The organism is Micromonospora marina, from assembly GCF_900091565.1.
GTDB classification, from domain to species: Bacteria; Actinomycetota; Actinomycetes; order Mycobacteriales; family Micromonosporaceae; genus Micromonospora; species Micromonospora marina.
The window spans coordinates 335,399-428,697 of record NZ_FMCV01000002.1 but is presented as its reverse complement, the minus strand read 5'-3'; the positions used below and the strand labels follow the sequence as shown (position 1 = coordinate 428,697).

Sequence of the window (93,299 nt, the reverse complement as noted above, 5' to 3'; positions counted from 1 at the left end):
CACTCGGACCGAGGAGTCCAATATCGAGCGATCCGCTACAGCCAGCGCCTCGCCGAAGCCGGCGCCGTCGCCTCCGTCGGCTCCAAGGGCGACTCGTACGACAACGCCATGGCCGAGGCGTTCAACTCGTTGTACAAGGCCGAACTCGTCCGCAACCAAGGCCCGTGGCGCGGACTCGACGACCTGGAGATGGCCACCGTCGAGTACATCGACTGGTACAACAACCGACGCCTCCACGGCGAACTCGGACACGTCCCGCCAGCGGAGCACGAAGCACTCCACGCGATGACCCAACCGGTCACCACACCCCTGAAAACCAGCTAACCAACTCTCCATCAAACCCGGGGCTTGACAAGGTGTCCACGACCCTCAGCACCGGCACACCCAGTGAGCGAACCATCGAATCGAGTCCGTGCTGCACCTGCTCACCCGAGTGCTGGGAGCTGACCACCCGCTCCACCTCAACGAACGCGCCGAGCCCGTCGACGACGTCCACGCATACCGTCGCGCCGTCCCAATCGCCGGTTCGACGCTGCTTGACGATCCGCACGGTTGGCACCCAACCCATCGCGACTAGAGCAGCGTGCATTGCGTGACGGTCGAGAATCACGCATTCGTGCTCCAGGCATGCCATCTCGTTATCGATCGGCTTCTTCACGGTGAACACATGGCGACCCTTCTGCGTGCGCAGACGCGCGAACGGCACACCGACCTTCGACATCCCGTACGACCAGTCGGCTGGTGCGTACGCCTGGTCGTCCTGCAACGACGGCTCCGTAAACACCACCTGTCGTCGGGCGAGCTCCGTGATCAACTTTTGCAGGTCGTTGACGCGGTACTTGGCTTCAACTTCATGATCATTGTTGGCCGGCTCGTGGGTCACGAGCAGGGAGCATACGAGAATTGCAGGTCACGTGAGTTCCGAACGCCCGCGGGCAATGTCGGAGCTTTGTCGGAAGAATGTTGGAAGAAGCCGCTGAGTAGCCGACGCATCACAGACCTGCACTACAGTGCTCCCACGCCACCGTGTCTCGCCCCGCGCGAGCGTTCGTATCCATCGGGAGCTGCTGATGTCGAGCGTGCCACCACAAGACGTGGCCAAGGCATGGATCGCCCTTGGTCAGATGCTGGCCCGCAGCCGTAAAGCCGCTGGTTACACGCAAGAGACGTATGCGCCTCGGGTGAGCTATGGACGGAGCACGATCGCGAACGTCGAGACCGGCCGGCAGCGCGTGGGGCGCGACTTCTGGACCCGAAGCGACGAACTGTTGGGGACCGGCGGCAGACTGTCCCAGGAATACGACCGCATCCGGCTCGCCAGCACCCGGCACATGCCCAGCGGCATGGCAACCACTCAGACGTTTCAGGCCCCAGCGGATCCATCGTCCTCCACCGCTGTGGAGACGGTCGCTCGCACGCCCGGAACCGACTACCTGATGGGCGAGTGGAACAGCTTCTCCACGCTCACCAGCATGCTGGCTCAGCAGCGCCAGGCCGTGTCACCCGACGCACTACTGGGTCTGATCGAGGCCCACCGTGATTGCCTGTCGACGCTGTACCGCAAAGCCGGCCGTGCGCCCATCCGCGCTGATATTGGAGCGATGCTCGCCGAAGCCTCGATCGTCGCTAGCCGGCTGTGGAGCGCACAGGGCAACCGTGGCCTCGCGCTCGCTCACTGTGCCTACGCTCGCCAGCTCGGCGACAGGCTCGGCAGCCGCAGGATCAGCGCGACAGCACGCATCTTCGAGAGCAACCTCCACTCGGAGGCCGCCACACTGATCGACGCAGACGGCGACGTCATGATCGGCCTGCGGCTCCTCGATGAGGCCGCCCGCGCGTCCACCGAACTCAGTCCCGCCGCACGAGCCCGGGTAGCTGCCGAGCAGGCCCAGGCCTACGCTGCCCTGCGACTTTCCCGGGAGGCCACGGCGGCCCTGAAGCGGGCAGAAGAAGCGGTCAACGACTTGTCACCCGCTGACTGTGTCGGCCTCTACAGCGACTGGAGCAGCGCCCGCCTCCACGTCTATGCGGGCACATGCCATCTTCTTCTCGGCCAGCCCCACCAGGCTGTGACCGTGCTCGAAAGTGCGGTACAGATGCTGGAACACGACCATGCCAACGTCAACGTCGCCTTGGCGGCAGCCGTAGACCTCGCCAGCGCCTACGCCGAGGCCGGCGAACTCGAGCAATCCTGCGCCCTGCTCGGCAACACGTACGATCAGCTGAAAGCAGGTGGAAACCATCGAGGCATCGCTCGAGCTCAACGAGCCCGGCAGCGGTTGGCCCGATGGCGCGACGAGCGAGCCGGTTGTCCTCGAACTCGAGGAGCAGATGGCCGCCTAGCGGCAATGCCGGGTAGTTAAGGGTCTGGGTTAGTCGTCAAGACGGGTCCGGCGAGGATGTTGAGGCTGATGGTGGCCTGGTAGGTGCGGCGGTCGATGTTCGGGCCGCGGGCGTTGTATTTGGAGATCGCTCGTTTGACGGTACGGGCGTTGACGCGGAGCCGGCGTTCGGGCAGGAGGTCGTCGAGGACGTGGCGGCCGATCGTGCCGATCAGGTCGATGACGGTGTCGGCGATGACGGCGGAGGCGTTGATGAGCTGGTCACGGGCGGCGTTGAGGGCGATGGTGAAGCTGGCGCGGTCCGGGTCCACGTCCGGTTCGCTGTTGGTGGCGTCGGTCATCGCGGTGCGCAGGATCTGGTAGGTGACCAGCAGGGCGTGGATTTCCTGATCGACGCCGGCTGGGGTGCGTGCCCGTAGTACCCGGCCGTCCAGGATGCTGGACTTGATCTCCAGGTAGGCGGTCTCGATCTCCCACCGTTCGTGATACAGCCGCACGATGGAGGTGGCCGGGTAGGTGTCGGGGTCGAGCAGGGTGGTGATCAGCCGGTAGACGCCGGTGACCGTGCCGGTCTTCGTCTTGATGCTGATCTCGGCGTCGATCACCCGCACCTGCTGGCCGCCGAACACCGACTGGTAAGAGCCGTCGCGCAGACGCAGCAGCACCGGCAGCTTGGGGCCGCCACGGCCGGTCTTGGCCCGCACGAGCATGTGCGCGTCACACCCGACGACCAGCTTCAGCAGATGCGCGGCGGCGAAGTTACGGTCGGCCAGCACCAGCACTGCGGCGGGCAGCCGGGCGAGCAGGTCCTTGGCATAGGTGGTCTCGCCGGTGGTGATCGGCCCGAACACCGCGTCCATCACCGACCGGGTGCCACAGGCCATGATCGTGACCAGACGCAGTATCGGATAGCTCGACCCGCCGGTACGGCCTCCACGCTGTTTGGAGTATCGGGCCAGGTTCGCCGCGCTGTCGGCCGCCGACAAGGTGGTGCCGTCGATCGCGCAGACCAGCAGCCCCCGCCAGCGCACCGGCCCAGCCATACTGGCCGCCGGCCCGCGAAGCAGGTCGAACAACGCCCGTAACGGCTGCGGACCGACCCGCCGGCGGGCCTTGGTCAACGCGGCCTCGCTCGGATCCGCGACCGGTAACCCCTCCAGGCCAGCGCCCAGACGCTGCCACACCTGCCGATACCCCAACTCGGCGAACAGGCAGCCCGCAAGCAGCAGATACACCACCACCCGCGAGGGCAGCACCCGCACCCGCCGCTGCAGACAACGAGTCTCGGCGAGGATCGCATCGATCATCTCGAACGGCACCTGCTGGGTCAGCTCACCCAAATGACCCGGCGCGAACGGCCCCGCAGCGACCCGCACCACACGCGTGATGACAGACTGAACCAACAGCGGGACTCCCAGCGGTGAGGCATGTCTTGGCGGACGTACCTCTCTACCGGAGTCCCGCTGCCTGCATCCGCACCGACACGCCGCCCTTGACCAGCCACTGCCGCGCTTAACTACCCGGCATTGCGCCTAGCGGGCAGCCGGCGACCCGCCCGCACTCAACAGCGAGCTGACGGCGGCTACCACGGTCGTCGGGTCGAGACTGTCAAGTACCAGGTCAGGTTCGTAGGATGCAAGCTCTTGGCGCCCAATCCGGTGAGCGACGACAGCGACGCGAAAGTCGGCGTGACGTGCGCAAGCGATATCGTTGGGCGCATCCCCGATGACGATCACTCGAGCGGAATCGAGCGGATCACCATAGATCGCGGAGTAGCGCTGAGCTACAACTGCCGGAAGCTGAAAGCGATCTCGAGCGTCCGACCCGAACCCGCCGATGCGAAGATCAAGAAACTCATCCAAGCCCGCCACGTCCAGCTTCACCTCGGCAGCCGATCGCAGATTGCCGGTCAGCACGGTCTGGATGAAACCACGGCTGTGTAACCCCGCGATGCTCGCCGCAGCACCTGGATACGGCGGCTGAACCTCAGCCAACTCCTGCCGACCCTCATGCATGACTGCGGCAATGGCCTGACGGAAGGCGGGTATGCCCGCCTCCGCAGCTGACGGGTCCACGCCCGAGTCGATCGCCGTGTCCACGGCGATCGACTCGTCCGTATACCCATGCACCTTCTTGTCAGGGAAAACAACCTCGGACTCCGCGATGCCGTACGCACGAGCGATCGCGCGTGTCAGCCAACGCAAGTCCGCAGGGATGAGCGTCCCGTCAACGTCCCAGATGACCAAGCCGGCGCTGCTGTGGTTCATAGAGGCATCGTCGCACGCGTACGGGCAGCTAACCCTGTCGAGCATCGCCGGGTTCGCGGCCGGACCGAGACGGCCACACACCGGACGCTGTCACGGCGGTCATCGACCTAACGACGGCCCCACCTGAAGCCCAGCCCCGCACGTTTAGGTACAGACAATCGAGCGGCACCACGTCCGCGAGTAAGGCTGAGGCCGGTCAGTGAACCCTCAGGCCAGAGCACCCGTGGCTGCTGCCAGATGCCCGCACATCAGAATCCCGTCCCGGCGCATAGCCTGCTCAATGTCCCGAGCCGGGTAGCTGGCGACGCCAGCGTCGTTGAGGATCTGCATCACCGTTGGGTGCGGCTGCACCTCATCCACCGACGCCTGCAACACCCCGTCCACGTGATGCCCGCCGCCGGTCACCCGCGTCGCGGTGCCGGCGCGGAACGCGAACATCACAAAGTGGTAGGAGCCGTCCTCGGCGCGGATCTCGTACACCCCGGTCGGCGTCAACTCGTCCACGTCGAAGCCGGCCTCCTCCGCCGTCTCCCGGCGGGCCGCGTCGTGTGCCGACTCCCCGAACTCCACCTTGCCGCCCGGCAACAGCAGCCACCCCGCGTATGGGCCGCGCTGCTGACGCACAAACACCACCTGCCCTGGCGCGGTGGGCACGATTGCCAGCGCGGCGATGGTCGGCTTCGTAGTCACAATCATCCTTCCCGCTACCAGTGCTCGGTGAGGACGGCCAGGTCCTGGTAGGCGGTCCACCGCTGCCGCAAGCTGGCCAATTCCCGGCTGCTCATGTCGGCGATCGTAGGCCCGGTGGTGGCGTACTGCCGGGATGCGTCAATTCCGTGGACATGTCCGCGACATCCTGTAGTCGCGGGTGACGGCCGAAGGGGTGGGCGGCGGCGAGGAACTGGCGCGTGCGTTGGTAGACCGATTCGAAGCGGTACTCGGCGGTGAGGCTGAGTGCTTCCAGCGCCAGCCCGGCGGCGTGGTCGAGGTCGCCCGCCCGCGCGTGGGCCGTGGCCAGATCGAGGCGGCTGAGCGCCTGCGGACCGCGTAGCTCCGCCGCGTCGAACGCCGCGACAGCGGCGGTGAGCTGGTCGACGACGCCGGTGGTGTCGCCGAGGACCAGGTAGGCCGTCGCCGCGTTGGCGGCGGCCCGGGTCGGGCAGTACGGGCCGAGGGTGAGGCTGGTGCTGAGCTGCCCGTCCGTCGGGTGTTCGGGCAGCAGGGCGAACGCATGGTCCACGGCCTGGTGGACACCCCGGCGGTCGCCGAGGTGGGCGAGCGCCCGGGCCTGCCCGTTGATCGTGAGGCGGATGCGGTGCGGGCCAGCGCCAGCGTGGCGTAGGCCGTCTTCGGCGAATGCGAGCGCGTCGCGGTGCTTGCCGGTGTAGTAGGCGACCAGGCTTTGGGTGGCGCGGGCCCAGGCCTGCGTGTCGGGTTGCCCAGCGGCGTGGGCGAGGTCGAAGGCTTCGGCGGCGTAGGCGTGCGCGACCGGGAAGGCTCGCAGGTCCAGGGCGAGGGCGGCGAGGAGCCCGGACAGGTGGGCGGCGGCGGTGTAGAGCCGGGCGCGTTGCGGTGGGTGCTGCCGGGCGGCCATCAGCTGGTCGACGCTGACCCGCAGCGGACGCAGCCGGGCCACGAGCGTGGCCGGCGGGAGTCGTTCATTGTCACCGATCGCCTGCCGCACTTCGTGCTCCAGGTGCGCCAGCCGTGCGTCGTCATCGGCCGTCACGGTCAGCGCGGACCGGCGGGCGGTGATGCGCTCCTTGTGCTCCCACCACACGGCTGCCGCGTCGGTAGCAGGGCCGGGGCCAGCGGGTGGGGGCGCCGGGCGATGGCGGTGTTGATGGTCCAGGTCGGCGATGCGGTCGTACTCGGCGGTCAGCACGCCACCGGTGCGCAACACGGCGTCGCAGCGGGACCAGAAGGACCGCTCGGGATGTTGGCGGCCGGTCTCGGTGTTCGCCACCGAACTGCGCCCGTACTGCACGAGCCGGGCCAACCCGTGCTGGGTCTGGCCGGCGTCCTTACGCAGGTGGGCGAGGTGGCGACCGAGCGCGCGGCGAGCGGCGGCGATCTTGTCGTGGTCGACCATCGCTGCCACCCCCGGTGCCACAGTCACGATGAGCCGACACCGTAGCTGCTCCCGGTGACACTTCTGCACCCTCGGGACTCCCTTCCGCAGTTGCCTGCGGGTGATGAATGCCCAGCTCACGGCGCTGGCTCCAACGGCGCGGGGCCAAAACGCGGACGGGGTGGATGTGGTGTCGGAGTTGTGTCGGCATCTGCCGACAATGTCGGCGCACGGCGCTGCGGGCGTGTCGACCGACCGGCGTCCTACGGTCCCTGCATGCCCTCCGAGCGCCGTGACGTCACCGCTGGCCTGCCCCGTAAGCGGATGGCCGCCGGACTGCTGATCACCGACGCGAACGATCGGGTTCTGCTGGTCGAGCCGGTCTACAAGGCCGGCTGGGAGATTCCCGGCGGTTGTGTCGAGGCTGACGAGTCGCCGTACCAAGCCGTGATCCGGGAGGGCCGGGAGGAACTCGGCCTGGATCTGGCACCGGGTCGGTTGCTCGTTGTGGACTGGGTGCCGGCCCGCGCCGGGCGCACCGAGGGCGTCATGGTCATCTACGACGGCGGCACCCTCGACCCCCGCGTACACGAACGGATCGTGGTGCCGCCCGGCGAGTTGAAGGGCTGGGCCTTCTCCGACCCGCCAGAGGCCGCCCAGCGGCTACCGCCGTTGCTGAACCGCCGGATCACCGAGGCGCTGAACGCCCGTGCGCACGGGCGCAGCTACTACCTCGAAGACGGCGTCCAAGTCACCTGACCGTAGGCCCACCGACCGGGGCGCCTCCCGGAAGGGCGAAGCGTCGGCTGCGCCAGCCGGGAACGCCAACGGGACACCTCCGCTCCCGCCGTTCGCATCGAGACACCACCACCGCCCACCGCGCTCACCTTCGGGAGGTACCGCCATGCCCAAAACCGACCACCCCGACCGCACGCCCGCCCGTCCCGCACCACCGCAGCGGGAGTCGGTGCTGCCGGAGTTGCGGGAGGTGTGGTGGGAGACCGGTGTGCGAGCGCGAGCGCAAGCCGGTCTGTTCGCTGTCTTCTCCGAGTTGCCCCGCCTGGTCTGGGCCGCGCTCGTGGTGAGTTGGCGCGCCGACCGGGTACGGACGTCGCTGGTGGCGGCGACGACGGTGGTCGCGGGGGTGATGTCCGCGTTCGGGCTCCTCGCGGCGCAGCGGGTGCTGGTGGAGTTGTTCGCCGGCGGGCCGACTGCCGACAAGGTGGTGGCCGCGCTGCCCGCCCTGGTCGCGCTCGCGGCGGCGACCGCGCTGCGCGCGGGCATGGCCACCGCTATGGGTTTCGCGCAGAACGGCCTCACCCCGAAGGTCGACCGGGAGGTCGAACGGGGGCTGTTCGAGGTGACCACCGCCGTACGCCTGGAGGCCTTCGACGCCGACGCGTTCGCCGACGACATGGAACGCGCCTCCCGTGGGGCGAACTCCACCACCGCCCTGGTCCAGGCGTCGATGAACCTGCTCGCAGGCCTCGCCGGCGTCATCGCCGTCGCGGTCGCCGTGGTGGTGGTCCACCCGCTGCTGCTGCTCGCCCTGCTGGTGGCGACCGTACCGAACGGGTGGGCGGCACTGCGCGCCGGGCACCTGCGCTACCAGACCTACGCCGCAGGATCGGTACGACGCCGCCGGTTGTGGCTGCTGCACCGGCTGATGGCCGAACGCGACTCCGCCCCCGAACTGCGCACCTACGGACTGCGCGACTTCCTTCTCGACCAGTACGACCGGGTCATGAACGTCGAGACCCGGATCCAACTCGCCCTGGCCCGCCGGGTCACCACGACCACCACCATCGGCGCGATGATCGGCGGGATCGCCACCGCCGTGGTCTACGTCCTGCTCGGCCTACTGCTCATCGACGGCCAGATCCCCCTTGCCGCCGCCGCCACCTGCGTCATCGCCGTCCAGTCCGCCCAACGCTCCCTGGCCGTGGTGACGTTCCAGGTCGACCGCGTCTACACCGAGGGGCAACACTTCCGCGACTACACAGGCTTCATGACCCGCGCCGCCGAATACCTGCCACCGCCCACCGACCGGGCCGCCGGGGCGCCGGCCGGGGAGCGGCTGCGGGAGATCGCCGTCGACGCGGTGAGCCTGCGCTACCCCGACCGCGACACCCCGGCCGTCGACCAGGTCACCCTCACCATCTCCGCCGGGCAGACCGTGGCGTTCGTCGGGGAGAACGGCTCCGGCAAGTCCACCCTCGCCACCATGATCGCCACCCTTCGCGCCCCCACCAGCGGCGCCATCCGCTACAACGGACGGCCCAGCGACGACTGGGGCACCGATGCGCTGCGGGCCCGGATCGGCGTCGTCACGCAGGAGTACCACAAGTGGCCGTTCACCGCCGCCACCAACATCGCCATCGGCGACATCACCACCACGACGCACCAGGACCGGATCGAGGCCGCCGCCGCCCGCGCGGTCGCCCACGACATGATCACCGACCTGCCCCACGGGTACGAGACACTGCTCGACCGGACCTTCGCCGGCGGCCAGGACCTCTCCGGCGGCCAGTGGCAACGCATCACCGCCGCCCGCGGCTTCTTGCGTGACGCCGACGTGCTCATCATGGACGAGCCATCCTCCGCCCTCGATCCCCGCGCCGAGGACGCCCTGTTCCAGGCCATCCGCGACCGGCAAGGACGCGGCATCACCATCCTGATCACCCACCGGCTCGCCAACGTCCGGCACGCCGACCGCATCTACGTCCTGCACCACGGCCGTCTCGTCGAAACCGGCACCCACGACCAGCTCATGGCCACCGCCGGCCGGTACGCCGGACTGTTCACCCTCCAAGCCGCCGGCTACGACACCACCACCGCGCACGCTCCGACGCTGCCCCGCCAACCCGCCTCCGCCTGAAGGACCACCAGATGAACAGTCCGCACGCTAACGGCCTCGCGCCAACGCTGGTGATCATTCGCGGCAACTCCGGCAGCGGGAAGACCACGGCCGCCCGCGAGGTTCGGCGCCGCTACGGACGCGGGGCCGCGCTGCTGGAGCAGGACTACCTGCGCAGAACCCTGCTCCGCGAACACGACAGCGCCCATATCAACCCGGTAGCCCCGGCGTTCATCACCGCGACCGCCCGCACCGCCCTCGAGCTGGGCTACCACGTCATCCTGGAAGGCATCCTGCACACCGAGCGCTACGCCACCGTGCTGCACCAGCTCATCGACAACCATCCCGGTCCGGCCTCCGCGTTCTACCTGGACGTCTCCATCGACGAGACCATCCGCCGCCACCTCAACCGAGACGAACCCATCCCCGTCACCCCGGACGAGATGCGCCGCTGGTACACGCACCGAGACCTACTCAACGTCCCCGGCGAAACCATCATCCCCGAACCCCAAACCCTCGAGCAGACGGTTACCACGATCCTGCAGGCCAGCGGCCTCATCAGCGCCACACCACAAACGCCCTGCCCACGACGCTGCCGACACTGCGCCCGCAAGGCCGACACCCCACCCGCCGCTGCGACGACCAGCTGACCAAGCGCGCCCGCACACGTCGCCCCGAATCCCTGACGCGAAAGAGCCACCCGACGTCGCGCAAAGGCGGATTCCACCAGAGAGGATCGCGACCACCATGAGCGAAACGACCGTGCCTCGACGCGCGGCCGGCGTCACCAGCCAGTTCCTGATCGACGGTGTCCCCGGACACCTGATGACAGCCGCAGCAGCCAGCGGCGCCCTCACCCACGTCGACCTGAGAGTGGGCAAGCACGGCTCCACCCTGGCCGGACTAACCGACGCCCTGTCCACGGCGATCACTACCGGTCTGCGCGGCGGGACCCCCGCGGTCGTGTTCGTCGACGAGCTGCGCCACACCCGCTACGTACCCGCCGGCGCCACCAACGATCCAGACCTTCCGCACGCGACATCGTTGGGCGACTACCTCGCCCAACACTTGCACCTCCACCACCCTCAGCGGACAGAGCGACCGTGACCGCCTGGCGTACCGACCGCGCGACCGCCGAAGGCTTCAGACGCAGCGATGGCCTGCGATGTCTGGCGCGGATCGGCACACAGCTGGTGCCCGCGCTGACCGTCAGCCGCAGCGCGGGATGCAGGACGGAGGGTTCGACCCAGGAGTTGTCCACAATTCCATCGGCCGGCAGGGCAACGGCTCCGACCTTAGCCTGGCTCACGGCCTGGACGGCGGGTGCTTCGACCAGACCGATCTAAGCCCTCCTACTGGACCCGTCGCGGCGCAAGGCCCCTCACAGGCAGGACATCGTGATCAGCACTGCACAGACAACGACCGAGACCACTGGCGCTGAGACCTTGACGATCGCCGCCGCGCAGCCGCCGGTAACCTGCGAGCCGGCCGTGAACGGCGCCGTGATCCGTGACCTGATGCGCCGCGCCCACGATCACGGGGCCCGGCTGGTGCACTTCCCCGAAGGCGCCCTGTCCGGCTACGCCGGGCAGGACAAGCAGCACTTCACAGGCTGGCACATCGACTGGGTACCCGTGCGGCGGGAGTTGGCCGCCATCAGGGCCCTCGCCGCCCAGCTCGGCCTATGGGTCGTCCTCGGCAGCAACCACCATCTCACCGGCGGGAACCGCCCCCACAACAGCCTCTACGTGATCTCCGACCGAGGCGACATCGTCAACCGCTACGACAAGCGCTACCTGTCACACACGGAGATCACTGGCTTCTACAGCCCCGGTTTCGCCCCCGTCACCATCGACGTCGACGGCTACCGCTTCGGTCTCGCGCTCTGCATCGAGATCAACTTCCCGGAGGTGTTCCTCGGCTACCTCTACCGAGGCGTCGACTGCGTCCTGTTCTCCACCTTCTCCGACGACCCGATCTTCGACGTGATCGCCCGCGGGCACGCCGCCACCACGAACCAGTGGATCAGCGTCTCCGTCCCTGCCCAGTGCAGCACCGCCATGCCCGCCGGGGTCATCGGCCCTGACGGCGCCTGGCTCACCCGATGTGCCACCGACGGCAGCACCGACCTCGCGTGCGTCACCCTCAACCGCAACGCACCGGAGCTACGTATCGCCCTGCACGCCGCCCGGCCGTGGCGGGCCACTGCGCGCAACGGAAGCCTCTACCAGCAACGGCGGGTAGACGACCTACGCAGCCACGACCGCACGGTAGGGTAACGATCTACATCGAAGATCGCCTCTGGCCGGCGCTCGGTCATCTCACTCAGCCGTCCGAGGCGCGATGGCCCCGGGGAGGCGACGGTGGCAGATCCGAACGAGGTGAGCGAAGCGTGGCGCGCGCTTGGCCAGCAGTTGGCTGCGTACCGCAAGGCGGCCGGCCACACCCAGCACTCACTGGCGCCCAGGATCCTCACCGGCCGCAGCACGATCGCGAACACCGAAGTTGGACGCCAGCATCCAGACCGGGCCTTTTGGAAACGCTGCGACGAGGCCCTCGACACCGACGGCGCTCTCACCGCCGGGTATGACCAGGTCGTTGCTGTTGAACAGAAGTACCGCCGGGCCAGGGGAACAGCAGCATTCACTACCGCCCTGACCACAGCCGGCACCGCCCTGGTAGTCGGCGCAAACGGCCAGCCCGCAGGAGAGACGGATATCGTGACGACTGTGGCAGACGGGCGAGGCCGGCAGGTTCAGGTCAGCCGCCGGGCGCTTCTACAGGCGGTCCCCGGCGGTGTGGTGGCATCTCTGGCGAGTGCGGAACCGCTGGTCGTGGCGACACGGGCGGCGCAGGTTGATCCCGCCGTCGTGGAGCACTTCGCGGTACTGCGGTCGGTGCTCGTGGAATCCGACAACCGGGTCGGCGCCGCGGCGATCCTCCCCACGGCCCGACAGCAGCTCGGTCACATCGCCGACTACCGCCGAGCCGCACGAGGCAGCCTGCGCGACGCGCTGTTGAGTACCGAGGCTCGGTGGGCGGAATTCGCCGGCTGGCTCAGCGACGATATGGGCGACCGGGACGCTGGCGAATGGTGGCTCGCCCAAGCGTTGACCATGGCCCAAGAAGCTGGCGACATGGAGTTCACCGCCTACGTTTTTGCTCGTATGGCGCAGCGGGCCAGCGACGCCGCCGACCAGGACCGCGTACTCGGGCTCGCCCGTGCCGCCGAGCGCGCTGGTAGCACACGGGAGCAGGTGCGGGCGTTCGCGGCGGTGCAGCGCGCGCACGGGCACACGGTCGAAGGTGACGCCGGCTCGTTCCGAGCCGCCATCGACGAGGCCCACCACCTCGCTGCCGCCACCGGAACAGACGGCGGTGGGCTCGGTGCGTTCTGCACCACGGCATACATCAGCGCGCAGGAGGGCGAGGGCTGGCTTCGGCTGGGCCGCCCCGGCGCCGCCGCCCGGTGCTTCGGCGAGGCTCTCGACGTGTGGCCGGAAACGTACCGACGCGAACGGGGTCGCTATCTGGCGCGCACCGCCGTGGCCCACGCCGCCGCCGATGAACCCGAGCTGGCCGCTGCCGCCGCCCTCGCCGCGCTCAACCTGGCCAACCTCACCCGCTCGGCACGAATCCAACGCGAGGTCGCCACCGCTGGCCGCCAGCTCGCGGCGTTTCCCACCGAGCCCGGAGTGCAGCAGTTGCATGCCGCCCTGGCCGCTTCCGCAGCGACCTCGTGACCGACAGCAGCGGTGCCGGCAACACAGTCGATGTCGTCTTCGTCGGCCGGGCCAACATCGACCTGACCGTCCATGTACCCCACCGTGCCCGACCCGGCCGCACCGCCATCGGCTCGCCTTTGACCGCCAACGCTGGAGGCAAAAGCCTCAACCAGGCCATCGCCGCCGCCCGCCATGGCGGGCGCGCCGCCCTGATCGCCAACGTCGGCGCAGACACCTGGGGCTACCAGATCACCACAGCACTGACCGATGCCGGCGTCGACACCCGCCACATCCGGCTCGTTCCCGACGCAACCACCGGCGCGGCCATCATCGAGGTCACCCCAGACGGCGAAAGCTACATCACCCTCGCCCTCTCACCCGCCACCGAACTCACCACCGACGACATCCACCGCGCCACCGCCAGCCTCGGCATGGAAGCCGTCATCGTGCAGCTCGACCTACCACCCGAACCCGTGACCACACTGCTGAGCCACCGCCGCGCGCCGATCGTCGTCGGCAATCTCGTCCCCCACCCCGACCTCGCCCCCCGGCTGTTGGCGGAACTCGACGTCCTCGTGGTCAACCAGCATGAAGCTGCCGCCATCCTGTGCACCACCGCCGGCACCCCGCTCGACGCCGCCGCCGCGCTGCAACGCCTCGGCCCCCGTACCGTCGTCGTCACCGCAGGCCCGAGCGGCGCCGCCTTTACTGACCCCCGCGGGTCCGGCACCGTGCCCGCACCTGCCGTCCCGGTCGTCGACACCACCGGAGCCGGCGACGCCTTCCTCGGCTGTCTCGCCCTCGACCTCGCTCACCACACCCCGCTTTCCGACGCCATCACCACCGCCGTCCACGCCGGCTCCCACACCGTCGGGCACAGTGGTGCCCACACCCCCACACCCCCACACACCAGATCCCCGGGTAGAAACGACGGCTCGACCCTCGGCAGTCGAGAATGGAAGTAGAGGACGGCCGCAGATGGATCCGGTACCCGCTGCTGACGGGAGAGTCGACCGTGAACGGCTCGACGAGTTGCTCGCGCTGCAGACCGAGTTCGACGGACTCGACTTTAAGCAGGAGCGATCGCTGGCGAAGGGAACGAAGGCTCGACTGGAGTTCGTCAAGGACTGCGCCGCGATGCTGTCCCGCCCACATGGTGGATACCTGGTCATCGGTGTCGACGGCGTCGGCGCACCCAGTGGGGCCGTCATCGAGACCGCCGACTACGACGCCTCCCGTCTACACGACATGCTGACCAAACACCTCGAAGGTCAGGTGTCGGTTTCATCAGGTGTGCACACCGTCGACGGCAGCACGGTGGTGCTCGTCTGCCTGCGGCGGCGCGACGACGGTTTGTTCCCGGTGGTCAAGGCGGACTTCGTGGCCAACGACGGCGGCACGCCGACGATAGTTCTGCGCGGTGGAGATGTGTACGTGCGCGAAGGTACAAAGACTCGCAAGTGGCGCTCCGCGGATCTGGTCGGGCTCATCGCGCCCCACGTGGCCATGGTGCGGCAGGAGGAACGTGCCAGGCTCGCAGATCTGATGGACGTCCTGCGGCGCGAGTACCAAGGGCTGGCTCTGGCGTCCGGGCCGGTGGCGGCGCTGACATGGCAGGTCGGGCAGGAGCAGTTCGATGCCGCGGTCACCGAGGCCATCCGGCGCAACGACACCTCCGCACTGCGACTGCTCGTGCTTGGTCTGCAGCGCGACGGCCTCGGCCTGCTGACCCAAGACGCCACCGCAGCTGGCGAGGACCTGCTGCAGCTGCTCGACCGGGCCACCGCCGTCGCCGCTATCGCGGTCACGCTCAGCAACCAACAGCTCGTCGACGATGTCGTCACGATGCTGGCTCGTCTCTACCACCGGCTGTATGTCAACGGTGAAGCACTGACGAACACTGCTGCGGAGCGCGGACTCGCCATCGCCGCCCGGATCCTCGCGGTCATAGCGCTCGCCGTGCGGCTAGACCAATGGTGGGTCATCCGCAAGCTTGCGCTACGCCCCGCGGGAGACACCATCGTCTACGTGTCCTGGCTGCGTCACGCCCAAGTCCAAGCGGCCAGGCGCCACGTCGTTCTCACCAACACAGCCACAGAGCCTGTCGGGGGCGGACTGGTAGCAGCCGCCCGACAGTTGATCTCGACGTTGCCGACGCTGCGCCCCGACCTCCCAGGCGACCTCGTTGACGACCTGCCCCTCGGAACGCCGCCTGCTCCCGGCGATCCGGTGATCGATTCGGTGTGTCAGGCGGACCTGCTGTGGTGCGTCGCCGCAGCGCTCGATACGCCGCAGGAGCGGGCCAGATACGAGTTCTACCCCAGCTTCGCCTGGCTCTACGAGCACCGGATCGCACCCATGGTGAACCGGCTACGCACCGACGAGAACCTGACGAGAGACGTATACCCCGGCCGCGCTGTCGATGAGGTGCGCGATGCGCTTGACGAGGTTCTGCAGCTATCCGCTCGGGAAGGAGGCCGGCTCGGCCACTTTCGATAATGCCCCAAGCTCAACCTCAGCCGATCTCGCCGATGAAGGTACGCCAGCGCGCGTTCTCAGGGCCGACAAGGTCACTCGGCTTGCCTCGGTCCTTCGTGAGTGATTCATCTTGGTGTTGTGGGTGCGGCTGGCAGGGGTTTTGCCGGTAGGCATGGTGTGGGCCCGCGCGCGACGGCCCGAATGTGGTCAGCGTGCTGACGGGCGCATGAGCGAGCGTTCCGATCTGGCATGCTCCCGGCATAGCGTTGCGTCTCGTGCACGCCCCGAACCCCTGCAAGGAGTTGGTCTGATGGCGAAGCGAGGCACCGACCACTGGAGTGAAACCTACTGTGACCGACGCTTCCACCCGCCCCACCTGACGGGCCTGCCCTACTGGTTCTTCTGCCGACTCGAACCGGGCCACGACGGAGACTGCGACTGTGAAGCAGCCCGCGAAGCGACGAACACGACGGATTAAGACTGGACCAGCGGGTGCCCGATCGCTGACGCGCCCGGGCTGGCTGCCCCGGCCCAGGCCGTGTCGACGGCACCGGAAGCGGGGCAGGGCCGCACCGAGCTCGGCAGGCGGCTTCGCTCTCGCGTGTCAGCACGGGTGCAGCCCGCTGCCGCCAGACCATAGCTGTCGGCAAATACAGGTGAGGCGTGGGTCGTTCGTCGCGGGCGCACCGTCCGTCTGCGCGATGTCGCCAGGGTGATCCCCTCAGTACGATCCGCCTATGCTGCACGTCGCCCGCTTCGGCGGCCCTTCATGATCGTCCAGTGGGGCGTCAAAGGGCTATGGCTTCCAGACGACGATCACGCGAAAGTTATCATCGACTTGCAACTGGGCATTGTCTGCAATTGGTGGCGGGACGTGGGTAGGATCACGCTGCCTGAACAGTTCCAGAAGCTCACCCCAACAAACCTTGACCACCATGTCAATCACTTCAATTCCCCGGACCCCGCCACCGGTCGCCCCTTCAACGAGGTCACGCCGTTCATCTCGATCGCCTGCGGCACAGTCGAGCGGGACACGGCCGCCGCGACCAACCACGTGCACTCGGCGCTGTCAACCGCACTTCTTTACGGCACCCGCTTCGCCGCGGCGAACGTCGGCTACCTGTATCGCTGCTGGATGCTCGTCGGACCCCGCCCGGCGGTGGAGGTGCAGGGTGTCGCGGAGCAGGTGCGTGACCTCAATACCTACCGCCGGTACTCCGCATATCAGACGGAGGGCGAAATGACGGCCAAGGTGGTGATTCCGGTCAACCACATCCAACAGTGCGAGAAGTGGGTCTGGAATCGAACCGCAAAGGACTTCATGCTCGAGTGGGTTCACCCGAACCCTGCATTCACCGAGCCCGAGCGCCTAAGCAATGTCCGTGAGCTGATCTGAATTGTCCGAGACACACCTCGACGCGCTTGAGCTGTCCGCAGAGCGCGTCGCCGCCGTGACCGACTTCTACGAGTCGTACGCCACGCTCGCGCTCCGGCAGGGCCAGAACTCGGACCCAGAGATCGCCGGGCTCGACGCCGCGTCGGCACTGCGCTCCGCCGGCCAGTGGACGATGATCCTGGACCCGCAGCGCGCCGCGGATCTGCTGGTCGGTTCAGCCCGGCTCTGGCACCAGCACGGTCACGGCTTCGGCACCTACCTACTCGCCGCCCTGCGGCCCGCAGCTTTGCCGGGCACGGACCGGCGCATGCGGCAGCGGCAGCTTCAAGTGTTGCTCACCGGCCGCCCGGTGAAGGATGTAGACGTGCCAGCGCCGTTGCTCCATCCGCAGCAGCAGGCGTACCTGCTGCTGGCCGGGGCCGGCGGTCCGGCCGCGTGGGCGGGCATGGGGGATGCTGCAGCGCGTTCGGTGCACCGGCTCGGGGTTGTTCCGATCGGGGCGCTCGGGACGCCGCTGCGCGTCTATTGGGACATAGCAATGCACCTCTTGTCCGACGACGGTGCGCGCGCCGCGCCGGTAAAGGACATGACGCCCGGGCTCGAGGCTATCGCCGGCCATCTTGAGGCGATGGCGGCCTCATACGCGACAGCGATTAACTCCGCCATGGCCAACGAGTATCTGTGGTTCAGCGCGGCCTCGCCGGTGGACGTCGGCGACGTCGACATCGCTGCGATCGCCGCGCTGGCCGCTCGCCGCTTTGGCATCGAACCGGTCGTCGCCGCGCTGTCGCGGCGCGCGGAGCAGCACGATCCGCTGACCCGGGTGCCGCTGGAACTAGCCGTCGAGCTAGCCGTGCACGTCATGCGCCAGACCGAACCCCCGCGCCTGGAAGAGTTCTGAGATCGGGATCAGGAAAATGACTCGGGAATCAGCGCGTCGAGCTGGTCTTCCACGTCCAGCCCGTACCGGATTGCCAGGAGGCCAATGTTAAAGCCGGTGGCGTCGCGCAATCGCCGTAGCGCAAAGTACGCCTCCGTCCGGAGGACGCGCACCCTGTCCGAGCCGGTCGGGTCGATAAGCAGCCGGGCATCCGTGTCGTTGATGGCAGCCGCAGTGAGGAAGTCGCGGCAGGCGGCTCGAATCGGCCGCAGCAGCTCGGCGATAGCATCCGGCAGCCCGCCGTCGGCGAGCAGCTCGGTCAGGCGCTCGCGGATCCGCAGCACCGACCCGATCAAGTGGTCGGTGATCTCGCGGTCCGGATGCTCATAGAGGGCCCGCCGGTCCTCCAGGAAGGCGATCACGCCACGAGCCGTCCTCCGATCGTCATCGGAGGGTTGCAGCGTGCGGCCGAACACGGGCGTGTCGAAGCCATCGAGCCGCTCCACGATCTGTGCGAACTGCACGCGTCCCCCTCGGGCCTATTGGATCAGGCGAACAGCGCGGCCAGCGCCAGCGCGGTGCCCGTGGCACTGAGCGCCAGCACACCGCAGGCCAGCAGGCGCGCCCCGTTTACCCGAGGTGCGGCTCCTTGCAGCACCCGCTGTGGCGCGGCGCGGTCGGTCCGGCGCCACAACAGCCCCGCCGCGTCGGTGAATGCGACTTCGATCGACAGATCCCGGTAAGTCGTCGCGGCGGGGACCCGCACCGGCGGCTCGATCCGAAGCTCTCGATCGTGTCGGTTGGTCAGCACCTCGAGTTCATTTGGGTCCTGCACGGCATGCCCGGATGTCGAGTGGAAAATGTTGGCCGTCACCTGAAACACCGGGCTGGCGCTGTGGTTCACGACCTCCCACCGCACGGCGGCGAGCATGTCGCCGTGCGCGCGGAGTTCCACCACGCGCCCGAAGACGAGGCGGGCCTGTGCAACGTCGGCGTCGGCACGCTCCTTGCGGCGGATCCCGACCTCATGGCGGTACAGCAACGCCGTGAACACCAACGCGGGGATCGACATCGCCAGTGCGGCGAGGCTGCCCAGGCCTTGCATCCAGTCGGTGATCTTTGGCGCCTCGTCAGCGAGCACCCCGACAGATTACGGTCTGGTCGCGCCTTCACACAGTCCCCGATCTGGCCAGCGTGAAGAGCAGGCGTGATATTCAAGCGGCACGCTGCCGGCTCATCCCTGGTCGGCGACAGGCCATGGTCGAGGGTTGCTCAGTACGCCACAATCGCCGTACCGGATGGCTGCATCCCGATCTACAGAGAAAGGGCGCAACGCACTATCTCCGGTTCCTTATCTCCTGATGGTGCAACCGCAGCCCGGCCAGGCTTAGTCGAGGTGCCCGCTGGAGTCGCTCCCTCATCGGCTGTGACAGGGCACCGTCGGCCGTGCCGGAGGCCAGCCCTCTCACCGGCGAATGCCGGCCGAGAGTCACTCACGCACCAACGGCGGGCGGGACCCAGCCGAACGCGCCGCGATGGCACGTCGGCGCGCTGCCCCGCTCCGGCGTGCCGGTCGCAAGAGCGGGGATCAGATGCGTGCGTCCTGCCGACGGTCACCGCCGGTGCCTATCCCGGCTGACGTTCCCACCCCCCGCTCACCACCGCGCACGAGCCCAGGTCAACGGCGGCCAACATCGGCCACGCGCTCAGGTACCGGCATCCCGACCATGACGCAGGCCAGGCGATACACAAACGCACTGGTCACCACCGACCGGCGCGGACCCCCGCCCAAACAGCACACCGACAACGGAGCACCATCGGAGCACCAGATTCCAAATCCTGGGAAGATTGGTCCCATTTTGCAGAAGCAATCAAGGCCGCGACCCGCGTTTCCGCTGGTCACGGCCTTGATCGTTTGTGCGCCCGAAGGGACTCGAACCCCTAACCTTCTGATCCGTAGTCAGATGCTCTATCCGTTGAGCTACGGGCGCTTGGTGCTCGGCCAGTCTACACAACCGGCTTTCGCGCGGAGACTCCGGGATTCGAACCCGGGAGGGGCTTTAAGACCCCAACCGCATTAGCAGTGCGGCGCCATAGACCAGACTAGGCGAAGTCTCCCTGGTGACCCCGAGGTCACCGCGCCCGAGGATACAGGCCCGCACCCGCCCGGGGCAAAGCGGATACCGGGAGCCACCGCCCCGACCGCGTTTTCGTCGTGTGCCGGATCACGCCCACGGCTACGCTCCATCGATATGCAGGAGCAGCCGCCGAGCGATCCGCCCCGTCGCGAGCCCGCACCCGAGGCCCGGCGGAGCCGCTCCCCCCGTCCCACCTTCAGCCCACCGGCACCTGAGCCCGTCTCGGAGAAAGCGACGAGCGACACACCGCGGCCTCGGCGTCCGCGCCGGTCGGCGCCGACGGTCGTCTTCCAGCCGCCGACGCCGGACGCCGACGCACCGCCGGCGCCGCGCCCGCGTCCGGCCGCGGATTCCTCGGCAGCCGATTCCGGTACGCCGTCCGCAGAGCAAGCCACCCCGAGTTCCGCCACGACCGGTCCGGGTACGTCGGCCCCAGAGCGGAGCGCCGCTGCACGTGCCAGGCCCGGCACGCGGTCGGTCGGCCCGGGGACGGCTGAGCCGCTGCCGGCACCCGGAGCCGCACCGGAAGCCGGGGAGCCGCCGGTCACCGAGCGCTCGGCCGAGCCACAGGCACCACCGGCCGGCGAGGAGACCCCGAAGCGGACCCGCCGCGCGCCCGCGGCGAAGAAGGCCGCTCCGGCCGTGAAGAACGCCGCTCCGGCCGTGAAGAGGACTGCTCGGAAGGCATCGGCCCCGAAGCCGGAGGCGCCAGCCGATTCCGAGCCCGTCGCGGCGGAGGAACGGGCCACCGCACCTCGAACCGGTCGGACCCGCCGGGCCGTGAAGGCCGCGCCTTCGGCGGGCGGGGCGAGTCCGGCGAAGCGCGCGGAACCGGCCGCCCCGCCGTCCTCCGAGACCACGACCGTGCCGGCGATCGGGCCGGCCGCGTCGAAGCGTGCCGCTTCCGGGTCCGAGCCCACCGCCGCCGGCCCGGCACCTCGGGAAGAGCCGGCCGTCGTCGAGCGGGCGCCCGCACGACCCGGCTTCGCGCGTACCCCCGCCGAGGGCTGGCGGGCGGTGGGGCCGCAGCTGCGCGACCACCCCGGGTTCGCGCCGGAGCTGCTGGCCCTGGCGGCGGTCGACGCGCTCGGGCCGCGGGCCGCGGCCTGGGTGGAGCAGGTGCGGCGGGCCTACCCGGAGGCGGACGCCGACGGGGTGGCCCGGCTGGCGACCCGGCGGTTCGTCCGGATGGCCGGTACGGGTGGGGCGCTCGCGGCGGGCGCCGGGCTGTTCGCGCCGGTCGCGGAGCTGGCCGCGGTGCTGTGGACGCAGGCGAACCTGGTGCTGCATCTGGCGGCGGTGTACGGGCGGGACCCGGCGCATCCGGATCGGGCGGCCGAGCTGCTGGTGCTCACCCTGGTGCACCCGGACGACGGCACCGCGCGGGCGGCGCTCGCGGCGGCTCGGGCGGCTGACGCTCCGGCGGACGGGCCGTGGGGGCGGGCGGCGGAGGCTGCCTGGCGGCTGGCCACGCCGGTGGCCGCGCAGGCGGGCGGCTGGCTCGGGCTGCGGTTGGCCGCCCGGTTGCTGCCGGGGGCGGCGGTGGTGGCGGCCGCGACCGGCGGTACGGCGACGGCCGAGCGGCTGGCCGCGCGGGCGGTCGCCCGGTACCGGCCCGGCCGCACCTGATCGACACGTGTTCGGCGAGGTGGCGGGATCCCTCGGGCCGCGATGCCGCCACCTCGCCGAACCGGGGCAAGCCGACGACCGTGCCGGGCCCACGGACCCACCAGGCCGGCAAAGCCGGCATCCGCCGTCAGAGCCAGTCGAACCAGGACTTCGGCAGCATCGCGTAGCCGACGAACGCGACGATGTCGAGCAGTGTGTGGGCGACGATCAGCGGGGCCACCCGGCGGGTGCGCAGGTAGAACAGCCCGAAGATCACGCCCATCACGGCGTTGCCGACGAACGCGCCGAAGCCCTGGTAGAGGTGGTACGAGCCGCGCAGCAGCGCGCTCGTGGCGAGCACCGCGCCGATCCGCCAGTTGAGCTGCCGCAGCCGGGTGATCAGGTAGCCGACCACGATCACCTCCTCCAGGACAGCGTTCTGCACGGCGGCGAGGATCAGCACCGGCACCGTCCACCACAGGTCCGGCAGCGCGGCCGGGACCAGCGTGGCGTTGATGCCGAGCTGTGCCGCCGCCCAGAACAGCGCCAGCCCGGGCAGGCCGATGAGCGCGGTCAGGCCCGCACCGCGGGCCAGGTCGGAGGCGGGCCGGCGGAAGTCGACGCCGAGCGTCCGCGCCGGGTCGCCGGGGTCACGCGCCAGCAGGTGTACGGCGAGCAGCACCGGCAGCAGCGCGAAGACGATCCCGAGCAGCTGGTACGTGAGGTCGAGGTACGGCCGGGCCGACGCGGAGGTGTTCAGGGCGGCGGTCTGCTTGGACAGGCCACCGGTAGCGGTCAGTTTGGCTGTCAGCGACACGAGCGCGTACACGGCCGACTGGCCGAGGGACAGACCGAGCACGAGCAGCGTCTCGGTGCCCAGCATCCGGCGGGAGACCGGGCGGGCCAGCTCGTCAACCGTCACCGGACCATGAAAGCACTTCGGCGACCGGGCCGGACGATCGCACATTCTGTGCGACCGACGTACACGCTCCGTGGACATTCTATCGGGGCCGATCCGCCCGTCCGGAGAAGGAGCGTGCCCCCTGTGGAGAACTTCGCGCGGCTGCTGAAGGAGAGCTGGACCCTGGTCGAGGAGCACCGGGAGCGGCTCAGCGGTCACTTCTACGCCCGGTTGTTCCTCCTCGACCCGGAGTTGCGCAAGCTCTTCCCGGTGCAGATGAACGGGCAGGGTGACCGCATCCTGGACGCCATCGTCACGGCCACCCAGACGGTCGGCGACCCGGAGAGCTTCGACGAGTACCTGCGCGCGCTGGGCCGGGACCACCGCAAGTACCACGTGGCGGCCGAGCACTACGCGACGATGGGTGTCGCGCTGCTCGACGCGCTGCGCAGCACCGCCGGGGACGGCTGGAACCTGGAGTACGACCAGGCGTGGCGGGAGGCGTACGCCGGCATCAGCGAGCGGATGCTGGCCGGCGCGGACGCGGACGAGAACCCGCCGTACTGGCACGCCGAGGTGCTGACGCACGAGCGGCACGGCCCGGACACGGCGGTGCTGACCGTACGCGCGCTACAGGATCCGCTGCCGTGGCGGGCCGGTCAGTACGTGAGCGTCGAGGTGCCCCGCTACCACCCGCGGGTGTGGCGGACGTACTCGGTGGCGAACGCGCCGAACGAGGAGAACGTGCTGGAGTTCCACGTCCGGACGCCGCCCGGTGCGGCGGGCTGGGTGTCCGGCGCGCTGGTGCGCCGCACCAAGCCGGGTGACCTGCTGCGGGTGGCCGCACCGATGGGGTCGATGACCTTGGACCCGGAGTCCACCCGGGACGTGCTGTGCGTGGCCGGCGGCGTCGGCCTGGCGCCGATCAAGGCGCTGGTGGAGGAGCTGACCCGGGTCAACCGGACCCGCTGGGTGCACGTCTTCTACGGCGCCCGCCGCCCGGACGAGCTGTACGGGCTGCCCGGCCTGGAGGAACTCGTCGCGTCGCATCCGTGGTTGTCGGTGACCCCGGCGTGCAGTGCGGACCCGGACTTCGGCGGCGAACTCGGTGACGTCTCCGAGGTGGTCACCCGGTACGGCCCGTGGACCACGCACGACTGCTACGTCTCCGGCTCGGCCGCGATGGTCCGGGCCACGCTGCGGGCGCTCGCCGCCGACGACGTCCCACCCGATCACATCCGGTACGACACGTTCGGCAACCTCTGAACCTTGCTCCCCCCGAGCCGGGTCGCGTGCCCCCGCCCCCTGGGGCACGCGACCCGGCCCCCCGTCTCTCAGTAGCGCCAGGGAGTGCCGGTCTCGCGGTACTCCTCCACCGGGACCAGTGGCACGCCGGGTGCCATCCGGTCGAGGTAGAGCCGTCCCGCAAGGTGGTCGATCTCGTGCGCGACCAGCCGCGCCATCGCGTACTCGTAGGACGTGATCACCCGGCTGCCGTCCCACAGCGCGTGTTCCACGTCGATCCGCAGCGGCCGGGGCACCAGGCCGCGGTGGTCGAAGAAGGAGAGGCAGCCCTCGTACTGCTCGTCGGTCTCGGTCGCGGCGTCCACCACCCGGGGGTTGAGCAGCACCACCGGGTCCGCCGCCCGGTCGGCCGGACGCACGAGCGCCGCCGACCAGCCGATGCCGAGCTGGGGCGCGGCGAGGCCGACACCCTTGCTGAACGGGTGCAGCTCGTCCAGCCGGACCAGCATCGCGGCGAGCCGGTCGATCACCTGCCGGGCGTGCTGTTCGTCTGCCGGCAGGTCGAACTGGCGGGCCCGCTGCCGCAGCAGGTCCTCGCCGCGCTGCACGATGCCCACGGCCCGCATCCGGTCGCTGGCCCGCAGCCGGGCACCGCCGCTCGGCGCGCTGTCCGGTTCGGTCTCCGGCTCGGGGCTGCGGAACCGCCACTGCATCCGGTAACGGGCGTTCAGCGGCGGGTCGTCGGTCCCCCAGTCGAAGACGACCCGGCCGCCGTCCACCGAACGCTGGATCGGGGTACGCAGGGGCCCCTCCTCCGCCGACAGCGAGGTCTCCGCGCCCCACACCTTCGGGTCGAGGTCAGCGGGCAGGTCGAGCCGCACCGCGAGGTGCCGGGTGGGCAGGCGTACGGCCCGCTGGAACCAGGGGCCCCACTTGTCCCGGCCGACGCGGTACGCGTACTCGATGGTGACCCGGTCGCCGGGGTAGAGCGGGAAGCGTCCCTCGTCGTTCTCGAACAGCAGCCAGATCTCCTTGAACGCGTCCCGGTCGTGCTTGGCCCGCCAGTGCATCGGCTCGTGCCCGTTGCCGTCGTCCCGGTACGCGGTGAGTTGCAGCTCGGCGAAGGTGAGCGGGTGTTCCCGGTGGTGCCGGTTGGAGCGGCCCGGGTCGCTGGGGTAGCGGTCGACGGCGACCCGGACCAGGTAGCGGGTGACCGGTTCGGTGCCCGCGTTGTACAGCTCCCGCCGGATCGCGCAGTGGTAGCCGTCACCGGTGTGGGTGAGCGTGGCCATCTCCCGTTCCACCACCAGTCCGGTGCCGGGGGGCAGCCACTGGCCGGGCACGGGTGGGTCGCGGTGCGCCGTGCCGGTACGGCCGTGCCGCAGCTCGTCGTACTCCCGGAAGCGCTGCCAGATCGCGCCGCTGGCCTCCAGGACGGCCTCGGCCCGGCGGGCGAAGTCCTCGGTGGGCCGGTGCCGGCGCCCTTCGACGTGGCTGACGTAGGACGGGTCGAAGCCCATCAGTGTCGCCAGCTGCTTCTTGGACAGCCCTCGGCCGGTCCGGTGCCGGGCGAGTTCGGCCGCGAACGAGTCCGCGGCACGCTCGATCGGTGAGGTCGTCATCAGCTTCCTCGTACGCGGGAAGACCATTTTCACGTTGGGTGGCCGAACGTGTACGGAAACTGCCTCGTATTCGACACTCACCTTGACTTTTCAGCGGCTTACGTCGATCCTCGCGCCGTCCGCCGTCCGCCGTCCGCCGTCCGCCGTCCGCCGTCCGCCGCCGGCTCGCCGGCGGCGTTTTCCGTCCCTGTCACACCACTTCCCTCCCGCCGGGCAGGTGGTTAGGCTAGCCTTAGCTTGGGTCGACGGCATGCGCCGACCGCACGGCGACAGGACAGGGGACGGCCAGGTGACTACGGTGATGCCGGGGCGCGACGCCGCCACCCCGCTCGCGCCGGTGACCGCGACCCTGCGCGCCATGTTCGGCACCGACGACCTGCCCGGGCTCGCACCCGGCCTGCTGGTCCATGACGAGCTGGACCACTGGTCCCCGGCCACCCGGCTGATCGACGGCACGCTGCTGTCCGAGTTCCTGACCGCCGCCGGGCGCCGGTGGGGCGGCACCCCGCACGCGTGCGCCGCGCTGGCGTGGAAGTCCTACAGCTACTGGACCGCGCTCCCAGCAGTGCTCGGCTGGGCGTCGGCCCGGCGGGTGCCGCTGCTCGACCCGGCCGACGTGCTCGTGCACTTCGAGGACCACCACCAGCTGCTCACGCTGGGGCTGCGCGCCTCGACCCCGGTGGCGGTGCTGCCCGGCGACCCGCTGGCGCTGGCCGGCGCTCCGGGCGTGCGGGTGATCCCGGACGAGGCGGCACTGCTCGGCGCGCTGCGCGCGTCCCTGCTCGACGCCCACTTCGCGCCGCTGATCGGCGCCATCCAGGGCGAGGTCCGGATCGGCACCCGTACGCTGCTCGGCTCGGTCGCCTCCGGCATCGCGCACGGCGTCCTGCGCGCGTCGGACGCGCTGCCCGGCTCGGCCACGGCGGCCGTCGGCACGCTGCTCGACGCGCTCGACCTGAGCGATCTGGTCGAGCTGGTGCCCGGTCCGGCCGGTGAGCCGACCGTGCAGCGGCGCACCTGCTGCCTGGCGTTCACGCTGCCCCGGCCCAAGGTGTGCCAGGGCTGCTGCGTCCGCCAGGGCTGACCGCTCAGTCGGCCAGCGGCCGGACGTCCCACAGCCAGACCCCGCCGGTACGCGTCGGCGTGATCCCGCTCAGCTCGGTCATCGCCCGGCGCAGCGCCTCGGCCTGCGGCAGCCGGGGGTCGAGGATCACCGCGCCGGCCCGCCAGTAGCGCAGGTCGTCGACGGCGGCCACCCGGTCCTGCGAGGTGATCGGCGGGACCGCATCGGTGCGCCGTACCGTCTCGAAGAACGTGCTGGTGGGGCGCGGCGGCGCGGTGAAGAGGGCGATCCGGCCCCCGCCGGGGCGGGTGTCCGGATAGAGGAAGTAGCCGCGGGCCAGCGGCATGTCCAGCCGGGTCTCGGCGGACCAGCGCAGCGGGACCGCGTACGTGGTGTCGGGCAGCGGCAGCGTGACGATGCTCCGCCCGTCGGCGACGTAGGGACGCCAGGCGCCGGAGGTGACGAACGCCGGAGTCGGGTCGAGGCGCTTCGCGGGCAGCGGGGTGGGCAGGATCGGCACCAGCGCCATGGCGAGCACGGTGACCATGGCGAACCGGATCCCGTCGCGCGCGTCCGGGTGCCGTACGGCGAGCCGCCGGGCCCGGTCGGCGCCGAGCGCGAGCAGCACACCGATGATCGGGGTGAGCGCGAGCGACCAGCGGGTGGGTACCACCGAGTGCAGGATCGGCAGGTCCTCCAGCGCGGCCCAGGGGCCGGGGATGCCGGTTTCCTCTCCGTCAAAGCGGATCTGGCGGCCGAGCGAGAAGAGCGCGAACACGAGCCCGACCGCCGCCAGCCCGAGCACCACCGCGTTGCGGCGCAGCCACCAGACGAGCGCGACCACCAGGATCACCAGCGGCCAGCCGAAGAACGCGTTCTCCTCGGTGGCGTTCTTGACGAGCGGTTCGCTGCCCCGGGCATCACCCGCTACCGACTCCCGGGACCAGGCCACGTACGCGGCGAGGTCGGTGGAGTAGCCCCGGATCAGCGTGGAGAGCCCGCTGTAGGCGCCGGGGCCGAAGAACTGCACCCAGAGCGGGTACGCGAGCAGCGCCCCGGCGACCAGCGCGGCGACTGCGAGTCCTGCCGCGAACGGGCGGGCCGCCGACCGCAGCGCGGGCCGCCCGAGCGCCAGCGCGAGCACCACCACGCCGAGCCCCATGGCGGTCATCAGCAGGATCTCCAGGTTGAGGAACGCCTGCCAGACGATCACCAGAGCGAGCAGGACGCCGTTGCGCAGCCACCGGCCGGGTTCGGCCAGCCGTAGCGTCCGCCAGATGATCAGCGGCACGACGTACTGGCTGACGATGTTGGGGTGCGAGTTGGCGTGCGAGATCATCGCGGGCGCGAACGCGCAGAACGCGGCGCCGAGCCAGGCCGGACCGCGGGATCTGATGACGACTCGGGAGAGCAGGAAATACCAGGACACGCCGGTGGCAGCGAGTCCGAGAGTGAGGAAAATCAAAAAGGACCAGCGTGGACCCGCCCAGAGCGTCACCGGGGTCAGCGGCAATGAAACGGATAATACGGACGTATTGGCCATGAGATTGACGACATCCGGCACATTCATCCGGTCCGAGGTGAACGGGTAGGCGAAATCCGTGACGACGCGCGCACCGTGGGCCATCATCCATTCGAATTGCGCCTGATCTGTCCGATTGTCGCGGACGCCATTGCGCGGATCGGCCCAGAGCCGGGCGGTCACCCAGAGCGCGAGCAGCACGAAGCTGAGCACGGCGAGCGCGTCGATCCGCCTACCCCGCCCCGATTTCGTGGTGCTCGCCTCGCTTTCCGGAGTAGTCATGACATTTCAGAGCGTAGTCAAGGCATGACCGGCAGGTGCAATGTTCCGTAGAATCACGTACTATGTGCCGAGTTCGCCGAGCGCTGAACAGGCACCCCTCCGCATCACAATTCGGCCCCTCCGTCCCCCGATTTCCCCCTCAGCCATCCAGATGGTTGACTCTGACGGTCCAGGCGCGGGTCAGTCATATCGTGAGGAATCGACGCATGGCAGAAATCACTGGGGATCAGCGCGTCCAGTCCGAGGTGCTCGAAGGCCTCGCGACGGCTGTCAACCACCGGCAGTGGTTCGTCGAGCTGGCGGTGCCCTACCTCGGTGACAACCCGATCGAGATCGGCAGTGGCCTGGGCGACTACGCCTCCGCCTGGGCCGCCCACGCGCCCCGGATCACCGCCACCGAGGCCGACCCGGACCGGCTGATCCAGCTCAAGGAGCGGCTGTCCGACCACCCGGGCGTCGAGGTCCGGCAGATGCTGCTCCCGCACCACGAGCGCGGCGACTACAGCGCCGCCGTCTCCTACAACGTGCTGGAGCACATCGACGACCACGTGGGCGCGCTGCGCAGCATGCGGGATCTCGTCCGCCCCGGCGGCGCCGTGGTCATCATCGTGCCGGCGTTCCAGTTCGCCATGAGCCCCGCCGACATCGCCACCGGCCACGTCCGCCGCTACACGAAGAAGACGCTCGGCGCGGCGATGACCGAGGCGGGCCTCACCGTCGAGCGGATCCACTACGCCAACGCGCTCGGCCTGATCGGCTACTTCATGGCCACCAAGGTCTTCCGGCTGATGCCGAAGGAGGGCCCGATGGTGAAGGTCTACGACACTCTGGTCCTGCCCGTCACCAAGGCCGCCGAGCAGCGCGTCCGGCCGCCGTTCGGCCAGTCCGTCTTCGCCGTCGCCCGCGTCCCCGCTGAGATGTAAGGAAGGGCCCCTTGTTAACAGACGTCTGTTAACAAGGGGCCCTTCCTTACATTCACTCCTTGATCTGGTACGTGGGGCGGATGACCGCGCGGGCCAGGGTGTGGAACGCCAGGTTGAAGCCGACGAAGGCCGGGCTGGCCCCGGCGGGGATGTCGAGGCGGTCCACGTCCACCGCGTGCACCGCGAACACGTACCGGTGCGGCCGGTCCCCGGGCGGCGGCGCAGCACCGCCGTAGCCGGTGTCGCCGTAGTCGTTGCGGACGCTGAACGCGCCGCCCAGGTCGGCCTCCCGCACGCCGCCCGGCAGCTCGGTGACCGACGCGGGCAGGTTCACCAGCACCCAGTGCCAGAAGCCGCTGCCCGTCGGGGCGTCCGGGTCGAAGCACGTGACCACGAAGCTCTTGGTCTCGGCCGGGAAACCCGACCAGGACAGCTGCGGTGAGACGTTCCCGCCGCCGGTGCTGCCGTGCGCGTACCGCGCGTCCATCGGCTCGCCGTTGTGCACGTCGTCGCTGGTCAGGTCGAACGACGGCACCGTCGGCAGCAACTCGTACGGGTCCGGGGCGATCGGTCGTTCCAGGGTCATCGAAACGGTCCTTCCGGGTACGCGAATGTCCTGCGCCCCTTCATACCCCGTCGGCCGCCCCACCGTGCTGCCTGCGCACGATCTCGTTGATCCAGACCGGCGCGTACGGCGACGTGCAGCCCGGCGGCGTCGGATAGTCCTTGAGCACCCCGAGCCGCTCCCCGATCCCGATCGCGCGGTCCCGGTACGCGGCGTGCTCGATCCCGATCTGCGCCAGGCAGTGGTTCATCGCCCACTGGAGGCGGTCCGGCGCGGTCGCCATCTCCGCCTCGATCACGTCGAGCAGGCCGGCCAGGTCCAGCCCGTCCGGATTCCGCGCCACCCGGTCGACGGTCAGCGCCCAGCCGGCGCTCGCCACCACCGGATCCGGGTCGGCCGACCAGGCCAGGCGCAGCGGCTCGGCGTGCGGGCTCTTCTTCACCACGTAGTTCACGAGCCAGTCGTGCACCTTCGGTGTCCGCGCCTCGCGCAGCATGGCGTCCAGCTCGTCCCGCCCGTACGCCTTCGGCCGGCAGATCAGCAGCGCCAGCAGCCGGGCCGCGCTGTCACCGGTGGCCCACAGCTCGCGGGCCAACTCCTGCTGTGTCTTCAGGCGCTTGGCGATCGCCCGCAGCCTGCCCAGGTTGACCCCGTGGTCGTCGCCGTGGCGCTCGTTGACCGCGCGGATCTTCGGGTCGTCGAGCGCGGCCAGCTCGGCCGTCACGCCGGACACCGTCGTCGTATCCGCCACCAGAGCCTCCCGCCGTCGCCGCCCGCAGCCTACAACCGGCCCGATGCTCCCGCTGTTCCGCCGACCCGCCGTTCCCCGCCCTGCCGTGCCGTCGCCCACATCGCGGCCCTCACGGCCGTCGCGCTGGTCGCTACGTTGGGCTGACGCACGGATCGCGGATGAACACCTGGTAGTCACCGGCTGACCGTTGGCCGGGGTGAGCGGCGATGGGCAGTCCCCCCACGCATGCCACACCAGCGGACCACTCTGGCACTGGCGCATGAGCTGAGCTGCGTCACGGGAGATCAACGACGGGCGGAGGGTGTGGGATTCGAACCCACGAAGACATCGCTGCCTTACCGGTTTTCAAGACCAGCGCCATCGGCCACTAGGCGAACCCTCCCGGCACGCCCCCGAGGGGTGCGCGACCGGGGACCAGTCTGCCACGAACCCCGTGTCGGGCAAGCCGCCGTCCCACCTCCCTTGCCGGAATGTGTGCGTGTGGGAGGGCCCGGCAGTGGTGCTGATCAGCGAATCATGGCGGCCGGTAAGTCCACAGTGGCCGACGGGCCGGCGCGGCGGCTGCCCCGGGCGGTGCATCTGCGCGGCGACGTGTTCGGCCGCATGATCGTCAGCGGCAGGCCGACATGACGGTGGCGGAGATCCTCGCCCGCGCGTGGACCGACGGGCAGATCGGGTAAGACTGAACCATGCGCGCAGTCACGATCACGAAACCCGGCGGACCCGAGGCGCTCGTCTGGACCCACGTGCCGGATCCGGAGCCCGGCCCCGGTGAGGTCGTCGTGGAGGTGCGGGCCAGCGCGGTGAACCGGGCCGACCTGTTGCAGCGGCAGGGGCACTACCCGCCGCCGCCGGGCGCGTCGGCGTACCCCGGTCTGGAGTGTTCGGGGACGGTGCGTGCGCTCGGTCCCGGCGTGACCGGCTGGTGGGTGGGCCAGGAGGTCTGCGCGTTGCTGGCCGGCGGCGGCTACGCCGAGCAGGTCGCGGTGCCGGCCGGGCAGTTGCTGCCGGTGCCGGCCGGGGTCGACCTGGTGGACGCGGCGGCGCTGCCGGAGGTGGCCTGCACGGTCTGGTCGAACGTGGTGGACCTGGCCCGGCTGACCGAGGGAGACACGCTGCTGGTGCACGGCGGCGGCAGCGGGATCGGTACGTTCGCGATCCAGCTCGGCGTGGCGCTCGGCGCGACCGTGGTGGTGACCGCCCGCTCGGCCAAGCACGAGCGGCTGCGCGAGCTGGGCGCCGCGCACACGATCGACTACCGCGAGCAGGATTTCGTCGACGAGGTACGCCGGGTCACCGGCGGCCGGGGCGCGGACGTGATCCTGGACATCATGGGCGCGTCCTACCTGCCCCGGAACGTGGCGGCGCTGGCGACCGGCGGGCGGCTCGTGGTGATCGGCATGCAGGGCGGGCGCAAGGGCGAACTCGATCTGGGGATGTTGCTGGCGAAACGGGCGGCGGTGCATGCGACCGCGTTACGGTCCCGCCCGGTCGAGCAGAAGACGGCGATCGCCAGGGGCGTACGCGAGCAGGTGTGGCCCCTGGTGGAGGCGGGCCGGATCCGGCCGGTGGTGCACGCCCGGGTGGACATGGCCGACGCCGCCGCCGCGCACCGCCTGGTGGAGACCAACGACCACCTGGGCAAGGTGCTGCTGGTCCGGTGAGGGTCAGCCCTGGCCGAGGCGCGGGAGCATGAGGCGCGGGCCGGCACCTTCGGCGGCGAGGGAGTCACCGGGGTTGTAGAGGGTGCAGCGCTGCAACGACAGGCAGCCGCAGCCGATGCAGCCGTCCAGGTCGTCGCGGAGCTTGCCGAGCAGTCGGATCCGCTCGTCCAGCCGGTCCCGCCAGGCGCGGGACAGCGCGGCCCAGTCGTCGGGCGTGGGGGTACGCCCCGACGGCAGCGAATCCAGCGCCGCCCGGATCTCGTCCAGCGAGACACCCACCTGCTGGGAGATCCGGATGAATGCCACCCGGCGCAGCTCGGTGCGGGCGTAGCGGCGCTGGTTACCGCCGGTACGGGCGGCGTGGATCAGGCCGAGCCGCTCGTAGTAGCGCAGCGCCGAGGGGGCGACGCCGCTACGGTCGGCGAGTTGCCCGATGGTCAGTGTTGCTTCGTGCATCACACGGCCTTGAGTTGAAGTTCGCTTCAAGTCCGAGGCTATCGGTATGACGACGACCACCGCCACCGACCTGGGCGCGTTCCTTAACCGGGTGCGCGCCGGCCGCGAGTTCGGCGCCAACGTGTACTCGACGCTCGACGTGCTCCAGGTGCTCTACGACCGGGTGCTCCGGATCACCCCGGCCACCCTGGACGACCCGGACCGCGACCGATTCCTGCTCTCCAAGGGGCACGCGGTCGCCGGGTACTACGCGCTGCTCGCCGCCCGCGGCTTCCTGCCGGCCGAGTGGCTGGACGACCAGGGCGGCCCGGCGAGCCGGCTCGGCGACCATCCGGACCGGACGCTGGTGCCGGGCGTGGAGATCGGTTCCGGTTCACTGGGCCACGGGCTCGGGCTCGGCGTCGGCACCGCGCTCGGGCTGCGGTCCCAGGGCCGCACCGGACCCCGGGTGTACGTGCTGCTCGGCGACGCCGAGCTGGACGAGGGCTCCAACCACGAGGCGATCGCGTACGCGGGCGCGACCGGACTGGGCAACCTCACCGCGATCCTTCTGGACAACCGCTCGGCCACGTACGGCTGGCCGGGCGGCGCGGCGAGCCGGTTCACGGTGAACGGGTGGAGCGCCGCCACCGTCGACGGGCGCGACCACGACGCCCTGCACGCCGCCCTCACCGGGCACGACGGCCACCGGCCCCACGCCGTCGTCGCGGTCGTCACGGACGGGGAGTGACCATGAGCAGCACCATGCGGGACGCGTTCGTGACCAGCACCGAGGAGGTGCTCGCCGATCCGCGTACGACAGTCGTGCTCGCCGACATCTCCGCCGCCGCGTTCGAACCGGCCGCCGCCCGGTACCCGGACCGGGTGATCAACGTGGGGATCCGGGAGCAGCTGATGATCGGGGTGGCCGGTGGGCTGGCGCTGACCGGGCAGCGGCCGATCGTGCACAGCTACGCCCCGTTCCTGGTCGAGCGGGCGTACGAGCAGATCAAACTGGACCTCGACCACCAGGACGTCGGCGCGGTGCTCGTCGGCATCGGCGGCTCGTACGACCGGGCGGCGGCGGGACGCACCCACCTCGGGCCGGCGGACGTGGCGCTGCTGGACACGCTCGACGGCTGGACCGTGCACGTGCCGGGGCACCCGGACGAGGTCCGGCCGCTGCTGCGCGACGCCGTGTGCGGGCAGGACTCGGCGTACCTGCGGTTGTCCGTCCAGGCCAACACGCAGGCTCACCCGCAGGCGGGTGACCTGCACGTGGTCCGGGACGCCGGGCCGGGAGCGCCGCTGCTGGTGGCTGTCGGTCCGGTGCTCGACGCGGCGGTGGAGGCGACGGCCGACCGGCCGGTCACCGTGGCGTACACCCACCGGCCCCGGCCGTTCGACACCGCCGGGTTGCGGGCGCTCGCCGGCACCGAGGTGATCCTGGTCGAGCCGTACCTGGCGGGCACCTCGACCCGGGTGGTGTCGGAGACGCTGGCCGACCGGCCGCACCGGCTGCTCGCGCTCGGGGTGGGCCGCGGGGACCTGCGCCGGTACGGCAGCGCCGAGGACCACGAACGCTGGCACGGACTGGACGCCGCCGGGCTGCGCCGCTCGGTCGACGCGTTCCTCACCTGAGCGGCCCGGACACGGCGGAACCCCGCGACCTCGGCCGGTGCCGGGATCGCGGGGTTCCGTCGTACGGGCTCAGTGCGCGGCGGCGGGACCGGCCGGGCGGCGGCGGGCCCGCTCGCGGGCCAGGATCCAGATCGCCTCGACGCCGTCCTTCCAGGTGATCTTCTTACCCTCCTCGCGGCCCCGCGCACGGTAGCTGATCGGCACCTCGTAGGGCCGGATGCGGCGGCGCAGCAGCTTGCCGGTGACCTCCGCCTCCATGCCGAAGCCGCGGGAGCGGACCTGCAGCGAGCGGTACAGCTCCAGCGGCATCAGCTTGAAGCAGGTCTCCAGGTCGCCGATGTAGGAGTTGTAGAGCACGTTCGCAGCGAGCGTGACGCCCTTGTTGCCCATCACGTACCAGAAGCTGTACGAGCTGTGGCTGCCGAAGGTCCGGTTGCCGTAGACGACTCTCGCCCGGCCGTCGAGCACCGGCTCCAGCAGGCGCGGGATGTCCTGCGGGTCGTACTCCAGGTCGGCGTCGAGGATGACCATGTATTCGCCCTCGGCGCTGTCGACCGCCGTCTTGATGGCCGCGCCCTTACCGGCGTTGCGCTGGTGGGTGATCACCCGCAGGCGGGCGTCGTCCACGCGGCCGAGGATCTCACCGGTGCCGTCCCGGCTGCCGTCGTCCACGACGACGAGCTCGATCTCGCAGGGGTAGTCCACCGCCAACGCCTGCTTGAGGGCATCCGCGATACGTTCTTCCTCGTTGTAGACCGGCATGAGGATCGAGAGCTTCACGGAATCTCCACGGAGGCGATGGCAGGTCGGGGCATAGCGTAGCCTGGCACATTGCTCAGGTCACGACAGCCCGGGCACCCTATTCCTGGCGAAGTGGTACCACGACGAGCCGGGCCACGCTCTTGTCGCCCTCCTTGGCGCCGGCCACCCCGACCGTCGCACCGACCTTGATGTCGGCCGATCGGATCGTGGTCCGTCGCTCGACCACCCGCAGTTCCGCACCGAACGTCCACGTCACGGTGAAGCCGTCGGTGGACTTCACGGTCACCGACCGGTCGTCGATCGCGGTCACCTCGCCGCGCTGGACCGCGACGGTCTTCGTACCGCCGTCCTTGGTCCGCACCACCGCCTCGCCGTGCAGCGTGTTGCGCCGCAGCAGCACCCGGGCCCGGTGCCGCTTGTGCCCGTCCTTCGCCCGCTCGCCCTTGCCGTCCGGCCCGGCCTGCGGCGTACCGGAGGGTGCCGGCGCGGCGACCGGGTCCACGTCCAGTTCGTCGGCGTCGACGCCGAGCGCGGCGAGCGCCTGGCCGTCCACTCCCAGGGCGGCGCTCACCTCGATTGCGTCGTCCGGCGCCGCGCCGGAGCGGCCCACGCCGCACCCGGTGAGCGCGAGCGCCGCGGCGGCGAGCAGTGCGGTGGCGCCGGTGACGATTCGCTGACGTCTCATCTGTGGTCCTCTCCTCGCGGTGACGACCCGAGCGTTCCGCACCGACGCGAGCGGACGGTCAGGCCGATGTTCGAGCCGGGTAAGGATCCGGGGGCACCCGGACGGTGAAGGCGGCTCCACCCTCCGGGGCGTGCCCGGCGGCGATGTCCCCGCCGAGCCGGCGGACCAGCCCGGCGGCGAGCGCCAGGCCCAGTCCGCTGCCCACCTTGCGCACCCCCCGGTACCGCTCGTGCAGCGCGCCCCGCTCGAACGCCACCCGCAGGTCGTCGTCGGTGAAGCCGGGTCCGCCGTCGCGGACCTCCAGCACCCCGCCGCCCGCCGGGCCGTCGGCCCGGACCGCGAGCACCACCGGCGCCCCCGGCGGTACGACCCGCAGCGCGTTCTCCAGCAGCCCGTCCACCACCTGCCGGATCCGGCCCGGATCGGTGTACGCCGGCACCGGCACCCCGGGTGTCTCCAACCGGAACGGCACCCCGAGCGCCGCGCACCGGCCCGACCAGGTGCGCTCCGCGTCGGCGGCGAGCCCGGCCAGGTCGACCGGCACCGGTTCCAGGGGGAAGTCGACCGCCTCCAACCGGGCCAGCGCCAGCAGGTCGCGGACCAGCCGGTCCAGGTGTTCGGCCTCGGCGAGCACGGTCCGGCCGGTCGTCGGCACCGCGTCGGCCTCGATCACACCGTCGGCCAGCGCCTCGGCGTAGCCGCGGATGGCGGTGAGCGGGGTTCGCAGCTCGTGCGAGACGGAGAGCAGGAACTCGCGCTGCCGCCCCTCGCTCGTGGCGAGCGCGGCGGCCAGGCCGTTGAGCGCGTGCGCCAGATCGGCCACCTCGTCGGGCGGCTCGACCGGCACCCGGACCGCCCGGTCTCCGGCGCGCAGCCGGGCGGCGGCGGTGGCGGCGGTACGGATCGGCCGCGCCAGCCGGCGGGCGAGCAGCAGTCCGGCGGCCGCCCCGGCGGCGAGTCCGGCGAGCAGCGGCAGCCAGAGTCCGCGCAACACCTGCCGCCAGGGCGCGGCGCTGCGGGCCCGGGTCAGCACCACCCCGTCGCCACCGGGCAGCGCCCGCGCCTCGACCAGCCGGCTTTCCCCCTCGATCAGCCGCCGGCCGGAGACGTTCTCGCCGCCGGCCACCCGCGTCACCAGCGGTCCGGGCAGGCCCGGCCGGTCGGCCCGCCCGTCCCGGATCACGTACACCTCGATCTGCTGCCGGCCCAGTTGCCGGATGAGCCGGTCGCCGGCGCTGTCGCGCTGGCGTACCGGCCGCACCCGGAGCACGTCGGCGGCGAGCCGGGCCTGGGCGGCGAGGGCCTCCTGGTCCCGGCGTTCCGCGCCGCGTACCGCCAGGGGCACCGCGACCAGCGCGGTGACGAGCACCGACACCAGCGCCACCGCGCAGGTGGCGAGCACGGCGCGGGCGGTGAGTGTCCGTCCGGGCCGGCGGCCGCCACGGGCCGGACCGGTGGGCGGCATCGGCACCGTCTGCGGCTCAGGCATCGGCGGCGTACCCGACGCCCCGATGGGTGCGGATCACGCTGTCCGGGCCGAGTTTGGCCCGGACCTGCGCCACGTGCACGTCGACGGTCCGGGTGCCGGCGTGCGCCGCGTACCCCCACACGCCCGCCAGCAGTTCCTCCCGGGTGAACACCCGGCCGGGACGCGCCATCAGGTGCGCGAGCAGGTCGAACTCGGTGGAGGTGAGCTGCACCGGCGTACCGCCGGCGGTCACCGTCCGGCGGGACGGGTCGAGTGTGACGGTGCCGAGCGTGCGGGTTTGCTCGGCGGGCGTACCGGCGGTGCGGCGCAGCACCGCCCGCAGCCGGGCGAGCAGCTCGCGCGGGCTGAACGGCTTGGTGACGTAGTCGTCGGCACCCAGTTCCAGGCCGACGACGCGGTCCACCTCGTCGTCGCGGGCGGTGAGGAAGATGACGGGAGTCCAGTCGCCGGTCGCGCGCAGCCGGCGGCAGATCTCGGTGCCGGTCAGGCCGGGCAGCGCGATGTCGAGCACGCAGGCCACCGGGCGCAGGCGCCGCGCGGCGGCCAGCCCGGCCTCGCCGTCACGTTCCAGGTGTACGCCGAAACCGTCCCGGGTCAGGTAGAGCCGGACCAGATCGGCGATGGCCGGCTCGTCCTCCACGACGAGGACGAGCCCGGGCGGTGCGGCTGTGGTCACCGGCTCATGATGACCGACCGGCGGCCGACCGGCCGGTCAGGGGTTGTTCGGATCAGGTAAGGAGCACGTCAGCGGGCCGGGGCGGGCCGCAGCTCCGTCTGGCGGGTTCCCGCCGGTGACTCGCCGATGGTCGCGACCACCCGCTCGGCCGGCGTACGCAGGCGGGTGCGGAAGGCGTGGTTGAGCAACGCGTCGAGCTGCCACACCTGCTTCGGGTGGTGGGTACGCAGGACGAAGCGCTCGCGTACCCCGTCGATCGCGGTGGCCGCCAGCTCCACCCGGTGCGCGCGGGGGTCGGGGCTCCACGTCACGTTGCTCAGCTCGCGCAGTTCGGTGTTGAGGTGCAGGCGCAGCCGGTGCAGCACCCGGGTCTGCCGGGTGACCACCAGCCGCCGGTGGGTGAGGAGCATCAGGTAGTCGCCGCCCACCGGGTCGTCCGGGCGGCTGCACCGGGTGACCAGGATGGTCGCGTCGCCGGAGCCGACGCACCGGCGGAACACCGGCATGTGCCGGGTGACGGTCTGGGTCGCCAGGCCGGTGTCGGCGGCGGCCGGGAGGAACGTTCGCGAGAACACGTCCATGCCCGGTCCAACGAGCCGATGACCAGGGGTGATATGGGTCACGCCCGATTTTTGGAACTTCCACACGTGCAAGTCGCACCAGCGGTGCGACACCGGCGGCCGGTCGGATCAGAGCAACTCGACGATCGTGGCGTTGGCCATGCCGCCACCCTCGCACATGGTCTGGAGGCCGTAGCGGATGCCGTTGTCCCGCATGTGCTGGAGCATCGTGGTCATGATCCGTGCGCCGGACCCGCCGAGCGGGTGACCGAGCGCGATCGCCCCGCCCCGCGGGTTCAGCCGCTCCGGGTCCGCCTCGGTCTCGGCCAGCCACGCCAGCGGCACCGGGGCGAACGCCTCGTTCACCTCGTACACCCCGATCTCCTCGATGCCCAGCCCCGCGCGGCGCAGCGCCTTCGCGGTGGCCGGGATCGGCGCGGTGAGCATGGTGACCGGGTCGTCGGCGGCGACCACGGCGGTGTGCACCCGGGCCAGCGGGCGCAGGCCGTGCCGGCTGGCCCACTCGGCGGTGGTGACGGCGAGCGCGGCGGCGCCGTCGGAGATCTGCGACGCGGACCCGGCGGTGACCACACCGTCGGCGCGGAACGGGGTGGCCAGCTCGCCCAGCTTCGCCAGCGAGGTGTCGCGGCGGATGCCCTCGTCGGCGGAGAACTTACCGCCGTCGGCGAGCGCCACCGGCGCCAGCTCGGCCTCGAACGCGCCCGCGTCCTGCGCGGCGGCGGCCTTCTCGTGGCTGGCGAGCGCGAACTCGTCGAGCTGGGTACGCGAGAAGCGCCACCGCTGCGCGATCAGCTCGGCTCCGACGCCCTGGTTGAACGGCAGCGGCGAGTCCTCCGCGACGCCCTCGACACCGCGGTAGCGCTCCAGGACGGCCGCGCTGAACGGCATGCCGCCGGCGACGCTGGAACCCATCGGCACCCGGGTCATCGACTCGACGCCACCGGCCACGACCAGGTCGGCCTGGCCGGAGAGGACCGTCGCGGCGGCGAAGTGCAGCGCCTGCTGGCTCGACCCGCACTGGCGGTCGAGCGTGGTGCCGGGAACCGACTCCGGCCAGCCGGCCGCGAGCACGGCGTTGCGGGCCACGTTCCAGGACTGTTCGCCGACCTGCGACACGCAGCCCCACACGACGTCGTCGACCTGGCCCGGGTCGATGCCGGTGCGCTCGGCGAGCGCGCGCAGCACGTGCGCCGAGAGGTCGACCGGGTGCACGCCGGCGAGGCTGCCCTTGCGCCGCCCCACCGGGGTCCGTACCGCGCCGACGATGACCGCGTCACTCATGTCTACTCCCCGGTAACCTCGCTTGCCCCGATCCTACGTGCTGACCGGAGCGGCCGTCCTCCCCCGGCGTGCGGCAGGTGCGGCTGGCATGCTGGGCGGATGGATCCACAGTCGCCGCCGGTCCGGCAGTGGCGGGTGCCGCGGGAGGTGCCGGTGCTCAAGGCGGTCGGCGCGCTCGCGCTCGTCGCCCTGGGGCTGGTCCTCGCCGGCGGCGACCCGGTCCGTCCGGCGCTCGCCGGGCTGGCCGCCGCAGCTCTGCTCGGCTGGGCGCTGCGCGACGTGGTCGCGCCGGTCCGCCTCGCGGTCGGCCCGGACGGGCTCACCGTGCTGCGGGGCTTCGCCGGGCGGCGCCGGCTGCCGTGGGACGCGGTGGAGGCGATCCGCCTGGAGCGGCGCAGCCGCCGCGGGGTCACCGCCGAGACGCTGGAGATCGACGCGGGGGAGACGCTGCACCTGTTCGGCCGCCGAGACCTGGACGCCCCGCTGGACGAGGTGGCCGCGGCGCTGGACGAGGCCCGCCCGGCGCGCTGAGGCAGCGGGCCTCAGCTCAGCCGAGCAGCGCGGCGGTCCGGACCAGCGTCAGGCCGATCAGCGCGACCAGCACGATCGCGGCGCCGGCCACCTGGAACAGCGTCCGCCGCGAGCGTGGGGCGTACGCCAGGACCAGCGCCACCAGCGCGCCGGCGACCAGCCCGCCGAGGTGCCCGGCCACCGAGATGCTCGGCACGGTGAACGTGAAGATCAGGTTGATCACCAGGATCGGCACGATCGCCGAGGTGTCCCGGCCGAGCCGCCGCATGATCACGAAGATGGCGGCGAACAGTCCGAAGACGGCGGTCGAGGCGCCGGCCGTGAACCGGTTCGGCTCGGTGAAGACGTACGCCGCGACGTTGCCGCCCAGCCCGGCGAGCAGATAGAGCGCCAGGAAGCGCAGCGGCCCGAGCACCGCCTCCAGCGTCCGGCCGAGCACCCAGAGCGCCCACATGTTCAGCAGCAGGTGCAGCACGCCGTAGTGCAGAAACATGGCCGTGACCAGCCGGTACCACTCGCCGTCGGCCACCCCGCCGACCTGCCCGTCGGGGAGGCGCGCCAGGCCGAGCACCGCCCCCCACTCGGTCAGCGGCGTCCCGTTGCCCATCAGACCGCCCAGGCCACCGCCGGCCACCGCGGTCCCGCTGCGGGCCGAGAGGACGGACAGCAGCATCATCACCACGTTCAGCGCGATCAGCGCCTTCGTGACGTTGCCCTGGCGGCCGGCGGCACCGCCACCGAAGGCGGTACGCGCCGGCCGCACGCTGCGGCGGCCCTCGGCAACGCACTCCGGGCACTGGTGGCCCACGGAGGCGTCCCGCATGCACTCGGTGCAGATCGACCGGTCACACCGGGTGCACCGGATGTACGTCTCCCGGCCGGGGTGCCGGTAGCAGACCGGGGTGGTCGGCACCGGACCCCCGGTGGCGTCGCCTGGCTGGCCGGAGCGCTCAGTCATGCGAGCAAAGGTACCCGCGTACCGCTCAGGACTGCTTGTGCTCGATCTCGACCCGCTCGATCACCACGTCCTGGACCGGCCGGTCGCTCGGGCCGGTCGGGGTGTTGGCGATCGAGTCGACCACCTTCGCGGACTGCTCGTCGGCCACCTGGCCGAAGATGGTGTGCCGGTTGTTCAGGTGTGGCGTGGGCGACACCGTGATGAAGAACTGCGAGCCGTTGGTGCCCGGCCCGGCGTTCGCCATCGCCAGCAGGTACGGCCGGTCGAAGCGCAGCTCGGGGTGGAACTCGTCGGCGAACTTGTAGCCCGGACCACCGCGACCGGTGCCGGTCGGATCGCCCATCTGAATCATGAAACCGCTGATCACGCGGTGCGAGACGGTGCCGTCGAAGTACGGCCCGTTGCCCGGCTGACCGGTACGCGGGTCGATGTACTCCCGGGTGCCCTCAGCCAGCTCCACGAAGTTGCGGACGGTCTTCGGCGCGTGGTTCGGGAAGAGCTCCAGCCGGATCGGGCCGGCGTTGGTGTGCAAGGTGGCGTAGACAGCCTCGGCCACGGGTACTCCTCACTCGTAGTTCAGTTCCTTGCGGATCCTCCCATGTGCCCGATCCGGCCATGCGGAGGCATTCGAAGGTGGAGGATGGCGAAGGAACAACTCCCAGGAGGTGGGACCGTGTTTGGAATCGGACGGCGCAAGACCCAGGGCCAGCTCGCGAAGGTCGAGCTGAACCAGGGCATCGGTCACCTGAGGCAGGCCGCCACGCACGCGGCGAAGGGTGCCGGCGCCACTGTCGGCCCGCGGGTCCAGGCAGCCCGGGTCGCCGTCGCGCCGACTGCGGTCCTGGTCCGGGACCGGGCGTCCAGCGGGCTCGCGTCGACCGCCGCGGCGCTCACGCCGGTGCTGCTGGCCGTGCGCAACGCCCGGGACGAGGCCGCCGGCAAGGCGTCGAGCGGCCGCAAGGTGATGGCCGCGAAGCAGTCCGCGATGACGAAGAAGGCGAAGAACATGAAGGCCGGAAAGAAGAAGCAGCGCAGGTCGCGGGGCATGACCGCGGGCCTGCTGGTGGCCGGCACCGTCGCCGGCCTGGCCGGTGCGATGGCCGTGCGCCGTCGCCGCGAGCAGCAGGAGTGGGCCGAGTACGACCCGACCGGCACGCTCGGCGCGACCGGTCACGACAAGCTGGAGCCGATGCGGGAGGACGTGGACACGATCGTGGTGGAGACCCCGGACGCGAGCGCGAAGGTGACGCAGGCCGGCCCGACGGGTGCCGGCTCCTCGACGGTGGCCAAGGGCAGCAGCGCGTCGACCGCCGCCTCCGGCAGCCAGCCGGTGATCCACCCGAACGACCAGGTCCCCTCCGTCGCCGAGGGTGCCCGGGACGTCTCCGGCCGCCCGGCCGACGACATCACCGAGGCCGTGCAGGCCGGCAAGAACGCCGCGAAGGCCGGCGGTCGCCGCTGACCTCGTACCGTCGGATCAGCGCCGGCACGCGGGACTACCCGCGTGGCCGGCGCTTCCGCGTGTACGAGGCGGCTACAGCCAGCCGTTACGGCGGAACAGGCGGTAGAGCGTGAAAGATGCCGCGAGCATCAGCGCCCAGACGCCCGGATAGCCGTACGTCCACTTCAGCTCGGGCATGTTGTCGAAGTTCATGCCGTAGATGCCGGCGATCGCCGTCCACACCGCCCCGATCGCGGCCCAGGCGGCGATCTTGCGCATGTCGTTGTTCTGGTCGACGGTGACCTGGGCCAAGCGCGCCTGGAGGATCGAGTTCAGCAGGTCGTCGTAGGAGTTCACCTGCTCGACCGTCCGGCTGAGGTGGTCCTGCACGTCACGGAAGTAGCGCCGAACCTCCTGCGGCACCGCGCGGTTGACCTGTGCGGTGAGAGTCATCAGCGGGCGCTGCAACGGCACCACCGCCCGCTTGAACTCGACCAGCTCCCGCTTCATCTGGTAGATCCGCTGGATCCGGCCGCTGCTCTGCCGGTCGAAGACGTCGGCCTCCAGCACGTCGAGGTCGTCCTCCAGCCGGTCGGCCACCTCCAGGTAGAGGTCCACCACGCGGTCGGTGATCGCGTAGGCGACCGCCCACGGGCCGTGCCGCAGCAGCTCCCGCTTGGCCTCCAGGTCGGCACGGACCGGCGCCAGCCGGCAGGCGTCACCGTGCCGCACGCTGATCACGAAGTGCGGCCCGATGAAGAGCATCACCTGACCGGTCTCCACCACCTCGGAGTTCTCGGTCAGCTCGGCGTGCTCGCAGTAGCGGGCGGTACGCAGCACCAGGAAGACGATCTCGCCGAAGTGCTCCAGCTTCGGGCGCTGCTGGGCCTTGACCGCGTCCTCCACGGCGAGCTCGTGCAGGCCGAACGTGGCGGCGATCTCGGTCATCTCGGCCAGGTCCGGCTCGTGCAGGCCGAGCCAGACGAAGCCGTCCCGCTCCTGCCGGGCGGCGGCCAGGGCCTCGGCGTACCGGGGGTGGCCGGGGCGGCGCTCGCCGTCGACGTACAACCCGCAGTCGACGATCCCGCTGCGCTCCGGGCCGGCCGGCTGGGCCTCACGCGGGGAGCCGTCGGCGTTGAGGATGCGGGACATCGCGCGTACCGGTGCCGACCAGGCGCGGGGGCGTAGTGCCCGACTGCCGTCGGTGCCGGCGGTTCGGTCGCGTGCCACCCGGTCCGTCATCCCTCGCCCCTTCCCCTAGAGCTGCGGCTTGCAGGTTACGCCGACCGGCGGGAAGCGCAGCGCGAGCGCGGGGGCGTGCGGCTGCGACGGGCGTCACGCGGCGGCGCCGGGCGGGCCGGGCCGCGTCAGGGGGTGAGGGGCGACTCGGCCCACCCGGCACCCCTTGGGGGCGGGAGTGATGCTGGGCGTGCCGCCGGCCCGGCCGGTCTTCCGGCGTGCGGGCCGGTCACCGGGCGAAGGTGAGCGGCACTCGCAGCATTGTGGGCTGCCGGCCGGTCCAGCGGGAGAGCCGAACCGGCCAGCGGGGCATTTTTGTCAGAAACCCGACAGAAAATCAGCCGCGCACGGCGGCCATCGCCTCGGCGAGACGCCGCACACCCTCGTCGATCCGGTCCGCGGTGACCGCCGAGTACGCCAGGCGCAGCGCGTGTCGGCCGCCGTCGACCATGAAGTCGCTGCCCTTCACCACCGCCACGCCACGCTCGGCGGCAGCCGGGGCGAGCCGGTCGACATCGACGTCCTCCGGCAGCTCCACCCAGAGGAAGTAGCCGCCGTCCGGTTCCACGAAGCGGGCCTCCGGGATGTGCCGGCGCAGCGACTCGGCCAGCACCGCCGACCGCTCGCCGAGCGCCGAACGGACCGTCCGGATCGACTCCTCGATCGCGCCGGAGACGCAGAACTGGTGCACGATCGCCTGCGCCACCATGCCGGGCGAGATGTAGAGGTTGGTGGCCCGCTTCGCGATCGCCGCGATCAGCTCGGCCGGGCCGATCAGATAGCCGACCCGTACACCCGGGCAGACCGTCTTGGTGAAGCTGGAGGCGTGCACCACCACGCCACGGGAGTCCATCGACAGCATCGACGGCAGCGGCTCGCCCCGGAACCGGATGTCCGCGTACGGGTCGTCCTCGAAGATCGTGAACTCGTACTCGGCGGCCAGGTCCAGCAGCTCACGGCGCTTCTCCAGAGAGAGGGTCACGCCCGCCGGGTTCTGGTAGTTGGGGATCACGTGGGCCAGCCGCGGCCGGACCCCGGACTCCAGCAGCTTGCGCAGCTCGGCGGTGTCCAGGCCGTCCGGCTGGATCGTCACGCCGTGCACCTCGCCGCCCATCTGCTTGAGGTTGAGCAGCGTGCGGTCGTACGTCGGGCGCTCGACCACCACCGCGTCGCCCCGGCGGACCAGGTGGTCGAAGAGGAACGCGTCGGCCTGCAACGAGCCGTTGGTGACCAGCACCTGGTCGGCCTCGACACCGTGCTTCTCGGCGATCCACTTCCGCAAGGGCGGGTAGCCGACGGAGGTGCCGTACGCGGTGACCCCGGCGGGGTCGGCGTCGAAGGCGCGGACGGCGGCGGCCTTGAGCCCCTCGACATCGACGATGTCCAGCGAAGGCGCGCCACGGGCGAACGAGATCAGCTGCTCGGCGGTCATGCGCAGAGCCTAGGGCCTGGCCCGGCGGGTCCGACCGCGATACACGCGAAGTTCAACATGCGGGCGGCCGGCCGCGTCACCGGTGCGCCCGGGGGATCCGAGACCGCCTCGCGACTGTCTACGATCCGACGGACGCTGGCGCCGGTCCGACCGGACGCCGAAGGATGACGGGTCGCGGCAGACCCGGGAGAACAAGGGATGGGGCTCGTGACCGAGGACGAGGCGGGACGGCTCGACGACCAGCGGTTCGCGCAGTGGCTGGCGACCGAGGCCGGCAGGGCGCTCACCGCGCTGCGGGACCGGCAGGGCTTCGCCGACCCGAAGGCGCTCAAGGACGCCGGCGACCGCGCGTCGCACGAGCTGATGACGGCGGCGCTGGCCCGGCTGCGGCCGGCCGACGCGGTGCTCTCCGAGGAGGAGGCCGACGCGCGACGCGCGTGGGCGGAGGGCGAGCGCGCGCCGCGGCACGAGGCGGACCGGGTCTGGATCATCGACCCGCTGGACGGCACGCGCGAGTTCTCCGAGGAGGGGCGGGACGACTGGGCGGTGCACGTGGCGCTCTGGCAGCGCTCCGCCGCCCCCGACGGCGCCCTGGTCGCCGGTGCGGTGGGCATGCCGGCCCGGACCTCGGTGGACGGTGCGCCGCTCGTGCTCGGCACCACCTGCCCGCAGCCGAAGGCGTCCGACGGGCCGATCCGGATCGCGGTGAGCCGCAGCCGCCCGCCGGCGTTCGTGGGCGAGCTGGTCGAGATGCTCGGCGCCACCGCCGTGCCGATGGGGTCGGCCGGTGTGAAGGTCTGCGCGGTGGTGACCGGCGAGGTCGACGCGTACGTCCACGCGGGCGGTCAGTACGAGTGGGACAGTGCCGCCCCGGTCGCGGTGGCGCTCGGTGCGGGCATGCACGCGTCCCGGATCGACGGTTCGCCGCTGCGCTACAACCGCGCCGATCCGCGACTGCCCGATCTGCTGGTCTGCCGGCCGGAACTGGCCGACCAGTTGCTCGACGCGATCGCCCGGACCGGGGTCGAGATGCCCGCTTCGACCGTCACCGGCAATCAGGGTGGGGCGTTCGGCTGAGTGTCACGGTACGTACGGCCAGGTGGATGAGGGTTATCGTCGGGCAGGTATGCGTGGCGATCTGAGCCCCGACCACGGGCCGCCGACAGCCAGGGAGGGTCATGCCGGCCGACCGAGAGCCGCACAATGCCTTCGGGCAGCCGACCGGCCTGTGGCCGGGTCAGGACATTCCGCGCCAGGCCAGCCCTTCGCTGCCCTGGCCGGAGGTCGAGAGCACGTCACCACCGCCGGCCCGGCCGGGCGGTGACCTGCCCTGGCCCGAGCGCGACCGGCACGACGCCGGTCACCACGACGGGCCGGGGCACGACCCGGCCGGCTGGGACGCCGTACCCGGCACGGCGAACGGCTGGGCGCCGCAGCAGGACGGCGTCCGGCCGCAGCACGGGCCGGCGGGCCACGGCGACGCCGCCCGGCCGCAGGGTGGGCCGTCCGACGACGCCTGGGCCACGCAGTCCGGGCCGGCGGACGGCCACACCGGCTGGACGGCGCACGACGAGCCCGGCGGGCCCGGGCCCGCGGGCGAGGCGGGCTGGGCCGCGGGCACCGCGGCGACAGCCACCCTGACCGGCCCGCCCCCGGTGGATGTTCCACACGGACCGGCCACCGCCGGACCGGGCCGGCCGCCCGCGCCGCCGCTCGCCCCGGCGCCCGCGCCGTCGTCCGGCGGCTCCCGGCGGCGCTGGCGCGTCGCCGTCGCGGCAGCGGTGGTCCTGGCCGTGACCGGCAGCGGAGTCGCGGTGGCCACGCTGCGGCCCGACTCGACGGACCGGCAGGCGGGCGGAACGCCGGGCTCGGTCGGGCCGGCGACCTCGATGGGACCGGGCAAGCCGGCCGGCCCCGACGCGTCCCCGGGCGCCGACCAGGGCCTCGGCAGCAAGCCCTCGGCTCGCCCGTCGGCCTCCGCGGACGCCGCCGGGCCGAGCTTCACCGGTACGCGACTGACGCTGCCCGGCGCCTCGATCGGGGTGCAGAACGGGGAGACGTTCGGCCAGGCGCTGACCCGGTCCGACCGGACCTTCGGCAAGCTGCGGATGGCCCGGATCTTCTTCCCCGGCCTGCCGCCGGCCTGGTCCGGCAGCCGGGCCGACGTGGTGGACCGGACCGTGGTGGTGTCCTTCAAGGCGTCGCCGCAAGAGGTCAACACCGGCAAGTTCGACTCCCACCTGACCTCCTGGTTCGCCTCGATCCCGCGCGAGCACAACGTCTACTGGTCGTACTTCCACGAGCCGGAGGACGACGTCGAGCGCGGCGCGTTCACCACGACGGCGTACCGAACGGCATGGAAGCGGATCGCCGGCCTGGCCGACCGGACCGGCAACCCCAAACTGATCAACACGCTGATCCTGATGTGCTGGACGCTCGACCCGAAGTCCGGGCGCAGCTTCGACGCGTTCTACCCGGGCGGCGACGTGATCGAGGCGCTCGGCTGGGACTGCTACAACTGGGGCGTCAAGTGGAAGCGGTACGCCCCGCCGCAGGAGATCTACGGCGCGATGATCAGCAAGTCCAAGGCACTCGGCAAGCCGTGGGGCGTCGCGGAGACCGGCAGCGACCTGGTCCCGGGTGACTCCGGCTCCGGCCGGGCGGCCTGGATCCGGTCGATGACCGGCTTCCTCAACGGCCAGCGGCCGGAGTTCGTGGCGTACTACAACCAGACGGTCCACCAGGGCGACTTCCGGCTGCTCGACCAGCCGAGCATCCAGGCGTGGAAGTCCTTCTGCACGGCCTGACCGCAGCGCAACGACGACGGGCGGGCGACCGAGGTCGCCCGCCCGTCACGCGTACGGCTCAGATGCCCCGGCCGCGCTTGTGCAGCGTGCGCAGCACCCGGTCGGCCTGCACCGCCCGGCTCGCCACCGCCAGCGCCAGGTAGGCGCGCGGCTCCTTCGGGTTGCGGGCCAGCGTGCGCCGGGCCCAGCGGACCGCGTCGCGCCGGTTGCCCATGGCCGCCTGCGCGAAGGCGATCTGCCCGGCGACCCGCGCCTCGCCGTGCGGCACCGTGGCGAACTCCGGGTAGCGGCGCAGCAGCCACTGCAACGCGGTCGAGATGGTCTCCCAGCGCTGCGCGAAGTAGGACCGCTTGTGCCAGCGGACCAGCACGTACGGGCTCTCCACATTGACCAGCGGGGCGTAGCGGGCGGCCCGGAGCAGGAACTCGTAGTCCTCCGCGTAGCTGCCCGGGATCTGCTCGTCCACCAGCCCGATCGCGTCCAGCAGCGCGGCCCGGCGGATCAGGAACGTGGACGGGTGCAGCTCGGTGAGCCGGTCCCGCAGCAGCGCCTCCAGCGAGATCCGGGCCCGGTCCAGCGAGCGGTCCACCGTACGGTCGTCGTAGCTGACCCGGATGCCGCAGCTCACCAGCGCGCCGTCCGGATGCGCGTCGAGCGCCCCGAACTGGGCGGCCAGCTTGCCCGGCAGCCACTCGTCGTCGTCGTCGCAGAACGCCACCCAGTCGCCGGTGGCGGCCTCGATGCCGGTGTTGCGCGCGCCGGCCAGCCCGGCGGTACGGGTGTTGGTGACCACCCGGATCCGGCGGTCACCCCGGTCGGTCTCCAGCGACCGGTCCGGCTCGGACTGGTCGTAGACCACGATCGCCTCGATCAGGCCCGGGTGCGCCTGGCTGAGGATCGCGTCGAGCGCCGCACGCAGCAGCTCCGGACGGTCCCGCGTCGGTACGACGACGGAGATGCTCGGACCACTCATGCTCTCTCCACGGACTCGTCGGATCCCCGCTGGCCCAGATAGCCGTAGCGGACCCGCAGGGGAAGCGTGGCCAGGCTGACCACGGCACGGCTACGGCGCGGCAGGCGGTCCCGCCACGCCTCGTCCCGGCGTACCGTCAACGGCCCGCCGCTGAACCGCAGCGGGTTGCCGGCGACGCTGTGCGCGCGGAACGGCGCGGCCGGTGCGGGCGCCGCGCCGGTGTCGTCAGCTCCGGACAGGATGCGCAGCGCCGCCGGGTCGTCCGGCAGGCCGGCGAAGTCCCGCACCCGGCCGACGGTGCCGGCCGGGTCCGCGGTGAAGTCCTCGTACCGCAGCCGCAGCACCTTCGCCCGGGAGGCGAGCAGGTGGAACGCCGCGTTCTGCGCGGTCCACAGCTTGCTCACCTCGAACGGCGAGAAGGTGGGCATGAAGTCCTCGCCGTCGACCACCTCGGGGCGGCGCACCTGCTTGCCCCACGAGTACGCCACCGCCCGGCTGTCCCGGACCAGGTGCAGCACCCGCAGGTCCAGCCCTTCGGCCCAGCGCAACGCGAAGGCGAGCGAGGCGTGCTTGCTGGAGTCCACCACCACCCGGGCGCCGGTCACCGACAGCGCGGCCCGGTAGATCCGGGTGTACAGGTCGGCGTAGCGGCGGACGTCGGCCAGCTGCTCCGGCGGGAGCGCCTCCTTGGCGAGCCGGGGGATGTGCCGGGTCCGGTCGACGCGGTCCTTGAGCGCCAGCACGTCGTCCCGGTCGACCGCGGCCCAGCCGCCGAACGCCTGGTCGCCGACCTGCCGCCAGAACGGGCAGGCGGTGAACCGCTCACCGCAGCCGCACCGCTCGTCGGCGCCGAGCGCCCGCTCCCACAGGTGCACCACCTCACCCACGGCGCACACGTCGGCGCTCTGCGCCAACAGCAGTTCCAGCAGCGTGGAACCGCTGCGGCCGAGGCCGCCGACGAAGAGGACCCGCGGCGATGCCGGATCCGCGGCGCTCATCCGCGACGCCCGACGGCTCGCTGCCGTACCCGTCGGGCCACCAGATCGTCGATCACCGCGCCGACGCGGGCGACCGCCTCGGCGCGCGGGTCCGGGCGGCCCGGGTCGGCGGCCAGGACGAACCGGCTCGGGTCGGCCAGCCCTTCGTCCAGCGCGGCGAGCAGCTCGGCCTCGGACTCGCACAGCCGGACCATGCCGGCCGCGCCGAGACGGCGGGAGAACAGCTGCTGGTGGTTGTCGACGTGCTCGTCGTGCGACGGGTCGCGGGGCACCACGATCGGCAGGTGGCCGTTGCGCCGGGCCTCGGTGATGGTGGCCGGGCCGCCGTGGCTGACCACGAGCGTCGCCTCCGCCATCGCCCGCTGGAGTTCCTCGTGGCCGAGGAAGGGGGTGGCCTCGGGCAGGGCCGGGGTGCGGCTGTGGCCGTACTGGAGGACCAGCCGCACCTCGGGCCGGGCCGCGTGCCAGCGCTCCAGCCAGCCGACCAGCCGGTCGAAGCGGTGCACGTCGGTGCCGACCACGACCAGCACGTACGGCGCCGCGGAACGCCGGTCCCGCTGCCGGGGGATCACAGGAGGTTCCCCACGACGGTGGCCTCCGGGTACATCCGGCGCTGCTCGTCCCACTGCACGAGCATCGCGGAGAGGAAGGGACGGCAGAGCCGGGCGGTGAGCGTCGCGCTGTCGATCCGGTCGTACACCTCGATGTAGACCGTCGGGATCTTGCGCATGCGGGCCGCCACCACGAACGGCAGGGCGACTCCGGCGCCGGTCGTGACCACCGCGTCGACCTGACGCCGGCGGATCACCTTCAGCGCGAGGAACGCGTTGCGTACCAGGTTCTTGATGTTGCGCGTGGTGGGATGGTGCGCCCAGACCACGTCCTCACCGGCGAGCAGCGAGCGCGCGTCGGGGGTGTCGAACGTTACCCATGCGCGGCGCCGATCCCGGTACCACGGTTCCAGGGCCAGGAGCTGGGCCAGGTGCCCGCCACTGGAACCCACCAGCAGGACCTGCCCCGAGTCCTCGGTTGACCCGCTCACCACAAACTTCCTCCCGTACGCGGATGACGCGTCCGGATTTTTGTGAAAGCCCCTCGGACGCGCCCTGACAACCTACTGGCGCGCCCCTGGGCAACTGAAGGGGCCATTGGACGGATCCTGACGCGCCGGTCGGCTCGCCTCCTGATTCCCGTCACTGGGATGTGCATCGACCGGCCGCCGTCCAGGTCAGCCCGGTGTGCGCCGGGCCCGCCGGGGCGGGCCACCAGAAGAAAGTGAGATGTGTCAGGATTCCGTCACCGCTCCGCACGAGAGCCGTCGGCGACGCCGGCTTGTCCGGGGGCAGGTCGGGCCCGACGCCGGGAAACCCGCCGAATGGTCAGCGCCGATCGGCCATTTCCACGCGGGCTGCCCACACCCGGGCAGGCTTACCGGAACGTGAGCAGACTTTCCCTCGTCGTTCGGATCGGGGACACTCAAGGCCACGGTCAGGTCCAGCTGTGCCGTGGACTGCCCGGCTCGGTCGAAAGGGAGCGACAGACTCTGATGCCCTCACCCCATTTGGCCGAGAGCGATGCCGACGGTCTTGCCCTGATGGCCTACCTGGGCTGGCTGCGCCGCCGCTGGTGGATCCTGCTGCTCGCCGCGGCCCTCGGCCTGGGCGGCGGACTGGCGCTGAGCCAGATCCAGGAGGCCCGCTACACCTCGACCACGTCGCTGCTGGTGCGCCCGCTCGGCTCGGGCGCGGAGAGCAACCCCAACGCCAAGGTCAACCTCGACACCGAGGCCCAGGTGGTCCGCTCCCTGGTGGTGGCCGAGCGTGCCAAGGCGCTGATGAAGGTCGACACCGGGGCCGACCAGCTCGTCAAGTCGGTGACCGTCAAGGTTCCGCCGAACAGCCAGATCCTCCAGGTGGCGTACGAGGCGAACAGCCCCGAGGGTGCCCAGTCGGGCTCGCACGCGTTCGCCCAGGCGTACCTGGACCTGCGCAAGGCCACCGCGCAGAAGACGCTGGAGAACGAGACCAACGCGCTCAAGCAGCAGATCGCCGACCTGAACAAGGCGCTCAGCGCGGTCGCCGGCCGGATCGCGGCGGCGCCGTCGAACTCGCCCGAGCGGGAGCGGGCCGAGGCCGAGCGGAACGTCCTGACCAGCCAGATCACCAGCCTGAACAACCGGCTCAGCCCGCTGGTGTCGGCCGGCTCCGACCCCGGCGAGATCATCTCCGACGCCCGGCTGCCCGACTCGCCCAGCTCGCCGAACCGCACGCTCAACCTCGCCAGCGGCATGGGCGCGGGCCTGTTGCTCGGCATCGTGCTCGCGCTGGTGCTGGACCGGCTCGACACCCGGATCCGGCGCGGCCGTGACATCGCCGACCGGGTCGGCCTGCCGCTGCTGCTGGAGCTGCCGGTCCGCACGCCATCGCTCGCCGTCCTGCCGGCCACGCACCGGGTCTCCCGCGAGCTGGGCCGGCTGCGCAACGTGCTGCTGTCCGCCGTGCCCGAACCGGCACAGGGCGGACGCGGCCGCCAGCTGCTGATCTGCGACGCCTCGGCCGGCACCGCCGCCGGGTTCGTCGCCGCCAACCTCGCCGCCGCGTACGCCCGCACCGGCCAGCAGGTCGCGCTGATCACCACCAAGCCCGACTCGACGGTGGGCACCATCACCGGCGTGGCCGAGGGGCGGCACAACCTGGCCTCGGTGCTGCGCCGCGACGTGCCGCCGCTCAAGGCGCTCGCGCCGGTGCCGGGGCTGGGCCAGCTCCGGGTGCTGGTGCCCGGCGACCTGGACGCGGAGGTCGAGCTGCCGGTCGCCGGGCTGCTGGAGATCCTGCACGAGCTGTCCGCGCGCTTCGACCACGTGATCATCGAGACCGCGCAGCCCACGTTCGCCGTGGAGGCCCAGGCCCTGGGCCGGTACGTCGACGCCGTGATCATGGTGGCCGAGGCGGGCAAGACCCGTAGCGGCGAGATCACCGCCGCGTTGCAGCAGTTCGAGCAGGTCAATGCCCCGGTGATCGGTGCCGTGCTGGCCCCGCGCCTGCCCGCACCGGCGGCCGGCGCCGCGCGCCCGGCGTCCTCAGGCAGCTCGGGTGCCGCGGGCACAGCGGGCGCGGCGAGCGCCCCGGCGGCACCGGCCAACCGGCCCAAGCCCCGGCCGAGCCCCGGCCCGTCCGCCGAGTCGACGATGGTGCTGCCGCGTATGCAGTCGTCCCGTCCCGGCCCGGCCAAGCCGGCCCCGGGCAAGGCCACCCCACCGGCCAACCCCGGCACCCCGGGCACGCCGGGCAACCAGGGCAACCAGGGCACGCCGGGCAAGCCCGTGCCGCTCAACGGCACCGGCGGCACCTACCGCTCCCGGGGTGACGGCGACGGCCGTAGCTACGCCCTCGACTCCGGCGAGGATCTGGGGTGAACCGCCGGCAGATGCTCCGCGCCGCCATCGCCCCCGCCGTCGTCCTCGGCGTCGGGACCGGGTGCAGCGAGCCCGAGCCCGAGCCGGGCAACATCAAGGTGGTGGACCCGGGCGACGCCACCGCCTCGCCGTCCGCGGCCAGTGCCTCGCCGACCCTGCCCACCGGCCCGCTCACCGGTGCGCCGGTGAGCACCCCGGCCGCTGCCACCCGCCAGGCGGTCGCGGTGCCGCTGCGGGTGAGCCTCGCGACCACCCCGGCCGGCCTGGACGCGGCCGACCTGGTCTACGCCGAGTTCGCCGAGTCCGACACGCTGCACCTGACCGCTGTGTTCCACTCCAGGGACGCCACCAAGATCGGCCCGGTCACCGAGATCCGGCCGGTCGACATCCGGTCGCTCGCGGTGCTGCGTCCGTTCGTCGGCTACGACGGCGGCCCCACCGGCTTCCTCACCCAGTTCGAGAACTCCGATCTCGGCGGCGTCACGCCCGACGACGACAGCAAGGTCTTCTCCGGCGACTACACGTCGACCGCCGCGCTGCTCAAGGCCGCCCCGAAGGGCGGCCAGCCGCCCACCCCGCCGCTCGACCACGCCGACGAGGGCGACGCGCTCGCCGTCCGTGACCTCGTGCCGGCCGCCGAACTCACCGTCACCGTCTCCGGCGGCCCGCCGATGGTCTGGCGGTACGACCAGACGAAGTCCGTCTGGGTCGGCAAGGTCGGCAAGGTCACCGTGACCGCCACCTCCGTCATCGTGCTGACGATGGAATACCGCACGCTGGACGTCCGCAATCCGTCCCCGCGCTCGCTGCCCTCGGCGAACGTCTTCGGTGAGGGCGCGGCGCTTGCGGTGTCCGGGCCGAACAGCGCGAAGGGCCGGTGGCGCAAGCCCGGCCTGGGCATGATCTGCACGATCGCCGACAACGGCGGTGACCTCCTGCGCCCCCAGCCCGGCAACGCGTGGGTGATCTACGCGCCGACCACCGCCAAGGTCTCCGTGAAATGAGCACCGCCACCCCGCCCCGCACCGCGCGCGGGACGGTCCCGGTCGGGGCGGTCTCGCCGCCGAACGGGAACCGCCTGCGGCCGGTGCCGGTACGGCCGGAGAGCTGGTCGTGGCGGCTGCCGACCGCATGGCCGCTGATCTCGGTCTTCCTGCTGTACCCGTTGTGGTGGGTGCTCGGCGTGTCGAGCTTCGTCTTCGTCATCTTCGCGGTCCCGATGGTGGCGCAGATGCGCAAGCGGGGCCCGGTCCGGGTGCCGCCCGGCTTCGGGATCTGGATGATCCTGCTGCTGTGGGTGTTCCTGTCCGTGCTCACCCTCGACCTGACCGCGCCGAACACGCTGCCACCCGGCGGCAGCGGCAAGTACATCGGCTGGGGCATCCGGCTCGCCAACTACGTCGCCATGACCGTGACCATGCTCTACGTCTACAACCTGCGGGAGCGGGAGCTGTCCCAGCGCCGGATGGTCCGGCTGTTCGGGTTCATGGGCGTGGTGGTGGTGCTCGGCGGCTGGATCGGCTCGCTGTTCCCGAACCTCACGTTCGTCGCGCCGCTGCGTGCCGTCCTGCCCCAGTCGATCGCCGGTCACCCGTACGTCACCTCGCTCATGGAGATCAAGTTCGCCCAGGTGCAGCAGGTGATCGAGGGGGAGGCCAGCTCGCCCCGCCCGTCCGCGCCGTTCACCTACACGAACTCCTGGGGCCAGAACACAGCGATCCTGCTGGTCTGGCTGATCGTCGGCTGGGTCGTACTGGGCAAGCCGCTGCGCCGCACCGCGGGCGTGGCGATCGCCCTGGCCGCGATCTTCCCGATCGTCTACTCGCTGAACCGCGGCCTGTGGATCGGCCTCGGCATCGCCGCCGCGTACGTCGCGCTGCGGCTCGCGCTGCGCGGCCGGATGGTGGTGCTCGGCGGGCTCGCCCTGGCGGTCGGGCTGATCGGGGTGCTGATCGTCGCCACACCGCTCGGCCGCACCTTCGACGAACGCCTCGCGAACGGGCACAGCGACGACATCCGGACCACGCTTTCCCAGGGCGCGGTGACCGCGGCCAACCACTCGCCGGTCCTCGGGTACGGCGGCAACCGGGCGCTGATCGGCAGCAACCGGTCCATCGCCATCGGCAAGTCCGAGGACTGCAAGCAGTGCGGCAACCGGGAACTGGGCAGCAACGGCCAGGTCTGGGCGCTGCTCGTCGGGCAGGGCTGGGTCGGCGCCATCTGCTACAACGCCTTCTTCCTCTACTGCATCTGGCGCTACCGACGCGACCACAGCGCGATCGGGATCGCCGGCACCCTCGTGCTCATCCTCATGCTGTTCTTCCAGTTCACCTACGGTGCGATGGAAGCGACACTCGCCTACGCCCTGATCACGGTCGCCCTGCTGGCCCGCAACGACCGGATACGCCGGTCGATCGCGCCGGAGGCACCCCGGGGCACGATCGCCGGGCTACGGGCCCGCCTGGAAAAGAGCGGTGACCACTGATGGTGTTCCGCGTTCCCCCGGACGGCGACGGCCGTGCCGCGTACCTCGGTGAACTGGCCGGGCTGATCTGGCCCGCGCCGGCCGAGCCCAGCCTGCGCCGCGGCGGCGCCGGCTGGGTGGTGGTGCCGTCGGCGTCCCGCCCCCGGCTGCTCGTGCCGACCGGCTCGGGCCGGGCGGCGGCGAGCGCGGTCCGGCACTCCACCGAGGCGGTCGGCCGCAAGGCCAAGCTGGTCCGGCAGGGGCTGGCCACCGCGTTCCGGCTCGGGCTGGGCCCGCTGGTGTTCCGCGACCGGCTCGTGGTCGACGACGGCGGACTGGACGCGTACCTGGCCGAGGTGCTGGGTGAGCCGGCGCTCGTGAGCCTGCACATCGGGCCGGCCCGGGCGAACCGCAAGCCGGTGCTGCAACTGCTCGCCCCGGACGGCCGGGCCCTCGGGTACGCCAAGCTCGGCGTCGACCCGCTGACCCGCGCGCTGGTGCACGCGGAGGCGGAGGCGTTGCGCCGCCTCGCCGACGTGCCGCTCGGGCCGGTGGTGCCGGCCGGGGTACGCCATCACGGCGACTGGCACGGCCACGCGCTGCTCGTGCAGGAGGCGCTTCCGGTGCGGCTGCCCCGGGCCGCCCCGGCCGCCGCGGCGGCGGCCGAACGCGCGGCCATGGTGGCGGTCGCCGGGTGTCTCGGCGTACGCCGGCAGTCGTGGGCGGGCAGCGGGCACGCGGCCCGGCTCACCGCGGCGGTGGACGCGCTCGGACCCCGGCCGGAGGCCGGGCGGCTGCGCGCGGCGCTGAAGTCCGTCGCGGACGCCGACCCGGTGGTGGCCTTCGGCGCGTGGCACGGGGACTGGAACGGCGGCAACAGCGCGGTCCTGGCCGACGGCCGGGTGCTGGTCTGGGACTGGGAGCGGTTCGAGCCGGACGTGCCGGCCGGGTACGACGCGCTGCACCTGGCGGTGCAGGGCGCGATGAGCCACGACGGGGTGGAGCCGGTCGAGGCGGCCCGGGCGCTGATCGCCGGCGCCGGGGCCACCCTGGCGCCGTTCGACCAGACCGGCGGGGGCGCCGATCTGGTCGCCGTGCTCTATCTGGTGGAGCTGGCGGCGCGCTACCTGCGGGACCGGCAGGCGGAGGCGGGTGCGCGACTGGGGCACGTCGACACCTGGCTGCTGCCCGCCGTCGAGGAACATCTGGCCCGCCGGGCCGGGTGAGAGTGAGGAGTGGGGACGTGACGGTGGCCAAGGAGCAGGCGCTCCGCGCGGTGAAGTCGGTGAGCCGGACGGTCGGCCGGTTGACCGCCGGTTCGCGGTTGGTGCCGGGATTCCTGATCGTGGGGGCGCAGCGCTGCGGCACCACCTCGCTGTTCAAGACGCTCTCGCAGCATCCCGGTGTGCTGCCGCCCGCCTACCACAAGGGCGTGCACTACTTCGACATGGACTACCACCGGGGGATGAGCTGGTACCTCGGGCACTTCCCCACCACCGGCAAGGCCGAGGCGGTGAAGGCCCAGATCGGGGTACGCGGGATCACCGGCGAGTCCAGCCCCTACTACATGTTCCACCCGCTGGCCGGGCAGCGGATCGCCCGGGACCTGCCCTCGGTGAAGCTGCTGGTGCTGCTGCGTGACCCGGTGGAGCGCGCCTACTCCGCGCACTCGCACGAGCTGGCTCGCGGCTACGAGACCGAGACGGACTTCGAGCGGGCGCTGGCGCTGGAGGAGTCCCGTACGGCCGGTGAGCGGGAGCGGATGATCAGCTCCGCGTCGTACGCGAGCGAGCACCTCCAGCACAACGCGTACCTGGCCCGGGGCCGCTACATCGAGCAGCTGGAGCGCCTGGAGGCGCTCGTCGGCCGGGACCGCATGCACGTCATCGACAGCGACGACTTCTTCGCCGACCCGCGTCCCTCCTTCGACGCGGTCTGCGACTTCCTCGGGCTGCCCCGCTGGGCGGACATCGCGTTCGGCAAGCACAACTCGCGCTCCCGTTCGCCCATGTCGGCGGAGCTGCGCACCCGGCTGGAGGACCACTTCGCGCCGTACGACGATCGGCTGGCGGCGTGGTGGGGACGCGTGCCGTCGTGGCGGCGGTGACCCGGGCGGACGCCGGCGGCACTCCGACGCTCACTGCACCGCCCCCCGGGCCGGGCGCGGGGCTGGGCGGCGCGGCCCGGCAGGGCTTCGCCAACCTGGTCGGGGTCGGGCTGGCCGCGGTGGCCGGCTTCGGCCTGAACATCGTCATCGCCCGTGGCTGGTCGGTCCGCGAGGCGGGCATGTTCTTCGCGGCCACCAGCGCGTTCATGATCGCCGCGTCGGCGGCCCGGCTCGGCACCGACGTCGGCACCGTCTACTTCGTCAGCCGCCAGCGCACGCTCGACCGCCGCGACCAGATCCGGGGCACCGTCCTGGTCGGATTGCTGCCGGTGCTCGTGGTCGGCACGCTGCTCGGGGTGGCCGGCTGGCTGGCCGCACCGGCGCTGGCCCGGGCCACCATGCCGGAGGCCGGGCCGGAGGCGGTGACCGCGCTGCGCATCCTGCTGGCGTTCGTGCCGCTGGCCGCGCTGAACGACTACGCGCTCGCCGCCTGCCGCGGCTTCGGCCAGATGCGCCCGCTGCTGACAGTGGAGCGGCTCGGCCGCACCCTCGTGCAGTTCCTGGGTGTGGCGGTCGCCGCCTGGCTCGGCCTGTCCGCCACCGCCGCGCTGCCGCTGGCCTGGGCGGTGCCGTACCTGATCGCCGCGGCGGTCGCGCTGCTCTGGCTGAGTCGGCTGGTCGGCCGCGCCGGGCGGCAGGTGACCCGGCCGGTGCCGGCACGCGAGCTGGCCGGGCCGTTCTGGCGGTTCACCGGGCCCCGCGCGATCAGCAGCCTGGCCGCGATCGTCGTGCAGCGGCTGGACATCGTGCTGCTCAGCGCGTTGCGCGGGCCGGCGGACGCGGCGGTCTACACGGCCGCGACCCGGTTCCTGGCGCTGGGTCAGCTTTCCAGCGTCGCGCTCTCCAGCTCGGTGCAGCACCGGCTGGCCGCCGCGTTCGCCCGCGACGACCGGGCCGAGGCGCGCCAGCTCTACCAGGCCGCCACCGGCTGGCTCGTGCTGCTCTCCTGGCCCGCGTACCTGATCTTCGCGGCGTTCGCCACGCCGATGCTGGCGCTGTTCGGACCCGGGTACGGCGACGGCCGCCGGGTCGTGGTGCTGCTGGCGCTGACCATGCTCCTGGCGACCGGCTGCGGCATGGTCGACATGGTGCTCAACATGGCCGGGCGCACCGCGTGGACGTTCTACAACGCGATGGCCGGCACCGTGCTCAACGTGGTCGGGAACCTGGTGCTCATCCCGCGTCACGGCATCCTCGGCGCGGCCCTGGCCTGGACCGTCTCCATCCTGGTCACCAACCTGGTACCGCTGACCCAGCTCTGGTGGTCGATGCGGCTGCACCCGTTCGGTGCCGGCACCCGGGCCGCGATGGCGCTGGCATTGGTCGCGCTGGCCCTGCCGCTGGGCGTGGCGACGCTGCTCGGGGCCGGTCCGCCGGTGCTCGCGCTGGTGACGGTCGCCGGGCTGGCCGCGTACCTGGCGGGTGCCTGGCGCTGGCGGCGCGCCCTGCACCTCGACGCCCTGCGGGCCCTGCGCCGTGGCCGCAACCGGGCCGGGGCGGACCCGGCAGCCCAGTCCTGACCGATCCTGCGCACCGATGGGACCTTCGATGACAAGCGACTCCCCCCTCGCCCCGCACTCCGGCCTGTCCACCGTGAAGGCCGCGAAGCTCGCCGCGGTCGGACTGCTGGCGGACCGCAAGGAACGCCGCGAGCTGGAACGGCCGGTGGAGGGGGGCGGTCGCCGGCTCACCCTGAAGGTGGAGCGGCCGATCTTCATCCTGGGCGCCCCGCGCTCCGGCACCACGTTCCTCGGCAGTTGCGTCGGCGCGCTGCCGGACGTGTCGTACCACTTCGAACCGCGCCTGACCAAGGCGGTCGCCCGCTGTGTCTACGAGGGAAGCTGGACGCCGCAGCGGGCCGCCCGCTACTTCCGCGGCTACTACGGGGCACTGCTCGCCGCGTCCGGGCACGGCGGGCTGCGCTTCGCCGAGAAGGATCCGGAGAACTGCTTCATCGTGCCGTTCCTGACCGAGGTCTTCCCGGACGCGGTCTTCCTGCACGTCTACCGGGACGGCCGGGACGTGGCGGTGTCGCACGCCGAGCAGCCCTGGCTGAACGCCGCGTCCACCGGTACCGGGCGCAGCGGCCGGGGCGGTACGCCGTGGGGCGCCGCGCCCCGGTTCTGGGTGGAGCCGGAGCGGCGCGACGAGTTCACGCAGGTCTCCGACCTGGGCCGGTCGGCCTGGATGTGGCGGCGGTTCACCGGCAGTGCGCTCACGCAGCTCGCCGAGCTGCCCGCGGAGCGGGTGCGGCACCTGCGGTACGAGGACGTCGTCACCCGTCCGGCCGAGGCGGCCGAGGTCGTGGCCGACTTCCTGGAGGTCCGTGACCCGGCCGGACGGGAGGCGCTGCACGCCCGCTTCGCCAAGGCACGGCCGGGCTCGGTGGGCCGCTGGCGGCAGCGACTGACCGAAAAGGATCTGGCCGATGTGATGGCTCAGGCCGAGCCGCTGCTGACGCGACTCGGCTACCCCGCCTGAACGCCGCGTCACGGGTAGAGTGCCAGGAGTCGCCCGCCCGGCCCGGCGAGCCTCTCCGCCCCCGCGGATCCGTCAGGGCCCTCATACCGTGGCCGGCGACCATCCTGGGGAGAGGTTGCGGTGGTACGACGGTTACGACTGACGATGGCTGCCGTGCTGGGCCTGGCTTTCCTGGCGCCGGCGGTGGCGGCCTGTGACATCGGCTCGGAGCGATCCGACGAGACGACCGCTGCGGCTCTGCCGCCGCCGACTGTGACACCGCGGACCGCCCCGGTCCGCACCACCGGGCGCGGGCCGGAGCCACCCGAGAAGGGTGCCTGGCTCGGCACCTGGGTCAAGCCGCAGTACCACAACGCCAGCGGGCGGGTCGCGGCGTTCGACGACTTCAACCGGGCGGCTGGCGGCAAGCTCGCCATCGCGCACATGTTCCACGAGTGGAACGAGCCGTTCCCGAGCGCCACCGAGAAGTTGTTCCAGGGCCGGGGCAAGCTTCAGATGATCTCGTGGCAGGGCACCGACACCCGGTCCACCGTCAGCGGCGTCTACGACGCGCTGATCCGGGAACGGGCGAAGGACGTCAAGGAGTTCGGCGTTCCGGTGCTGCTGCGCTACCGGTGGGAGATGGACCGGCCGAACCTGGCCGCGAGCATGCACTCGCCGGAGGACTACGTCGCCGCCTGGAAGCACGTCCGCGGCATCTTCACCGAGATGGGCGTCACAAACGCCGGGTGGGTGTGGTGCCCGCACGCGGACGGCTTCGCCGAGCCGCAGCGCCGGGCCGCCGCCTACTACCCCGGCGACGACCAGGTCGACTGGCTCTGCGCGGACGTCTACCCCAGTCCGGAGTGGAACAGCTTCTCCAATCGCATGGACCACTTCATGGCCTTCGCCAAGAAGCACCCGCGGCCGGTCATCATCGGCGAGTACGGCCTGACCCAGGACGGGCGGCCGGGCCAGCGGGCCGACTGGATGCGCGAAGTCGGTCCGTACCTGAAGAAGCACCCGCAGATCAAGGCTGCGGTCTACTTCGCGGCCCGGCAGACGGAGAAGCCCATCTACGACAGCACGTTCGGCGACGACCCGGAGAGCGAGCAGGTCTTCCGGGAGATGGCGACCGATCCGTACTTCCAGCCACCGCTGCCCGACCTGAGCGTTTCCTCAGGAACACCCTCCGTGTCCGAGGGCTGACCGTCGCTCGTCTTTTCGTGTAACCCGGTGCGTTTCCTCGGTCAAAAAGGGTCGACCCGGGTGGACGGGCGACGGCCGAATGCGAGAAGGTATTGCTCTCACGTCTGCGGTCGGTCGAGTGACGCCCCGCCTCATGTCGGCACCGACCACGATCGCAGCGCCTCCGACGTTTCCCCCCGGAGTAGCCTGTGGCTTCCTCGATCCTGAGACACCGCTCGGTGTCCGCCTTCGGCGCTGCCGTGCTCGGCATCGCCACCTTGTTCACACCGGTGCCGGCGCTCGCCGCGCCGGCCACGGTGCCCGCGCCCGACCACAACACGATGGTCGGCGAGGTGCCCTCGGACAAGACGCCGAACATCAACGACGGCAACGTCGTGGCCATCCACGACGCCGGCAGCAAGGTGATCGTCGGCGGTTCGTTCACCAAGGCACAGAACCGGGGTTCCTCACCCACCCCGGTCGAGCGCCGCGGACTCCTCGCCTTCGACAAGGCGACCGGCAAGATCGACAACGCGTTCGCGCCGGTGCTCGACGGTGACGTCACCGCCGTCGTCGCCGGCCCGACCCCGGGCACGGTCTACGTCGCCGGCAAGTTCAACAAGGTCGGTGACAAGAACTTCCGCAAGCTGGCCCTGCTGAACGTCGCGGACGGCACCCCCGTCGACGGGTTCAAGGGTCCGGCGTTCAACGGCACCGTCAACGACATCGCGCTCGTCGACGGCCACCTGCTGGTCGGCGGCATCTTCACCACGGTGACCGCGACGACCACCCGCAACGGGCTGGCCTCGCTCAACCCGACCACCGGTGCGGTGGACGACTACCTCACCGTGTCGCTGACCGAGAACCACAACTGGACCCCGACCAACAACGGCGCCTCGGCCGGTGTCGGCGTGGAGAAGTTCACCGTCTCCCCCGACGGCAAGCACCTCGTGGCGATCGGCAACTTCAAGAAGGCCGACGGCGTCGTGCACGACCAGATCGTGCGGATCAACCTGGGCGGAAGCTCGGCGACCGTCGCCGACTGGAACACCGACGGCTACTCCGCGGCCTGCAAGTACTCCGCGTTCGACTCCTGGGTGCGCGACATCCAGTTCTCCCCGGACAGCAAGTACTTCGTCGTGGTCACCACCGGCGCGTCGTACCCGGGCACGCTCTGCGACTCCGCGGCCCGCTGGGAGACCGCCGCCACCGGCGACGGCCAGAAGCCGACCTGGACGAACTTCAGCGGCGGCGACACCTTCCTCTCCGTCGGCATCAGCGAGAAGGCCGTCTACGTCGGCGGTCACTTCCGCTGGTCGAACAACCCGCTCGCCCGCGACAAGGCCGGACCGGGCGCGGTGCCGCGGGCCAGCATCGCGGCGCTCGACCCGGTGAGCGGCCTTCCGCTGTCCTGGAACCCGGGCCGCCATCCGCGCGGTTACGGCGTCACCGAGATGCTGGTGACCCAGGAGGGTCTCTGGCTCGGCAGCGACCAGGAGTACATCGGCGACTTCGAGTACCAGCGCAAGCGGCTCGCCTTCTTCCCGCTGGACGGCGGCAACACCCCGCACTCGACCAGCACCAAGGGGCTGCCGGGCGACGTCTACCAGGCCGGTCGCGCGGCGCAGACCGAGGTGCTCTACCGGGTCAACGCCGGCGGGCCGGCCATCCCGGCCACCGACGGCGGGCCGGACTGGGCCGCCGACAGCACCACCGAGCCCAGCCCGTACCACAACACGGGCAACCAGGTCACCAGCTACCCCACCAACGCGACGTTCGACCCGACCGTGCCGGCGAGCACGCCGGCCACGCTGTTCAACACGGAGCGGTGGGACGAGTCGACCGCACCGGACATGCAGTGGGACATCCCGGTCGCGGCCGGCACCCGGGTCGACGTCCGGATCTACATGGCCAACCGCTGGTCCGGCACCAGCAAGCCGGGTGCCCGCAAGTTCGACGTCAGCGTCGACGGCGTGCTCAAGCTGAACGACTTCGACCCGGTCGTCGCCGCCGGCGGGACCGACCGCGGCACCATGCAGTCCGTCTCGGTGGTCAGCGACGGCGTGGTCGACATCGACTTCGGCCGGGTGCTCCAGAACCCGCTGCTGCACGGCATCGAGATCGTCAAGACCGCGCCCACACCGGACGCCTCGGACGTGCTCTACCGGGTCAACGCGGGCGGCGACCAGCTGGCCGCGCCGAGCGGCCCGGCCTGGGCCGCGGACACCGCCGCCGCACCGAGCACCCACCACAACGCCGGCAACCAGGTGACCAGCTACCCGACGAACGCCTCGCTCGACGGCACGGTGCCGTCGGGCACGCCGGTCGAGCTGTTCAACGCGGAGCGGTGGGACGAGTCGCCCGCGCCGGACATGCAGTGGGACTTCCCGGTCCCGGCCGGCACGCCGGTGCAGGTGCGTCTCTACCTGGCGAACCGCTGGGCCGGCACCGCCACCGCCGGCAAGCGCAAGTTCAACGTGACGATCGACGGCGTGGTGAGGCTCAGCAACTTCGACCCGATCGCCGCGACCGGCGCCACCGACCGGGGCACCATGCGCGCGTTCCCGATCACCAGCGACGGCAACATCGACATCGACTTCGGCCGCGTCCTGGAGAACCCGCTGGTGCAGGGCATCGAGATCGTCAAGCTGCCCCCGGTGCCGCCGGCCACCACTGTCGACAGCATCATCAAGCGCTCGTACGACGGTGCGACCTCGGTCGGCAGCGCGATGTCGGTGCCGAACGCGGACAACACCCGCTGGTCGGGCGTCAAGGGCGCGTTCTGGGTCGGCGGTGACCTGTTCTACGGCGTCGGCGGCGACCTCTACAAGCGCTCGTTCGACGGCACCGAGTTCGGCACCCCGAAGAAGCTGGATCCGTACCACGACGCCAAGTGGGACCTGGTCGTCACCGGCTCCGCGCCGGAGGGCTCCACCTACGCCGGCATGACCAGCAACTTTACCGCGGAACTGCCGAACGTGACCGCGATGTTCTACAAGGCCGGACGGATCTACTACTCGCTGGCCGGTCAGAGCACGCTGTTCTGGCGCGGGTTCACGCCGGACACGGGCACCGTCGGCGCCGAGCGCAACACGGTCACCGGCACCACCGCCTTCGCCGACGCGGGCGGCCTGTTCCTGGACGGCGACACGCTCTACGTCGTCTCCCGGAGCACCGGCAACCTGTCCTCGATGGCGTGGTCCGACGGTGTGCCGACCGGCTCCGCCACGGTGCGCAGCGGTCCGGGCGTCGACGACGTGGACTGGCGCGGCACCTCGGTCTTCGTCGGCCCCTGACGGGCGGGCACGACCGGAACGGAACAGATACGACGATGGCCCGGCCGATATCGGCCGGGCCATCGCCCTTTCTCCGGCGCCGCTCGCGCCGGGAAGGATCAGGTACGGGTCGGCGCGTGCTCACCCGCCCAGACCCGCATCAGGTCCCGTACCGAGATCACTCCCGCCACCTCCCGGCCGTCGAGCACGACCAGGTGACGGAACCCGCCCCGGGCCATCGCCGCGGCTGCCTCCTCGACCGTCCAGTCCGGGCCGGCGTAGACGACGTCCCAGGTCAGATGGGCGCCGGTGCGTTCGACATCCGGATCGAGCCCGGCGCCGATCGCCTTCAGCACATCGCGTTCGGTCATGATCCCGATCCCTTCGGAGTCCGGGTCGATCACGACCGCCGACCCGACACCGCGGGCCGACATCATCCGGGCCGCCTGCCGGAGCGTGTGCTCCGGCCCGACCACGAGTACCTCGCTGGACATCGCTTCCCGTACCTGCATCACACATCACCCCTGTGGGACGGCGACTGAGTACGGACATGGTGGGCCATCGATGCGTACCGGGACAAGAACGGGCATCGCTCCGGACGGCCCGGATGGCTACTGTCGGAGGGTGCCCACCGAGCCCCTCCGCTGCACCGGCGCGCTGATCGTCGACGACGACGGCCGCATCTTCATCCAACGCCGATCCCCCGACCGACGCCTCTTCCCGAACTGCTGGGACATCGTCGGCGGCCACCTCGAACCGGGCGAGGAGATCGACGACGCGCTGCGCCGGGAGGTCAGCGAGGAGACCGGCTGGGCCGTGTCGCACGTGCTCGGCCTGGTCGGCGAGTACCGGTACACCGCCGACGACGGCCTGACCCGGGTGGAGACCGACTTCCTGGTCCGGGTCGACGGCGACCTGAGCCGGCCCCGGCTGGAGACCGGCAAGCACACCGAGTTCCGCTGGCTGGCGGAGTCGGAGATCGCGCTGCTCGATGAGCACCGGAACGTCAACGACGGGCTGATCCGGCGGATCGCCGAGGACGGCTTCGCCGCGCTGCGCTCGATCGGGCTGACGGGCTGAACCACTGCGGGTCCGTGCCCGGCGATATCCTCGCCGGGTGGAAACGGGTCGAGTAAAGGAGCGTGTCGGCATGATCGGGATGGTGCTCGCCGCAGGTGCGGGGCGCCGGCTGCGGCCGTACACCGACACCCTGCCCAAGGCCCTGGTGCCGGTCGACGGGGAAACCACCATCCTCGACATCGCGCTGCGCAACCTCGCCGAGGTGGGGCTGAACGAGGTCGTGATCGTGGTCGGCTACGCGGCTGACGCGGTCCGGCAACGCCAGGCCGCACTGGAGGAGAAGTACGGCGTCACGATCACCCTGGTCCACAACGACAAGGCCGAGGAGTGGAACAACGCGTACTCGCTCTGGCTGGCGCGGGAGCACTTCTCCCGTGGCGTGCTGCTCGTCAACGGCGACACCGTGCACCCGGTGAGCGTGGAGAAGACGCTGCTGGCCGAGCGGGGCCCGGGCATCCTGCTTGCCGTGGACACGCTCAAGCCGCTGGCCGAGGAGGAGATGAAGACCACCTTCGACGCCGCCGGCCAGCTCACCCGCATCACCAAGCTGATGGACCCGGGCGAGGCGTACGGCGAGTACATCGGTGCGACGCTCATCGAGCCGCAGGTGGCCGCGCCGCTCGCCGACGCGCTGGAGGCGACCTGGCGGCGTGACCCGAACCTCTACTACGAGGACGGCTACCAGGAGTTCGCCGAGCGCGGGGGCGAGGTGCGGGCGGCCCCGATCGGTGACGTCTCCTGGGTCGAGGTCGACAACCACGCCGATCTGGCCCGGGCGCGGGAGATCGCGTGCCGCTACTAGCCCGCAGCGTCCTCACCCCGCTGCACATCGACGTGCGGCGGGGTGCGGTGGCCGACCTGGCGGCGATCCTCTCCGACGGGCGGATCTCCGCCGGTGGCGACGTCGCAGTGGTGGTCGGGCCGGGGCAGGGCGAACGGATCGCCGAGCTGATCCGGCCGTCGCTGCGCTCGGCGGACGTGTTCACGGTGGCCGGGGGGACGCTCGACGCCGCCGACGACCTGGGGGCGAAGCTGCGCTCCCGGTCGTACGACGCGGTGGTCGGCATCGGCGGCGGCAAGACGATCGACGTGGCCAAGTACGCGGCGACCCGGCGCGGTCTGCCGATGGTGTCGGTGGCGACCGCGCTGGCGAACGACGGCATCGCCTCGCCGGTGGCGAGTTTGATCACCGAGGGCCTGAAGGGCTCCTACGGCGTGCACATCCCGATCGCGGTGATCGTGGACCTGGACTTCGTGGAGGCCGGGCCGGAACGGCACAACCGGGCCGGCATCGGCGACGTGATCAGCAACATCAGCGCGCTGGCGGACTGGGAACTGGCCCGGCGGGTCCGCGGTGAGCGGGTCGACGGGCTGGCCGCCTCGCTGTCGCGGGCCGGCGCCGAGGCGGTGCTCAACCACCCAGGCGACATGAGCGACGACGGCTTCGTCACGGTGCTCGCCGACGCGCTGATCTCCAGTGGCCTGGCGATGGCGATCGAGGGCACCAGCCGGCCGTGCAGCGGCGGCTGCCACGAGGTCATGCACGCGGTCGACGCGCTGTTCCCCGGCACCGCCTCGCACGGCGAACTGGCCGGGCTCGGCGCGTTGTTCTGCACGTTCCTGCGCGGCGACGAGCGCCGCTTCGCCGAGATGGCGGCCTGCCTGACCCGGCACGGGCTGCCCCGCCTGCCCGCCGAGGTCGAGCTGACCGACGACCAGTTCGTGGAGGCGGTGCAGTTCGCGCCGGCCACCCGTCCGGACCGCTACACCATCCTCGAACACCTCGCGATGTCGGCTACCGAGACGCGGGAGCGGCTGGCAGACTACGCCGGTGCCCTCCGCGACCACGTTGGCTGAGCCCCGTCCCACCGTCGCCGACTTCCACCGGGTCAACCGGGGAGGCGGCCTGTTCAGCGAGTCGATCAGCCAGTGGATCGGGGCGGCCTTCGCGCTGGCTGCCCAGCGCCTGGGGCTGCGCCCGACCGCGCTGACGCTGGCCAACCTGGTGCTGGGGCTGGCCGCCTCGATCACCGTGGTGGCGCTCGCCGACGACGTCGCAGCCGGCACCGTACCGGCCTGGGTGGTCGGGCTGGTCGCGCTTGTGGCCTGGCAGATCGCGTACGCGCTGGACTGCGCCGACGGGCAGCTCGCCCGGGTGACCGGTCAGGGCAGCGCGGCCGGCGCCCGGATCGACGTGCTCTGCGACGTGGCCGCCCAGATCGCACTGGTGGCCGCCATCGGTGCGACAGCGGTGGCGCAGCGCCCGTCCACGCCGGTATGGCTGGTGGCGGTGTTCGCCGGCACCTGGATGGTCAACCTGGTGACGTCGGTGATGCAGTCCGGGCCGAACGCGGCGAGCATGGTCACCTCGACCTCGCTCCCGGTGCGCCTGGTCAAGCTGGTCCGCGACTACGGCGCGGTGATCTTCGTGGCCGGCCTGGTGCTGGCCTTCGCGCCCGCGCTGGCGTTCTGGCTGATGGCCGCGTTCACCGTGGTCAACGGCGGTTTCCTGCTGGCCAGCATCGCCTTCTCCGCCCGCGCCTCCCTGCGGTAAGGAAGGGCCCCCTATTAACGCCTCGTGCATTGAAAGGGGCCCTTCCTAACACCTGGGTCAGCGCGCAGGCCGCCCCCTGGCCAGGCCCGCGTAGACGTCGATCAGGCGCTTGGTGATCACGTCGGGGTGGAAGGTGCGCTCGTAGCGGGACCGGGCTGCACCGGCGAGCATCCCCGCCTCGGCCGCGGCCAGCGGCAGCGCGGCGGCCAGCGCGTCCACCTCGGGTGCCACCACCCAGCCGGCCTCGCCGCGCTGCACCCCGGTCGGCAACGCGACCCGCCCGTCGCCCGGTACGGCGGTGGCCACCTCGGCCGGGCCGGTGCCGGCGGGCTCACGCGGGCCGTCCGCGCCCACCAGGTACGGGATGCCGCCGAGCGCGGTCCCGAGCACCGGCCGCCCGGCCGCCAGTGCCTCGATGATCACGGTGGGCAGCACGTCGTGCCAGGTGGAGGTGGCCAGCACCACGGAGCTGTCGGCGAGCGCCGCGCGTACCCCGGAGCGGTCGAGCTGGCCCAGGTAGAACACGTCGGGCCGCTCGGCGGCGGCCGCCTCGGCGATCGGACGCAGCTCGCCGTCACCGGCGACGCGCAGCGGGCCGAGCGCACCCACCGGGTGCCGCCGCCACGCCGCGAGCAGCAGGTCCAGGCCCTTCTCCGGGCTGAGGCGCCCCATGAAGAGGAAGCCGTTCCCGGCCGGCGCCGGGGTGCCGGGGTCGGGCACCGCGTTCGGCTTGACCACGATCCGCTCGTCCGGGATGCCGTAGTCGCGCAGATGATCAGCGACGGCCGTGGTCAGCGCGACGTACCGGTCCACCGACTTCCACGTGGGGCGGTGCACGGCGAGGGTCGTCGCCATCAGCGCGCTCTGCGCCCGGGAGTCGCGGTAGCAGCGGTGCACGATCGCCGGCACTCCGAACGCCCGGCCCCGGCAGTCCTGGCAGATCACACCGTCGCGGAAGTAGAGGCCCGAGGAGCAGACCTGCCGGTAGTTGTGCACCGTCTGCACCACCGGCACGCCGCGCCTGTGCGCGGTCCGCACCACCCAGGGCGAGAGCAGAGGGTACGGGTTGTGCAGGTGCAACACGTCCGGCCGGTGCTCGGTGAGCAGGCGGTCGAGGTCGTGCTGGGCCTTCGGCGCCCAGATCGGCGAGATCGGCAGCAGCGCCTTGGCCGGCTTGGACATCGACGGGATCTCGTCCGAGCTGCGCAGGAACGGCAGCACCTCCACACCGGCGGCGGTGAGCTGGGCGATCTCCGCGTCGACGATGGTGTTCTCGCCGGAGGGCTGGGCTTCCCGGTACCGGTTGTGCGCCACCACGATTCTCACGGGAAAGAAGGCTACCGTTGGACGATGCCCGAACTTCCGGAGGTGGAAGCGCTCGCCGGTTACCTGCGCGAGCGTGCGGTGGGCCGCCGCGTCGAGCGGTTCGAGGTCGCCGCGATCAGCGCGCTGAAGACGTACGACCCGCCGCCGAGCGTGGTCGCCGGCCGTACGGTCACCGGCGCCGGCCGGTACGGCAAGTTCCTGGACGTCCGGTTCGACGAGGGACTGCACCTGGTGGTCCACCTGGCCCGGGCGGGCTGGCTGCACTACCGGGAGGCGTTCCCGACGGCGACCCCGCTGCGGCCCGGCAAGGGCCCGATCGCGGTGCGGGTACGCCTCGATGACGGCTCCGGCTTCGACCTGACCGAGGCCGGCACCCAGAAGAAACTGGCCGCCTACCTGGTCACCGATCCGGCGCAGGTGCCGGGCGTGGCGAAACTCGGGCCGGACGCGCTGGAGGCGGACCTGCCGACCTTCGCCGAGCGGCTGCGCAGCCGCCGGGGTCAGGTGAAGGGTGTGCTGACCGACCAGTCGGTGCTGGCCGGGGTGGGGAACGCGTACTCGGACGAGATCCTGCACGCGGCGCGGCTGTCGCCGTTCGCGATCACCGACCGGCTGACCGACGACCAGCTCGCCGGTCTGCACGCGGCGACGCGCGCGGTCCTCGGCGACGCGGTGAGCCGGTCGATGGGGCAGCGGGCCGCGGAGCTGAAGGGCGAGAAGCGTTCGGGCCTCAAGGTACACGCCCGGAAAGGCATGCCCTGTCCGGTCTGCGGCGACACCGTGCGGGAGGTCTCGTTCGCCGATTCGAGCCTCCAGTACTGCCCCACCTGTCAGACCGGCGGCAAGCCGCTGGCTGACCGAAGGTTGTCCCGCCTCGTACGGTGAGTAACCGGATTCGCCGGTTACCGAGTGGAATCGACCCGCGATCACCGAAGGTCCGGTCCGCCCCTCTACCCGAGCCGTCATCCATCGGTATAGTGGCTCGGTCCCCGGCTTCACAACTGATTCGGAGCCGGCCAGATCTCACCGAGTACCAACGGAACGGCTTCCTCGCGGGGGCCGGTCCGGACCGGGCCCGCGTGGGAGACTGGGACGGTGAGCGACCCGGGTCCTCACGGCGAGTGAGGGCGCGGGTCATGCGGGAGGACATGGGTTGAGGTGACGACAAGCCTCCAGCGCCCGGTAACCGACAGAGGCCGGAGCAAGAGCGTGCGGCACGTCGACAGCTTTGAGATCCAGCCGCCGACTCCGCCGTCGCACAACGGCGTACCCCGGTTGGCGTGGGCCCGCGCGCGGCGCCGGGTGTCCCGCTGGCACCGGCCCTACATTGCGATCCTGCTGCTGCTCGACTTCGGCGCGGCCGCCCTGGCCAGCTTCCTGGCCGTGCAGATCTTCGAGCAGGCCGACTCCGGCTTCAAGAACGCCCCCCAGGCGTGGTTCTACACAGTGGCGTTCCTGCTCCTGCCGCTCGGCTGGGTGCTCTTCCTGTGGGGCAACCGGACGTACGACCGGCGCTACCTGGGCCTCGGGCCGGACGAGTACAAGCGGGTCATTCGCTCCGGCGTGGCGGTGGCCGCCACCGTCTCGTTCCTGGCCTTCGCCACGGTGACGTCGCTGTCCCGGTGGACGGTCGGGTTCGCGTTGCTCGGTGCCATGCTGCTGATCCTGCTCGGTCGGATGATCGCCCGGGCCGGCCTGCACACGCTGCGTCGCCGCGCCGGTCACGCCGGACACCGGATGGTGCTCGTCGGCACGCTTCCGGAGTGCCTGGAGGTCTTCACCACTGTCACCCGGAACCCGTCCGTCGGCCTCGTGCCGGTGGCCATCCACCTCACCGACGGGTACGCCGCCGCGCGCGGCCTGGAGACCCCGGTGCCGGTGTACGCGGGCCGGGACGTGCTGGCCCTGGTCCGCGAGGTCGGCGGCGACACGATCGCGGTCTGCGGCTCGGCCAGCGCCGAGCCGGGCGAGCTGCGCCGGCTGGCCTGGCAGCTGGAGGGCTCCGGCGTCGACCTGGTGGTCGCGCCCCAGCTCACCGACATCGCCGGCCCCCGGGTGCACATCCGCCCGATCGAGGGCCTTCCGCTGCTGCACGTCGAGGAGCCGACCCTGTCCGGGCCGGCGCTGCTGGCCAAGAACCTGATGGACCGGGTCGCCGCCGGGTTGGGCCTGCTGCTGCTGGTCCCGCTCTTCCTCGCCGTCGCCGTCGCCATCCGGATCTCCGACCGCGGGCCGGTCTTCTTCCGCCAGCCCCGAGTTGGCCACGAGGGGCGGACGTTCCGGGTCTGGAAGTTCCGGACCATGTACGTCGACGCCGAGGAGCGGCTGGCCGGCCTGGTCGACCGGAACGAGACCGACGGCATGCTGTTCAAGATGAAGCAGGACCCCCGGGTCTTCCCGGTGGGCCGCTTCCTGCGTGCCACGTCGCTGGACGAGCTGCCCCAGCTGATCAACGTGCTCTGGGGTGAGATGTCGCTCGTCGGTCCGCGCCCGCTGCCCGCCGACGACGGCGACTTCCTCGGCGACGTGCGGCGCCGGCTGCTCGTCCGTCCGGGCATGACCGGTCTGTGGCAGGTCTCCGGCCGCTCCGACCTGTCCTGGGACGAGGCGGTCCGGCTCGATCTCTACTACGTCGACAACTGGTCGCTGGCGTACGACCTGAGCATCCTGTGGCGGACCGTGGGCGTGGTACTGGCCCGCAAGGGCGCGTACTAGCGCTACCGGCCGGCACCCGGCAGGATCGCTGCGTGGGTGGCAACCTCTCCGCCGTCTTCGCCGTCGTCTCGCTGGTCACCGCACTGGCCGCGGCGCTCTGGGCGGTGCTGCGGCTGCGCGGCCGGCGGGGCATCGCCACCGCCACGCAGCGGGCCACGTACGAGGTGCTGCACACCGCGGGACTCGCCGCCGAGCCGCTGCGCGCCGGCCTGACCGCGGCGGACGCGGCGAAGGCCGTACGCCATCTGCGGGCCCTGGTGGGCGCGGCCGGGCTGGCGCTGACGGACCGGAACGCGTTGCTCGCGGTCGACGGGCAGGGCGCGCACCACGGCGACCAGCTGGTCGCGGCGGCCCGGCGGGCGGCCGAGGCCGGGCGCTCCACGGTGCTGGGCGAGTCGGACCTGCGCTGCGATCTGGTCGACTGCCCGGTCCGCGGCGCGGTGGTGGCGCCGCTACGCGCGGACGGGCGGGTGGTCGGGGCGCTGGTGGCGGTGGCCGACGAACGCCCGGCTCCGGGTCTGGTGCAGGCGACCCTGGAGACCGCGCACTGGGCGGGTGACCAGCTCGCGCTGGCCGAGCTGGAGTCGTCGCGGGAGCGGCTGGCGCGGGCCGAGGTACGCGCGTTGCGCGCCCAGATCAGCCCGCACTTCATCTACAACGCGCTCACCGCCATCGGTTCGTTCGTGCGCACCGACCCGGAGCGGGCGCGAGAGCTGATCCTGGAGTTCGCCGAATTCACCCGGTACTCGTTCCGGGCGCACGGCGAGTTCACCACGCTCGCCGAGGAGCTGCGCTCGATCGACCGCTACCTGACCATCGAGCGGGCGCGCTTCGGTGAGCGGCTCCAGGTGCGACTTCAGATCGCGCCGGAGGTGCTGCCGGTGACGCTGCCGTTCCTCTGCCTCCAGCCGCTCGTGGAGAACGCGGTACGCCACGGGTTGTCCCGCAAGCCGGGCACCGGCATGGTGAGCATCGAAGCCCGGGACGCGGGCGCGGAGTGCCACATCACGGTGGAGGACGACGGGGTGGGAATGGATCCGACGACGCTCACCGCCGGCATCGCCGAGGTGTCCGGCGCGGCCGGCGACCCGGCCGACGACCCGGGGCAGCACGTCGGCCTCTCGAACGTGGACGAACGGCTCCGGTCGGTCTTCGGGGACGGTTTCGGCCTGGTCGTGGAGACCGGCCTGGGTTCGGGTACGAAGGTCAGCATGCGCGTGCCGAAGTTCCATCCGGGCGTCCGGGCGTCGTCGTGACCGTCACCGGCACCGGTTTCCTCCGGGTGCTGGCGGTGGACGACGAGCCGCCCGCGCTCGACGAGCTGGCGTACCACCTGCGCGCCGATCCCCGGGTGGCCCGGCTGCACACGGCCGGGGACGCGACCGAGGCGCTGCGCGTGCTGCGCGACGACGACGTCGACGTGGTGTTCCTCGACATCCGGATGCCCGGGCTGGACGGCATGGAGCTGGCCCGGGTGCTGCGCCGGTTCGCCCGGCCGCCGGCGATCGTGTTCGTCACCGCGTACGACGACGGCGCGGTGGACGCGTTCGACCTGGGCGCCACCGACTACGTGCGCAAGCCGGTACGCGCCGAGCGGCTGGCCGAGTCGCTGCGCCGGGTGATCGGCTCCCGGGTGGTGCCGTCGCATCCGGCCGCGCTGGCCCGGTCGGAGGAGGATCCGACCATCCCGATCGAGCTGGCCGGCACCACCCGGATGCTGCCCCGCTCGGCGGTGCGGTGGGTGGAGGCGCAGGGCGACTACGCGCGGCTGCACACGGCGGAGGGGTCGCACCTGGTCCGGGTCTCGCTGGCGACGCTGGCCGAGCGCTGGGCGGACGCCGGGTTCGTCCGGATCCACCGCTCCTATCTGGTTCAGCTGCGGCTCATCGCCGAGCTGCGGCTGGTCAACTCCGGCTACGTGGTGGTGATCGACGGATCCGAGCTGCCGGTGAGTCGCCGGCACACCCGGGAGCTGAAGGACAAGCTGGTCCGCGCCGCGAAACAGGACTGGAGCCGCTGAGGAACGGGGGTGTCGGGAGCACTGACGTACAATGTACGGCAGACCGTACGTCAGGGTGGAGGACCGCATGTCCGACGACCGCTTCGACGCCGCTACCGAGTTCGACCGCCAGCTCGACCGCCTCGTGCAGCTCGGGTACCCGGCACCGGCCGGGCAGACCGAGAATGAGTTCCGGGCGCTGCTCACCCCGCTGCGCGACGCGGCGGTGACCGGCTCCGCCGGGTCGGCCGGTCCCACCGACGCCCGGGTGCCGTTCCTGCTGGTGACCACGCGGGAACTGGTGCCGGTGCCGGAACGGATCGCGCTCACCACGCTCGCCGGCAAGCGCAAGACCGGCGTCCTCGACCGGAACTTCCCCGCCGACGACCTGCCCACCTTCCACCCGATCAAGGAGCTGGAGGTGCCGCCCGGGCCCGCGTACCTGCTCTTCGACGTGGACCGGGGCGAGGAGTACCGCAACGTGCCGCCGTCGGCCGCGCTCGAGGACATGACCACGAAGGACCGCCTGCCGATCACCATCGACGAAGGGCTGGCGTTCGTCACGCTGCACCCACAGGCGCTCGCGAGCAACAGGTGCTTCTCGCTCGTGGGGTCGCGCTGCGGCGACCGGCGGGTGCCCGCGCTGTGGATCAGCCAGGGTGCGCCGAAGCTCGGGTGGTGCTGGTTCGGCAACCCGCACACCTGGCTCGGCTCGGCGACCGCGAATCCGGTACGGGTGGGGCTGAGCTGACGCTGTCCACAACGACTCCACGTCATCCACCGGGTTATCCACAACCGTGAAGCGTTATCCACAGGTTGTGCACAGGGCTCGGAACCGTGCTCTTGACAATCCCGCTCAGCGGGCGAGACTGCCGGGGGTGACCGGAGCCGAGGAACAGCAACCGTCGGGGCGGCCCGCCGAGGCCGCCCCGGTTCCCGGCCCGCGCGCCTCCACACCGGCCGGCGAGCCGGAAAGCGGACCGGCCACCGCGCCGAAGCGGACCCGGATCGTGCTGGCCGAGGTCTCCCGGACGGGCGACCCGGCCGACCGCACCCGGTCCGAGCTGACCCAGCAGACCCCGGTCGGCGAGACGCTCGTACAGGGTCTGATGCGCGCCCAGCTCTCCCTCGCCCTGCGGCTCAGCCTGCTGGTGCTGATCGGGCTCGGCGGCCTGCCCTGGCTGTTCGCCATCGCGCCCGCCGTCGGCCGGGTCACGGTGCTCGGGGTCAACCTGCCGTGGCTGCTGCTCGGTGTCGTGTCCTTCCCGTTCCTGATCGTGGTCGGCTGGGCGTACGTGCGGCTGGCCGAACGCAACGAGCAGGACTTCGTCGACCTGATCCGACGGCCGGAACGCTGATGTCCAACGGCTACGTGGTCCCGGCGATCGTCGCCGTCACCCTGGTCACCGTCGGCATCGGCTTCTACGGGCTGCGGCTGGCGCGGACCACCTCGGACTTCCTGGTCGCGTCCCGCGCCGTCAGCCCGACCTGGAACGCCGCCGCGATCGGCGGGGAGTACCTGTCGGCGGCGAGCTTCCTCGGCGTCGCCGGGCTGATCCTCAAGTACGGCGTGGACGTGCTCTGGTACCCGGTCGGCTTCGCCGCCGGATACCTCGCACTGCTGCTGTTCGTGGCCGCGCCGCTGCGCCGCTCCGGCGCGTTCACACTGCCCGACTTCTGCGAGGTACGGCTCGGCTCCCGCCGGCTGCGCACGCTCGCCACCGTCTTCGTGATCTTCATCGGCTGGCTCTATCTGGTGCCGCAGTTGCAGGGCGCCGGGCTGACGCTGGCCACGCTCACCGGCTCGCCGTACCCGCTCGGGGCGCTGCTCGTCGCCGTGGTGGTCACCGCGAACGTGGCGCTGGGCGGCATGCGGGCGATCACCTTCGTGCAGGCGTTCCAGTACTGGCTGAAGCTCACCGCACTCGCCGTACCCGCGATCTTCCTGGCGTTGCAGTGGCAGGCCGACGCCCGCCCGGCGGTGACTCCGCCCGACGGGCCGACGTTCCGGACCGCGACCACAGTGGTGGTCGAGCACCGCGCGACGCTCACCCTGCCCGACGGCGACATCCGGGAGGTACGCCCCGGCGACCGCCTGGAGTTCGCCGCCGGTGACCCGGTGCCGGAGGTGTCCGGCGCGGCTACCGGCGCCACCGAATGGCTGCTGCCGGACACCGCGGGCGAGGACGACCGGGGACTGTTCGCCACGTACTCGCTGATCCTGGCCACGTTCCTCGGCACGATGGGCCTGCCGCACGTGCTGGTCCGCTTCTACACCAACCCCGACGGCGCCGCCGCCCGCCGCACCACGCTGGTGGTGCTGGCGCTCGTCGGCGTCTTCTACCTGCTGCCCACCGTCTACGGCGTGCTGGGCCGCATCTACACCCCGCAACTGCTGGTGAGCGGCCAGACCGACGCGGTGGTGGTGCTGCTGCCCGGGGCGGCGCTCGGTGACGGCACGACCGGCCGGCTGCTGGCCGCGCTCGTCGCGGCCGGGGCGTTCGCGGCGTTCCTGTCCACCTCGTCCGGCCTGCTCACGAGCGTCGCCGGGGTGATCTCCACGGACGTGCTGGGACGCGGCTCGGTGCGCGGCTTCCGGATCGCCACGGTGATCGCCGGCGCGGTGCCGGCGGTACTCGCCCTGAACGTCTCCGGGCTGGACGTGTCGCAGGTGGTGGGGCTCGCGTTCGCGGTGGCCGCGTCCAGCTTCTGCCCGCTGCTGGTGCTCGGCATCTGGTGGCGCGGCCTGACCGACCTGGGCGCCGCCGCCGGGGTGCTGGTCGGCGGCGGCGCGGCGGTCGGTGCGGTGCTGCTCACCGTGCTCGGCCCGCCGCTGAGCGGGTGGCCGGCGACGCTCACCACCCAGCCGGCCGCGTGGACGGTGCCGCTGGCGTTCACCGTCATGGTGGTGGTGTCGATGGCGAGCCGGCGGCGGCTGCCCCGCGACGTCGGCGCGACAATGCTCCGCCTGCACACCCCGGAGTCGCTCCGCTTGTAAGGAAGGGCCCCCTCTTAACGCCTGCGGTAGAGCAGGGGCCCCCGCTTAACACTTCGGCGTGGTCCGCCTCGCCGGCGGACGGGAACACCGTCCTCCGGCGGGAGCGGGCGCTGGCCGGAGCCCGATACGGTCGGACCATGACCGACCAGCACCCGGCGCTCTCCCTCCGTGGCTTGGCCAAGCGCTTCGACACCAAGGTCGCGGTGGCGGGCGTCGACCTCGCCGTGCCGACCGGCTCGTTCTACGGCCTGCTCGGCCCGAACGGGGCCGGCAAGACCACCACCCTCTCCATGGCCGTCGGCCTGCTGCGGCCCGACGCCGGTGAGGCTCGGGTGCTCGGGTACGACGTCTGGGCGGACCCGGTCCGCGCCAAGAGCCTGCTCGGCGTGATGCCGGACGGCGTACGCCTCTTCGACCGGCTGAGCGGGGCGGAGCTGCTGGCGTACCACGGTCTGCTGCGCGGCATGGACCCGGCGGTGGTCGACCAGCGCGCGGCGGAGCTGCTCGACGTGCTGGCGCTCGCCGACGCCGGCCGCACGCTCGTGGTCGACTACTCGGCGGGCATGAAGAAGAAGATCGGGCTGGCCTGCGCGCTGCTGCACGGCCCGCGCCTGCTGGTGCTGGACGAGCCGTTCGAGGCGGTCGACCCGGTCTCGGCGGCGCTGATCCGCGACATCCTGCACCGGTACGTCGGCGGCGGCGGCACGGTGATCTTCTCCAGCCACGTGATGGAGGTGGTCGAGCGGCTCTGCTCCCACGTGGCGATCCTGGCCGAGGGCCGGATCAAGCGGGTCGGCACGCTGGCTGAGGTGCGCGGCGACCGGTCGCTGGAGGACGTCTTCGTCGAGGTGGTCGGCGGCCGTACCGCGACCGGCGAGGAGTTGTCGTGGCTGTCCCGGTGACCGTCCCCGAGCGTCCGGCCCGGCGCGTGTCGGCCTGGCACTTCGTCCGGCTGAAGCTGCGGGTGCTCGGCAACAACTTCCGGGGCCAGACCTGGCGGGTCGCGCTGTTCGTCCTCGGTGTGCTGTTCGGGCTCTGGTTCGCCGCCGTCGGGTTCTTCCTGCTCGCCGTGCCGGGGCTGGCCGGGGAGTCGCGGTACGCGCTGATGATCGCCGCCTTCGGCGGGGGCCTGCTGACGCTCGGCTGGCTGCTCCTGCCGCTCGTCTTCTTCGGCGTGGACGAGACGCTCGACCCGGCCCGGTTCGCGTTGCTGCCGTTGTCCCGCCGCACCCTGGTCACCGGTCTGCTCGCTGCCGCCCTGGTCAGCGTGCCGGCCCTGGCGACGGCGATCACGGCGGCCGGGCTGGTGGTCACCGCGGGCGTACTCGGTGGATGGGCGGCCGCCCTGGTCGGCGCACTCGGCGTGGTCCTCGGGCTGCTCGTCTGCCTGGCCGGCGCCCGCGCGCTCACCAGCGCGTTCGCGGCGATGCTGCGGTCCCGCCGGGTACGCGACCTGGCCGCCGTGCTGCTCGCGGTGCTGGCCGCGCTGCTCGGCCCGCTGCAGTTGCTGGTGCTCGCCGCGGTACGGCAGACCGACTGGGATCGGCTGGACGGCGTGGCCCGGGTGGTCGGCTGGACGCCGTTCGGCGCACCGTGGACCGCCGGTGTCGACGTGGCCGAGGGCCGGGCCGGCGCCGCGGTGGTGAAGCTGCTGATCGCGGTCGCGACGCTCGGCGTACTCCTGTTCTGGTGGTCGCGGTCGCTGGAGTCGGCGATGGTGGGCACCGCGAGCAGCGGCCCCGCGCGGACGCCGCGCGGGGTGGCCGGCGGCGCGGTCGCGCAGCTCTTCCCCCGCGCGGTGGGCTGGGCCCGGCGGGACCGGTTCGGCGCGCTCGTCGCCCGCGAGTGCCGCTACTGGTGGCGGGACGCCCGGCGACGGGCCAACCTGATCACCGTCGCCGTGGTCGGTGTGTTCGTACCGGTGATGGTGAACCTCGGCGGCTTCTCGTTCAGCACCGAGGGCGGGGCAGCGTTCGGCGGCGCCGACTCGTCGCCGGCCCTGGTGAGCCTCAGCATGATCTTCGTCGGCGCGCTCGCGGCGGTGACGCTCGCCAACCAGTTCGGCTTCGACGGCAGCTCGTACGCCGCGAACCTGATCGCCGGCGTGCCCGGGCGGGTGGAGCTACGGGCCCGGATGGCCGCGTTCTCGATCTACGTCGTGCCGATGCTCCTCGTGATCGCGGTCGCGCTGGCCGTCGTCCTCGGCCGGCCCGAATGGCTCGGCGTCATGGGTGGCGCGTTGTTCGCCGCGTACGGCTGCGGGCTGGCGATCAACGCGCTCGTGTCGGTGCTCGGCGCCTACTCGCTGCCCGAGTCGAGCAACCCGTTCGCCCTGAACAGCGGCGCGGGATTCACCAAGGGCCTGCTCACCCTGGTCTCCATGGTCGGCTCGGCGGTGGTGGCGGTGCCGTTCGTGGTGGGCGCCGCACTGCTCGGCGACGTGTGGCTCTGGCTGGCGCTGCCGGTCGGCCTGGCGTACGGCGGGGGCGCGGCGCTGCTGGGCGCGTACATGGCGGGGGACACGCTCGACCACCGGCAGCCGGAGCTGCTGGCTGATGTCACGCCGAGGCGCTGATGCCTGTCGGCCGGGGCGTGCGCACGTACACCCGCTCTGCCGCGTCACCGCGTGGCAGTGGTGGAACCGCCGGCGCCGTGGGCGTTCCGCCGAGCCTCGCCCGGTCGCGGGCGGCACAATGTTTCACGTGAATCCAGAGCCGGGCGCGCAGATCCACTCCACCGATCCGTTCGCGGCGCCGGCCGCGCAACGCTCGCCGGTACGCCGGCTGCGCGGACGGCTGGCCGCGCCGGTGACGCTCTGGACCGCGCCCGGTCCGGCCGGGCTGACCGTCTCCTCCACGCTCGTGGCCGAGGGCGAGCCGGACCGGCTGCTCGGCCTGGTCGATCCGGAGTCGGACCTGTGGGCGGCGGTCGAGGAGGCGGGACGGTTCGCGGTGGCCCCGCTGGGCCCGCAGCACCGGCAGCTCGCCGACCGCTTCGCGGGCCTGTTCCCGTCGCCCGGCGGCCTGTTCGCGCTCGACGCCTGGACCGAGACGCCGTACGGCCCGGTGCCCGCCGACGCCGGCGGGTGGGCGGGCTGCCGCCTGGACACCGCCCGTGAGTACGGCTGGGGTCTGCTGGTCGAGGCCACCATCGAGTCGGTGGACCTCCCCCGGGACACGTCCCCGTTGCTGCACTACCGGGGCCGCTACCACGACCTCCCCGCCTGACCCCTCGCTCCGGCGGCGACCGGTTAGCGGAGTGACGTGGGTCACTGGGCGCAGTGGGGGTGCCGTTCGGCGCAGCCGTTCGCCGCCCGGCGGCGGAGCCTTCCCGGGCCGGGAGCGCGCTCTCTACCGTGCGCGAAACTCCCCACGCCTGCGAAGGTGGTGATCCACAGATGTCCACGGACACTCCCGCGTCCGCACCCGCCGAGTCGGCGGCGGAACGGTACCTCGCCGTCCAGCGGTCGGACGAGTTCGCCGGGTTGCGTCGCGCGCTACGCGGCTTCGTCTTCCCGATGACCGTCGCGTTCTTCCTGTGGTACGCGCTCTACGTCATCCTCTCCGCGTACGCGCGGGGATTCATGGGCACGAAGCTGATCGGCAACATCAACGTCGCCCTGGTCTTCGGCCTGCTCCAGTTCGTCTCCACATTCGTCATCGCCTGGCTCTACTCGCGGTTCGCCAACCGACGGATCGACCCGGTCGCCGACCGGATCCGCGACGAGATCGGGGAGGTGACCCATGAACACGGTCCTCGCGGCTGAGGCGGGCAGCACCACCGCCCGGAACCTCACCATCACGCTGTTCCTGGTCTTCGTGGCGATCACGCTGGCGATCACCGTCTGGGCCAGCCGGCAGACCAAGACCGCCACCGACTTCTACGCCGGCGGCCGGTCGTTCTCCGGTTTCCAGAACGGCATGGCGATCGGCGGCGACTACATGTCGGCGGCGTCCTTCCTGGGCATCGCCGGCATCATCGCGCTCTACGGCTACGACGGCTTCCTCTACTCGATCGGCTTCCTGGTCGCCTGGCTGGTGGCGCTGCTGCTCGTGGCCGAGTTGCTGCGTAACTCCGGCCGGTACACGATGGCGGACGTCCTGGCGTTCCGGATGCGGCAGCGGCCGGTGCGGACCGCGGCGGCGGTCTCCACCATCACGGTGTCGATCTTCTACCTGCTGGCCCAGATGGTCGGTGCCGGCGCGCTCGTCGCCCTGCTGCTGGGCATCAAGCCGGGAACCACTTTCCTCGGCATGGACGCCGACACCGCCAAGGTCGCCACAATCATCCTGGTCGGCGCTCTGATGGTCATCTACGTGACGGTCGGCGGCATGAAGGGCACCACCTACGTCCAGATCGTCAAGGCGTTCCTGCTGATGGGCGGCGCGCTGGCGATGACGCTGCTGGTGCTCGCCAAGTACAAGTTCAACCTCTCCTCGCTGCTCGGTGACGCGGCCAGCGCCTCGGGCAAGGGGGCGGCGTTCCTGGAACCCGGGCTGCGCTACGGCGTGGAGACACCCGGCGACGCGCTGAAGACGTTCTACAGCAAGATGGACCTGCTCTCGCTGGGCATCGCGCTGGTCCTCGGTACGGCCGGCCTGCCGCACATCCTGATCCGCTTCTACACCGTGCCGACCGCGCGGGCGGCCCGTAAGAGCGTGCTCTGGGCGATCGGCATCATCGGCACGTTCTACCTGCTCACCCTGGCGCTCGGCTTCGGCGCGGCGGCGATCGTCGGCGGCCAGGCGATCACCGAGCAGGACAAGGCGGGCAACACGGCGGCACCACAGCTCGCCGAGGCGCTGGGGGTGGACTTCCTCGGCGGGGACCTGGGCGGCGCGACACTGCTGGCGATCATCGCGGCGGTCGCCTTCGCCACGATCCTCGCGGTGGTCGCCGGGCTCACCCTGGCGTCGTCGTCCAGCCTGGCGCACGACTTCTACGCCAACGTGATGAAGAACGGGCAGGCGTCGGAGCGGCAGGAGGTGAACGTCGCCCGGATCTCCGCGCTGGTGATCGGCGCGGTCTCCATCGTCCTGTCGATCTACGCGCAGAACCTGAACGTGGCGTTTCTGGTCGCGCTGGCGTTCGCGGTCGCCGCCTCGGGCAACCTGCCGGCGATCCTCTACAGCCTGTTCTGGAAGCGGTTCAACACCTCGGGCGCGGTCTGGGCGATCTACGGCGGCCTGCTCGCCGCCGTGGTGCTCGTCTTCTTCTCCCCGGTGGTCTCCGGCGCACCGACGGCGATGTTCCCCGACCACGACTGGCAGTGGTTCCCGCTGTCCAACCCGGGCATCATCTCGATCCCGTTCGGTTTCCTGTGCGGCTGGCTCGGCACGATCCTGTCCAAGGAGAGCGACGAGGAGAAGTACGCGGAGCTGGAGGTGCGCTCGCTCACCGGAGCCGGCGCGCACTGATCACCACGGTCGAGCGGGGCCCCTGCCTTACGCGGGGGCCCCGCCTCGCGTGTATAGGCTGACCGCCATGAAGGTCGCTCCCCGCTTCGGTACCGGACACCGCATCCTCGTCACCGGCGGAGCCGGTTTCGTTCCGTCCCACCTGGTCGACCGGCTCGTCGAGCGCGGCTGCGACGTCGTGGTGCTGGACAACTTCGTCACCGGGTCCAAGGACAACGTGGCCCACCTGCTGGACAGGCCGACCTTCACGCTCGTCGAGGCGGACATCTCCGACGGCCTGCCGCAGCACCCGGCGATGGCCGAGCGGTTCGACGCGATCCTGCACATGGCGTCCCCGGCCAGCCCCACCGACTTCGAGAAGCTGCCGGTGGAGATCCTCCGGGTCGGCTCGGTGGCCACTCTGGCGCTGTTGGAGCGGGCCACCGACGACGGTGCCCGGTTCCTGATGGCCTCCACCTCCGAGGCGTACGGCGACCCGAAGGAGCACCCGCAGCGCGAGACGTACTGGGGCAACGTCAACCCGATCGGCATCCGGAGCGTCTACGACGAGGCGAAGCGCTTCTCCGAGGCGGCCACCATGGCCTACCACCGGAGCCGGGGCACCGACACCGCGATCGTGCGGATCTTCAACACGTACGGTCCGCGGATGCGCCCGGACGACGGCCGGGCCATCCCGACGTTCATCTCCCAGGCGCTGCGCGGCGAGCCGATCACGGTGCACGGCACCGGCAACCAGACCCGCTCGATCTGTTACGTCGACGACCTGGTCCGCGGCATCCTGCTGCTGCTCGACTCGACGGAGACCGGGCCGATCAACTGCGGCACCGAGCACGAGATGTCGATGCGGCAACTGGCCGAGACGATCGTGTCACTCACCGGAAGCGCGTCCGAGGTGAGCTACATCACTCGCGCCTCGGACGACCCGGAGATGCGCCGCCCGGACCTGACCCTCGCCCGCGAACTGCTCGGATACGTGCCGAGCGTCACGCCCGAAGACGGCCTCCGGCGCACGATCGAGTATTTCCGCGGGCGGCTCGGGTACTGAACCGGACGGGGACGCGGCTGACATCGGCGCGCGTACGAGGGCGTCGGTGGCCCGGCCGACCTACCCTCGGTTACATGTCAGCGACCTCGTCTGCCGGCGCGCCGATCCCCCGACACCTGAACCGGGGCGCGGGCCGCGCCCCGGTTCCCGGCTCCGGCCGGGCCGCCACCGGGCGCGCCCGGCCCTCGGACACCAGGTGGTACCCCGCACACGACGAGGCGCCCCGCTCGGGCGGTCCCGGCGGCCCGGTGGGACCGCCCGGTCCCGGTGGTCCGGGTGGCGGCGGTCCGGGCCGGCCCGGGCGGCGTGGCCCCCGGCCGCACTGGGGGCGCATCGGCCTGGTGGCCGGCGTCGCGGTGCTGGTGCTGGCGCTGCTCGGCGGCCTCGGCGCCTGGTTCTACGCCCGCAACCTGGACGACGACCTGGCGCGCACCGACCCGTTCGCCGGGATCACCGGTGGGCGGCCGGCCAAGCAGGTCGAGGGCGCGTTCAACATCCTGCTCGTGGGCAGCGACTCGCGGGATCCGGACGCCCCGGTCGACGGAAGCGGCAAGTGGCGCGCGGACACCGTGATCGTCATGCACATCCCGGCCGACCACAAGCGCGCCTACCTGGTCTCGGTACCCCGTGACCTGTACGTGCCGATCCCGGAGAGCGCCGGGGCGTCCTGCGACTCCGGCTCGCGCAACAAGATCAACGCAGCGTTCGCGTTCGGCGGCCTGCCGTTGGCGGTGAAGACCGTCGAGTGCTTCACCGACGTACGGATCGACCACGTCATGGCGATCGACTTCGGCGGCTTCAAGGAGGTCACCGACGCCCTGGGCGGGGTGGATCTCAAGGTGGAGCGGACCATCACCTCGATCCACAAGCCGTACCGGACGTTCACCAAGGGCGTGAACCACATGAACGGCGCCGAGGCGCTGGACTGGGTCCGGCAGCGCAAGCAGTTCCCGGACGGCGACTTCGCCCGGATGCGGCACCAACAGGAGTTCCTGAAGGCACTGATGGACAAGGCGGCGAGCACCGGGACGCTCACCAACCCGAAGAAGCTGAACGACTTCCTCCGGGCGGTGACCGCCGCCGTCACGGTCGACCAGGGATTCTCGTTGACCGACATGGCAGTGCAGTTCCGTAGCCTGCGGGGCGACAACCTGACGTTCGTCACCAGCCCGCACCTGGGCGGCCAGACCATCGACGGCCAGTCGGTGGTGGTCTCCGACCGGGAGAAGGCGCTGGCGATGTACAAGGCCATCGCCGCGGACCGGATGGCCGAGTGGATGCAGGCCAACCAGAAGGGTTCGGGCGACAACGCGGGCGGCTGACGCCGCCACGACATGACCGGTGTCGTGCCTCAGGACCTCACCACCACCGAGGCCAACCGCCGACCGGCCCCTTACCCCTGCCCATTCGGCCACAACCCGAAGCTGTCGGAGGGTATTGACGGGAATTGCGCCCCTACGAGGTCGCGAAAACGGGAACAGATACGTAAAGTGGTCCCGCCCCCGATCACCGAGCTGGAGCACGAATGTCGGTCCAGACCAGCCGTCGCCCGCAGTCACCGGCACCCGGATCATCCGGCCGGGTCCCTCCGGTCATCCCCACACAGCCCGGTTCCGGCGGTCGCGGCCCCGGCGGTCCGAAGAAGGAGCGCACCAAGCGCAAGGACCCGCTCTGGGCGAAGCTCACGCTGGTGCTCGGCGCGGTGCTCATGGTGACCAGCGGCGTCGCGATCGTCGGCAGCAAGGCGGTCATCGGCCAGGCCACGAACAACATCGCCCAGCGCAACTTGCTCGGCGAGGCCGGCAAGACCGACGCCGAGGGCGGCAGCAGCCTCGAAGGCCCGATCGACATGCTGCTGCTCGGCGTGGACGCGCGGGCCCGGTGGGCCGCCGACGACGTCCGGTCGGACACGATCATCATCCTGCACATCCCGGCCAGCCACGACCAGGCCTACCTGATCTCGATCCCCCGGGACACCGAGGCCCGCATCCCGGCCTTCGAGAAGAGCGGCTACCCGGGCGGCGTCGACAAGATCAACGCCGCGTTCTTCCACGGCGCGCAGAAGGGCGGCGGCTGGGAGGGCGGTGCCCAGCTCATGGCCAAGACGATCAAGGGCATGACCGGCATCAGTTTCGACGGCGCCGCGATCATCAACTTCGGCGGCTTCAAGAACGTCATCGACGCGATCGGCACGATCAACATCTGCGTGACCCAGGACGTCTCGTCGCTGCACATGTCGTACGTCGACGGCAAGCCGATGTGGAACGCGGACGCCAAGAAGACCGGCAAGAGGATGAAGCCGGTGAGCTACGAGAAGGGTTGCCAGGAGATGGAGGGGTGGCAGGCGCTGGATTACTCCCGGCAGCGCAAGACACTCCGCAACGGCGACTACGACCGGCAGCAGAATCAGCAGCAACTGATCAAGGCGATGGCGAAGAAGGCGACCCAGAGCGGGACGTTGACCAACCCGATCAAGCTGAACGCGCTGATCAAGGCGGCCGGCGAGGCGTTCGTCCTGGACACCGGCGCGATCTCGATCGAGGACTTCATCTTCACCATGAAGGGCGTGACCGGCAACGACCTGGTCATGCTCCGTACCAACGGCGGCACGTTCAACGGCAACGGCGAACGGGAGCTCCTGAACGAGGTCAGCATGGAGATGTTCCGGGCGGTGAAGAACGACAAGCTGGCCGAGTTCGTGGTGAACAATCCGGACGTCCTCTCCACCCGAAAATGACCTGCTGACCTGCGCGAAAGCGCCATCGGCCGGCCGATCCCCCAGTAGCCTGACGTGAGCGGGTCTCATGTCGCGGCTACGGGGGGATCGTCACGTCCAGGCCAGCACGGAACCGACGCGGGCGGGGTGAACCCGCCCGCTGGGCGCGGTACCTGCTCGGCGCCGGGCTCGTCCTGGTCCTGCTCGCCACGCTCGGCGTCGCCGGGCTGCACTGGCTCACCTCGCGCTACGACCGCACGGTGGCCAAGGAGCAACTGCTCGACCCGGCCGCCCGGAAGAAGCGGACAGACCTGGACGGCGCGCTCAACTACCTGCTGATCGGCTCGGACCACCGGCCCGGCGCGAACCCGGAGGACCAGCGCTCCGACACCATCCTGATCGTGCACGTGCCGGCCGGGATGCGGCAGGCGTACCTGATCTCCGTGCCGCGCGACCTGCTGGTCGCGCTCCCCGCGGCACCCGGTTTCCCCGGCGGCCCGGACAAGGTCAACGCCGCGTACGAGCACGGCGGCGGCGGTGAGGGCGGCGCACGGCTGCTCAGCACCACCCTGAGCCGGCTCACCGGCATCCGCTTCGACGGCGCGGCCCTCGTCGACTTCGCCGGCTTCAAGCAGGTGATCGACCAGCTCGGCGGCATCCGGATGTGCGTGGACACGCCGGTACGTTCGATCCACACCCGGCACCAGTTCGACACCGGCTGCCAGCAGATGGACGGCGCGCGGACGCTCGACTACGTGCGGCAGCGCTACGACCTGCCCGGCGGCGACTACGACCGGCAGCGGCACCAGCAGCAGATGCTGCGGGCGGTGCTCGACCGCGCGGGTGAGACGCGGCTGCGCAGCGACCCGGTCAAGCTGGACCGGGTGCTGCGCGCGGCCGGCGGGGCGCTGACCGTGGACACCAACGGCGTACCCCTGGACGAGCTGTTGTTCGCGCTGCGCGGCCTGCCCGCGGACGCTCTGCGCGGGGTGCAGGTGCCCTCCTACCCGCAGACCATCGACGGCGTCTCGTACGTGGTGCTGGACAACGGCGGCGGCGGGCTGTTCACCGCGCTGCGCGACACGCGCGTGCCGGAATGGGCCGGTGCCAACCCGCGCTGGGTCACCCGGCTCTGAGCCGCGTGGGCGACTAGGCTTGGGGACCGTGTTCGGAGCCTCACTACCCAGCGTGCCCGCGTCGGCCGTGCCCGACGACGTCTACCTGCTCGACGTCCGCGAGGACGACGAGTGGGCCGCCGGCCACGCGCCGGCCGCCCATCACCTGCCGATGACCGAGCTGCCCGCCCGGCTCGCCGAGATCCCGCAGGACCGAGACGTCGCGGTGATCTGCCGCTCGGGCGGACGTTCCGCCCAGGTGGTCGGTTACCTCATGCGCAACGGCTGGGACCAGGTGCGCAACGTCGACGGCGGGATGGGCGACTGGGCCGCCGCCGGCCGTCCGGTGGTCACCGACGACGGGCAGCCGGGCCGGGTCGCCTGAGCCGGTGACGCGGCCATGACCGTCCCTCTGGTCTTCGCCCATCGCGGCGCCTCGTACGACCTGCCGGAGCACACGCTCGCCGCCTACCTGCGCGCTCTCGACGAGGGCGCGGACGGGCTGGAGTGCGACGTCCGGCTGACCCGCGACGGGCACCTGGTCTGCGTGCACGACCGCCGGCTGGACCGGACCAGCAACGGCCGTGGACTGGTCAGCGCGCGGACGCTCGCCGAACTGGAGGCGCTCGACTTCGGCTCCTGGCACCGGGCCACGACGCTCGCCGAGGACGACGTGCCGCTCGACGAGTCGCACACCCGGCTCCTCACGCTGGAGCGGCTGCTCGACGCGGTGCTGGCCGCCGGGCGGCCGGTCCGGCTGCTGATCGAGACCAAGCACCCGTCGCGCTACCGGGGCGACGTCGAGCGCCGCCTGGTCGAGATGCTGCGCCGGTACGAGCTGGCCGAGCCTCGCCCCGACCATCCCGTCCAGGTGACCGTGATGTCGTTCTCGCCGCTCGCCGTACGCCGGATCCGGGAACTCGCCCCGGCGCTGCCCACCGTGCTGCTGCTGGAGATGCTGCCGCGTCTGCTGCCGCTGGGCCGGCTGCCGTTCGGCACCCGGATCGCCGGTCCCGGCGTGGAGCTCGTCCGGGCCCGCCCACGGCTGGTGCCCGCGCTGCGCGCCGCCGGCAACTCGGTGTACGTCTGGACCGTCAACGAGCCGGAGGACCTGGAACTCGTGCTCGCAGCCGGCGTGGACGGGGTGATCACGGACCGGCCGGCCCACGCGCTGGCCCGGTTGGGCCGGTGAGTCCCGTCGATCGGTACCGGGGACGGCCGACCGGCCGGGGGTGTCCCCGACGCGGACGGCGCGGCACACTCGGGACATGCCGGAGCGAACCGACTACCCCGCCTTCATCGCCGGCCACACCGCAGTGATCAATATGATCAACTCGGGCGAGTCCGGTCTCGCCGTGCTCAGCCAGCTGCTCCGCGAGGTCGAACCGGCGGTCGGCGCGGCCGGGCTGGTCTTCGTGGAGTTCACATCGGCCGGAGGGCGGGTGATCGCGGCGACCGGCCGCGCCGAGTTCGTCCTCGGCCGCCCGCTGCCCGCCACCGACCCGGCCACCGTCTGCCTGCTCGCCGGCCCGCCGGTGCGGGAGGTCCGGGTCGACGCGATCCCTGGTGCGCTCGCCGACGAGGTCGCCGGCCGGGGCCTCTGCCGGATGATCGTGGCGCGCGCCGAGATCGGCGGGCTCACAGTCGGCAGCCTGCACGCGCTCTACCCGCTGGGCGAGCCGCTGCAACCCGCGCAACGCGCCGTCATCGGCTACGTCGCCGCGTGCGTCGCCCACATGTACGGCGACCAGACCGGCCTGCCCGTGCACGGGGACGGCCCGGTCGTGGCGGCCCTCGCCGACGGACTGGCGGTGGTGGACCGGGACGGGCGGGTCCGGCTGTGGAACCCGGCCGCCGTCGAGGTGACCGGCCGCCCCGCGGACGAGGCGCTGAGCCGTCCGCTGCCGTTCCCGCTGCCGCCGCCCGGCCAGGTGCTCGACCACCGGCTGCCCGACGGCCGCTGGCTGCGGATCACCTCCGGCGAGCTGCCCGGCCCGAACGCGCTGCGGGTGGTCAGCTTCCGCGACACCACCGACCAGCAGCGGCGCGACCACGACCGGGATCTGTTCGTCGCGGTGACCAGCCACGAGCTGCGCACCCCGGTCACTGTGATCAAGGGGTACGCGGACACGCTCACCGATCACTGGGACTCGCTCAGCGACGGCGACCGCAGGCAGGCCGCCCGGATCATCGGCCAGCGCGCCAACGAACTGGCCCGCCTGGTCGACCGCCTGCTGACCGCCGCCACCGAGAACCGTCCCGGCGGTGAACCCGCGGCACCGTTCGACCTGGTCGAGGCGCTACGCGCGGCGGTGGCGGACCTACCGGCGGACGTCCGGCACCGGGTCGTGCTCGCCCTGCCCGCCGACCTGCCCAAGGCGCTCGGCGACCGACGCAGCCTCGCCACGGTGCTCACCGAGCTGGGCACCAACGCCGGGAAGTACTCGCTGCCGGGCACCCCGATCGAGATCACCGCCGAGGCGAACGAGGGGACCGTCTCGTTCCGGGTGGCCGACCGGGGCATCGGCATCCGGCCGGAACACGTGGAGCGGGCCTTCGACCGGTTCTGGCAGGGGGAGTCCGGCGACCGCCGCCGGTATCCCGGCGCCGGGCTCGGTCTCTATCTCGTCCGCCAGATCGTTGAACAGCAGAATGGATGGGTATCCCTCCGGCCCAGAGCCGGTGGCGGTACGGTCGCAGAGGTGCGGCTGCCCCGGGGTTGACCGGGCGCTCCCAGGCGGGGAAGGAACGACGTGTCGACTGGTCCGGCCGAACGGTCGTGGTGCGTGGTGGTGCCCCACGACGCCACCGGCGCGCGCCTGGCCCGGCACCGGCTCGCCGACGAGCTGACCGGTGTCGTACCCCCGGTCCTGGTGGCCGACCTGGTCGCGGTCCTGGCGGAACTGGTCGGCAACGCGGTCCGGCACGCCGACGCGCTGCCCGGCGGCGTGGTGCGGGTCGCCTGGCGCCTGCGCCCGACCGAGCAGGGGCCGAGTGTCGAACTCCGGGTCACCGACGGCGGATCGGGCGCCGGCCCGTGCATGCGTACCGCCGCGCCGGACGCGGCGGACGGGCGTGGACTGCACATCGTCGCCGGGCTCGCCAGTGGCTGGGGCGTGGAACGCGACGGTCTGGGCCAGAGCGTGTGGGCACGGTTCGACCCGGTCCCGGTGCAGCGGGCGGACCTCGTCGCCGCCGGCTGACACACGGCGGGCGGGTCCGGCCCCCACCGCCGAGACCCGGCATCTAGGCTGTCTCGCCATGGGCGAGCGGAGCGGAGCGGGCGCATGAGCAAGCGTCGGAAGAACCAGCGGGCCGTCGAGGCCACCCCGAAGCGGGAGAAGGTGCGCGACGTCTTCGTGCCCCGGCCGTTCGAGGGCCTCACCGACGAGCCGGAGTGGATCGCCCTGCGCGAGCTGGTCCCGGCCGCGTCCGCGCCGCTGCGGCTCACCCCGGAACTGATCGAGGAGTACGGCGACCGGCCGGTCACGCTGGCCACGGTGCTGCCGATGGCCACGCCGGCGATGACCAAGCCGGACGGGCGGGTCTTCATCGGCCTGCAACGGCACCAGCAGTCCGGCGACGTCTCCCGGGACCTGGCCGACGCGCTGATCTCCGCGCTGCGCACCGAGCCGGGCGGCCAGGTGAGCGTGCCACCGTTGCCCGGGCCGGGCCCCCGCCTCCAGGACATCCTGGTGGACGGCCCGCTGGAGATCAGCATGCACGACGGGTTCGACTTCTGGCTCGACCCGGGCGCCGCCGACGACCCGAACGTCCAGGCGTCCCTGGAACGGGCCAACTCGGCGATCTACCCGACCGTGAAGCTGGCCGCCGCGCCGGCCGCGTACTGGTGCCAGGTGTCGGAGAAGGCCCACGTGCGCCTGGTCCTGCCGGAGGACGAGGACGCCGCGCTGGACGCGCTGTCCCGGCTCGCCGCGGCGGGCGCGCTGACGCTCGGCGACGACACGAAGTTCGCGGGCATGTTCCGGGCGCACGGTCGCCTCGCGCCGGTCTGGGACCTGCCGGAGGACACCCCGGCAGGCGAGTGGGAGGCGCCGGTGGCGGAGTTCGCCAAGCGCTACGCCGAGGCGGTCGCGGGGCGGGAGCCGCTCGACGCGGCCGGCCGCCGGGCCCGCCAGGGCCTGCTCGGCCGCCAGCTGACGCTGCGCTGACGTCTCCGGGTCAGGCGGCCCCGCCCTTCTGGCGCACCAGCGGGCAGGACATGCAGCGCGGGCCGCCCCGCCCGGAGCCCAGCTCCGACCCGGCGATGGCGATCACCTCGATGCCGGCTCGTTCCAGTTGCGCGTTGGTCTCCACGTTGCGCTCGTACCCGACGCACAGCCGGGGCGCGAGCGCGAGCGTGTTGTTGCCGTCGTCCCACTGCTCGCGTTCGGCGGTGACCGGGTCGAGGCCGGTGTCGATCACCCGGAGCTGGTCGAGGTCCATCGCGTCGGCGGCGGCCCGCAGGAACGGCGCCGGGCCGTCGACCCGCAGATCGTCGCCGTCCGCGCCGGCGATGACCGTGTACGCCGACAGCTCGTCGGCGACGTTCGCGTACATCAGCACGGCGTCGACGTCGACCATCGTGCAGATCGTGTCCAGGTGCATGGTGGCGCGCTCCTGCGCGATCGGCACCACCAGGATGGTGTGCGCCAGCCCGGCCGCGAACACCTGCCGGGCCAGCCGTTCCGCGCCGGCCGGTGTGGTGCGTTCGCCGACGCCGACGGCGAGCACCCCGGGCGCGAGCAGCAGCACGTCGCCGCCCTCCAGGTGCTCCAGCCGGGGGTGGTAGACGAACTCGGTGCCGGCGAAGCGCGGGTGGTAGCGGTAGATCGCGTCGGTGAGCGTCGTCTCCCGCCGCCGGGCCGGCATGGCGAGGCTCGTCACACCGACCCGGTCGCCGATCCAGACCGACGAGTCGCGGGTGAAGAGCAGGTTCGGCAGCGGATCGATGACGAAGTCGTGCCGGTCCATGAGCGTCCAGACCAGACCGCCGGGACGGTCGGCGCCGATCCGCAGTTCCTCGTGGGCGAGCCCGGCGGTGAGCACGTCGGCCAGCCCGGCCGGGTCGAGGTACGCCAGGTGGTCGGCGACCCGCCGCCGCAGGGTGTGGCCGAGCCGGCGGGACCGCAGCAC

General features: G+C 71.7%; 87 protein-coding genes and 3 tRNA genes (1 of these 90 cut by a window edge). 57 read left to right on the top strand and 33 right to left on the bottom strand.

Annotation, left to right across the window (positions count from 1 at the left end; all coding sequences use genetic code 11):
* Positions 1-324 (top strand): integrase core domain-containing protein (locus tag GA0070215_RS04600; protein WP_141708150.1); only part of this gene is annotated, 324 nt, incomplete at its 5' end.
* Here the strand turns inward: GA0070215_RS04600 and GA0070215_RS04595 are convergent.
* Positions 299-883, bottom strand: a complete 585-nt coding sequence (locus tag GA0070215_RS04595; protein ID WP_091042076.1) for a class IV adenylate cyclase — start codon at positions 881-883, stop codon at positions 299-301. The genes GA0070215_RS04600 and GA0070215_RS04595 overlap by 26 nt on opposite strands.
* A 187-nt stretch (positions 884-1,070) precedes the next feature.
* On the opposite strand from GA0070215_RS04595, the gene GA0070215_RS04590 reads away from it, so the two are divergent.
* Positions 1,071-2,363 carry a helix-turn-helix domain-containing protein gene (locus tag GA0070215_RS04590; RefSeq protein WP_091042072.1) on the top strand — a complete coding sequence of 431 codons (1,293 nt, stop codon included), beginning with the start codon at positions 1,071-1,073 and terminating at the stop codon, positions 2,361-2,363.
* Here GA0070215_RS04590 and GA0070215_RS04585 read toward each other — a convergent pair.
* The 4 genes from GA0070215_RS04585 to GA0070215_RS04570 all read right to left on the bottom strand — a co-directional run bounded on the left by GA0070215_RS04585 (position 2,360) and on the right by GA0070215_RS04570 (position 6,701).
* On the bottom strand, positions 2,360-3,718 hold the full coding sequence (locus GA0070215_RS04585) for an IS4 family transposase (protein ID WP_279616536.1): 1,359 nt from the start codon (positions 3,716-3,718) through the stop codon (positions 2,360-2,362). The two genes, GA0070215_RS04590 and GA0070215_RS04585, sit on opposite strands and share 4 nt — an antisense overlap.
* Before the next feature lie 156 nt (positions 3,719-3,874).
* Complete coding sequence (locus GA0070215_RS04580; RefSeq protein ID WP_091042165.1) at positions 3,875-4,609, bottom strand: HAD family hydrolase; 735 nt, start codon at positions 4,607-4,609, stop codon at positions 3,875-3,877.
* A gap of 207 nt (positions 4,610-4,816) precedes the next feature.
* Entirely contained in the window at positions 4,817-5,305 is a 489-nt protein-coding gene (locus GA0070215_RS04575) for an NUDIX hydrolase (RefSeq protein WP_091042070.1), read from the bottom strand.
* Between the two features lie 85 nt (positions 5,306-5,390).
* Positions 5,391-6,701: a helix-turn-helix domain-containing protein gene (locus GA0070215_RS04570; protein ID WP_091042067.1), complete on the bottom strand. Its 1,311-nt coding sequence runs from the start codon at positions 6,699-6,701 to the stop codon at positions 5,391-5,393.
* 255 nt (positions 6,702-6,956) lie between these two features.
* Here GA0070215_RS04570 and GA0070215_RS04565 point away from each other — a divergent pair, with 255 nt between their 5' ends.
* The 10 genes from GA0070215_RS04565 (at position 6,957) to GA0070215_RS04520 (ending at position 18,037) form a co-directional block, all read left to right on the top strand.
* Positions 6,957-7,439, top strand: a complete 483-nt coding sequence (locus tag GA0070215_RS04565) for an NUDIX domain-containing protein (RefSeq protein ID WP_091042064.1) — start codon at positions 6,957-6,959, stop codon at positions 7,437-7,439.
* 145 nt (positions 7,440-7,584) lie between these two features.
* Positions 7,585-9,558, top strand: coding sequence for an ABC transporter ATP-binding protein (locus tag GA0070215_RS04560; RefSeq protein ID WP_091042060.1), 1,974 nt, complete (start codon positions 7,585-7,587; stop codon positions 9,556-9,558).
* 11 nt (positions 9,559-9,569) lie between these two features.
* Positions 9,570-10,187 carry an AAA family ATPase gene (locus GA0070215_RS04555; protein ID WP_091042057.1) on the top strand — a complete coding sequence of 206 codons (618 nt, stop codon included), beginning with the start codon at positions 9,570-9,572 and terminating at the stop codon, positions 10,185-10,187.
* Positions 10,188-10,284: 97 nt separating this feature from the next.
* Entirely contained in the window at positions 10,285-10,644 is a 360-nt protein-coding gene (locus GA0070215_RS04550; RefSeq protein ID WP_091042054.1) for a TSCPD domain-containing protein, read from the top strand.
* A gap of 290 nt (positions 10,645-10,934) precedes the next feature.
* On the top strand, positions 10,935-11,816 hold the full coding sequence (locus tag GA0070215_RS04545; protein ID WP_279616535.1) for a carbon-nitrogen hydrolase family protein: 882 nt from the start codon (positions 10,935-10,937) through the stop codon (positions 11,814-11,816).
* Positions 11,817-11,900: 84 nt separating this feature from the next.
* Positions 11,901-13,280: a helix-turn-helix domain-containing protein gene (locus GA0070215_RS04540; protein ID WP_091042049.1), complete on the top strand. Its 1,380-nt coding sequence runs from the start codon at positions 11,901-11,903 to the stop codon at positions 13,278-13,280.
* On the top strand, positions 13,277-14,227 hold the full coding sequence (locus tag GA0070215_RS04535; RefSeq protein WP_244166851.1) for a PfkB family carbohydrate kinase: 951 nt from the start codon (positions 13,277-13,279) through the stop codon (positions 14,225-14,227). Before GA0070215_RS04540 ends, GA0070215_RS04535 begins: the two co-directional genes overlap by 4 nt.
* 13 nt (positions 14,228-14,240) lie before the next feature.
* Complete coding sequence (locus tag GA0070215_RS04530; protein ID WP_091042046.1) at positions 14,241-15,761, top strand: AlbA family DNA-binding domain-containing protein; 1,521 nt, start codon at positions 14,241-14,243, stop codon at positions 15,759-15,761.
* A 748-nt stretch (positions 15,762-16,509) separates the two neighbouring features.
* On the top strand, positions 16,510-17,136 hold the full coding sequence (locus GA0070215_RS04525; protein ID WP_091042045.1) for a hypothetical protein: 627 nt from the start codon (positions 16,510-16,512) through the stop codon (positions 17,134-17,136).
* Position 17,137: 1 nt separating this feature from the next.
* Positions 17,138-18,037 (top strand): hypothetical protein, encoded by a 900-nt coding sequence (locus GA0070215_RS04520; protein ID WP_091042042.1) that lies wholly within the window; start codon positions 17,138-17,140, stop codon positions 18,035-18,037.
* An 8-nt stretch (positions 18,038-18,045) separates the two neighbouring features.
* Here the strand turns inward: GA0070215_RS04520 and GA0070215_RS04515 are convergent, their stop codons facing one another.
* The 4 genes from GA0070215_RS04515 to GA0070215_RS04500 all read right to left on the bottom strand — a co-directional run bounded on the left by GA0070215_RS04515 (position 18,046) and on the right by GA0070215_RS04500 (position 20,134).
* Positions 18,046-18,540 carry a DUF6650 family protein gene (locus GA0070215_RS04515; RefSeq protein WP_091042040.1) on the bottom strand — a complete coding sequence of 165 codons (495 nt, stop codon included), beginning with the start codon at positions 18,538-18,540 and terminating at the stop codon, positions 18,046-18,048.
* Positions 18,541-18,563: 23 nt separating this feature from the next.
* Entirely contained in the window at positions 18,564-19,157 is a 594-nt protein-coding gene (locus GA0070215_RS04510; RefSeq protein ID WP_091042037.1) for a hypothetical protein, read from the bottom strand.
* Between the two features lie 777 nt (positions 19,158-19,934).
* Positions 19,935-20,007: transfer RNA gene (locus GA0070215_RS04505), tRNA-Arg, on the bottom strand.
* A gap of 36 nt (positions 20,008-20,043) precedes the next feature.
* Positions 20,044-20,134 (bottom strand) — tRNA-Ser (locus GA0070215_RS04500).
* Between the two features lie 800 nt (positions 20,135-20,934).
* Here GA0070215_RS04500 and GA0070215_RS04495 point away from each other — a divergent pair.
* On the top strand, positions 20,935-21,783 hold the full coding sequence (locus GA0070215_RS04495) for a hypothetical protein (RefSeq protein WP_018787390.1): 849 nt from the start codon (positions 20,935-20,937) through the stop codon (positions 21,781-21,783).
* Positions 21,784-21,910: 127 nt separating this feature from the next.
* Here the strand turns inward: GA0070215_RS04495 and GA0070215_RS04490 are convergent, their stop codons facing one another.
* Positions 21,911-22,684 (bottom strand): CPBP family intramembrane glutamic endopeptidase, encoded by a 774-nt coding sequence (locus GA0070215_RS04490; protein WP_018787391.1) that lies wholly within the window; start codon positions 22,682-22,684, stop codon positions 21,911-21,913.
* Positions 22,685-22,807: 123 nt separating this feature from the next.
* Between GA0070215_RS04490 and GA0070215_RS04485 the strand changes: the two genes are divergently transcribed.
* Complete coding sequence (locus GA0070215_RS04485) at positions 22,808-23,929, top strand: globin domain-containing protein (RefSeq protein WP_091042033.1); 1,122 nt, start codon at positions 22,808-22,810, stop codon at positions 23,927-23,929.
* A 68-nt stretch (positions 23,930-23,997) separates the two neighbouring features.
* Here GA0070215_RS04485 and GA0070215_RS04480 read toward each other — a convergent pair whose 3' ends face one another.
* On the bottom strand, positions 23,998-25,530 hold the full coding sequence (locus tag GA0070215_RS04480) for a peptide deformylase (RefSeq protein ID WP_091042030.1): 1,533 nt from the start codon (positions 25,528-25,530) through the stop codon (positions 23,998-24,000).
* 301 nt (positions 25,531-25,831) lie between these two features.
* Between GA0070215_RS04480 and GA0070215_RS04475 the strand changes: the two genes are divergently transcribed.
* Complete coding sequence (locus tag GA0070215_RS04475; RefSeq protein ID WP_091042027.1) at positions 25,832-26,614, top strand: hypothetical protein; 783 nt, start codon at positions 25,832-25,834, stop codon at positions 26,612-26,614.
* Between the two features lie 4 nt (positions 26,615-26,618).
* Here GA0070215_RS04475 and GA0070215_RS04470 read toward each other — a convergent pair whose 3' ends face one another.
* The gene (locus tag GA0070215_RS04470) at positions 26,619-28,397 is read right to left on the bottom strand and encodes a DUF6311 domain-containing protein (RefSeq protein WP_091042025.1); all 1,779 of its coding nucleotides are present in this window, start codon (positions 28,395-28,397) and stop codon (positions 26,619-26,621) included.
* A 206-nt stretch (positions 28,398-28,603) separates the two neighbouring features.
* Between GA0070215_RS04470 and GA0070215_RS04465 the strand changes: the two genes are divergently transcribed.
* On the top strand, positions 28,604-29,320 hold the full coding sequence (locus tag GA0070215_RS04465) for a class I SAM-dependent methyltransferase (RefSeq protein ID WP_091042022.1): 717 nt from the start codon (positions 28,604-28,606) through the stop codon (positions 29,318-29,320).
* 52 nt (positions 29,321-29,372) lie between these two features.
* Here GA0070215_RS04465 and GA0070215_RS04460 read toward each other — a convergent pair whose 3' ends face one another.
* The 3 genes from GA0070215_RS04460 to GA0070215_RS04450 form a co-directional block, all read right to left on the bottom strand.
* Positions 29,373-29,906 carry a YbhB/YbcL family Raf kinase inhibitor-like protein gene (locus GA0070215_RS04460; protein ID WP_091042018.1) on the bottom strand — a complete coding sequence of 178 codons (534 nt, stop codon included), beginning with the start codon at positions 29,904-29,906 and terminating at the stop codon, positions 29,373-29,375.
* Positions 29,907-29,946: 40 nt separating this feature from the next.
* On the bottom strand, positions 29,947-30,636 hold the full coding sequence (locus GA0070215_RS04455) for a DNA alkylation repair protein (protein WP_091042013.1): 690 nt from the start codon (positions 30,634-30,636) through the stop codon (positions 29,947-29,949).
* A 295-nt stretch (positions 30,637-30,931) separates the two neighbouring features.
* Positions 30,932-31,018: transfer RNA gene (locus GA0070215_RS04450), tRNA-Ser, on the bottom strand.
* Between the two features lie 307 nt (positions 31,019-31,325).
* Here GA0070215_RS04450 and GA0070215_RS04440 point away from each other — a divergent pair.
* Positions 31,326-32,300, top strand: coding sequence for an NAD(P)H-quinone oxidoreductase (locus tag GA0070215_RS04440; protein WP_091042009.1), 975 nt, complete (start codon positions 31,326-31,328; stop codon positions 32,298-32,300).
* A gap of 3 nt (positions 32,301-32,303) precedes the next feature.
* On the opposite strand, the gene soxR is transcribed toward GA0070215_RS04440, so the two are convergent.
* Entirely contained in the window at positions 32,304-32,756 is a 453-nt protein-coding gene (gene soxR, locus GA0070215_RS04435) for a redox-sensitive transcriptional activator SoxR (protein WP_091042007.1), read from the bottom strand.
* Positions 32,757-32,802: 46 nt separating this feature from the next.
* Here soxR and GA0070215_RS04430 point away from each other — a divergent pair, with 46 nt between their 5' ends.
* Positions 32,803-33,486, top strand: coding sequence for a hypothetical protein (locus tag GA0070215_RS04430; RefSeq protein WP_091042004.1), 684 nt, complete (start codon positions 32,803-32,805; stop codon positions 33,484-33,486).
* 14 nt (positions 33,487-33,500) lie between these two features.
* Positions 33,501-34,376 carry a transketolase family protein gene (locus GA0070215_RS04425; RefSeq protein WP_167361478.1) on the top strand — a complete coding sequence of 292 codons (876 nt, stop codon included), beginning with the start codon at positions 33,501-33,503 and terminating at the stop codon, positions 34,374-34,376.
* Positions 34,377-34,445: 69 nt separating this feature from the next.
* Here GA0070215_RS04425 and GA0070215_RS04420 read toward each other — a convergent pair whose 3' ends face one another.
* From GA0070215_RS04420 to GA0070215_RS04395, 6 genes are all read right to left on the bottom strand, one after another.
* Positions 34,446-35,156: a glycosyltransferase family 2 protein gene (locus GA0070215_RS04420; protein ID WP_018787405.1), complete on the bottom strand. Its 711-nt coding sequence runs from the start codon at positions 35,154-35,156 to the stop codon at positions 34,446-34,448.
* Positions 35,157-35,235: 79 nt separating this feature from the next.
* Positions 35,236-35,823 carry a hypothetical protein gene (locus GA0070215_RS04415; protein WP_018787406.1) on the bottom strand — a complete coding sequence of 196 codons (588 nt, stop codon included), beginning with the start codon at positions 35,821-35,823 and terminating at the stop codon, positions 35,236-35,238.
* Positions 35,824-35,881: 58 nt separating this feature from the next.
* Positions 35,882-37,312, bottom strand: coding sequence for a sensor histidine kinase (locus GA0070215_RS04410; RefSeq protein ID WP_091041996.1), 1,431 nt, complete (start codon positions 37,310-37,312; stop codon positions 35,882-35,884).
* Positions 37,305-37,988 (bottom strand): response regulator transcription factor, encoded by a 684-nt coding sequence (locus GA0070215_RS04405; RefSeq protein WP_091041993.1) that lies wholly within the window; start codon positions 37,986-37,988, stop codon positions 37,305-37,307. The genes GA0070215_RS04410 and GA0070215_RS04405 overlap by 8 nt, the downstream gene beginning before the upstream one ends.
* A 68-nt stretch (positions 37,989-38,056) precedes the next feature.
* Complete coding sequence (locus GA0070215_RS04400) at positions 38,057-38,569, bottom strand: hypothetical protein (RefSeq protein ID WP_091041991.1); 513 nt, start codon at positions 38,567-38,569, stop codon at positions 38,057-38,059.
* 108 nt (positions 38,570-38,677) lie between these two features.
* The gene (locus GA0070215_RS04395; protein WP_018787410.1) at positions 38,678-39,850 is read right to left on the bottom strand and encodes a thiolase family protein; all 1,173 of its coding nucleotides are present in this window, start codon (positions 39,848-39,850) and stop codon (positions 38,678-38,680) included.
* A gap of 99 nt (positions 39,851-39,949) precedes the next feature.
* On the opposite strand from GA0070215_RS04395, the gene GA0070215_RS04390 reads away from it, so the two are divergent.
* Entirely contained in the window at positions 39,950-40,381 is a 432-nt protein-coding gene (locus GA0070215_RS04390; RefSeq protein ID WP_026268364.1) for a PH domain-containing protein, read from the top strand.
* Between the two features lie 16 nt (positions 40,382-40,397).
* Here GA0070215_RS04390 and GA0070215_RS04385 read toward each other — a convergent pair whose 3' ends face one another.
* Positions 40,398-41,339 carry a rhomboid family intramembrane serine protease gene (locus tag GA0070215_RS04385; protein WP_167361475.1) on the bottom strand — a complete coding sequence of 314 codons (942 nt, stop codon included), beginning with the start codon at positions 41,337-41,339 and terminating at the stop codon, positions 40,398-40,400.
* Between the two features lie 25 nt (positions 41,340-41,364).
* A complete protein-coding gene (locus tag GA0070215_RS04380) occupies positions 41,365-41,895 on the bottom strand; it encodes a peptidylprolyl isomerase (protein WP_018787413.1) in 531 nt (176 codons plus the stop codon).
* An 84-nt stretch (positions 41,896-41,979) separates the two neighbouring features.
* Here GA0070215_RS04380 and GA0070215_RS04375 point away from each other — a divergent pair, with 84 nt between their 5' ends.
* Positions 41,980-42,801: a hypothetical protein gene (locus GA0070215_RS04375; protein ID WP_026268366.1), complete on the top strand. Its 822-nt coding sequence runs from the start codon at positions 41,980-41,982 to the stop codon at positions 42,799-42,801.
* A 72-nt stretch (positions 42,802-42,873) separates the two neighbouring features.
* Here GA0070215_RS04375 and corA read toward each other — a convergent pair whose 3' ends face one another.
* Both corA and GA0070215_RS04365 read right to left on the bottom strand, forming a co-directional pair.
* Positions 42,874-44,022 (bottom strand): magnesium/cobalt transporter CorA, encoded by a 1,149-nt coding sequence (gene corA, locus GA0070215_RS04370; RefSeq protein WP_091041986.1) that lies wholly within the window; start codon positions 44,020-44,022, stop codon positions 42,874-42,876.
* Between the two features lie 334 nt (positions 44,023-44,356).
* A complete protein-coding gene (locus GA0070215_RS04365; protein ID WP_018787416.1) occupies positions 44,357-45,451 on the bottom strand; it encodes an aminotransferase-like domain-containing protein in 1,095 nt (364 codons plus the stop codon).
* 198 nt (positions 45,452-45,649) lie between these two features.
* Between GA0070215_RS04365 and GA0070215_RS04360 the strand changes: the two genes are divergently transcribed.
* Both GA0070215_RS04360 and GA0070215_RS04355 read left to right on the top strand, forming a co-directional pair.
* Complete coding sequence (locus GA0070215_RS04360) at positions 45,650-46,528, top strand: 3'(2'),5'-bisphosphate nucleotidase CysQ (RefSeq protein WP_091041982.1); 879 nt, start codon at positions 45,650-45,652, stop codon at positions 46,526-46,528.
* A 101-nt stretch (positions 46,529-46,629) separates the two neighbouring features.
* On the top strand, positions 46,630-48,258 hold the full coding sequence (locus GA0070215_RS04355; RefSeq protein ID WP_091041977.1) for a glycoside hydrolase family 26 protein: 1,629 nt from the start codon (positions 46,630-46,632) through the stop codon (positions 48,256-48,258).
* Positions 48,259-48,316: 58 nt separating this feature from the next.
* On the opposite strand, the gene GA0070215_RS04350 is transcribed toward GA0070215_RS04355, so the two are convergent.
* The 4 genes from GA0070215_RS04350 to GA0070215_RS04335 are packed head-to-tail and all read right to left on the bottom strand — an operon-like array spanning position 48,317 to position 51,274.
* Positions 48,317-49,231 (bottom strand): glycosyltransferase family 2 protein, encoded by a 915-nt coding sequence (locus tag GA0070215_RS04350; RefSeq protein ID WP_091041974.1) that lies wholly within the window; start codon positions 49,229-49,231, stop codon positions 48,317-48,319.
* Complete coding sequence (locus GA0070215_RS04345; RefSeq protein WP_091041971.1) at positions 49,228-50,229, bottom strand: sulfotransferase family protein; 1,002 nt, start codon at positions 50,227-50,229, stop codon at positions 49,228-49,230. The genes GA0070215_RS04350 and GA0070215_RS04345 overlap by 4 nt, the downstream gene beginning before the upstream one ends.
* Complete coding sequence (locus tag GA0070215_RS04340; RefSeq protein WP_018787420.1) at positions 50,226-50,801, bottom strand: glycosyltransferase; 576 nt, start codon at positions 50,799-50,801, stop codon at positions 50,226-50,228. The genes GA0070215_RS04345 and GA0070215_RS04340 overlap by 4 nt, the downstream gene beginning before the upstream one ends.
* Positions 50,798-51,274, bottom strand: coding sequence for a glycosyltransferase family 28 protein (locus GA0070215_RS04335; protein ID WP_091041968.1), 477 nt, complete (start codon positions 51,272-51,274; stop codon positions 50,798-50,800). The genes GA0070215_RS04340 and GA0070215_RS04335 overlap by 4 nt, the downstream gene beginning before the upstream one ends.
* Positions 51,275-51,790: 516 nt before the next feature.
* Here GA0070215_RS04335 and GA0070215_RS04330 point away from each other — a divergent pair.
* From GA0070215_RS04330 to GA0070215_RS04290, 9 genes are all read left to right on the top strand, one after another.
* On the top strand, positions 51,791-53,644 hold the full coding sequence (locus GA0070215_RS04330) for a Wzz/FepE/Etk N-terminal domain-containing protein (protein WP_244166850.1): 1,854 nt from the start codon (positions 51,791-51,793) through the stop codon (positions 53,642-53,644).
* Positions 53,641-54,648, top strand: a complete 1,008-nt coding sequence (locus GA0070215_RS04325) for a DUF3048 domain-containing protein (protein WP_091041962.1) — start codon at positions 53,641-53,643, stop codon at positions 54,646-54,648. Before GA0070215_RS04330 ends, GA0070215_RS04325 begins: the two co-directional genes overlap by 4 nt.
* Positions 54,645-56,129, top strand: coding sequence for an O-antigen ligase family protein (locus GA0070215_RS04320; RefSeq protein ID WP_018787424.1), 1,485 nt, complete (start codon positions 54,645-54,647; stop codon positions 56,127-56,129). The genes GA0070215_RS04325 and GA0070215_RS04320 overlap by 4 nt, the downstream gene beginning before the upstream one ends.
* Positions 56,129-57,334 carry a hypothetical protein gene (locus tag GA0070215_RS04315; protein ID WP_091041958.1) on the top strand — a complete coding sequence of 402 codons (1,206 nt, stop codon included), beginning with the start codon at positions 56,129-56,131 and terminating at the stop codon, positions 57,332-57,334. Before GA0070215_RS04320 ends, GA0070215_RS04315 begins: the two co-directional genes overlap by 1 nt.
* A gap of 17 nt (positions 57,335-57,351) precedes the next feature.
* Positions 57,352-58,215: a sulfotransferase family protein gene (locus tag GA0070215_RS04310; protein WP_018787426.1), complete on the top strand. Its 864-nt coding sequence runs from the start codon at positions 57,352-57,354 to the stop codon at positions 58,213-58,215.
* Positions 58,182-59,795 (top strand): MATE family efflux transporter, encoded by a 1,614-nt coding sequence (locus GA0070215_RS04305; RefSeq protein WP_018787427.1) that lies wholly within the window; start codon positions 58,182-58,184, stop codon positions 59,793-59,795. Before GA0070215_RS04310 ends, GA0070215_RS04305 begins: the two co-directional genes overlap by 34 nt.
* A gap of 28 nt (positions 59,796-59,823) precedes the next feature.
* A complete protein-coding gene (locus GA0070215_RS04300) occupies positions 59,824-60,756 on the top strand; it encodes a sulfotransferase family protein (protein WP_091041955.1) in 933 nt (310 codons plus the stop codon).
* Positions 60,757-60,900: 144 nt separating this feature from the next.
* A complete protein-coding gene (locus GA0070215_RS04295; RefSeq protein WP_091041951.1) occupies positions 60,901-61,944 on the top strand; it encodes a glycoside hydrolase family 26 protein in 1,044 nt (347 codons plus the stop codon).
* A gap of 188 nt (positions 61,945-62,132) precedes the next feature.
* Positions 62,133-65,219, top strand: coding sequence for a malectin domain-containing carbohydrate-binding protein (locus GA0070215_RS04290; RefSeq protein ID WP_091041947.1), 3,087 nt, complete (start codon positions 62,133-62,135; stop codon positions 65,217-65,219).
* Positions 65,220-65,317: 98 nt separating this feature from the next.
* Here GA0070215_RS04290 and GA0070215_RS04285 read toward each other — a convergent pair whose 3' ends face one another.
* Entirely contained in the window at positions 65,318-65,710 is a 393-nt protein-coding gene (locus GA0070215_RS04285; protein WP_091041944.1) for a CBS domain-containing protein, read from the bottom strand.
* A 112-nt stretch (positions 65,711-65,822) separates the two neighbouring features.
* Here GA0070215_RS04285 and GA0070215_RS04280 point away from each other — a divergent pair, with 112 nt between their 5' ends.
* The 4 genes from GA0070215_RS04280 (at position 65,823) to GA0070215_RS04265 (ending at position 68,832) form a co-directional block, all read left to right on the top strand.
* Entirely contained in the window at positions 65,823-66,278 is a 456-nt protein-coding gene (locus GA0070215_RS04280; RefSeq protein WP_244166848.1) for an NUDIX domain-containing protein, read from the top strand.
* Between the two features lie 70 nt (positions 66,279-66,348).
* On the top strand, positions 66,349-67,080 hold the full coding sequence (locus GA0070215_RS04275; RefSeq protein WP_091041939.1) for a phosphocholine cytidylyltransferase family protein: 732 nt from the start codon (positions 66,349-66,351) through the stop codon (positions 67,078-67,080).
* Positions 67,068-68,135, top strand: coding sequence for an iron-containing alcohol dehydrogenase family protein (locus tag GA0070215_RS04270; protein ID WP_018787434.1), 1,068 nt, complete (start codon positions 67,068-67,070; stop codon positions 68,133-68,135). Before GA0070215_RS04275 ends, GA0070215_RS04270 begins: the two co-directional genes overlap by 13 nt.
* Positions 68,110-68,832, top strand: coding sequence for a CDP-alcohol phosphatidyltransferase family protein (locus tag GA0070215_RS04265; protein ID WP_018787435.1), 723 nt, complete (start codon positions 68,110-68,112; stop codon positions 68,830-68,832). The genes GA0070215_RS04270 and GA0070215_RS04265 overlap by 26 nt, the downstream gene beginning before the upstream one ends.
* Before the next feature lie 57 nt (positions 68,833-68,889).
* On the opposite strand, the gene GA0070215_RS04260 is transcribed toward GA0070215_RS04265, so the two are convergent.
* Positions 68,890-70,158 carry a glycosyltransferase family 4 protein gene (locus GA0070215_RS04260; RefSeq protein WP_091041936.1) on the bottom strand — a complete coding sequence of 423 codons (1,269 nt, stop codon included), beginning with the start codon at positions 70,156-70,158 and terminating at the stop codon, positions 68,890-68,892.
* A gap of 24 nt (positions 70,159-70,182) precedes the next feature.
* Here GA0070215_RS04260 and GA0070215_RS04255 point away from each other — a divergent pair, with 24 nt between their 5' ends.
* The 21 genes from GA0070215_RS04255 (at position 70,183) to GA0070215_RS04155 (ending at position 92,335) form a co-directional block, all read left to right on the top strand.
* Positions 70,183-71,043, top strand: a complete 861-nt coding sequence (locus tag GA0070215_RS04255) for an Fpg/Nei family DNA glycosylase (protein ID WP_091041933.1) — start codon at positions 70,183-70,185, stop codon at positions 71,041-71,043.
* A gap of 324 nt (positions 71,044-71,367) precedes the next feature.
* On the top strand, positions 71,368-72,873 hold the full coding sequence (locus GA0070215_RS04250) for a sugar transferase (RefSeq protein ID WP_091041929.1): 1,506 nt from the start codon (positions 71,368-71,370) through the stop codon (positions 72,871-72,873).
* 32 nt (positions 72,874-72,905) lie between these two features.
* Positions 72,906-74,129 (top strand): sensor histidine kinase, encoded by a 1,224-nt coding sequence (locus tag GA0070215_RS04245; RefSeq protein ID WP_091041926.1) that lies wholly within the window; start codon positions 72,906-72,908, stop codon positions 74,127-74,129.
* Positions 74,126-74,893: a LytR/AlgR family response regulator transcription factor gene (locus GA0070215_RS04240; protein WP_091041922.1), complete on the top strand. Its 768-nt coding sequence runs from the start codon at positions 74,126-74,128 to the stop codon at positions 74,891-74,893. Before GA0070215_RS04245 ends, GA0070215_RS04240 begins: the two co-directional genes overlap by 4 nt.
* Before the next feature lie 67 nt (positions 74,894-74,960).
* Positions 74,961-75,623 (top strand): DUF5701 family protein, encoded by a 663-nt coding sequence (locus GA0070215_RS04235; RefSeq protein WP_231394837.1) that lies wholly within the window; start codon positions 74,961-74,963, stop codon positions 75,621-75,623.
* A gap of 256 nt (positions 75,624-75,879) precedes the next feature.
* Positions 75,880-76,230: a hypothetical protein gene (locus GA0070215_RS04230; RefSeq protein WP_051090505.1), complete on the top strand. Its 351-nt coding sequence runs from the start codon at positions 75,880-75,882 to the stop codon at positions 76,228-76,230.
* Positions 76,230-77,870, top strand: a complete 1,641-nt coding sequence (locus GA0070215_RS04225; RefSeq protein ID WP_018787445.1) for a sodium/solute symporter — start codon at positions 76,230-76,232, stop codon at positions 77,868-77,870. Before GA0070215_RS04230 ends, GA0070215_RS04225 begins: the two co-directional genes overlap by 1 nt.
* A 137-nt stretch (positions 77,871-78,007) precedes the next feature.
* Positions 78,008-78,772 (top strand): ABC transporter ATP-binding protein, encoded by a 765-nt coding sequence (locus GA0070215_RS04220; RefSeq protein ID WP_018787446.1) that lies wholly within the window; start codon positions 78,008-78,010, stop codon positions 78,770-78,772.
* Positions 78,757-80,445 (top strand): hypothetical protein, encoded by a 1,689-nt coding sequence (locus tag GA0070215_RS04215; protein WP_018787447.1) that lies wholly within the window; start codon positions 78,757-78,759, stop codon positions 80,443-80,445. The genes GA0070215_RS04220 and GA0070215_RS04215 overlap by 16 nt, the downstream gene beginning before the upstream one ends.
* Entirely contained in the window at positions 80,426-81,097 is a 672-nt protein-coding gene (locus GA0070215_RS04210) for a flavin reductase family protein (protein ID WP_377469125.1), read from the top strand. Before GA0070215_RS04215 ends, GA0070215_RS04210 begins: the two co-directional genes overlap by 20 nt.
* A 170-nt stretch (positions 81,098-81,267) precedes the next feature.
* A complete protein-coding gene (locus GA0070215_RS04205) occupies positions 81,268-81,636 on the top strand; it encodes a DUF485 domain-containing protein (protein WP_018787449.1) in 369 nt (122 codons plus the stop codon).
* Positions 81,614-83,287, top strand: coding sequence for a solute symporter family protein (locus GA0070215_RS04200; RefSeq protein WP_018787450.1), 1,674 nt, complete (start codon positions 81,614-81,616; stop codon positions 83,285-83,287). The genes GA0070215_RS04205 and GA0070215_RS04200 overlap by 23 nt, the downstream gene beginning before the upstream one ends.
* A 67-nt stretch (positions 83,288-83,354) precedes the next feature.
* Complete coding sequence (locus tag GA0070215_RS04195; RefSeq protein ID WP_091041909.1) at positions 83,355-84,332, top strand: NAD-dependent epimerase/dehydratase family protein; 978 nt, start codon at positions 83,355-83,357, stop codon at positions 84,330-84,332.
* A 74-nt stretch (positions 84,333-84,406) separates the two neighbouring features.
* Positions 84,407-85,654: an LCP family protein gene (locus GA0070215_RS04190; protein ID WP_091041906.1), complete on the top strand. Its 1,248-nt coding sequence runs from the start codon at positions 84,407-84,409 to the stop codon at positions 85,652-85,654.
* A 203-nt stretch (positions 85,655-85,857) separates the two neighbouring features.
* Positions 85,858-87,069 carry an LCP family protein gene (locus tag GA0070215_RS04185; protein WP_018787453.1) on the top strand — a complete coding sequence of 404 codons (1,212 nt, stop codon included), beginning with the start codon at positions 85,858-85,860 and terminating at the stop codon, positions 87,067-87,069.
* 239 nt (positions 87,070-87,308) lie between these two features.
* Entirely contained in the window at positions 87,309-88,184 is an 876-nt protein-coding gene (locus tag GA0070215_RS04180; protein WP_091041903.1) for an LCP family protein, read from the top strand.
* Between the two features lie 28 nt (positions 88,185-88,212).
* Complete coding sequence (locus GA0070215_RS04175) at positions 88,213-88,548, top strand: rhodanese-like domain-containing protein (RefSeq protein WP_026268379.1); 336 nt, start codon at positions 88,213-88,215, stop codon at positions 88,546-88,548.
* A gap of 15 nt (positions 88,549-88,563) precedes the next feature.
* The gene (locus GA0070215_RS04170) at positions 88,564-89,355 is read left to right on the top strand and encodes a glycerophosphodiester phosphodiesterase (protein ID WP_018787456.1); all 792 of its coding nucleotides are present in this window, start codon (positions 88,564-88,566) and stop codon (positions 89,353-89,355) included.
* A gap of 76 nt (positions 89,356-89,431) precedes the next feature.
* A complete protein-coding gene (locus GA0070215_RS04165; protein WP_018787457.1) occupies positions 89,432-90,886 on the top strand; it encodes a sensor histidine kinase in 1,455 nt (484 codons plus the stop codon).
* A 30-nt stretch (positions 90,887-90,916) separates the two neighbouring features.
* A complete protein-coding gene (locus GA0070215_RS04160) occupies positions 90,917-91,366 on the top strand; it encodes an ATP-binding protein (protein ID WP_091041900.1) in 450 nt (149 codons plus the stop codon).
* 84 nt (positions 91,367-91,450) lie between these two features.
* Positions 91,451-92,335: a DUF5926 family protein gene (locus GA0070215_RS04155; protein WP_018787459.1), complete on the top strand. Its 885-nt coding sequence runs from the start codon at positions 91,451-91,453 to the stop codon at positions 92,333-92,335.
* 10 nt (positions 92,336-92,345) lie between these two features.
* Here GA0070215_RS04155 and GA0070215_RS04150 read toward each other — a convergent pair whose 3' ends face one another.
* Positions 92,346-93,299, bottom strand: the 3' portion of a protein-coding gene (locus GA0070215_RS04150) for an arginine deiminase (RefSeq protein ID WP_026268380.1). Its footprint extends 261 nt past the window's final position; 954 of the gene's 1,215 nt are visible here — the last part of the coding sequence; its start codon lies off the right edge, out of view; it ends in the stop codon at positions 92,346-92,348.

Bases quoted from the DNA above. Each gene is read 5' to 3' on its own strand.
- GA0070215_RS04590 (WP_091042072.1), top strand. From the start codon at position 1,071: ATGTCGAGCGTGCCACCACAAGACGTGGCCAAGGCATGGATCGCCCTT.
- GA0070215_RS04580 (WP_091042165.1), bottom strand. From the start codon at position 4,609: ATGAACCACAGCAGCGCCGGCTTGGTCATCTGGGACGTTGACGGGACG.
- GA0070215_RS04575 (WP_091042070.1), bottom strand. From the start codon at position 5,305: ATGATTGTGACTACGAAGCCGACCATCGCCGCGCTGGCAATCGTGCCC.
- GA0070215_RS04570 (WP_091042067.1), bottom strand. From the start codon at position 6,701: ATGGTCGACCACGACAAGATCGCCGCCGCTCGCCGCGCGCTCGGTCGC.
- GA0070215_RS04565 (WP_091042064.1), top strand. From the start codon at position 6,957: ATGCCCTCCGAGCGCCGTGACGTCACCGCTGGCCTGCCCCGTAAGCGG.
- GA0070215_RS04560 (WP_091042060.1), top strand. From the start codon at position 7,585: ATGCCCAAAACCGACCACCCCGACCGCACGCCCGCCCGTCCCGCACCA.
- GA0070215_RS04555 (WP_091042057.1), top strand. From the start codon at position 9,570: ATGAACAGTCCGCACGCTAACGGCCTCGCGCCAACGCTGGTGATCATT.
- GA0070215_RS04550 (WP_091042054.1), top strand. From the start codon at position 10,285: ATGAGCGAAACGACCGTGCCTCGACGCGCGGCCGGCGTCACCAGCCAG.
- GA0070215_RS04530 (WP_091042046.1), top strand. From the start codon at position 14,241: ATGGATCCGGTACCCGCTGCTGACGGGAGAGTCGACCGTGAACGGCTC.
- GA0070215_RS04525 (WP_091042045.1), top strand. From the start codon at position 16,510: ATGATCGTCCAGTGGGGCGTCAAAGGGCTATGGCTTCCAGACGACGAT.
- GA0070215_RS04480 (WP_091042030.1), bottom strand. From the start codon at position 25,530: ATGACGACCTCACCGATCGAGCGTGCCGCGGACTCGTTCGCGGCCGAA.
- GA0070215_RS04475 (WP_091042027.1), top strand. From the start codon at position 25,832: ATGCCGGGGCGCGACGCCGCCACCCCGCTCGCGCCGGTGACCGCGACC.
- GA0070215_RS04470 (WP_091042025.1), bottom strand. From the start codon at position 28,397: ATGACTACTCCGGAAAGCGAGGCGAGCACCACGAAATCGGGGCGGGGT.
- GA0070215_RS04465 (WP_091042022.1), top strand. From the start codon at position 28,604: ATGGCAGAAATCACTGGGGATCAGCGCGTCCAGTCCGAGGTGCTCGAA.
- GA0070215_RS04460 (WP_091042018.1), bottom strand. From the start codon at position 29,906: ATGACCCTGGAACGACCGATCGCCCCGGACCCGTACGAGTTGCTGCCG.
- GA0070215_RS04440 (WP_091042009.1), top strand. From the start codon at position 31,326: ATGCGCGCAGTCACGATCACGAAACCCGGCGGACCCGAGGCGCTCGTC.
- soxR (WP_091042007.1), bottom strand. From the start codon at position 32,756: ATGCACGAAGCAACACTGACCATCGGGCAACTCGCCGACCGTAGCGGC.
- GA0070215_RS04430 (WP_091042004.1), top strand. From the start codon at position 32,803: ATGACGACGACCACCGCCACCGACCTGGGCGCGTTCCTTAACCGGGTG.
- GA0070215_RS04425 (WP_167361478.1), top strand. From the start codon at position 33,501: ATGCGGGACGCGTTCGTGACCAGCACCGAGGAGGTGCTCGCCGATCCG.
- GA0070215_RS04415 (WP_018787406.1), bottom strand. From the start codon at position 35,823: ATGAGACGTCAGCGAATCGTCACCGGCGCCACCGCACTGCTCGCCGCC.
- GA0070215_RS04410 (WP_091041996.1), bottom strand. From the start codon at position 37,312: ATGCCTGAGCCGCAGACGGTGCCGATGCCGCCCACCGGTCCGGCCCGT.
- GA0070215_RS04400 (WP_091041991.1), bottom strand. From the start codon at position 38,569: ATGGACGTGTTCTCGCGAACGTTCCTCCCGGCCGCCGCCGACACCGGC.
- GA0070215_RS04395 (WP_018787410.1), bottom strand. From the start codon at position 39,850: ATGAGTGACGCGGTCATCGTCGGCGCGGTACGGACCCCGGTGGGGCGG.
- GA0070215_RS04390 (WP_026268364.1), top strand. From the start codon at position 39,950: ATGGATCCACAGTCGCCGCCGGTCCGGCAGTGGCGGGTGCCGCGGGAG.
- GA0070215_RS04385 (WP_167361475.1), bottom strand. From the start codon at position 41,339: ATGACTGAGCGCTCCGGCCAGCCAGGCGACGCCACCGGGGGTCCGGTG.
- GA0070215_RS04375 (WP_026268366.1), top strand. From the start codon at position 41,980: ATGGCGAAGGAACAACTCCCAGGAGGTGGGACCGTGTTTGGAATCGGA.
- corA (WP_091041986.1), bottom strand. From the start codon at position 44,022: ATGACGGACCGGGTGGCACGCGACCGAACCGCCGGCACCGACGGCAGT.
- GA0070215_RS04365 (WP_018787416.1), bottom strand. From the start codon at position 45,451: ATGACCGCCGAGCAGCTGATCTCGTTCGCCCGTGGCGCGCCTTCGCTG.
- GA0070215_RS04360 (WP_091041982.1), top strand. From the start codon at position 45,650: ATGGGGCTCGTGACCGAGGACGAGGCGGGACGGCTCGACGACCAGCGG.
- GA0070215_RS04355 (WP_091041977.1), top strand. From the start codon at position 46,630: ATGCCGGCCGACCGAGAGCCGCACAATGCCTTCGGGCAGCCGACCGGC.
- GA0070215_RS04350 (WP_091041974.1), bottom strand. From the start codon at position 49,231: ATGAGTGGTCCGAGCATCTCCGTCGTCGTACCGACGCGGGACCGTCCG.
- GA0070215_RS04345 (WP_091041971.1), bottom strand. From the start codon at position 50,229: ATGAGCGCCGCGGATCCGGCATCGCCGCGGGTCCTCTTCGTCGGCGGC.
- GA0070215_RS04320 (WP_018787424.1), top strand. From the start codon at position 54,645: ATGAGCACCGCCACCCCGCCCCGCACCGCGCGCGGGACGGTCCCGGTC.
- GA0070215_RS04315 (WP_091041958.1), top strand. From the start codon at position 56,129: ATGGTGTTCCGCGTTCCCCCGGACGGCGACGGCCGTGCCGCGTACCTC.
- GA0070215_RS04300 (WP_091041955.1), top strand. From the start codon at position 59,824: ATGACAAGCGACTCCCCCCTCGCCCCGCACTCCGGCCTGTCCACCGTG.
- GA0070215_RS04295 (WP_091041951.1), top strand. From the start codon at position 60,901: ATGGCTGCCGTGCTGGGCCTGGCTTTCCTGGCGCCGGCGGTGGCGGCC.
- GA0070215_RS04285 (WP_091041944.1), bottom strand. From the start codon at position 65,710: ATGCAGGTACGGGAAGCGATGTCCAGCGAGGTACTCGTGGTCGGGCCG.
- GA0070215_RS04275 (WP_091041939.1), top strand. From the start codon at position 66,349: ATGATCGGGATGGTGCTCGCCGCAGGTGCGGGGCGCCGGCTGCGGCCG.
- GA0070215_RS04255 (WP_091041933.1), top strand. From the start codon at position 70,183: ATGCCCGAACTTCCGGAGGTGGAAGCGCTCGCCGGTTACCTGCGCGAG.
- GA0070215_RS04235 (WP_231394837.1), top strand. From the start codon at position 74,961: ATGTCCGACGACCGCTTCGACGCCGCTACCGAGTTCGACCGCCAGCTC.
- GA0070215_RS04225 (WP_018787445.1), top strand. From the start codon at position 76,230: ATGTCCAACGGCTACGTGGTCCCGGCGATCGTCGCCGTCACCCTGGTC.
- GA0070215_RS04220 (WP_018787446.1), top strand. From the start codon at position 78,008: ATGACCGACCAGCACCCGGCGCTCTCCCTCCGTGGCTTGGCCAAGCGC.
- GA0070215_RS04210 (WP_377469125.1), top strand. From the start codon at position 80,426: ATGTCACGCCGAGGCGCTGATGCCTGTCGGCCGGGGCGTGCGCACGTA.
- GA0070215_RS04205 (WP_018787449.1), top strand. From the start codon at position 81,268: ATGTCCACGGACACTCCCGCGTCCGCACCCGCCGAGTCGGCGGCGGAA.
- GA0070215_RS04200 (WP_018787450.1), top strand. From the start codon at position 81,614: ATGAACACGGTCCTCGCGGCTGAGGCGGGCAGCACCACCGCCCGGAAC.
- GA0070215_RS04195 (WP_091041909.1), top strand. From the start codon at position 83,355: ATGAAGGTCGCTCCCCGCTTCGGTACCGGACACCGCATCCTCGTCACC.
- GA0070215_RS04190 (WP_091041906.1), top strand. From the start codon at position 84,407: ATGTCAGCGACCTCGTCTGCCGGCGCGCCGATCCCCCGACACCTGAAC.
- GA0070215_RS04185 (WP_018787453.1), top strand. From the start codon at position 85,858: ATGTCGGTCCAGACCAGCCGTCGCCCGCAGTCACCGGCACCCGGATCA.
- GA0070215_RS04170 (WP_018787456.1), top strand. From the start codon at position 88,564: ATGACCGTCCCTCTGGTCTTCGCCCATCGCGGCGCCTCGTACGACCTG.
- GA0070215_RS04165 (WP_018787457.1), top strand. From the start codon at position 89,432: ATGCCGGAGCGAACCGACTACCCCGCCTTCATCGCCGGCCACACCGCA.
- GA0070215_RS04155 (WP_018787459.1), top strand. From the start codon at position 91,451: ATGAGCAAGCGTCGGAAGAACCAGCGGGCCGTCGAGGCCACCCCGAAG.